General features: G+C 63.9%; 98 protein-coding genes, 5 tRNA genes and 1 pseudogene (1 of these 104 cut by a window edge). 63 read left to right on the top strand and 41 right to left on the bottom strand.

Going from position 1 to position 96717, the window contains the following annotated elements; all coding sequences use genetic code 11:
* Together NCS28_RS09985 and NCS28_RS09980 are read left to right on the top strand one after the other, a co-directional pair.
* Positions 1-153 (top strand): annotated as a pseudogene (locus tag NCS28_RS09985) (electron transfer flavoprotein subunit alpha/FixB family protein); the annotation flags it as partial.
* A gap of 105 nt (positions 154-258) precedes the next feature.
* Positions 259-2049: an acyl-CoA dehydrogenase gene (locus NCS28_RS09980; protein ID WP_250513665.1), complete on the top strand. Its 1791-nt coding sequence runs from the start codon at positions 259-261 to the stop codon at positions 2047-2049.
* 48 nt (positions 2050-2097) lie between these two features.
* On the opposite strand, the gene NCS28_RS09975 is transcribed toward NCS28_RS09980, so the two are convergent.
* Positions 2098-3390, bottom strand: coding sequence for a D-amino acid dehydrogenase (locus NCS28_RS09975; RefSeq protein ID WP_250513664.1), 1293 nt, complete (start codon positions 3388-3390; stop codon positions 2098-2100).
* 152 nt (positions 3391-3542) lie between these two features.
* On the opposite strand from NCS28_RS09975, the gene NCS28_RS09970 reads away from it, so the two are divergent.
* The gene (locus NCS28_RS09970) at positions 3543-4031 is read left to right on the top strand and encodes an Lrp/AsnC ligand binding domain-containing protein (RefSeq protein ID WP_250513663.1); all 489 of its coding nucleotides are present in this window, start codon (positions 3543-3545) and stop codon (positions 4029-4031) included.
* 67 nt (positions 4032-4098) lie between these two features.
* Positions 4099-5226, top strand: a complete 1128-nt coding sequence (locus NCS28_RS09965; RefSeq protein ID WP_250513662.1) for a PA0069 family radical SAM protein — start codon at positions 4099-4101, stop codon at positions 5224-5226.
* A gap of 4 nt (positions 5227-5230) precedes the next feature.
* On the opposite strand, the gene NCS28_RS09960 is transcribed toward NCS28_RS09965, so the two are convergent.
* Positions 5231-5734, bottom strand: a complete 504-nt coding sequence (locus tag NCS28_RS09960) for a TM2 domain-containing protein (RefSeq protein ID WP_250513661.1) — start codon at positions 5732-5734, stop codon at positions 5231-5233.
* 240 nt (positions 5735-5974) lie between these two features.
* Between NCS28_RS09960 and rpsP the strand changes: the two genes are divergently transcribed.
* The 6 genes from rpsP to NCS28_RS09930 all read left to right on the top strand — a co-directional run bounded on the left by rpsP (position 5975) and on the right by NCS28_RS09930 (position 10186).
* On the top strand, positions 5975-6229 hold the full coding sequence (gene rpsP / locus NCS28_RS09955; protein ID WP_008342343.1) for a 30S ribosomal protein S16: 255 nt from the start codon (positions 5975-5977) through the stop codon (positions 6227-6229).
* 54 nt (positions 6230-6283) lie between these two features.
* A complete protein-coding gene (gene rimM / locus NCS28_RS09950; RefSeq protein ID WP_250513660.1) occupies positions 6284-7006 on the top strand; it encodes a ribosome maturation factor RimM in 723 nt (240 codons plus the stop codon).
* Positions 7007-7031: 25 nt separating this feature from the next.
* The gene (trmD, locus tag NCS28_RS09945; RefSeq protein WP_250513659.1) at positions 7032-7802 is read left to right on the top strand and encodes a tRNA (guanosine(37)-N1)-methyltransferase TrmD; all 771 of its coding nucleotides are present in this window, start codon (positions 7032-7034) and stop codon (positions 7800-7802) included.
* Between the two features lie 130 nt (positions 7803-7932).
* A complete protein-coding gene (gene rplS, locus NCS28_RS09940; RefSeq protein ID WP_061120495.1) occupies positions 7933-8322 on the top strand; it encodes a 50S ribosomal protein L19 in 390 nt (129 codons plus the stop codon).
* A 145-nt stretch (positions 8323-8467) separates the two neighbouring features.
* Positions 8468-9127, top strand: coding sequence for a CoA pyrophosphatase (locus NCS28_RS09935; RefSeq protein ID WP_250513658.1), 660 nt, complete (start codon positions 8468-8470; stop codon positions 9125-9127).
* Between the two features lie 120 nt (positions 9128-9247).
* Entirely contained in the window at positions 9248-10186 is a 939-nt protein-coding gene (locus NCS28_RS09930; RefSeq protein ID WP_250513657.1) for a CobD/CbiB family protein, read from the top strand.
* Here NCS28_RS09930 and NCS28_RS09925 read toward each other — a convergent pair whose 3' ends face one another.
* From NCS28_RS09925 to NCS28_RS09915, 3 genes are read right to left on the bottom strand one after another with little or no spacing between them, the layout of a single operon-like run.
* Entirely contained in the window at positions 10187-10510 is a 324-nt protein-coding gene (locus NCS28_RS09925; protein ID WP_250513656.1) for a putative signal transducing protein, read from the bottom strand.
* Positions 10507-11433 (bottom strand): ribosome small subunit-dependent GTPase A, encoded by a 927-nt coding sequence (gene rsgA, locus NCS28_RS09920; RefSeq protein ID WP_250513655.1) that lies wholly within the window; start codon positions 11431-11433, stop codon positions 10507-10509. The genes NCS28_RS09925 and rsgA overlap by 4 nt, the downstream gene beginning before the upstream one ends.
* Positions 11430-12698 (bottom strand): M48 family metallopeptidase, encoded by a 1269-nt coding sequence (locus NCS28_RS09915; protein WP_250513654.1) that lies wholly within the window; start codon positions 12696-12698, stop codon positions 11430-11432. The genes rsgA and NCS28_RS09915 overlap by 4 nt, the downstream gene beginning before the upstream one ends.
* 87 nt (positions 12699-12785) lie before the next feature.
* Here NCS28_RS09915 and orn point away from each other — a divergent pair, with 87 nt between their 5' ends.
* Complete coding sequence (gene orn, locus NCS28_RS09910) at positions 12786-13391, top strand: oligoribonuclease (protein WP_250513653.1); 606 nt, start codon at positions 12786-12788, stop codon at positions 13389-13391.
* On the opposite strand, the gene mog is transcribed toward orn, so the two are convergent.
* Both mog and yjgA read right to left on the bottom strand, forming a co-directional pair.
* Positions 13388-14023, bottom strand: coding sequence for a molybdopterin adenylyltransferase (mog, locus tag NCS28_RS09905; RefSeq protein WP_250513652.1), 636 nt, complete (start codon positions 14021-14023; stop codon positions 13388-13390). The genes orn and mog overlap by 4 nt on opposite strands.
* Positions 13992-14603 carry a ribosome biogenesis factor YjgA gene (gene yjgA, locus NCS28_RS09900; RefSeq protein ID WP_250513651.1) on the bottom strand — a complete coding sequence of 204 codons (612 nt, stop codon included), beginning with the start codon at positions 14601-14603 and terminating at the stop codon, positions 13992-13994. Before yjgA ends, mog begins: the two co-directional genes overlap by 32 nt.
* Positions 14604-14817: 214 nt before the next feature.
* Here yjgA and pmbA point away from each other — a divergent pair, with 214 nt between their 5' ends.
* On the top strand, positions 14818-16188 hold the full coding sequence (gene pmbA / locus NCS28_RS09895; protein WP_250513650.1) for a metalloprotease PmbA: 1371 nt from the start codon (positions 14818-14820) through the stop codon (positions 16186-16188).
* A gap of 47 nt (positions 16189-16235) precedes the next feature.
* On the opposite strand, the gene NCS28_RS09890 is transcribed toward pmbA, so the two are convergent.
* Both NCS28_RS09890 and NCS28_RS09885 read right to left on the bottom strand, forming a co-directional pair.
* Positions 16236-16733, bottom strand: a complete 498-nt coding sequence (locus tag NCS28_RS09890) for a dihydrofolate reductase (protein ID WP_250513649.1) — start codon at positions 16731-16733, stop codon at positions 16236-16238.
* Positions 16734-16810: 77 nt separating this feature from the next.
* Positions 16811-17008, bottom strand: coding sequence for a hypothetical protein (locus tag NCS28_RS09885; protein ID WP_250513648.1), 198 nt, complete (start codon positions 17006-17008; stop codon positions 16811-16813).
* A 655-nt stretch (positions 17009-17663) separates the two neighbouring features.
* On the opposite strand from NCS28_RS09885, the gene NCS28_RS09880 reads away from it, so the two are divergent.
* Positions 17664-19043 (top strand): sigma-54 dependent transcriptional regulator, encoded by a 1380-nt coding sequence (locus tag NCS28_RS09880; RefSeq protein ID WP_250513647.1) that lies wholly within the window; start codon positions 17664-17666, stop codon positions 19041-19043.
* Between the two features lie 152 nt (positions 19044-19195).
* Positions 19196-20167 (top strand): thymidylate synthase, encoded by a 972-nt coding sequence (locus NCS28_RS09875; RefSeq protein ID WP_250513646.1) that lies wholly within the window; start codon positions 19196-19198, stop codon positions 20165-20167.
* 79 nt (positions 20168-20246) lie between these two features.
* Here NCS28_RS09875 and NCS28_RS09870 read toward each other — a convergent pair whose 3' ends face one another.
* Positions 20247-22340, bottom strand: coding sequence for a DUF6600 domain-containing protein (locus NCS28_RS09870; protein WP_250513645.1), 2094 nt, complete (start codon positions 22338-22340; stop codon positions 20247-20249).
* Between the two features lie 134 nt (positions 22341-22474).
* Positions 22475-23224 carry an ArsR/SmtB family transcription factor gene (locus tag NCS28_RS09865; RefSeq protein WP_250513644.1) on the bottom strand — a complete coding sequence of 250 codons (750 nt, stop codon included), beginning with the start codon at positions 23222-23224 and terminating at the stop codon, positions 22475-22477.
* A gap of 140 nt (positions 23225-23364) precedes the next feature.
* Here NCS28_RS09865 and NCS28_RS09860 point away from each other — a divergent pair, with 140 nt between their 5' ends.
* The gene (locus NCS28_RS09860) at positions 23365-23508 is read left to right on the top strand and encodes a hypothetical protein (RefSeq protein ID WP_250513643.1); all 144 of its coding nucleotides are present in this window, start codon (positions 23365-23367) and stop codon (positions 23506-23508) included.
* Positions 23509-23559: 51 nt separating this feature from the next.
* Entirely contained in the window at positions 23560-24081 is a 522-nt protein-coding gene (locus NCS28_RS09855) for an acyl-CoA thioesterase (protein WP_250513642.1), read from the top strand.
* 342 nt (positions 24082-24423) lie between these two features.
* On the opposite strand, the gene fumC is transcribed toward NCS28_RS09855, so the two are convergent.
* The 4 genes from fumC to NCS28_RS09835 all read right to left on the bottom strand — a co-directional run bounded on the left by fumC (position 24424) and on the right by NCS28_RS09835 (position 29793).
* A complete protein-coding gene (gene fumC / locus NCS28_RS09850) occupies positions 24424-25848 on the bottom strand; it encodes a class II fumarate hydratase (protein WP_250513641.1) in 1425 nt (474 codons plus the stop codon).
* A gap of 26 nt (positions 25849-25874) precedes the next feature.
* Positions 25875-27536 (bottom strand): phospholipase D family protein, encoded by a 1662-nt coding sequence (locus tag NCS28_RS09845; protein WP_250513640.1) that lies wholly within the window; start codon positions 27534-27536, stop codon positions 25875-25877.
* Between the two features lie 335 nt (positions 27537-27871).
* Positions 27872-29320, bottom strand: coding sequence for an MATE family efflux transporter (locus NCS28_RS09840; RefSeq protein WP_250513639.1), 1449 nt, complete (start codon positions 29318-29320; stop codon positions 27872-27874).
* A 251-nt stretch (positions 29321-29571) separates the two neighbouring features.
* A complete protein-coding gene (locus tag NCS28_RS09835; RefSeq protein WP_250513638.1) occupies positions 29572-29793 on the bottom strand; it encodes an RNA-binding S4 domain-containing protein in 222 nt (73 codons plus the stop codon).
* 301 nt (positions 29794-30094) lie between these two features.
* Here NCS28_RS09835 and NCS28_RS09830 point away from each other — a divergent pair, with 301 nt between their 5' ends.
* From NCS28_RS09830 to NCS28_RS09820, 3 genes are all read left to right on the top strand, one after another.
* Positions 30095-30487 carry a hypothetical protein gene (locus tag NCS28_RS09830; RefSeq protein WP_250513637.1) on the top strand — a complete coding sequence of 131 codons (393 nt, stop codon included), beginning with the start codon at positions 30095-30097 and terminating at the stop codon, positions 30485-30487.
* Between the two features lie 64 nt (positions 30488-30551).
* Positions 30552-30809 carry a hypothetical protein gene (locus tag NCS28_RS09825; protein WP_250513636.1) on the top strand — a complete coding sequence of 86 codons (258 nt, stop codon included), beginning with the start codon at positions 30552-30554 and terminating at the stop codon, positions 30807-30809.
* A gap of 150 nt (positions 30810-30959) precedes the next feature.
* Positions 30960-33083: an ATP-dependent helicase gene (locus NCS28_RS09820; protein ID WP_250513679.1), complete on the top strand. Its 2124-nt coding sequence runs from the start codon at positions 30960-30962 to the stop codon at positions 33081-33083.
* Between the two features lie 12 nt (positions 33084-33095).
* Here the strand turns inward: NCS28_RS09820 and NCS28_RS09815 are convergent, their stop codons facing one another.
* From NCS28_RS09815 to NCS28_RS09790, 6 genes are all read right to left on the bottom strand, one after another.
* Positions 33096-33860, bottom strand: a complete 765-nt coding sequence (locus NCS28_RS09815; protein ID WP_250513635.1) for a DUF4088 family protein — start codon at positions 33858-33860, stop codon at positions 33096-33098.
* Between the two features lie 177 nt (positions 33861-34037).
* Positions 34038-34361, bottom strand: a complete 324-nt coding sequence (locus NCS28_RS09810) for an AzlD domain-containing protein (protein ID WP_250513634.1) — start codon at positions 34359-34361, stop codon at positions 34038-34040.
* Complete coding sequence (locus NCS28_RS09805; protein ID WP_250513678.1) at positions 34358-35047, bottom strand: AzlC family ABC transporter permease; 690 nt, start codon at positions 35045-35047, stop codon at positions 34358-34360. Before NCS28_RS09805 ends, NCS28_RS09810 begins: the two co-directional genes overlap by 4 nt.
* Positions 35048-35220: 173 nt before the next feature.
* Complete coding sequence (locus NCS28_RS09800; protein WP_250513633.1) at positions 35221-36042, bottom strand: helix-turn-helix transcriptional regulator; 822 nt, start codon at positions 36040-36042, stop codon at positions 35221-35223.
* Positions 36043-36115: 73 nt separating this feature from the next.
* Complete coding sequence (locus NCS28_RS09795; protein WP_250513632.1) at positions 36116-36601, bottom strand: CreA family protein; 486 nt, start codon at positions 36599-36601, stop codon at positions 36116-36118.
* A 301-nt stretch (positions 36602-36902) separates the two neighbouring features.
* Complete coding sequence (locus tag NCS28_RS09790) at positions 36903-37646, bottom strand: FadR/GntR family transcriptional regulator (protein ID WP_250513631.1); 744 nt, start codon at positions 37644-37646, stop codon at positions 36903-36905.
* A 125-nt stretch (positions 37647-37771) separates the two neighbouring features.
* On the opposite strand from NCS28_RS09790, the gene NCS28_RS09785 reads away from it, so the two are divergent.
* From NCS28_RS09785 to NCS28_RS09775, 3 genes are read left to right on the top strand one after another with little or no spacing between them, the layout of a single operon-like run.
* Positions 37772-38515 carry a (Fe-S)-binding protein gene (locus NCS28_RS09785; RefSeq protein WP_250513630.1) on the top strand — a complete coding sequence of 248 codons (744 nt, stop codon included), beginning with the start codon at positions 37772-37774 and terminating at the stop codon, positions 38513-38515.
* Complete coding sequence (locus NCS28_RS09780; protein ID WP_250513629.1) at positions 38512-39903, top strand: lactate utilization protein B; 1392 nt, start codon at positions 38512-38514, stop codon at positions 39901-39903. The genes NCS28_RS09785 and NCS28_RS09780 overlap by 4 nt, the downstream gene beginning before the upstream one ends.
* Positions 39900-40481, top strand: coding sequence for a LutC/YkgG family protein (locus NCS28_RS09775; protein ID WP_250513628.1), 582 nt, complete (start codon positions 39900-39902; stop codon positions 40479-40481). The genes NCS28_RS09780 and NCS28_RS09775 overlap by 4 nt, the downstream gene beginning before the upstream one ends.
* 4 nt (positions 40482-40485) lie before the next feature.
* On the opposite strand, the gene lpxO is transcribed toward NCS28_RS09775, so the two are convergent.
* From lpxO to fdxA, 4 genes are all read right to left on the bottom strand, one after another.
* On the bottom strand, positions 40486-41388 hold the full coding sequence (gene lpxO / locus NCS28_RS09770) for a lipid A hydroxylase LpxO (RefSeq protein ID WP_250513627.1): 903 nt from the start codon (positions 41386-41388) through the stop codon (positions 40486-40488).
* A 178-nt stretch (positions 41389-41566) separates the two neighbouring features.
* Positions 41567-41642 (bottom strand) — tRNA-Asn (locus NCS28_RS09765).
* A 78-nt stretch (positions 41643-41720) separates the two neighbouring features.
* Positions 41721-41796: transfer RNA gene (locus NCS28_RS09760), tRNA-Asn, on the bottom strand.
* A 118-nt stretch (positions 41797-41914) separates the two neighbouring features.
* Positions 41915-42238 (bottom strand): ferredoxin FdxA, encoded by a 324-nt coding sequence (gene fdxA, locus NCS28_RS09755; protein ID WP_061120523.1) that lies wholly within the window; start codon positions 42236-42238, stop codon positions 41915-41917.
* A 279-nt stretch (positions 42239-42517) separates the two neighbouring features.
* Between fdxA and pncB the strand changes: the two genes are divergently transcribed.
* The 5 genes from pncB (at position 42518) to NCS28_RS09730 (ending at position 48369) form a co-directional block, all read left to right on the top strand.
* Positions 42518-43708 carry a nicotinate phosphoribosyltransferase gene (gene pncB / locus NCS28_RS09750; protein ID WP_250513626.1) on the top strand — a complete coding sequence of 397 codons (1191 nt, stop codon included), beginning with the start codon at positions 42518-42520 and terminating at the stop codon, positions 43706-43708.
* 136 nt (positions 43709-43844) lie between these two features.
* The gene (locus tag NCS28_RS09745; RefSeq protein WP_250513625.1) at positions 43845-44516 is read left to right on the top strand and encodes a LutC/YkgG family protein; all 672 of its coding nucleotides are present in this window, start codon (positions 43845-43847) and stop codon (positions 44514-44516) included.
* Positions 44517-44521: 5 nt separating this feature from the next.
* On the top strand, positions 44522-45934 hold the full coding sequence (locus tag NCS28_RS09740) for a sodium:proton antiporter (RefSeq protein WP_250513624.1): 1413 nt from the start codon (positions 44522-44524) through the stop codon (positions 45932-45934).
* 9 nt (positions 45935-45943) lie between these two features.
* Positions 45944-46924 (top strand): 2-hydroxyacid dehydrogenase, encoded by a 981-nt coding sequence (locus NCS28_RS09735; protein ID WP_250513623.1) that lies wholly within the window; start codon positions 45944-45946, stop codon positions 46922-46924.
* Positions 46921-48369 carry a DNA recombination protein RmuC gene (locus tag NCS28_RS09730; protein WP_250513622.1) on the top strand — a complete coding sequence of 483 codons (1449 nt, stop codon included), beginning with the start codon at positions 46921-46923 and terminating at the stop codon, positions 48367-48369. Before NCS28_RS09735 ends, NCS28_RS09730 begins: the two co-directional genes overlap by 4 nt.
* A gap of 1 nt (position 48370) precedes the next feature.
* Here the strand turns inward: NCS28_RS09730 and NCS28_RS09725 are convergent, their stop codons facing one another.
* The 6 genes from NCS28_RS09725 to NCS28_RS09700 all read right to left on the bottom strand — a co-directional run bounded on the left by NCS28_RS09725 (position 48371) and on the right by NCS28_RS09700 (position 55868).
* Positions 48371-48790 carry a GNAT family N-acetyltransferase gene (locus NCS28_RS09725; RefSeq protein ID WP_250513677.1) on the bottom strand — a complete coding sequence of 140 codons (420 nt, stop codon included), beginning with the start codon at positions 48788-48790 and terminating at the stop codon, positions 48371-48373.
* Between the two features lie 68 nt (positions 48791-48858).
* On the bottom strand, positions 48859-49134 hold the full coding sequence (locus tag NCS28_RS09720) for a hypothetical protein (protein ID WP_008342276.1): 276 nt from the start codon (positions 49132-49134) through the stop codon (positions 48859-48861).
* 64 nt (positions 49135-49198) lie between these two features.
* Positions 49199-50503, bottom strand: a complete 1305-nt coding sequence (moeA, locus tag NCS28_RS09715; protein ID WP_250513621.1) for a molybdopterin molybdotransferase MoeA — start codon at positions 50501-50503, stop codon at positions 49199-49201.
* Positions 50504-50605: 102 nt separating this feature from the next.
* Complete coding sequence (gene mobA / locus NCS28_RS09710) at positions 50606-51160, bottom strand: molybdenum cofactor guanylyltransferase MobA (protein WP_250513620.1); 555 nt, start codon at positions 51158-51160, stop codon at positions 50606-50608.
* An 82-nt stretch (positions 51161-51242) separates the two neighbouring features.
* Positions 51243-52349: a GTP 3',8-cyclase MoaA gene (gene moaA / locus NCS28_RS09705; RefSeq protein ID WP_250513619.1), complete on the bottom strand. Its 1107-nt coding sequence runs from the start codon at positions 52347-52349 to the stop codon at positions 51243-51245.
* Positions 52350-52565: 216 nt separating this feature from the next.
* Entirely contained in the window at positions 52566-55868 is a 3303-nt protein-coding gene (locus NCS28_RS09700; RefSeq protein ID WP_250513618.1) for an Rne/Rng family ribonuclease, read from the bottom strand.
* 453 nt (positions 55869-56321) lie between these two features.
* Between NCS28_RS09700 and NCS28_RS09695 the strand changes: the two genes are divergently transcribed.
* From NCS28_RS09695 to NCS28_RS09675, 5 genes are read left to right on the top strand one after another with little or no spacing between them, the layout of a single operon-like run.
* Positions 56322-56759 carry a hypothetical protein gene (locus tag NCS28_RS09695; RefSeq protein WP_250513617.1) on the top strand — a complete coding sequence of 146 codons (438 nt, stop codon included), beginning with the start codon at positions 56322-56324 and terminating at the stop codon, positions 56757-56759.
* Entirely contained in the window at positions 56752-57750 is a 999-nt protein-coding gene (gene rluC / locus NCS28_RS09690) for a 23S rRNA pseudouridine(955/2504/2580) synthase RluC (RefSeq protein ID WP_250513616.1), read from the top strand. The genes NCS28_RS09695 and rluC overlap by 8 nt, the downstream gene beginning before the upstream one ends.
* Complete coding sequence (locus NCS28_RS09685) at positions 57751-58410, top strand: HAD-IA family hydrolase (protein WP_250513615.1); 660 nt, start codon at positions 57751-57753, stop codon at positions 58408-58410. It abuts the gene before it with no gap.
* Positions 58407-58793 (top strand): Rieske (2Fe-2S) protein, encoded by a 387-nt coding sequence (locus tag NCS28_RS09680; protein ID WP_250513614.1) that lies wholly within the window; start codon positions 58407-58409, stop codon positions 58791-58793. The genes NCS28_RS09685 and NCS28_RS09680 overlap by 4 nt, the downstream gene beginning before the upstream one ends.
* 25 nt (positions 58794-58818) lie before the next feature.
* Complete coding sequence (locus NCS28_RS09675) at positions 58819-59781, top strand: S49 family peptidase (protein ID WP_250513613.1); 963 nt, start codon at positions 58819-58821, stop codon at positions 59779-59781.
* Here NCS28_RS09675 and NCS28_RS09670 read toward each other — a convergent pair whose 3' ends face one another.
* Both NCS28_RS09670 and NCS28_RS09665 read right to left on the bottom strand, forming a co-directional pair.
* Entirely contained in the window at positions 59782-60501 is a 720-nt protein-coding gene (locus NCS28_RS09670; RefSeq protein ID WP_250513612.1) for an SAM-dependent methyltransferase, read from the bottom strand.
* Complete coding sequence (locus tag NCS28_RS09665) at positions 60498-61115, bottom strand: Maf-like protein (RefSeq protein WP_250513611.1); 618 nt, start codon at positions 61113-61115, stop codon at positions 60498-60500. The genes NCS28_RS09670 and NCS28_RS09665 overlap by 4 nt, the downstream gene beginning before the upstream one ends.
* 315 nt (positions 61116-61430) lie before the next feature.
* Here NCS28_RS09665 and NCS28_RS09660 point away from each other — a divergent pair, with 315 nt between their 5' ends.
* The 22 genes from NCS28_RS09660 to nagZ all read left to right on the top strand — a co-directional run bounded on the left by NCS28_RS09660 (position 61431) and on the right by nagZ (position 81368).
* A complete protein-coding gene (locus tag NCS28_RS09660; protein WP_250513610.1) occupies positions 61431-62054 on the top strand; it encodes a DUF177 domain-containing protein in 624 nt (207 codons plus the stop codon).
* Positions 62055-62173: 119 nt separating this feature from the next.
* Positions 62174-62353, top strand: coding sequence for a 50S ribosomal protein L32 (gene rpmF, locus NCS28_RS09655; RefSeq protein ID WP_035501683.1), 180 nt, complete (start codon positions 62174-62176; stop codon positions 62351-62353).
* Positions 62354-62491: 138 nt separating this feature from the next.
* On the top strand, positions 62492-63664 hold the full coding sequence (plsX, locus tag NCS28_RS09650; protein WP_250513609.1) for a phosphate acyltransferase PlsX: 1173 nt from the start codon (positions 62492-62494) through the stop codon (positions 63662-63664).
* On the top strand, positions 63664-64653 hold the full coding sequence (locus NCS28_RS09645; RefSeq protein ID WP_250513608.1) for a beta-ketoacyl-ACP synthase III: 990 nt from the start codon (positions 63664-63666) through the stop codon (positions 64651-64653). The genes plsX and NCS28_RS09645 overlap by 1 nt, the downstream gene beginning before the upstream one ends.
* Before the next feature lie 130 nt (positions 64654-64783).
* The gene (fabD, locus tag NCS28_RS09640) at positions 64784-65716 is read left to right on the top strand and encodes an ACP S-malonyltransferase (protein ID WP_250513607.1); all 933 of its coding nucleotides are present in this window, start codon (positions 64784-64786) and stop codon (positions 65714-65716) included.
* Positions 65717-65727: 11 nt separating this feature from the next.
* Positions 65728-66468 (top strand): 3-oxoacyl-ACP reductase FabG, encoded by a 741-nt coding sequence (gene fabG, locus NCS28_RS09635; protein WP_250513606.1) that lies wholly within the window; start codon positions 65728-65730, stop codon positions 66466-66468.
* A gap of 248 nt (positions 66469-66716) precedes the next feature.
* Positions 66717-66956 carry an acyl carrier protein gene (acpP, locus tag NCS28_RS09630; RefSeq protein ID WP_004197638.1) on the top strand — a complete coding sequence of 80 codons (240 nt, stop codon included), beginning with the start codon at positions 66717-66719 and terminating at the stop codon, positions 66954-66956.
* Positions 66957-67099: 143 nt separating this feature from the next.
* Positions 67100-68338 (top strand): beta-ketoacyl-ACP synthase II, encoded by a 1239-nt coding sequence (gene fabF / locus NCS28_RS09625; RefSeq protein WP_250513605.1) that lies wholly within the window; start codon positions 67100-67102, stop codon positions 68336-68338.
* A gap of 47 nt (positions 68339-68385) precedes the next feature.
* Positions 68386-68838, top strand: coding sequence for a protein YgfX (locus NCS28_RS09620; protein WP_250513604.1), 453 nt, complete (start codon positions 68386-68388; stop codon positions 68836-68838).
* Between the two features lie 95 nt (positions 68839-68933).
* On the top strand, positions 68934-69533 hold the full coding sequence (gene rpoE / locus NCS28_RS09615) for an RNA polymerase sigma factor RpoE (RefSeq protein WP_035501673.1): 600 nt from the start codon (positions 68934-68936) through the stop codon (positions 69531-69533).
* Positions 69534-69613: 80 nt separating this feature from the next.
* Complete coding sequence (locus NCS28_RS09610; RefSeq protein ID WP_250513603.1) at positions 69614-70237, top strand: sigma-E factor negative regulatory protein; 624 nt, start codon at positions 69614-69616, stop codon at positions 70235-70237.
* A gap of 4 nt (positions 70238-70241) precedes the next feature.
* Positions 70242-71285 carry a MucB/RseB C-terminal domain-containing protein gene (locus NCS28_RS09605; protein WP_250513602.1) on the top strand — a complete coding sequence of 348 codons (1044 nt, stop codon included), beginning with the start codon at positions 70242-70244 and terminating at the stop codon, positions 71283-71285.
* Between the two features lie 22 nt (positions 71286-71307).
* Positions 71308-72855, top strand: a complete 1548-nt coding sequence (locus NCS28_RS09600) for a DegQ family serine endoprotease (protein ID WP_250513601.1) — start codon at positions 71308-71310, stop codon at positions 72853-72855.
* Positions 72856-72859: 4 nt separating this feature from the next.
* A complete protein-coding gene (locus NCS28_RS09595) occupies positions 72860-73120 on the top strand; it encodes a glutaredoxin family protein (RefSeq protein ID WP_250513600.1) in 261 nt (86 codons plus the stop codon).
* A gap of 134 nt (positions 73121-73254) precedes the next feature.
* Entirely contained in the window at positions 73255-75045 is a 1791-nt protein-coding gene (gene lepA / locus NCS28_RS09590; RefSeq protein ID WP_250513599.1) for a translation elongation factor 4, read from the top strand.
* Between the two features lie 45 nt (positions 75046-75090).
* Positions 75091-75984 carry a signal peptidase I gene (gene lepB, locus NCS28_RS09585; protein ID WP_250513598.1) on the top strand — a complete coding sequence of 298 codons (894 nt, stop codon included), beginning with the start codon at positions 75091-75093 and terminating at the stop codon, positions 75982-75984.
* A gap of 163 nt (positions 75985-76147) precedes the next feature.
* The gene (gene rnc / locus NCS28_RS09580) at positions 76148-77275 is read left to right on the top strand and encodes a ribonuclease III (RefSeq protein WP_250513597.1); all 1128 of its coding nucleotides are present in this window, start codon (positions 76148-76150) and stop codon (positions 77273-77275) included.
* A gap of 59 nt (positions 77276-77334) precedes the next feature.
* Entirely contained in the window at positions 77335-78234 is a 900-nt protein-coding gene (gene era, locus NCS28_RS09575; RefSeq protein WP_250513596.1) for a GTPase Era, read from the top strand.
* A gap of 3 nt (positions 78235-78237) precedes the next feature.
* Positions 78238-79113 carry a DNA repair protein RecO gene (gene recO, locus NCS28_RS09570; protein WP_250513595.1) on the top strand — a complete coding sequence of 292 codons (876 nt, stop codon included), beginning with the start codon at positions 78238-78240 and terminating at the stop codon, positions 79111-79113.
* On the top strand, positions 79110-79883 hold the full coding sequence (pdxJ, locus tag NCS28_RS09565) for a pyridoxine 5'-phosphate synthase (protein ID WP_250513594.1): 774 nt from the start codon (positions 79110-79112) through the stop codon (positions 79881-79883). The genes recO and pdxJ overlap by 4 nt, the downstream gene beginning before the upstream one ends.
* 9 nt (positions 79884-79892) lie before the next feature.
* The gene (gene acpS, locus NCS28_RS09560; protein ID WP_187605787.1) at positions 79893-80297 is read left to right on the top strand and encodes a holo-ACP synthase; all 405 of its coding nucleotides are present in this window, start codon (positions 79893-79895) and stop codon (positions 80295-80297) included.
* 39 nt (positions 80298-80336) lie between these two features.
* Positions 80337-81368, top strand: coding sequence for a beta-N-acetylhexosaminidase (gene nagZ, locus NCS28_RS09555; protein WP_250513593.1), 1032 nt, complete (start codon positions 80337-80339; stop codon positions 81366-81368).
* 147 nt (positions 81369-81515) lie between these two features.
* Here nagZ and NCS28_RS09550 read toward each other — a convergent pair whose 3' ends face one another.
* The 4 genes from NCS28_RS09550 to earP form a co-directional block, all read right to left on the bottom strand.
* Positions 81516-82910, bottom strand: a complete 1395-nt coding sequence (locus tag NCS28_RS09550) for a sigma-54-dependent transcriptional regulator (protein WP_250513592.1) — start codon at positions 82908-82910, stop codon at positions 81516-81518.
* A 155-nt stretch (positions 82911-83065) separates the two neighbouring features.
* Positions 83066-83416, bottom strand: a complete 351-nt coding sequence (locus tag NCS28_RS09545; protein ID WP_250513591.1) for a BON domain-containing protein — start codon at positions 83414-83416, stop codon at positions 83066-83068.
* Positions 83417-83683: 267 nt separating this feature from the next.
* Positions 83684-84241: an elongation factor P gene (gene efp, locus NCS28_RS09540; RefSeq protein WP_250513590.1), complete on the bottom strand. Its 558-nt coding sequence runs from the start codon at positions 84239-84241 to the stop codon at positions 83684-83686.
* 253 nt (positions 84242-84494) lie between these two features.
* A complete protein-coding gene (gene earP, locus NCS28_RS09535; RefSeq protein ID WP_250513589.1) occupies positions 84495-85652 on the bottom strand; it encodes an elongation factor P maturation arginine rhamnosyltransferase EarP in 1158 nt (385 codons plus the stop codon).
* Between the two features lie 103 nt (positions 85653-85755).
* Between earP and uvrC the strand changes: the two genes are divergently transcribed.
* The 6 genes from uvrC (at position 85756) to NCS28_RS09505 (ending at position 89727) form a co-directional block, all read left to right on the top strand.
* Entirely contained in the window at positions 85756-87852 is a 2097-nt protein-coding gene (uvrC, locus tag NCS28_RS09530) for an excinuclease ABC subunit UvrC (protein WP_250513588.1), read from the top strand.
* 110 nt (positions 87853-87962) lie between these two features.
* The gene (gene pgsA, locus NCS28_RS09525; RefSeq protein WP_061120994.1) at positions 87963-88559 is read left to right on the top strand and encodes a CDP-diacylglycerol--glycerol-3-phosphate 3-phosphatidyltransferase; all 597 of its coding nucleotides are present in this window, start codon (positions 87963-87965) and stop codon (positions 88557-88559) included.
* 156 nt (positions 88560-88715) lie between these two features.
* A tRNA-Gly gene (locus tag NCS28_RS09520) sits at positions 88716-88791 on the top strand.
* Positions 88792-88878: 87 nt separating this feature from the next.
* Positions 88879-88954 (top strand) — tRNA-Gly (locus tag NCS28_RS09515).
* Positions 88955-89033: 79 nt separating this feature from the next.
* Positions 89034-89107, top strand: a tRNA-Cys gene (locus tag NCS28_RS09510).
* A gap of 125 nt (positions 89108-89232) precedes the next feature.
* Positions 89233-89727 (top strand): GNAT family N-acetyltransferase, encoded by a 495-nt coding sequence (locus NCS28_RS09505; RefSeq protein ID WP_250513587.1) that lies wholly within the window; start codon positions 89233-89235, stop codon positions 89725-89727.
* On the opposite strand, the gene NCS28_RS09500 is transcribed toward NCS28_RS09505, so the two are convergent.
* Both NCS28_RS09500 and NCS28_RS09495 read right to left on the bottom strand, forming a co-directional pair.
* Entirely contained in the window at positions 89722-90600 is an 879-nt protein-coding gene (locus NCS28_RS09500; protein WP_250513586.1) for a cytochrome c oxidase assembly protein, read from the bottom strand. The two genes, NCS28_RS09505 and NCS28_RS09500, sit on opposite strands and share 6 nt — an antisense overlap.
* A gap of 2 nt (positions 90601-90602) precedes the next feature.
* The gene (locus NCS28_RS09495; RefSeq protein ID WP_250513585.1) at positions 90603-91229 is read right to left on the bottom strand and encodes an SCO family protein; all 627 of its coding nucleotides are present in this window, start codon (positions 91227-91229) and stop codon (positions 90603-90605) included.
* A gap of 263 nt (positions 91230-91492) precedes the next feature.
* On the opposite strand from NCS28_RS09495, the gene otsB reads away from it, so the two are divergent.
* Both otsB and otsA read left to right on the top strand, forming a co-directional pair.
* The gene (gene otsB, locus NCS28_RS09490) at positions 91493-92245 is read left to right on the top strand and encodes a trehalose-phosphatase (RefSeq protein ID WP_250513584.1); all 753 of its coding nucleotides are present in this window, start codon (positions 91493-91495) and stop codon (positions 92243-92245) included.
* Positions 92242-93621 carry an alpha,alpha-trehalose-phosphate synthase (UDP-forming) gene (gene otsA, locus NCS28_RS09485; RefSeq protein WP_250513583.1) on the top strand — a complete coding sequence of 460 codons (1380 nt, stop codon included), beginning with the start codon at positions 92242-92244 and terminating at the stop codon, positions 93619-93621. Before otsB ends, otsA begins: the two co-directional genes overlap by 4 nt.
* A 52-nt stretch (positions 93622-93673) precedes the next feature.
* Here otsA and NCS28_RS09480 read toward each other — a convergent pair whose 3' ends face one another.
* Positions 93674-95497, bottom strand: a complete 1824-nt coding sequence (locus NCS28_RS09480; protein WP_250513582.1) for an ABC transporter ATP-binding protein — start codon at positions 95495-95497, stop codon at positions 93674-93676.
* Between the two features lie 772 nt (positions 95498-96269).
* Entirely contained in the window at positions 96270-96395 is a 126-nt protein-coding gene (locus NCS28_RS33185) for a hypothetical protein (RefSeq protein WP_284504804.1), read from the bottom strand.
* A 3-nt stretch (positions 96396-96398) separates the two neighbouring features.
* On the opposite strand from NCS28_RS33185, the gene NCS28_RS09475 reads away from it, so the two are divergent.
* Positions 96399-96717 carry the 5' portion of a glycosyltransferase family 4 protein gene (locus tag NCS28_RS09475; protein WP_250513581.1) on the top strand. Its footprint extends 746 nt past the window's final position, so 319 of the gene's 1065 nt are visible here — the first part of the coding sequence; its start codon is at positions 96399-96401; its stop codon lies beyond the right edge, outside the window.

The raw sequence follows: 96717 nt of genomic DNA, 5'->3' as shown, positions 1-96717 counted from the left end.
GGCGCGATTCAGCATCTCGCGGGCATGAAGGATTCGAAGGTCATCGTCGCGATCAACAAAGACCCCGAAGCGCCGATCTTCAGCGTGGCCGATTATGGTCTCGTCGGCGATCTGTTCGCGGTCGTGCCGGAACTGGTGAAAGAGCTCGGCTAAACCGTGCCGTGTGAGCGAACACTCGCCACAAGAAAAAGAAAGGGCGCGACGATCGTTGCGCCCTTTTTTTGCAGCGAGATATCTGTAAAAAGAGGAGACAAGACGATGAGCTACAGCGCCCCGGTCAAGGACATGCTGTTCGTAGTGAAGGAACTGGCGGATATCGACAGCATCGCTGCGCTGCCTGGTCACGAGGACGCGGGCTTCGACACGGCGCAGGCCGTTATCGAGGAAGCCGCGCGTTTCTGTGGCGAAGTCCTTGCGCCGCTGAACGTCGCCGGTGATCGCACGCCGAGCGCTTGGGCGAACGGCGAAGTCACGACGACGCCCGGCTTCAAGGCCGCGTTCCGTCAGTTCGCGGAAGGCGGCTGGCAAGGCGTCGTTCATCCTTCGGAGTTCGGCGGACAGGGCTTGCCGAAGCTCATCGCGACGCCGTGCATCGAAGCGCTCAACGCGGCGAATCTCTCTTTCGCCTTGTGTCCGCTGCTCACCGACGGCGCGATCGAAGCCGTCCTCACCGCGGGCAGCGACGAACAAAAGGCGCGCTATCTGCCGAAGTTCATCTCCGGCGAATGGACCGGCACGATGAACCTCACCGAGCCGCAGGCGGGCTCCGATCTCGCGCTCGTGCGCACACGCGCCGAGCCGCAAGGCGACGGCACGTATAAGATTTTCGGCACGAAGATTTTCATCACCTACGGCGAGCATGATATGGCGAAGAACATCGTGCATCTCGTGCTCGCGCGCACGCCCGACGCACCCGAAGGCGTGAAAGGCATCTCGCTCTTTCTCGTGCCGAAGTTTCTCGTCAACGACGACGGCTCGCTCGGCGCACGCAACGACGTGCATTGCGTGTCGATCGAACACAAGCTCGGCATCAAGGCCAGCCCGACCGCCGTGCTGCAATACGGCGATCACGGCGGCGCGACGGGCTATCTGATCGGCGAGGAGAATCGCGGTCTCGAATACATGTTTATCATGATGAACGCGGCGCGTTTCGCCGTCGGCATGCAGGGCGTCGCGATCGCGGAGCGCGCGTATCAGCAGGCGGTGGCGTACGCGAAAGAGCGCGTGCAGAGCCGTCCCGTCGATGGCAGCGCGAAAGAGCCCGTGACGATCATCCATCATCCTGACGTGCGCCGCATGCTCTCGACGATGCGCGCATACACCGAAGGCGCCCGCGCGCTCGCGTATGTCGCGGCGGCGCATAGCGATTTCGCGCACGGTCACCCGGACGACGACGCGAAGAAGAGCCATCAGGCGATCTACGAATATCTCGTGCCGATCGTGAAGGGCTTCAGTACGGAAATGTCCGTCGATGTCGCGAGCCTCGGCGTGCAGGTGCACGGCGGGATGGGCTTCATCGAAGAGACCGGCGCGGCGCAGCATTATCGCGATGCTCGCATCCTGCCGATCTACGAAGGCACGACGGCGATCCAGGCGAACGATCTCGTCGGCCGCAAGACCGTGCGCGATGGCGGCGCGGCGGCGCAGGCACTGCTCGCGCAGGTCGATCAGACCATCGCGGCGCTCGCGGAGGTGGACGGCCAACCGTTCAAGTCGATGCATCGGCATTTGAGCGCGGGGAGTTTGTCGCTCGCGCGCGCGATCGAGTTCGTCATCGCAAAGTTCAAGAGCGATCCGAATGCCGTGTTCGCGGGCAGCGTGCCGTATCTGCGGCTGGCGGGCATCGTGCTGGCGGGATGGCAGATGGCGCGGGCGATGCTCATCGCCCAGGCGAAGCGCGCGGAGGACGAGCGTTTCCACAGCGCGAAGATCGCGACGGCGGCATTCTTCGCCGAGCACATTCTGTCGCTCGCGCCGGGAATCGAGGCGTCGATCATCAGCGCGAACGGCAGCGAAGGCGTGCTCGCGTTGAGCGAAGATCAGTTCTAAAAAAAAAGGCGCCGCAAGGCGCCTTTGTCTTTCATGCGATAGCGGGAATCACGCGTTCGCGTAGCCCGGACGCGATTTCACGCCGACATCGCCGAAATAACGATGCACGGACAGATCATCGGCGCGGATCGCGGGCTGCTTGCCCGACATCAGATCGGCCAGCAACTGGCCCGAGCCGCACGACATCGTCCAGCCAAGCGTGCCGTGACCGGTGTTGAGGAAGAGATTCGGCACCGGCGTGCGGCCGACGATCGGCGTGCCGTCCGGCGTCATGGGGCGCAGGCCGGTCCAGAACGTGGCGCTCGCGGTGTCGCCGCCGCCCGGGAACAGGTCGTTCACGCACATTTCGAGCGTCTCGCGACGCGCCTGCTTCAGCTTCTTGTCATAGCCGACGATTTCCGCCATGCCGCCCACGCGGATGCGGTCGTCGAAACGCGTGATCGCGATCTTGTACGTTTCGTCGAGTACGGTCGAGACCGGCGCGCGGTCGGCGTCCACGATGGGCGCGGTGATCGAGTAACCCTTCAGCGGATAGACCGGAATCTTCACGAGATCGCCGAGCAGCTTCGGCGAATACGAGCCGAGCGCGACGACATACGAATCCGCCGTCACCAGTTCCTTGCCACACTGCACGCCGGCGATGCGGCCGTTGCTGACGGCCAGCGCGTCGATCGACGTGTTGTAGCGGAACTTGACGCCGAGCGCTTCGGCCATCGCGGCGAGGCGCGTCGTGAACATCTGGCAGTCCCCGGTTTCGTCGTTCGGCAGGCGCAGGCCGCCTGTCAACTTGTGCGAGACCGCCGCGAGAGCCGGTTCGGCCTTCTTCAGTTCATCTGCCGTAAGCAGTTCGAACGGCACGTTCGCGTCCTTCAATACCGCGATGTCCTTGCCCGCCCCTTCGAATTGCTGTTGCGTGCGGAACAGTTGCAGCGTGCCGCCGGTGCGGCCTTCGTAGTGAATGCCGGTGTCGGCGCGCAGCGCCTGAAGGCAGTCGCGGCTGTATTCGGCGAGACGGACCATGCGGCCCTTGTTGATCGTGTAGCGATCTTGCGTGCAGTTGCGCAGCATGTGCCACATCCACTGCAACTGGTTCATCGTGCCGTCGAGGCGGATCGCGAGTGGCGCGTGCTTTTCGAACATCCACTTCACGGCCTTGAGCGGCACGCCCGGCGCGGCCCACGGCGATGCGTAGCCAGGGGAGATCTGTCCTGCGTTCGCGAAACTCGTTTCGAGCGCGGGTCCGGCTTCGCGGTCAATGACCGTCACTTCGTGGCCGGCGCGAGCAAGGTAGTACGCACTCGTCACACCGACGACGCCGCTTCCGAGAATAACGATTCGCATGTGATCTCCATCCAGATCCGATGAAACTTCCGACTGCGCGCGCTTTGAGGTGATCGACGCGACAAACTGAAGCTCGTATAGTGTTATCGACTATGGTATGGGCTTCGAGCCAGTTTTAGTTATTGTATTTACTCGATTTTCAGGAAAAACAAATGCGAACACAGCGAAACCCGGTCCGCGCGCTCGACAAGCTCGATCACAAGATCCTGAACATCCTTCAGGAGGACGGACGCATCGCGATGAAGGATCTGGCGGAGCGCGTCGGACTGTCGGTGACGCCGTGCATCGAACGCGTGAAACGCATGGAGCGCGACGGCGTCATCATGGGCTACTACGCGCGCGTGAATCCGAACGAGCTGGGCGCGGCGCTGCTCGTATTCGTGGAGATCACGCTCGATCACAAGAGCGGCAACATGTTCGAGCAATTCCGGCGCGAAGTTCAGAAGATTCCCGAGGTGCTCGAATGCCATCTCGTGTCGGGCGATTTCGACTATCTGATCAAGGCGCGGATCGGCGAGATGGCGGACTATCGCAAGCTGCTCGGCGACATCCTGCTGCAATTGCCGGGCGCGGTGCAGTCGAAGAGCTACGTGGTGATGGAGGAGATCAAGGAGACGCTGAAAGTTCTCGTCGAAACGTGACTTTCCGCTTGCGGCGACCGCGCAGTACTGTATATTTATACAGTATTAATCGATGGATTTCGTCGCAATGTCATCGCCCGATCGTGAGTATCCCGTCGCGCCGCCTGCTCCGTTAAAGGGACGCGGGGCGGTCGCAAACATTCAGGGGCGTTACGAGAAAGACGAGCGTGAACGCGTCGACGACGGTTGGGCGCACACCGCCGATTCCGAGGAAGAAGGCGCACCGCCGCTGCGCACGCAGATTTTCGAGGAGCGCGCGAAAAGCATTCTCACGCGCAACAGCTCGCCGGACATTCCGTTTTCCGTTTCGCTCAATCCCTATCGCGGCTGCGAGCACGGCTGCATCTATTGCTTTGCGCGCCCGACGCACAGCTATCTGGGTTTATCGCCGGGACTCGACTTCGAAAGCCGCATCTACGCGAAGATCAACGCGCCCGAATTGCTCGAACGCGAACTGGCGAAGCCGAACTACGAAGCCGAGCCGATCGCGCTCGGCGTCAACACGGACGCGTATCAACCGGTCGAGCGCGATCTGCAGCTCACGCGGCGCATCATTCAGGTGCTGCACGATTGCGGGCATCCGTTCGCGGCGATTACGAAGAATTCGCTGATTGAGCGCGACATCGATCTGCTTGCGCCGATGGCCGCGCGCGGTCAGGTGATGGCGGCGATCACCGTCACGACGCTCGACGCCGATATCGCGCGAACGTTGGAACCGCGCGCATCGACGCCTTCGCGGCGTCTTCGCACCATCCGGACGCTCGCCGAGGCGGGCATTCCGGTAGGCGTGAGCATCGCGCCGGTCATTCCGTTCGTGACAGAGCCGGACATGGAGCGTGTTCTGGAAGCGTGCGCCGAGGCGGGCGCGACGAGTGCGAGCTATATCGTGCTGCGTCTGCCTTGGGAAGTCGCGCCGCTTTTCAAGGACTGGCTGGCCGCGCATTTCCCCGATCGCGCGGATCGCGTGATGAGCCGCGTGCGCGACATGCGCGGCGGCAAGGACTACGACTCGAATTTTTCGACGCGCATGAAAGGCGAGGGCCTTTGGGCCGACATGCTCAAGCAGCGTTTTCAGAAGGCGACGAAGCGTCTCGGTCTGAACGCGCGGCAGCGCGGCATTCTCGACATGTCCGAATTCCAGCGGCCCGTGAAAAAAACGGGGGCGCCGTCCAGCCCGCAGCTCGACCTGTTCTGACGTTTTATTGCGACAGCGTTTTCGCCGCCTCGACCTGACCTTCGAAGTACGTCTGGAAGGTGAGCGCGAGACCGGTCATCAGCAGGAACGCGCCGATCAGAAGCGAAAAAATCACGACGAAGATGACCGTCCAGCCGGAGCGGCTGCTGCGGCCGGTGTGCGCATTGAACTGCGCGTCCCATCTAGCGTCGGGACGCAGGCCGTAGACGATCGCGGAAAGAAAGGCCGCGAGCAGCGATATCGCGCCGGGGAACGCCAGCGCCCAGCCGAGCAGCGAAGTGCGCTCCGTCTGCGCGAGAAGCAGATAGCCGAACGCACCCAGAATGATGCCGACGATATGCGCCCAGCCGTACTTGTCGCGCATTCCATACAGATAGAAGCGATGCAGCCCGATGTAGCCGAACAGGAAGGCGAGCGCGGCGGTCAGTGTCTTCGAGCGGAAGTAAGGCGGAACCTGCTTGCCGGCCGGCTTCGAGCCGGCTTGTGTGGCGACGGACGAGGAAGTCATCAGCGAAAGCGGTGGTGGAAAGAGTCGGACGTCGCTTGCAAGCCGACGCGGTGAGTCATTTTACGCCGACGTGTGTCCGCGCCGCCAATCGCACGTTCTCGCGCCGGTTCGCATGGCGCCGGAGCGTTCCCGAATCCGCCGTGCATCCAAAAAATGCGTTAAGTGTTTGTTGGCGCTTCGGATTCCAGCTATAATCGCCTGTTCTCGTTGTTCCGAACCCCGGTTTTCAAGGATTTCAGCATGGTCATCATCCGCTTGGCTCGTGGCGGCTCTAAGAAGCGCCCGTTCTACAACATCGTTGCAACCGACTCGCGTAGCCGCCGTGACGGCCGCTTCATCGAGCGCGTGGGTTTCTACAACCCGGTCGCGACCAAGGGCGAATCGCTGCGCATCGCTCAGGATCGCCTGACGTACTGGCAAGGCGTTGGCGCGCAACTGTCGCCGACCGTCGAGCGCCTCGTCAAGCAAGCTCAGCAAGCCCAGCCGGCTGCTTAAGCTCGCTTGGTCGACGCTGTAACAGCCGCTCGAAACCTGCCCAAAGATTCGCCAATGTCCACGCGCGATCCTCATTCCGGCCGCGCATCGGAAGGCATCGGTGGAACGAAGCCGGGGCAAGATGAAGGTTCCGCCACGTTTGGCGCGTTCGCCCGCAAGCCGAGCGCGCGTCGCGTGGCGGTCGACATTTCGAGCGCGAAGACGCCGGAAGGCGGAGTCGAATCGGTCGAAGCTTTGCCTGACGACGCCGTCGAACTCGGTTTCATCGCCGATGCTTACGGACTCAAGGGCTGGGTCAAGATCGTGCCGCACGCGAACGGCAAGCAGGGCGGCGACGCGCTGCTGAGCGCGAAACGCTGGTGGCTCGCGAAAGGCCGCGATTACAAGTCCGCGCGCTGTCTGCAGTCGAAAGTGCATGCCGATACGATCGTCGCGCGCTTCGCCGGCTGCGATGACCGCGATACGGCGCTTGCGCTGAAGGGCCACACGGTGAATATCGCGCGCAGCGACTTCCCGAAGCTCGACAGCGAAGACGAATTTTACTGGGTCGATCTGATCGGCCTGGATGTCGAAAACGAAGCGGGCGTGGCCTTGGGCCGCGTTGCGGATCTGATCGACAACGGCGCGCATTCCATCCTGCGGATCGAGTATCCGAGCACCGACAAGGATGGCAAGCCCGTCACCGGCGAGCGGCTGATTCCGTTCGTCGGCGTGTATGTGAAGACGGTTGACCGGGCGGCGAAGCGTATCGTCGTCGACTGGGACGCCGACTATTGAACATCGTCACGTTACGGAGAGAGCGATGCAGTTCGATGTCGTGACGCTCTTTCCCGATATGTTTCGCGCGCTGACCGACTGGGGCATCACCAGCCGGGCGGTGAAGCAGGAGCGGTTCGGTCTGCGGACGTGGAATCCGCGCGATTTCACCACGGACAACTACCGGACCGTCGACGATCGCCCTTACGGCGGCGGCCCCGGCATGGTGATGCTGGCGCGCCCGCTGGAAGACGCGATCCACGCGGCCAAGGCTGCGCAGCGCGAGCAGGGCATTGCGTCGACGCGGGTTGTGATGATGTCGCCGCAAGGTGCGAAACTGGATCACGACCGCGTGATGCGGTTTGCGCAGGAACCGGGTCTCGTGTTGCTGTGCGGCCGCTACGAAGCCATCGACCAGCGTCTGATCGATCGCGAAGTGGACGAAGAAGTGAGCCTCGGCGACTTCGTGCTGTCCGGCGGAGAACTCCCCGCAATGGCGCTGATGGACGCCGTGGTGCGCCAGTTGCCCGGCGTGCTGAACGACGCGCAATCGGCAGTGCAGGACAGCTTCGTCGACATACTGCTCGACTGTCCGCACTACACGCGTCCGGAAGAGTACGACGGTGTGCGTGTTCCGGATGTGCTGCTCGGCGGCCATCACAAGGAAATCGACGCTTGGCGCAGGCGCGAAGCATTACGCAACACATTCAACAAGCGGCCCGATCTGATCAGACGGGCGCGTGACAGCAAGATGTTGAGCCGCACCGACGAGGCGTGGCTCGCAGAACTCGCGAAGGAAGCGTCGAAGTCTGCATAGATTTCGGGCGGACGAGCGGGAAAATGGGGGCGCTAGGTAATATCGGCGCCTGAAGCAAACCCATCCTCTACCGGGGCCTGACGCAAATACAAGGCACGCAACTTCGGCAAGATGGCACAAGGAGTCAGTAATGAATCTGATTGAACAACTCGAGAAGGAAGAGATCGCACGCGTTCTGGGCGAGAAGAGCATCCCCGACTTCGCGCCGGGCGATACCGTCGTCGTCAACGTGAACGTGGTCGAAGGCACGCGTAAGCGTGTCCAGGCTTACGAAGGCGTCGTCATCGCCAAGCGTAACCGTGGCCTGAACTCGAACTTCATCGTCCGCAAGATTTCGTCGGGCGAAGGCGTCGAGCGTACGTTCCAGACCTACTCGCCGCTGCTCGCGAGCATCGTCGTGAAGCGCCGTGGCGATGTTCGCCGCGCGAAGCTCTACTACCTGCGCGAGCGTTCGGGCAAGTCGGCTCGAATCAAGGAAAAGCTGGTCTTCAAAGACAAGACTGCTGCTTCCGCAGAGTAAGTCGTTGGCGAAGCGTAGTACGGAAGAAGCACCCCGCGTGGGTGCTTTTTTCTTTGGTGTGTTCAAATTGAGACTTCGACAGCCCAGTTCTCGACCCGTGTCCACCGGAAAGACTTCGACTCCCCGCATCCTCGAACCCGAAAAGATGCCCGTCCTCTCGACGGGTGAGACACTCCCGCCGATTCCGCCAGAGCGCCTCACGCCGGAAGGCTTGCGCGCGCGTTTTGCGATGGATCTCGACTGGACGCAGGAAGAACGCGAGCAGCGCATCAAGGCGATCGGCGGCGATCCGCGTGTGGCGTCCGTGCTGGTGCCGCTCGTCGTGCGCGAGGGCGGCTTGACCGTGCTGCTGACGCAGCGGGCCGATCATCTGTCGGATCACGCCGGGCAAATCAGTTTTCCCGGCGGCCGCCGCGAGCCCGAAGACGCCGATGCCGCCGCCACGGCGCTGCGCGAAGCCCGCGAAGAAGTCGGCTTGGGCGCGGAACATTGCGAGATCATCGGCGCGATGCCCGACTATCTGACGGGCACGGGTTTTAAGGTGACGCCTGTCGTTGCGCTGGTGTATCCGCCGTTTACCCTGCAGGCCGATACGCGCGAAGTCGCCGATATCTTCGAAGTGCCGCTCGCGTGGCTCATGAATCCGGCGAATCACGAAGTGCGCGTCTTTCGGTGGGAAGGCGGCGAGCGTCGTTTTTTTGCCATGCCTTACACACCGGGCGAAAAAAAGGCTCCTCATTTCATCTGGGGCGCAACGGCCGGCATGTTGCGCAATTTTTATCGCTTCCTCGCGGCTCGCGCGTGACGACGCACAAAGTCCGCGCGCCCGCCGTGCCTCGCGCAATTACTCAGCGCGCTAACGGCATCAGGCGCTGTGCTATCGTTACGCGAAACTCGAACTAATCCGACTGTTTCGGCGCTTCGCATGACTTTTTTCTCCGTATTGCTGGCCCTCGTCATTGAGCAAGTGCGCGCCTTATCGCCGCACAATCCGATCTCGGCGTTGCTCCAATATCATGCGGAATCCACCGCGCACGGTTTCGATGCCGGCAAGGAGAAACACGGCATCGTCGCATGGCTGGTCGTCGTGCTGCCGTGGACGCTCTTCGTCGGACTCGTTTATTACGTGCTATACCGCATCAACTTCGTTCTGGCGTTTCTATGGAACGTGGTGATCGTGTACTTCACGCTCGGCTTTCGCCAGTTCAGCCACTATTTCACCGACATCCACCTCGCGCTCAATAACGACGACGTGCCGCGCGCGCGCGAAGTGCTGAAGGAATGGACCGGCATGGACACGGTCGACATGCCCGTCAGTGAAATCGTGCGGCATACGCTGGTTCACGCGGTGGTCGCGTCGCATCGGCATGTGTTCGGCGTGTTCTTCTGGTTCCTGATTCCGATCGGCCCGGCGGGCGCGGTGCTGTATCGCATCGCCGAATATCTGGCGCGCGCGTGGGCGAAGCCGAATCCGGAGCGCACCGCGGAGTTTTCGTCGTTTGCGCAGCGCGCGTTTTTTGTCATCGACTGGGTGCCGGCGCGTCTGACCGCGCTCGGGTTCGCGATCGTCGGCAATTTCGAGGATGCGATCTACGCCTGGCGCAATCACGCGCGTCAGTGGCCGGACGCCAACGAAGGCGTGTTGCTTGCGGCGGGCAGCGGCGCCCTGGGCGCGCGTCTCGCGGGTCCGCTGGCCGAGCCGCTGTCGGTCGAAGCGCTTGCCGTGGGCGATGCGAGCCCGCTGCCGGTCGGCGACGACTGCACGCCGCGCACGCTGCAATCGGCCGTCGGCCTCGTGTGGCGCGCGGTGATTCTTTGGATGCTGTTGCTGCTGATGCTGACGATCGCCGTGTGGCTGGCGTAATCAGTCGTCGAGAGGATCGCGCGCCGTCTGGCAGCTCCAGCACACGGTGAATTGCGGTTCCAGCCATTCGCCGCAATGCTTGCATTTCCAGGGCCGGGCGTTAGCGTCCGGCCCTTTTCTCGCGCGCTCCAGAAGCCGTAAGGCCAAGGCTTCGTCGCGATCGTCGACGATCCATATTTCCGGCGCGCACTGATCCGCCGGAATCTCTCCCATCGCGCCGTTCAGATAACGGTTGTGCAACTCGCACGGCACGCCCGCCGTCGCCAGCACGTTCACCCAATGGTGCGCCGTGATCAGGTTGGGGGCGCGCGTGAGCCGCTTCATCGAACGATCTGGCTGGCTTCGTGGACGAGTTGCGCGTAGAGCGCGTGACGCTCGGGGCGAATCTTGCCGGCCTCGACGGCTTCGAGCACCGCGCAGCCCGGCTCGTGCAGATGGTGGCAGTTGTAGAAGCGGCAATGTCCGAGATAGGGCCGCAAATCCGCGAAGGCGCGTTCGAGTTGGCCTTCGGAAAGATGGTGCAGGCCGAACTCCTGAAAGCCCGGCGAATCGATCAGCGAGCCGCCGCCGGGCAAGTCGTAGAGACGCGTGAAGGTGGTCGTGTGGCGACCGCTGTTGAGCGCCGATGAAATCTCGCGCGTGGCGGCGTCCGCATTCGGGACGAGCAGATTTACGAGCGTCGATTTGCCCATGCCCGACTGGCCGAGCAGGATCGTCGAGCGATCGTTGAGGCGGGCGTCGAGTTGCGGATGGACGTCGCCGGGCGCCATCTTCGCCGACAGCTCGATGACCGTGTAGCCGAGCTCGCGATACGGCGCGAGACGCTTGCGGGCAAGCGGCACTGCATCTTCGACATCGATCTTGTTGAGCACGATGAGCGATTCCAGCCCATGCGCCTCCGCCGCGATCAACGCGCGCCCGAGCAGGTCCTCGCTGAAATGCGGCTCTGTCGCGAGCACGATCAGCAGTTGATCGAGATTTGCGGCGAAGAGCTTCGACTTGAACTGATCCGAGCGGTAGAGCAGGTTGCGTCGCTCGCCGATCTCGACGATCACGCCCTGATCCGCCGACGACTGCTCGTAGATCACGTGATCGCCGACGGCCACTTCGCTTTTCTTGCCGCGCGGAAAGCACTGGAGCATCGCGCCGCCGTCTTCCGGCGTCACCAGATAGTGCCGCCCGTGCGCCGCGATCACCGTGCCTTCGAGGCGTGCGCCCACGCTCGGACGCTTGAACCCGCGCGTCATGCGGCGTGCTGCATCAGGCGGTCTATGCGCTGCGATGCGGGCGGATGCGAGTAATAGAACGCGGTGTAGATGGGATCGGGTGTGAGCGTCGACGCGTTGTCCTCGTAGAGCTTCACGAGCGCGTTCACGAGATCCTTCGGGTCGGTCTGGCTGGCGGCGAAGGCATCGGCTTCGAACTCGTTCTTGCGCGATGTCAGGCTGCCGAGCGGCGTGATGAAGAACATGAACACCGGCAGCACGAGCATGAACAGCACGAGCGCGAGCCCGTTATTGCTGCCGACGAGCGATGGCCGCACGCCCAAGCCCTCGTAGAACCACGTCGTTTGGATGAGCCAGCCGAGCAGCGCGAGCATTGCGAGGCTGATGCCGAACATGACGATCATCAGCTTCAGCACGTGACGGCGTTTGAAGTGGCCGAGCTCGTGCGCGAGCACCGCTTCGATCTCGCTGCCGGAAAGACGCGCGAGCAAGGTATCGAAGAAAACGATGCGCTTCGCCGCGCCGAAGCCGGTGAAATACGCGTTGCCGTGCGCGGAGCGGCGGCTGCCGTCCATCACGAAGAGGCCCTTCGCAGCGAAGCCCGTGCGCGACATCAGATTCGTGATGCGCGCGACGAGCGCCTCGTCCTTGAGCGGCTCGAACTTGTTGAAGAGCGGGGCGATGAAGGTCGGATAGATGATCATCGCGAGCAACTGGAACGCGACCCACACCATCCACGTCCACAGCCACCAGAACGCGCCGGCGCGGTCCATCAGCCAGAGCGTGAGCAGCAGAAGCGGCGCGCCGATCACGACCGCGAGCACCGTGCCCTTCACGAGATCGACGAAGAAGAGCTTCTTCGACATGCGGTTGAAGCCGAACTTCTCCTCGATCACGAAATGGCGGATGTAATCGAACGGCAGGTCGATGATGCTCGTGATCGCGACCACCGACGCCACCAGCGCGATCTGTCCGAGATAGCCGCGGCCGAGCCAGTCCGAAATGGCGAGATCGAGCGCCTGGACGCCGCCGAGCAACGTCAGCGCGACGAGCACGACCGCGCTCGTGACGACCTCGATCATCGTGAGGCGCGTGCGCTCGACGGTATAGTCCGCCGCGCGCTGATGCGCCGTCAGCGGGATCGTGCCGGAAAATTGCGACGGCACGCCGTTGCGGTGCGCGGCGACGTGGCGAATCTGACGCGACGCGAGCCAGAGCTTGGTCGAGACCATCGCGACGAGGGCGACGACGAAGATCGTCGAGAAAGCGAGAGTGAGGTTGGTCATCCGGGACTTCCGATTGAACTATGCGAGAATTATAGGTTCTAGGCCGTGCCGACGCGCAGTGGCTTTCCCATCTCTCGAGCCGCTTTAATGACCGACATCTCCGCCACCCCCGAATCAGACGAAAATGCGCTCGTGCGCAGCGACATGAACCTCGTGTGGCTCGACATGGAGATGACGGGTCTCGATCCGGACAACGATCGCATCATCGAGATCGCGGTGGTCGTGACGAATTCGACGCTCGACAAAATGGTCGAAGGACCGGTGCTCGCGATTCATCAGACGGACGAAGCGCTCGGCCGCATGGACGAGTGGAACCGCAACACGCACGGACGCTCGGGGCTGACCGAACGCGTCAAAGTATCGACTGTCGATGAAGCCGAAGCCACGCGTCAGATCCGCGAGTTTCTCGGCCGGTACGTGCCGCCCGGCAAGTCGCCGATGTGCGGCAACTCGATTTGCCAGGACCGCCGCTTCATGGCGCGCTGGATGCCCGAGCTCGAGACGTTTTTCCACTATCGCAATCTCGATGTCAGCACGCTGAAGGAATTGTGCCGCCGCTGGCAGCCGGCGATCTACAAGGGTTTTCAGAAGCGCGCGATGCACACCGCGCTCGCCGACATCCACGAGTCCATCGACGAACTCAAGTATTACCGCGAGCATTTCCTGATCCGGTCGCCGGCCGCCGCGTCTTAAACTTTCGGCGGGCGGATCGCGCTCTTCGGGCGGAACGCAGCGACCACTTCGGGCCGCGTTTCCATATACGGTCCGCCGATCAGGTCGATGCAATACGGCACGGCCGCGAAAATGCCCGGCACTTTATGAATGCCGTCCGCGTCCTTCAATCCTTCGAGCGTCTCGCGGATCGACTTCGGCTGTCCCGGCAGATTGATGATAAGCGCGGCGTGATCGTCAGTTTCGCGGATCACCGCGACTTGCCGCGAAAGAATCGCCGTCGGCACGAAATTCAGGCTGATCTGGCGCATCTGCTCGCCGAAGCCGGGCATAGGCTTCGTGGCGACGGCGAGCGTCGCCTCGGGCGTCACGTCGCGGCGCGAGGGGCCGGTGCCGCCCGTCGTCAGCACGAGATCGCAGCCGTGCGTATCGACGAGTTCGACGAGCGTCGCGGAAATGGCCGCGGCATCGTCCTGGATCAGCCGCGTCTCGGCGCGAAAGGGCGTAGTCAGCGCCTCGCCGAGCCAAGCCTGCAACGACGGCAAGCCCTTGTCCTCGTAGACGCCTTGCGACGCGCGATCGCTGATCGACACGAGTCCGACGATCAGCTCGTCCGGGTGATTACGCTTGCGTGTCGTCACGATCGTCCTCATCGCCTTCGATGTCTTCGTCGTCCTGCGCGCCCGACGCGCTCTTGATCCACTGGAACAGTTCGCGGTAATAGCGCGGCGGCTTTTGCTGCTCGCGCTCCTTGCGCGTGTTGCGGATCAGCGTGCGGCCTTCCTGCGGATCGACGCCCGGATGATTGCGGATGAATTCGGTGAGCGCGGCGTCGTCGGCGAGAAGCTGTTCGCGCGTGCGCTCGATCCAGTGCAGCCGCGCGGTTTCGGACTTGTTGACGCCGCGGTGCGTGTCGAGCGCCGTGCGCAGCGCCGCGACTTCGTCTTCGGTCAGCGAGCGCATGACCTTGCCGACGTACTGCAACTGGCGGCGCTTGCCTTCGTGATCGGTGATGCGGCGCGCCTCGCGCACGGCGTCATCGAGATGCTCGGGCATCGGCATGCGCTTGAGCGCGTCTTTGGGCAGCGCGATCAGCGCCTCGCCCAGCTCCTGCAGCGCGTGCATTTCGCGCTTGAGCTGGGATTTGCTCGGCCGGTCGTAGCCGTTTTCGTCGATCTCGCGCTCGTCGTCGCGGCCGGAATCGATCGGTTGAATGCGGGTTTTACGGTTCATCCCGACATTGTAGCTTGCGTACGCACCGCGCCTGAACCTCGCGTCCGGGCCCGCGACAAAGCTTGGCGAGTGAATGCACGCCGTCCTTGCTATGATCGCGTGATAGGCCATTTCCGTCGCTCGATGCCCGATTGCGTGGGCATCCGGCCGGAAATTCCGAAGCAACCACGACATGCGCGGGCGCACGCCGCCCGACTTCCAAAGGCAACCAAAAATGGCAGCAGACATGGACGTCAAGCAACGCTACTTCCCGCATACGCAGGACGAACTGAAGGAGATCGCCTCCGACATCCTGCGTTACGCGAAGGAACTCGGCGCGAGCGATGCCGCCACCGAGATCTCTGAAGGCGACGGCCTGTCCGTGAGCGTGCGGCGCGGCGAAGTCGAGACGATCGAACACAATCGCGACAAGATGGTCGGTGTGACCGTTTTCATCGGCAAGAAGCGCGGCAATGCGAGCACCGCCGACTTCACGCGCGACGCGCTGCGCGACACGGTCGCCGCCGCATACAACATCGCGCGCTTCACGGCCGAGGACAGCGCGGCGGGCCTCGCCGAAGCGGAGCTCCTCGAGAAGGCGCCGCAAGACCTCGATCTTTATCACCCGTGGGACATCGATGCGGACGAAGCCGCCGAGATCGCGCGCCGCGCGGAAGCCGCCGCGTTCGCCGTCGACAAGCGCGTGACCAACTCGGAAGGCGCAAGCGTCTCCGCGCAGCATTCGCAATTCGTGCTCGCGACCTCGCGCGGCTTCATGGCGGGTTATCCGTACTCGCGGCATTACATCGCGTGCGCGCCGATCGCGGCAGCGGGCCGCGACATGCAACGCGACGACTGGTACACGTCCAGACGCGACGCGGCCGGCCTCGCCGACCCCGAAGCAGTCGGGCGGTACGCCGCCGAGCGCGCGCTCGCACGCCTCGGGGCGAGGAGTCTCGACACGCGCAAGTGCCGCGTGCTCTTCGAGGCGCCGCTCGCGGCGGGCATTCTCGGCGCGTTCGTGCAGGCGGTGAGCGGCGGCGCGCTGTATCGCAAGACCACGTTTCTCGTCGACAGCCTCGGCAAGCCGGTGTTCGCGCCGCATATCCAGATCGTCGAGGATCCGCATCTGAAGGGCGGCATGGGCAGCGCGCCGTTCGACGAGGAAGGCGTGCGCACGCAGCGCCGCAGCGTGGTCGAGGATGGCGTCGTGCAGGGCTATTTCCTGTCGACGTACTCGGCGCGCAAGCTCGGCATGAAGACGACCGGCAACGCGGGCGGCTCGCACAATCTGACGATGAAGAGCACGCACACGAAGCCTGAAGACGATTTCGAAGCGATGCTGAAGAAGCTCGGCACCGGCCTATTGCTGACCGAGCTGATGGGGCAGGGTGTGAATTACGTGACGGGCGATTACTCGCGCGGTGCGTCGGGCTTCTGGGTCGAGAACGGCAAGATCGTGCACGCGGTGGAGGAAATCACCGTCGCGAGCACGTTGCAGGAGATGTTCCGCCACATCGAGGCGATCGGCGCGGATACCGTCGTGCGCGGCACGAAGGAAATCGGCTCGGTGCTGATCGAACGGATGACGATCGCGGGACAGTGATCCGCGTCCGTCGAAGGACAAAGGCTCCGGCGTGCCGGAGCCTTTTTTTATTCCGAAGGCGCAATGCGTTCGTAGGTCACGAACGCGAATGCGAAATCGTTCGGCGCCGTCGCGCGATGCGGCTCGCGGGACACTTCGCGCCACAGTTCCGGGTCGGGCGCCGGAAAGAGCGTGTCGCCGTCGAAATCGGCGTCGATCTCGGTGACGATCATCTTGTCGGCGCGCCCGATGGCATCGCGATACAACTGCGCGCCGCCGATCAGAAACGCTTCCTTCGCCGGTTCGAGCGCGAGCGCCGCTTCGAGACTCGTCACGACGTCGCAGCCTTCGTAGCGCCGCGTGGCATCGCGCGATATGACGATGTTGCGTCGCCCCGGCAGCGGCCGGCCGATCGATTCATGCGTCTTTCTGCCCATGATGATGGGCGCGCCCATCGTCGTGCGCTTGAAGAAAGCGAGGTCTTCGGGCAGGCGCCAGGGCAATTGGTTGTCGTGTCCGATCACGCCATTGCGCGCGCGGGCGACGATCAGAGTCAGCGTCGTCATGTGAGGGAAGTCGAGGCAAGGAAGCGCGCGAGCCGCGCCGCCGGGGTCTCGATTCTAACCGACGCTTTCGCGCGGACTCACGCCTGCAACGAATCGTCGGCGAAGGGCGGCGTGTGAGTCGGGGCGGGCGCGAATTCGTCCCATAGCGTTACGCTGACGCCCGAACTCGTCGGGCGAATGACGGACTCGCTCGTCACGTCCGATTCGTCAGCGCCTTCGCCGTTTTGTTGCGCGTCGCCTGAATTCTCGCGCTTGAAAGAACTATCGAGTGCCATCGTAACGACATAACCCAAGGTAACTATTCCCGGAGCTGAAAGAACCGGAAATAAAGTAATCGTCCGGCCGGTATGGACGATTAAGCTGAAGATGAATGCGGGAGAAATATGAACGCTCGTTCTTTAGACAGTATTTCTTACCTTCCGACAGGCATCTAGGCGAGCGAATTGTGTGCCATGTACCGGAAAGCTTTGCCACGCAACGAATTGCCAAAATGAGAAGCACCCGCAATGCGAAAAACTGGGTGAAAATGTTTCACTGCTGAAACATGAAGGCAGAAAAACATGAAGTTCTCACGAATTCGGTATAAGCTTTTGTCTTATTAAATTGTGCGCAAAGTTTTTAATAATCGTGTGAGAAATTCTTGCCAGCCCCGTCCTATCAAGGTTTTGTGGCTAATCCCGCGGCTCTCGCGATATTTGTTTTCGGGGTTTCTGGGTTATAGTAGTCTCTCAAAAACGGCACAGAATCAGACATAAAGGGTTTCGTGGAAGAGTGCGTGATGTGTCGCGCTGTATTCCGGGGGCGTCGTATCGAATGCAAGTCCCTCTCCAGACGTTTGCGAGTAACGTGCGAGGGCAACGAAGTCTGCGATGTAGTGCGAGCCTGAACTACGTGACCTTTTCAACGAATGTTGAACAAAGGATCTGAATAATGGACGTCGCTCGGCGGCAACTCATCTATGTGACTCGCGATCCAAGCGAGACGCTGTGCGCGCGATTCGAGGAGCGCGGCTGGCATATCGAAATCGTCGCGAGCGCGCGCGACACGCGCAAGGCGCTGCGTAGCGATCTGGCGACCGGCGGGCTGCTGGATCTGTCGAGTCATTTCGAATCTCACGAACTGGCGGCATTCGAATCGTCGCTCACGATGACCAACGTGGGCTGGGTCGCGGCCACCGTTGCCGGCCAGCTCGAAGACGCCGCCGTGCGGCGCCTGATACGCGACTATTGCTTCGATTACGTGACGCTGCCGACGTCGAACGACCGCATCGTCGATTCCGTCGGTCATGCTTACGGCATGGTTTCGCTGCACGACGCCGCGTCGCATGACTCACGCAGCGAAGGCCGCGCCGAGGGCGAAATGGTCGGTTCGTGCGACGCGATGCTCGCGCTCTTCCGCTCGATCCGCAAGGTCGCGATGACCGACGCGCCCGTGTTCATCTCGGGCGAATCCGGCACCGGCAAGGAGCTGACTGCCGTCGCCATCCACGAGCGTTCCGCACGCCGCGATCAGCCGTTCGTCGCAATCAACTGCGGCGCAATTCCCGCGCATCTGCTGCAATCGGAGCTCTTCGGCTACGAACGGGGCGCATTCACGGGCGCGAATCAGCGCAAGATCGGCCGCGTCGAAGCGGCCAACGGCGGCACGCTGTTCCTCGATGAAATCGGCGACCTGCCGCTCGAAAGTCAGGCGAGCCTGCTGCGGTTCCTGCAGGAACGCAAGGTGGAGCGCCTGGGCGGTCATGGCTCGACGCCGGTGGACGTGCGCATCATCTCGGCGACGCACGTCGACATGCAGACCGCGATGATCGAAGGGCGTTTTCGCGCGGACTTGTATCACCGCCTGTGCGTGCTGCAGATCGACGAGCCGCCGCTGCGCGCGCGCGGCAAGGACATCGAACTGCTCGCGAAACATATGCTCGACCGCTTCAAGAAGGACGCGAGCCGGCGCTTGCGCGGTTTTTCGCCCGATGCGATCGCCGCGATCCACAACTACGGCTGGCCGGGCAACGTGCGTGAGCTCATCAACCGCGTGCGGCGCGCAATCGTGATGTCGGAAGGGCGGCAGATCACGGCTCGCGATCTCGAACTCGGCGAGTACGTCGAAGTGGCGCCGGTTTCGCTCGCGCAGGCGCGCGAGGCGGCCGAGCGGCAGGCGATCGAACTCGCGCTGCTGCGCCATCGCGGACGCCTCGGCGACGCGGCGCACGAGCTGGGCATTTCGCGCGTGACCTTGTATCGACTATTGAGCGCGCATGGGATGCGTCACATTGAGGTCGATGCGCCGTCGGAGCACGCCACACGCGGCTGACAGCCGCCGCCGCGATCCAACACCGGACGGGCGCTTCGAGGCGCCCGTTTTTTCATGCCGCGGCACTGAGCGGCGGCACCCGGCGCTTGGTAAAATCTCGTCTTTACGCCTTCCGTTCGCGAGGGCGCGCGGCATACCCCAGGGAACATCGAATGAAACAGTATCTCGAGCTCGTCCAGACGATTCTCGATACCGGCACTTGGCAGGAAAACCGCACCGGCATCCGCACGATCGGCATTCCCGGCGCGATGCTGCGTTTCGACTTGCAGCAAGGCTTTCCGGCCGTGACGACGAAGAAGCTCGCGTTCAAATCCGCGATCGGCGAATTGGTGGGCTTTCTGCGGGCGTCGAAGAGCGCGGCGGACTTTCGCGCGCTCGGCTGCAAAGTCTGGGACGCCAACGCGAACGAGAACCCGCAATGGCTCGAGAATCCGTACCGGCAAGGCCCGGACGATCTCGGCGACGTCTACGGCGTGCAGTGGCGCAAATGGCCCGCGTACAAGCTCGTCGACGCCTGCGCGGGCGATCAGATCGCCGACGCCACCAATCGCGGCTTCCAGCTCGTGACGAGCTTCGTCGAGAACGGGCGCGAACAGGTGCTGCTGTACAAGGCCATCGATCAGTTGCGCCAGTGTCTCGACACGATCATCGAGCGTCCGACCGACCGGCGCATTCTGTTCCATGCATGGAATCCGGCGAAGCTCGACGAGATCGCGCTGCCCGCGTGCCATCTGCTGTATCAGTTCATCCCGAACGCGGTGACGCGCGAGATTTCGCTGTGTCTTTACATCCGCAGCAATGACGTCGGGCTCGGCACGCCGTTCAATCTGGCCGAAGGCGCGGCGCTGCTGCATCTTGTCGGCCGGCTGACGGGATTCAAGCCGCGCTGGTTCACGTATTTCATCGGCGATGCGCATATCTACGAGAATCAGCTCGATATGCTGCACGAGCAGATGAAGCGCGAGCCGTTGCCGTCGCCGCAACTGATCATCTCCGATCGTGTACCGGATTACGCGGTCACGAAGCGCTACGAGCCGGAATGGCTGGAGAAGATCGAGCCTAAGGATTTCGCGCTGGAAGGGTATAAGCATCACGATCCGCTGACGGCGCCGATGGCGGTTTGAGCGGGCGGTCTGGTTCTTTTGCATGTGAAAACGCGCGGCTTCGGGCCGCGCGTTTTCTTTTACCGCGTCCTTATACGCCTTAGCTTCGATGATGCTCGTTGCCGCCGCCGTGTTGCGGCTGCTGGGCTTGTTGAGGTTGCTGATGAGGTTCCTGATGCGGCGGCTCGGGACGGAACGGAGGCCGCTGTGCTTCCTGGTGCGGACGAGGCGGGGGCATCTCGCGACGCGGCTGCTCGACGTGCGTTTGACGATATGCCTCGGGCGGCGGCTGATGTTGTTGCGGTGCAGGGGGCGCGTGTTGTGCGAACGCGGGCTGCGTCGGTGGATGGGGCGCGCCGGGATCGACATGCGGCGCGTGGTTCGGCTGCGGTTGCATCGACTGCGTCGGCACGTTAGGTGCGCTGTGATGATCGATGTGCGGCGCCATCTGCGGCTGCGCTCGTTGGGGCAACGTGCCTCGCGCAAACGCCTGCTGCGGCGCACGCGGCCCGTTCTGGAAACCGTGCCCGTGCGCTGGAGACGGATCGCCTTGAGCAAAGCGCGGATCGCCGCCGCCGAACGGCGATGCCCGCGGCGGATGCGGGACGCCATTACCATGCGGCTGTACGTTCTGTACGTTCTGTACGGACGCAGGCGGCGCACCCCCGGCAATGACCGAACGCGCCGGCCCGTGCGTCGCCACGAGATGCACTTGCTCGTTGCGAGCGCCGGGGTCATGCGCATCGCGCATCTGCTGTACGTATCGATCATGAAAAGCCGGCGGCGCAACGGGCGCGCGCGTCGCGACCACCGGACGTCCGGATCCACCCTGCGGCGGCCGATAATCCGCACGTCGGGCACCGGGCGCGAAACTGTCGCGCGTCGGCGCGATGCCCGGCGAGCCCGCAAAGAAACGCGGATTGCGCCAGCGCGACGGATCGACCGTACACGGTTGACGTCCGACCGGCTGACCATGCACGAATGCGTTCGTCGGCACGGCCGTCAGCCCACGCGGCGCACGATAGTTGACGTACGTGTTGTTGACGTAGACATTGCGATTCACGCGCTCGTAATAGCGCGGGCTCCAGCCATCGCGATGCGCCCGCCATGCCTCGCCCGGCCCGAGCGGAAACCACGCGACGCCCGCCGCCGCCATCCCGCCGACAGTCAACGCAACGTTCCAGTCGACGCTGCTGCCGCCATCGCCGACGAACGCGACAAGCGCGGGCGAATAGGCGGGCGGCGCGCTCACGGCCATCGGGCCGGGCACCCACGCCCATTGCGATCCGACGTACTCCCAGCGCCCATAGTGGTATGGCGCGAAGCCCCACGGCGCGTCGTCGATCCAGGTCCAGCCCCACGGATCCTGCCACGCCCAGTGCCCCTGTCGATACGGCGCCCAGTCGGCTGAAACCGCATTCGGCACCCAGACCGGCCCGTACGACGGATCGGTGCGCCACGTGCCGTTGGCGTCGAGATCCTGATAGCCGGGGATATCGCGCGATACATAGCGTGCCGAGACCGAGCGATCCTCGGATGCATCGCGGCTCGCCGCCCATTGGTCGAACGTGTCGGGCGCGGGCGCCGCATTCGCCGATGCCTGTTGAAGATTCGTGCCCTCGAACGTCATCTGCTGGCCGCCCGCGAGCTGCACCGAGCCGCCGTCGCCATATGCTGTGACGCCGCCGCTTCGCACGGTCACCGTCGTCGACCGGCCGTCGGGCGCGACGTCCACGCGCACGTCGCCGGGCGCCGTGATGGCGAGCGCGGCATTCGGCGTGTCGATTTCATAGCGCGTGCCGGGCGGCAGTTCGCGCACCCGCGTCGACAGCGTGCCCTGGGCGACTTTGAGTTGTGCGGTGTCGTCGTCGAGGGCGAGGACCGAAAGAGCCGTCGATGAACCCAGCCGCACCGCCGTCGAGCCGATGTGCAGTTCCGAGCGCGCGTTCTCGTCGTTCCAGAGTTGATCGCCTGTCGTGAGCGGGCGGTTGATCTGCGCATAGGACCAGTCGGACGCGCCCGCGGGCTCGGTCGTCACCGTGCCCGCCATGTAGTTCAGGCGCGCGATGCGTCCGGGCGGATCGCCTTGCCCGGACTGCGGCGCCTGCGCGGGCGATGTCTGCGCAAACACGCCAGTCCCCGTCAACGATACGAGCGCCCACAACGTAGCGGCCGCGATGGTCTTGATTTTCATCGTATTTCTCCGGCGGCCGCGCGTGCGTCCTGTTCGACGCGACCGGTCCGCGAGCCTGTCGGATCAATGTATCGCCCGAGCCTGTATCCGTACGATGCCGTTTGTAACGGCGCGCAGGTGCGCGTAACAAAGCTTTATCGCATGGACAGGAACCCTTCGAAATGCCGATGCCCCGCCGGCGTCACGCGCAATACGCGCCGTTTGGACGTGTGCTCGATCCAGCCGTGCGACTCGCACGCTTCGAGAAATGCCGCGCCGAGCGCGCCGCCCAAATGCGGCCGGCGTTCGCTCCAGTCGATGCACGTGCACGCGAATCGACGCCGCCGCGCGCGTTGCGCCTTCAGGTCGATGCCGAGTTCGGCGAACGCCTGCGCGCCTTCGGGCGTTGCGTCGAGTGCGGCGGGGCCATGAACCTGTGCGTGATCGTCGGCGGCGGCGAGCCAGTTGCGCGCGATCATGCCATCGAAGATCTGCACGGCCAGTTCGCCCGCGAGATGGTCGTAGCAGGTGCGCGCGAAACGCATCTCGACCGGCACGGCCGAAGGCGGGCGTTCGGGCGTACGCTGCGGCGCGCTCGCCCGCGCGAGATTGGCGAGCGCTTCGATGGCCGCGGCGATATCCGGCGTCGCGATGCGGTAATAGCGATGCCGCCCGCTCACTTCGAGCGCAAGCAGCCCGCCTTCGGTCAGACGCGCGAGATGCCCGCTCGCCGCCGACGGCGACAGCCCCGCGATCATCGTCAGTTCGCCGGCGGGGCGCGCGGTGCCGTCCATCAGCGACCAGAGCATCGCGGCGCGCCCGGGATCGGCGATCAGCGCGCCGATGCGCGACAGTCCCGGGAAATGGCGCACGCGGGAATCGGCGCTGTCGAAGGCGGAATTCATGGCGATGTCCTCATCGGGCGTGGTAATCGACGTATCACTCTAGCGCGGCCCCGCATCCGATGTTTCACCGCGCGCTGAAACGTCGATGCACGAAGCGCGGCGCTAGAATGACCGCTGGCATCTCAGGCGGGAGCATTTCCATGTCCAGATTCATTCTCGCGATCGCGATCGGCGTTCTCGTGCTCTGTGCGGGCTGCGCGGGCGGCCCGTCCTCATCGGCGGGCGGCGGCGGAAGCATCACGATGTACGGCACCATCGATCAGGGCATCACCGTCCACGACTGAGTTTGCCGACCCTATAATCGGCGTTCATTCGCGCACCAGACAGGCATCCCCATGAATACGCCGAGTTCGTCTCCCATTCCCGCGGTCCCCAAGAGCCGCGCCGAAACCACCTTTCGCTTTCTCGCCGAGCCCACGTCGGTGAATTTCGGCGGCAAGGTGCACGGCGGCGCGCTGATGAAATGGATCGACGAAACGGCCTATGCCTGCGCCGCGATGTGGTCCGGGCGTTACGCGGTGACGGTGAGCGTCGGCAACATCCGTTTTCGGCGGCCGATTCTCGTCGGCAATCTGGTGGAACTGCGCGCGCGCGTGGTCACGACCGGGCGCACCAGCATGCACATTCACATTTCCGTGCATGCGGGCGATCCGAAAGTCGGCGAGCTTCAGCAGACGACCGACTGCCTGATGGTCTTCGTCGCCGTCGATGAAAAAGGCCAGCCGACGCCCGTGCCTTCCTTCGTGCCCGAGACGGAAGAGGAAAAGCGCCTCGCGAAATACGCGATGGACGTGAAGGATGCGCTCGACGCGATCGTCGAATTGAAGCCGGAAGAGGTTGCGGCGGGGAAGGTCTGAATTATCTCAGCCGTGACACCGTTCGAGTTCGAGCTAGGCATTGTCGGCATGGCGCGGCGCGACGCCGAGCAAGGAGAGCGACTTCGCATGTGGATGCGCACTCGTGTCGTGCCTGAATTCGCGGAGCGGACTTTGCCGCTCGATGCGAGCGTGGCGCAGCGTTGCGCCAGGTTGTATGTCCCGGATCCGCGCCCTGAGCGGGATGCGTACGTCGCCGCCACGGCGCTCGCTCATGGCATGGCAACGTCACACGGAACGCGGCCGACTTCGCGCCCTGCGGCGTCAGCGTGATCAATCCGTGGGAGGTCCCTTCGTGAGACCTCCGAACCGCCGGATCTGACGTCAGGCCGCGGCGTGCGGGTTACTTGCTCCCACCATCTCCCCCGGCTTGACCCACTCCTCGAACTGCTGCTCCGTCACATGCCCGAGCGCGAGCGCGGCGGCCTTGAGCGTCGTGCCTTCCTTGTGCGCCTTCTTCGCGATCTGCGCGGCCTTGTCGTAGCCGATATGCGGATTGAGCGCCGTCACGAGCATCAGCGATTCGTTGAGCAAACTGTCGATGCGCTTCTCGTTCGGCTCGATGCCGACCGCGCAGTTGTCGTTGAAGCTCTGCGCGCCGTCCGCGAGCAGACGCACGGATTGCAGCACGTTATGCGCGATCATCGGCCGGAACACGTTCAGCTCGAAGTTGCCGCTCGCGCCGCCGAAATTCACCGCAACGTCGTTGCCGAACACCTGGCAGCACAACATGGTCACGGCTTCGGACTGCGTCGGGTTCACCTTGCCCGGCATGATCGAGCTGCCCGGCTCGTTCTCGGGAATCGACAGTTCGCCGAGCCCGCAGCGCGGCCCGCTCGCGAGCCAGCGGATGTCGTTGGCGATCTTCATCAGGCCCGCGGCGACCGTCTTCAGCGCGCCGTGCGCGGCGACGAGCGCATCGGCGGCGGCCATCACCTCGAACTTGTTCGGCGCGGTCTCGAAGGGCAGGCCGGTCAGCTTGCCGATCGCCGCCGCGACCTTCACCGCGAACTCCGGATGCGCGTTCAATCCCGTGCCGACCGCCGTGCCGCCTTGCGCAAGCTGATACAGATGCGGCAGCGTCGCCTCGACGTGCCGGATGCCCTGATCGAGCTGCGCGACGTAACCTGAAAACTCCTGTCCGAGCGTGAGCGGCGTCGCGTCCTGCAGATGCGTGCGGCCGATCTTCACGATCTTGTCGAAGGCCTTCGCCTTCTTGTCGAGCGTATCGCGCAATGTTTTCAACGACGGAATCAGATGCTTCGTGATTGCCATCGCGGCGGCGACGTGCATCGCGGTCGGAAACACGTCGTTGGACGACTGGCCGCGATTCACGTCGTCGTTCGGATGCACGAGCCGTTCTTCGCCGCGCGCGCCGCCCAAGATCTCGCTCGCCCGATTGGCGATCACCTCGTTGAGGTTCATGTTGGTCTGCGTGCCCGAGCCGGTCTGCCACACGGCGAGCGGAAATTCATCGGGATGCTTGCCGTCGATGATTTCCTCGGCTGCCTGAACGATCGCCTTCGCCTTCTTCGTATCGAGCACCTTCAGCCCTTCGTTCACCTCGGCGGCCGCGTGCTTGATGATCGCGAGCGCCGTGATCAGCTCGGGCGACTGTTTTTCCGTCGAAATCTTGAAGTTCTGCAGCGAGCGCTGCGTCTGCGCGCCCCAGAGTTTGTCGTTCGGCACGGCGATTTCGCCGAACGTGTCCTTCTCCATCCGTACGTCGCCCTTCGCACTTTCTGTCATGGCCGGAGTTCCCTTACGAAGTTGGATCAAAGCTGCTTGTCGACAGGCAGCAGCATGAAGATGCCCGTCATCGCATTGCGATAAAAACCTGCCTCGGGATCGAAATTGTAGGTGACGAGGCTGCCGTTCGCCTCGGTGGTCCAGACGAGGCCCGACTGCGGCGCGCCCGTGCGGCACAGCTCCTCGGTGACCGCCGTGCTTGCCAGTTGCACGCGCCAGCTCATCTTCGGCGAGATGCCGTTCGCGAACAGTCTGGCGGCTTCCTCGGCGATCGGCTTGCTGTGAATCACCAGCGCGAGTTCGGTATTCAGTTTCGCCGAGCGCGGATCGAGATTCATCGAGCCGATCACGAGGATACTCCGATCGATCACATAGGCCTTCGCGTGCAGGCTCGCGCGCGACTGCGAGCCGAACAGACCCGCGCGCGGGCTGCTTTCGCCTTCGGCCTGGATCGGCTTGAATTCGTACAGTTCGACGCCGTTCTGCAACATCGGAATGCGATACGGCGCGTAGCCCGCCTGCACGGCGACAGCATCGGTCGCGGCGAGCGAGTTGGTCAGCACCGCGACGCGCACATGGCGTTTGGTCAGGTCGCCGAGCGCGTTCACGCCCGTGACGTGCGGCACGAAGTAGGGAGAGAGAATGAGAAATTCGTTCTGCGCATCCTTCAGCAGGTCGATGAGCCGCTGCATCGGCGGGCTCTTGTAGTCGTCGCTCGGATGCTCGATCTTCGACGGCGAATCGACCTGAAATTCCGTCGGCGCCCACACGAGGCCCATTTCCTCGCGCGCGATCTGCTGCGCGAGCGGCGTCGCGTTGAGCGGCTTCGCGTTCAGCGGATCGGCCTGCTGACGCCAGTGCGCGCGCAGGTCGTCGCGGGTCTTGTCGAGTTCCGCGGGATCGAATTTCTGCTTGTTCAGCGCGCGCAGCGGATAGGCGAGCGAGCTGTTCCAGTAATCGTCGAAGCTCGCGGAGATTTTCTGTGTCACCGGGCCGGCGGCGAAGACGTCGAGATCGCGGAATTGCAGCGTCGGGCTCGCGTTGAAGTATTCGTCGCCGAGGTTACGTCCGCCGACGATCGCGATCTGGTTGTCCGCGATCATCGCCTTGTTATGCATGCGGCGCGTGAAGTGACCGATATTCGTGAATAGATTCTGCGTGCGCTCGGAGAAGCTGCGCTGTGCGCTGCCGTACGGGTTGAACACGCGGATCTCGATCTTGTCGTGTGAGTTGAGCGCCGCCATGATCTGGTCGATGTCCTTGAAGTTCAGATCGTCGACGAGCATGCGCACGCGCACGCCGCGATCCGCCGCATAGAGCGCCGCGCTCAGCAGCAGCTTGCCGGTGTTGTCCTCTTCGGCGATGTAGTACTGCATGTCGAGCGTCTTCGTCGCCGCGCGCGCGAGGGCGATGCGGGCCTGCAGCGCGTCGGTGCCCGTCGGCAGCAGGCGCACCGCGGACTGATCCGGATGCTGCCGTTCCAGCGGCGCGAGCGCGTCAGCGAGCGGCGTCGCTTCGCCCGACGCCAGCGCGTGGCTCACCGGCCGATCGAACGCCGTCGCGGGCGGGCGTGTCGCACAGGCGGCGAGCGCTGTCGTCAAGATGACGATAACGGCATTGCGCAAGATGACGCCGAATCTTCGTTCTATGCTGGCGTGTTTCGCGCCACGCTCTGTCACTTCCCCCATCCCCCGGCTATCCGACACTTCGGTTCCTCGTTTTTAGTTTGTCGCGACTCGTCGCGTCCTGACTCATTCGACGGACGGCACGATGTAGCAAGGCGCGTTCTCGCGCCGCGCGTCTCGAAATTATTTTATGGGAAATCGGAAAAAGGTCGGACGGAATGCCCGCAAGTGAGCGGAAGAGGACGCTGAAAACAAAAAAAAGCCCGCTTGGCTGAAGCGGGCTTACAACCCCTGTCACAGATGTCTCAAGGAGGAGACGGGTTCATCGTAGCAATGCGGGCCGCGCGGCCCAACCAAGCATTCGTGCTATGCAAATCGGCGCGCGCGTCGGGTGCTTATCAGACGTGTCCGTGCGGCGCGGCGCTCGCGGCATCGGCGTCGTGCGGACGGGGCGCTATGCCCGTCTCGATGAAGCGCCGGCTGATGCGATGAAACCGCAGCGTCATCAACACGGCGACGCTCGCGAGACCGGCGGCGAGTCCCCACCACAGGCCTTTCGCGCCCAGTTCGAAGTGGAATGCGAGCACATAGCCGGTCGGAAAGCCGACGCCCCAGTAGCCGAACGCGGCGGCGAGCATCGGGATGCGCGTGTCCTTCAGGCCGCGCAGGCAGCCGGAGCCGACCGTCTGCATGCCGTCGACGATCTGGAACACGGCCGCGACGCCGAGCAGCGACGCCGCGAGCGCCACGGTATTCGCGTTGGCGGGATCGTCGAGATGCAGATACAGGCCCACGATCGCGCGCGGCACGGCGATCAGCACGAGTCCCGAGCACATCATGAAGCCGACGCCGAGCGCGAGCGCGACGAAACTCGCGTGCCGCGCCGCGACCGGCACGCCCGCGCCGACCCAGTATCCGACGCGCACGTTCGCCGCCTGGCCGATCGCGAGTGGCACCATGAACGCGACCGACGCGACGTTGAGCGCGATCTGGTGCGCGGCGAGCGACGCTTCGCCGAGCAGGCCGACCATCATGCCGGTGGCGAGGAAGAGCGTCGATTCGACGCCGTAGGTGATCGCGACGGGCCAGCCGAGGCCGAAGAGTTCGCCCATCAGCGGCAGGCGCGGACGCGCGCGCACGACGAAATGCCGGTAGCGCGGACGCAGATGCAGCACCGCGACGAGCGCGATCGCGATGCCCCAGACGGTGATAGTGGTCGCCGCGGCTGAACCGAGAAAGCCTTCGCGCGGCAGGCCGTACGCGCCGTGGATCAGCCCGTAGTTGAGAAAGCCGTTGACGAACACGCCGCCGATCGAGATCCACAGGAGCCTGCGCGCCGCGCCGATCGCGGGCAGAAACGCGCGCATCATCCCGACGCCGATGAGACTGCCCGGCGTCCCCCAGCGCAACACCGCGCAATATTCGCCGACGTTCTTCGCGAGGGTCGCCGGTTCGTGGAACGCGAGCAGGATCGGCTGGGCGTAGCTCAGCAGCACGAACGCGGGCACGGCGAGCAGCACCGAAAGCACGAGCCCGGTCCAGTAGATGCCCGGCACGCGGTCGTCGGCGTTTGCGCCGCGCGCGTGCGCGACCGACACGGAAACCGACGTCAGCACGCCCTGCAGCAGCGTCACCACGACGAAGAAGAGGTTCGCGCCGAGACCGCCCGCGGCGAGCGCGTCGGGGCCGAGCGAGCCGAGCAGGATGGTGTCGGTGACGCCCATCGCCATCTGCGAGAGTTGCGCGATGGCGAGCGGCGCGGCGAGCCGCGCCGTGTCGACGGCGTGTCGCGAGAGGCTCGGCGTTCCTTGATGCGCGCGCGCGGCGCGCGTGACTTGCGGTTGCATGGCTGATCGGATGAAGACAAAGGCGGCGCATCAGTCAGTGCACTGAGCGTCGCGGACTGGAAAGCGGAAGGGCGACCAAGCGAAGCGCATCGCGAAACGTGCGCTGACGGGAAAACCGGCGCTACAGACCCGCGCTGAAACCAGAACGAAAGACGACTAGCTTATTGCGTCGCGCGCGGCGTGTCGATGACGCGATCGCTTATGGACGGGATTTCTCAAGCGCGCGCCGCGTGCGCGCAACTGGCGCGGCGCTACTCGGGCGCGCGCACGTGGATCGTCTGGCCGTCGAGCTTCACCTTCTGGCCCGCGCGGATCTTGCAGGTCTTGCGCATCTCCACTTTGCCGTCGACGGTGACATCGCCCATCGCGACGCGCGCCTTTGCCGAGCCGCCGCTATCGGCGAGGCCCATCAGCTTGAGCAGATTGTGAAGTTCGACGTAGTCGCCCGTGAGGGTGAATTGGAGTGGCGGCATGGGACGGGTGAAGCGGGAAAGGCCTCCATGATAAACCACGGGCATACGCGCGCCGGGCACGTGCCATGCTAACTGACTTTCCGGAACGGTAATCCGATCGCAAGTGAACTGGTTGGAAAATGTAGCCAGATGAAACCGTCGGTAACATTGACTGGTTTTCGAGAACTCGTTTGATCGTCCGCCGGTCCGAACGTTTGATCGATGAAGCTTCGGTCATCTTTCCAATCGACAAAGTCGCGCGGTTCGCTCGTTTCACCGTTATCGGAGCGCCGCCGACGCCAACTAAAGAGAGGACTAGCTCATGACTCGCGCACGTATTCTTTTGATCGGCTCCGCCATCGCCACGCTCGCCGCTTCGGGCGCTTACGCACAGACCGCGACCCAGCCCGAGCCGGTGCAACCGATGCAGGCCCAGCAGCCGATGACGCCGCCGCCGCAGAACGTCGTAGCGCCCGCGCCGACCGATCCGCTGGTTCAGCGCCGCAACGCGAACGCGCAGGCGAACGCCGAGTATCGCGCGTCGAAGAAGGCGTCGAAGGCCGAGCTGAAGGCACAGAGCCAGCAGGCAAAGGCGCAGTACAAGGAAGAGGTGCAGAACGCGAAGATCAATCGCAAGGCGGACAAGGACGCCGCGAAGGCCGAACTGAACGCGACGGAGCCAAGCACGCCGAAGGACACGGGCCTGCAACACTAAGCGTCATGCGCCGCGAGGCCGCACGTCGCGGCGCTCGCGACATCGCATAAAAGGGGAGGACATCATGAATCGAAAAACCAATGCGCTGCTGGCGGCGCTGATCGCGGGGACGTTCGCGAGCGTGAGCGCGGCGTCGTTCGCACAAACGACGTCCGATACACCGACCGCCGCCGATCAGAAGGCCGCGAAGGAACAAACGAAGGCCGACAAGAAAGCGGCCGTCGCGCAGGCCAAGGCCGACAAGAAGAAGACGGAGGCGCAGTCCGACGCCAACGAAGCCGCCGCCGACGCGAAGTTGAAGAACGCGAAGAAGGCCGAGTAGCACGCGCTTTCGTAGCGAAGCGAGCCCGGTTCCCCGCGAGCCGGGCTCGTTGCATTTGGGGGCCAAAAGCCTAAGCGAGCCAAAGACTTGCGCGCGCGGGTTGTATGGATATACAGTGTGCGTCACTCTTTTCCCGCCGCCTTTCTTCACGTGCTCACGCTTCCCGACACCGCAGACGCCGCTGCCGATTCCACCGCGAAACAAGTCGCCGACTATCTCGCGAAGCTCAACGAGGCGCAGCGCGAGGCCGTCGAGTTCGGCGTCGATGAACCGGGTCGCGCGGGCGGGCCGCTGCTCGTCATCGCCGGCGCGGGCTCGGGCAAGACCAACACGCTGGCGCATCGCGTTGCGCATCTGCTGGTGAAGGGCGCGGATCCGCATCGCATTCTGCTGCTCACGTTTTCGCGCCGCGCGGCGCTCGAAATGACGCGGCGCGTCTCGCGCATCGCTATGAACGCGCTTGGGAAGAAAAGCGCCATCGCGCAGGGGCTGACGTGGTCGGGCACGTTTCACGGCGTCGGCGCGCGACTGTTGCGCGATTACGCCGATCTCATCGGACTTGCGCCGTCGTTCACGATCAACGATCGCGAAGATTCAGCCGATCTGATGAATCTGGTGCGGCACGAGCTCGGCTTGTCGTCGAAGGAGAAGCGTTTTCCCGCGAAGTCGACCTGCTTCGCGATCTACTCGCGCGTCGTGAACACGGGCGTGTCGCTCACGACCGTACTCGATCAGTCGTATCCGTGGTGCCGCGAATGGGAGGCCGATCTGAAGCGTCTCTTCGCCGCCTACGTCAACGCGAAACAGGCGCAAAGCGTGCTCGATTACGATGATCTCCTGCTTTACTGGTCGCATCTCGCGGCAGAGCCGTCGGTGGCGGCGGATCTCGCAAGCCGTTTCGATCACGTGCTCGTCGACGAATATCAGGACACCAACCGCCTGCAGGCGTCCATCCTGCTCGCGATGAAGCCGGACGGGCGCGGCCTCACGGTCGTCGGCGACGACGCGCAGTCCATCTATTCGTTTCGCGGCGCGACCGTGCGCAACATCCTCGATTTCCCGGGCCATTTCGACCCGCCCGCCGCGACGGTCACGCTCGATCGCAACTATCGTTCGACACTGCCGATTCTCGAGGCATCGAATGCGGTGATCGGGCTCGCGTCGGAGCGCTATACGAAGGACCTATGGACCGACAAGGCGTCGGCGCAGAAGCCGCGCGTCGTTTCCGTCGCCGATGAAGCCGATCAGGCGCGCTATGTCGTCGAAAACGTGCTCGAGGCGCGCGAGGCGGGCATGAAGCTCAAGGCGCAAGCGGTGCTCTTCCGCGCCGCGCATCACAGCGCGACGCTCGAAATAGAACTCACGCGGCGCAACATTCCGTTCGTGAAGTTCGGCGGGCTCAAGTTTCTCGATTCCGTCCACGTGAAGGACGTGCTGGCGGTGCTGCGCTGGGCGGAGAATCCGCGCGACCGCGTCGCGGGTTTTCGGGTCGCGCAGTTGCTGCCGGGCATCGGTCCGGCGATCGCCGGGCGTTTGCTGGATAGCGTTGCGCAAGACGAGGCTCCGCGTGCGATCGCCGGTTTTCAGGCGCCCGCGCGAGCCACCGAAGACTGGCCGCGTTTCGTCGGGCTGATGGCCAAGCTTTGCGGGCGCGAATCCGGCTGGCCGGCGGAGTTCGAAATGATCCGCCGCTGGTACGAGCCGCATCTGGAGCGCAATCACGAAGACGCGGCGATCCGCATCGGCGACGTGCTGCAGATGGAAAGCATCGCGTCGACGTATCCCACGCGCGAGCGCTTTCTCACCGAACTCACGCTTGATCCGCCCGACGCGACGAGCGACGAATCCGGCGTGCCGATGCTCGACGAGGACTATCTGATTCTCTCGACCATCCACTCGGCGAAGGGCCAGGAATGGCGCAACGTGTTCGTGCTGAACGGCGTGGACGGCTGCATTCCGTCCGATCTGGGCACGGGCAGCGACGAGGAAGTCGACGAGGAGCGGCGTCTGCTCTACGTGGCGATGACGCGTGCAAAGGAAGACCTGCACATCATCACGCCGCAGCGGTTCTACGTGCACAACCAGACGCATTTGGGCGACAGGCACGTCTGGGCGCAGCGCACGCGCTTCATCCCGCCGCATCTGATGCAGAACTTCGAAGCGGCCGCGTGGCCGCCGGTCATCGCGCCCGCCGCGCCGACGGCAGCGGGACTGGCGGCGGCCGCGAAGGCGAAGATCGATATCGCGGCGCGCCTGAAGGGAATGTGGGACTGAGTCGAAACGCGTTCAGCGTTGCGCGCGCGAGGGCCGCGGCGCGCGGGGCGAAGGCGCGAAGATGCTGCGCAGCCACGCGGCGAAGCGCGTGAAGCCGTCGTAAGGCTCTTCGATGAACAGCTCGGGCCGCAGCGAGCGCAGGTACTCCAGCACCTGCTGCGCTTCCTGCTTCTGGATCGACCCATAGAAAATGCCGAGCCGCAGCAGGCAGCGCAGTTCGCCGAGCTTCTCGCGCGCGGTCGAGCCGATGCTCGACTCCACGGAAATCTTCGTTTCGTACACGCGCTGGCGCAGCGAATCGGCGAGACGCCAGGCGGGCGTCTGCATCTTTTCCTCGACTTCGCGGATATCCGCCGCCGCCGATTTGATCTGCGCCGCGAGCATGTCCACTTGTGACACGTCGCCCTTCGCCTCGGTGACGATCGCGGTCGCCCATTCTCGCGACGCCTTGATGAGATCCTCAGCGGTCCAGTCGGCGCGGATCGCGAACGCGAATCCGTGCTCGGCCGCCTGACGGATCAGAATTTCGACGACGTCGGGAAACTCCTTGTCGAGCGCGCGCTTGGCCCACGCGTACTGGCCGTGCGTCAGCATGCGCTGCACCGCTTGCTCAGTGAGCGGCGTGTCGTTGTCGAGCAGCTTCGCGCGCAGGAAGTCCTCGAACGTCGGCGTGACGAATTGCTGATCGAGCTTCAGCGACAGACGCATGAACGCCTCGAAATCACGATGCAGCGAAGCGATCGTCTCGTCGCGTAACGAAAGGGTGATTTGACGCATGTTGGTTCCCGGTTCCGCTTCCGATTCGTCCGGAAGCGGGCAATGCTTGCGGCTGCGCTTCTGAGGGCGGAGTCCATTCGTTTCTGATATCGGCGCGATTTCCGGGAACTTGAGGATTCTTCGAGGCTTTTTGAAAGGCGCTTATCGGTAGATCAATGATTGACCGGCCGGAAACGCTTAACGCAGCACGGCGAACTGCCAGGCGAAAAACACCGCCAGCGACACGGCAATCGTCACGAGCGGCCGTTTCGTGAACACGCAAACCATGATCGCGACGATCGCCGCCACGAGCTGCGGATTGCGCCAGGTGATCTCGGCGCCGTTGCCGTGCGGCGAGACGGTCATCGGCACGATGATCGCGGTGAGCACCGTCACCGGCACGAACGAGAGCGCGGCGCGCACGACCGGCGGAAAGGGCAGTCGCTCGCCCAGCACGAACACGGCGGCGCGGATCACGTACGTGATGACCGCCATGCCGAGGATCAGCGTGATGTAGTTCATTGCGTGCGCTCCTTGGCGTTCTTCAGGCGGCTTTTCTCGCGCGGACGGTTTTCCATCAGCGTGAGCAGCATGCCGACCGCGACGCCGACGAACACCGCCGCGAGCAGCCCGAGCTTGTAGGGCCAGCCCTGCCACGCGAACGACAGCACGCCCGATGCGAGCGCCGCCGCGACGAAGCGCACGGCGACCAACTGCGGCACGATGATAGCGATGAACGTCGCGACCATCGCGAAGTCGAGGCCGAGCGACTTCAGTCCGGGAAACGCCGCGCCGAACAACAGGCCGGCGAGCGTCCACAACTGCCAGTTCAGATACATCGAGACGCCGGAGCCGAAGAAGTAATGTGGTCCGGTCTCGCCCGGTGCGCGCTTCTGATAGTGCGCGTAGGCGACGGCGAAGACTTCGTCCGTGAGGAAGCCCGCGAGCGCCCAGCGCCAGCGCCGCGGCAGATGCGCGACATACGGCGCGAGCGTCGCCGAATAGAGCACGTGACGCAGATTGACGACGAGCGTCGTCGCCCAGATGACGGCGAAGCTCGCATGTGACGCGATCAGCCCGACCGCGATGAACTGCGCGGACCCGGCGAACACCGCGAGCGACATCAACTGGCCATGCCAGAGCGTGAGTGGACTGGCGGTGACGAGCGTGCCGAAGATCACGCCGAAAGGCGCGGCGCCGATCATCATCGGAATGGTGTCGCGCGCGCCGGCGGCGAATTCGCGCAGCGCATGGCCGGGCGGTGGTGCGGACGGTTGAGCGGGTGTTGCTTTCAAGATTTTCCTCCTATGGAAGCGAGGATACGCAAGACGTCGGTCGGCCTGCTTGTACGTTCTTGCGCTTTCCTGGCTCGCCGGAACGCTCAGCGCCAGCGGCCGGGCGGTACGCCGAACGTGCGCTTGAAATGGCGCGTGAAGTGACTCTGGTCGGTGAAGCCGCTCGCCGCCGCGACGTCGGTCACGGAGGCGCCCGCGCGCAACGCCGGCAACGCGCGCACGATACGCATCTGGTTGCGCCACGCGTGCGGCGCGAGACCGGTTTCGCGCGTGAAGAGACGCGCCGCATGGAAGGTCGAGAGACCGACGGTCTGCGCGAGTTCGGCGAGCGTGACCGGTTCGAGCAGATCGTCGGCGAGGCGGGATTTCATCGTTCCGACGCGGTGCGCGTCGGCGGCGAGCGGCGCGATGTCCGGGCGTTGCAGCGCGTGGCGGCCGAGCAGCGTCGTCACGGCGTCGACGAGCGCGAGTTCCGCAGCAAGCGCATCCGCGCCGTCTTCGAGCAGTCGATGCGCGACGACCAGGCGCCGCGCGAGATCGGGATCGCGGACGATGTCGTCGGGAAACCACGGCGACGATTCCCGCCGCCCGGACATATCGCGCGCAAGATCTTCGACGAACGGCACCGGCAGATAGAACACGCGATAACGCCAGCCCGCATCGACGGCCCGCGCGCCCGTATGCACTTCGCCGGGATTGATCACCGGCACCGAGCCGGCTTCGGCGACGTGATGCGCGCCGCGATAGTCGAAGCATTCCGCGCCCGCTTCGATGACGGGCACCGTGTAGGCGTCGTGCCAGTGCGGGGAGAATTCGTGATCGTAGTATTCGGCCGTGACCATGTCCGCGTCCGGCACGAGCGGCGAGCGCCAGTAGCGTGCGGCGTTGCGGAAACGGTCGGCGTTCATCGTCGGATTTTTCGAGACAGGCAGAATCGCTTAGTTTACAACTTTGCTACGCGCCGGGCCGGACAGTTGCGCGTCACTTCACCGGTATGGTCGTGCCTTCCGGCACGGGCACCGCCGTCACGCTGTTCTTCGCGCTGCCGGTCGTGATGCGGTCGCTGTATGTGAGGTAGACGAGCGTGTTGCGCTTCGTATCGACGATGCGCACCACGTGCAGCGTCTTGAAGATGAACGACATGCCGGCCGAGAACACATCGGTTTTCTGCTTGAGCGGCTGGGCGATCTTGATCGGCCCGACCTGGCGGCAGGCGATCGATGCTTCCGTCGGGTCTTCCGCGATGCCGAGCGTGCCCTTCACGCCGCCCGTGCGTGCGCGCGACACGTAGCACGTCACGCCCTGGACGAGCGGATCGTCGTAGGCGTCGACGCTCACGCGGTCCGAGCCGGTGAAGCGGAAATTGGTGTTGACGCTCGCGATTTCCTCAGTGTGCGCGAGTCCCGCGCCGGAGAGAGTGGCGAGCAAGGCCAGGTTTCGGGCGAGCGCACGGACGGAGGGTTTCATCGTCGTTCTTCGGAAAAGAGAAAGGGCGTCGTATTGTATCGACGCCCTCGGCTCTTCGATGCATCTCGCACTCGCATGCGGTCAATGAAAGATCAGGTACAGGATCACCAGAACAATGACCGGGACGCCGAGCAACCATCCGAGCAGGTAAGGCATGTTGTCCTCCATCGCGTGTTGTTTGTTAACGGTTTCAGTATCGCGAGGAAGGCCGGCGCGCGTTAGCCGTGCATGTCCGAAAGCTGTGTAGGTGCTGTCCTATCGGGACTTTCTCGTCGCTTACAGATTCGTAAGGCGATTCGGTTCAGGCCGCACGATTGCGCTTCGCTGCGAAGCCGGCGTAGAGCGTGCGCACGTAATCGAGATGCGCACCCGCGCACTCCCGCGCCCGTACGGGATCGCGCGCGACGATCGCATCGAAGATTGCGCGATGCTGGGTCATCAGGTTCGCTTCGACTTCGTCGTCGTAATCGACGAGACGGTGCGAGGTCAGCATCGATTCGCGGACCAACTCGTCGAGGCCGTGCATCACGTGCGTAAGCGCCACGTTGTGCGTCGCGTCGGCGATCGCGAGATGGAACGCGGCGTCCTTTTCCGCTATGCGCGTGCTTTTCTCGGCGACGGCGCTCTGCAGCGCGTCGAACGCGGCGGCGATGCGTGCGATGTCGACGTCGGTCGCGCGCTCGGCGGCGTACGCGGTGGACAGCGTCTCGAGGCCGTGGCGCAGTTCGAGCACGTCGGCGCTGGCATTCGGCTGCTGTTCGAGCAGCGCCGCGAGCGGACGCGACACTAGCGGCGCCGTCACGTCCGACACGACGAAACCGCCGCGTCCGGCCGCGCGAATGAAGCCGTCCGATTCGAGCCGGATCAGCGCCTCGCGCAGCGACGGACGCGACACGTTCAACTGCTCGGCCAGATCGCGCTCGGCGGGCAGGCGCTGGCCGGGCAGCAGCGTGCCGTTCGAGATCAGCTCCCGAATCTGACCGGACACGACATCGGAGAGACGTACGCGGGCGTACGAATGCGCATGGACGGGCTGAAAACTCATCGTTGGACGTTTATGCCGAATGAAAGCTGGAGGAAGCCCGAGTTTGACATGAAAGGGGCATCTCATTAAAGTCTTGGTCAGACCAAGCTTACCAAAATGACTGTCCAACCCCACCACCGGCCCTCATGAAAGTTGCCCTGTTCGTCCCCTGTTTCATCGACGCGTTCTATCCGCAGGTCGGCGTCGCCACGCTGGAATTGCTCGAGCGGCTCGGCGTCGATGTCGACTATCCGCCGGATCAGACGTGCTGCGGTCAGCCGATGGCCAATAGCGGCGCGCACAAGGACGCCGCCGGCGCCGAGCGCGTGTTCGCCCGCAATTTCGCCGACTACGACTATGTGGTCGGGCCGTCGGCGAGTTGCGTGCATCATGTCCGCGAGCACTTCACCGCGATCGAGCAGACGGGCGCGGTAGAGAAGGTTCGTCGCAATACGTATGAGCTGGTCGAATTCCTGCACGACGTGCTGAAGGTGCGCGAGTTTCCGTGGGCCGAGTTCCCGCACAGGGTCGGGCTGCACAACAGTTGCAGCGCGGTGCGGCATCTGCGCGAGACATCGAATTCGGAAGTCGCGGGCACGCCGTTTTCGAAGCCCCGCGCGCTGCTCGAAGGCGTGAAGGGTATCGAGTTCGTCACGCCCGCGCGTCCCGATGAATGCTGCGGCTTCGGCGGCACGTTCTCGGTCACCGAAGAGGCCGTGTCCGTGCGCATGGGACAGGACAAGGTGCGCGATCATGTCGGGGCGGGCGCGGAGTACATCGTATCGGGCGACATGTCGTGTCTCATGCATCAGCAAGGCTGCGCGGAACGCATGAAAGCCGATGCGAAGTTCATCCATATCGCGCAGGTCTTGAACGGAGTTCGCGCATGAGCAAAACCGTTCGGATCGATCACGCGAAGGCGGCGGGGGCGTTTCTGCAGAAGCCGGATCACGTCGCCTTCCACGATAAGCGTCTGTGGGACTTGCGCAGCAAGCGCGACGCGCAGGCGCACGGCATTCCCGAATGGGAGACGATGCGCAATCTCGCGTCGCAGATCAAGGAGCACACGCTTTCCAATCTCGCCGATTACATCGCGCAGTTCGTCGATGAGGCCGGAAAGAACGGCGTCGTCGTGCATTTCGCCGCCGATGCGCGGGAGCACAACGAGCTCGTCTACAAGCTGATGAGCGAGCGCGGCATGACGTCGCTCGTCAAGAGCAAGTCGATGCTCACCGACGAATGCTACATGCGCGACTATCTCGAACCGCGCGGCATCACGGTGATGGAAACCGACCTCGGCGAGCGTATCCAGCAGCTCGATCATCAGGACCCGAGCCATATGGTCGTGCCGGCCGTGCACAAGCTGCGCGCGGATGTGGCCGAGCTCTTCGGCAAGACCATCGGCACCGATCCGAAGAACAGCGACATTCACTATCTCGCCGAAAGCCAGCGCATGAACACGCGGCCGTACTTCGTGCGCGAGAAGACGGCGGGCATGACCGGCTGCAACTTCGCGGTCGCGGAAACGGGCACGGTCGTCGTGTGCACGAACGAAGGCAACGCGGATTTGTCGGCGAACGTGCCGCCGCTGCATATCGCGTCGATCGGCATCGAGAAGATCGTTCCGACGATCGCCGATCTCGGCGTGTTCGTGCGCATGCTGTCGCGCAGCGCGCTCGGCTCGCCGATCACCCAATACACGTCGCACTTTCGCCAGCCGCGGCCGGGCACGGAGATGCACTATATCCTCGTCGACAACGGCCGCTCCGAGCGGCTCGCGATGGACGATTTCTGGTACTCGCTGAAATGCATCCGCTGCGGCGCATGCATGAATACGTGTCCCGTGTATCGGCGCAGCGGCGGGCTGTCTTATGGCGGAACGTATTCCGGGCCGATCGGCGCGATCATCAATCCGACGCACGATCTGAAGCGTTACAGCGCGCTGCCGTTCGCCTCGACAATGAACGGCAGTTGCACCAACGTCTGCCCGGTGAAGGTGAACATCCATGAGCAGATCTACAAGTGGCGCGAGGTGATCGCGGAGAAACACGAAGTGCCGTTCGTGAAGCAGGAAGTCCTGAAGATGGCCGGGCGCCTGCTCGCGAGTCCGACGCTCTATCGGGCGACGGTCGCGTCGCTCGGCGGCGCGCTGAAGCGCCTGCCCAACTTCGTGCTCTACAACCCGCTCAACATCTGGGGACGTCAGCGCGATCTGCCCGAAGCGCCCGCCGAGACTTTTCACGAGTGGTACAAGAAAAACCGGAAGCTCGAAAAATGACGACTCGCGAAGCTTTTTTGTCGAAGATTCGCGCGGCGCAGCCGGCATCGCGCCCGCGTCCCGATATGCCGCTGTTTCCGACGCCTGAAGGCGATCTGAAGACGCGTTTCACCGCGGCGCTCACCGCAATGGGCGGAACGTGCGTCGACGCCGCCGGGCTGGGCGATGTGAATGCGCTCATCGCGTCGCGCTTTCCGGACGCGAAGATGATCGCGTCGGCGGTGCCGGGCGTCGACGGCACGCGGCCGCTTTCTCCCGATACGCTCCCGGCGTCGCTCCAGGATGTCGATGTGGGCGTTGTGAGAGGGCGCTTCGGCGTAGCCGAAACGGGCTCGGTGTGGTTCAGCGAGCAAGAGTACGTCGTGAACTCGATCGGCTATCTTTCGCAGCATCTCGTCGTGCTGCTCGATCCCGCGCTGCTCGTCGAAGGCTTGCAGCAGGTGTATCGACGGCCCGATTTCAAATCGGCGCGCTATGCGGTGCTCGTGACGGGACCGTCCGCGACGGCGGATATCGAAGGCGTGCTGATTCGCGGCGCACAGGGCGTGCGCTCGCTGACCGTCGTGTGGCTCGCGTGAAGCGTCAGTGTTTCCAGAAAATCGCGACGACGATCCCGCCGAACAGCAGCCACTTCACGATGTAATAGACGGTCCGGTTCCACGCCTTCAGCCGCTTGCCGACGAGCCGGATCGAATAGAGATACTTGAACGCGCGGTTCAACCCGCCGGTACGGTCGCCGAGTTCGTTCGGCGACGCGGCGGCGCGCATCAGAAAGCCGCCGACGGCGTGATTGAACGCCTGCGCCCAGCGGTATTTCATCGGCCGCTCGATATCGCAAAACAGGATGATGCGCTCCTTGTCGGTCCGGTTCTCGGCCCAGTGCAGATAGGTTTCGTCGAAGACGACTTCCTCGCCGTCGCGCCACGAGTAGCGTTCGCCATCGACGATGATCGCGCAGGCGTCGTCGTTCGGCGTGACGAGCCCCAAGTGATAGCGCAGCGACCCCGCGTACGGATCGCGATGCAGCGTCAGCGTTCCGCCGGGCGGGAGCATCGCGAACATGGCCGCCTTGACGGACGGGATGCTCTGCAGGACCACGAGCGTCTGCGGACACGTCGCCACGGCGGACGGGTGCGGGCGGTCATACCATTTCAGATAGAAGCGTCGCCAGCCGCGCCGGAAAAACGAATTGAAGCCGATGTCGTTGTACTTGGCCGCCGCCTGGATCCTGCTCGCCTCGTGCAGCGCAACGGCCTCGGCGCGGATGGTTTCCCAGTGCGTCTTGATCGGCGCAAGATCGGGAAAGAGCGTCGGTTGCAGGTAGGGCGTGGACGGCACGCGCGAGAACAGATAGATGAAGCCGTTCAACGGCGACATGAACGTCGAATGGTCTGAAAGCTGTCGGAAGAACCCGTGCCGGACCTTGCCGCGCCAGTGCGTGTAAGCCGCGCAAGCGATGAAGATCACCAACACCAGCCAGCGCATTTATTGCTCCTTTGCGCGCAATTGCCGCCATCCGTTTGCTTAGCGAAATTATACAAACGACGACAAAAAGTTTGCTTGGATGGCGGAGCGACTGCTTTTCGGCAAGAGGCTGTCGTGCAGACGGGAGGATAAAAGCAAAAAGCCCAGTCACACGACTGGGCTTTTCGAATGAAGCTTTTGGCTCCCCGACCTGGGCTCGAACCAGGGACCTACGGATTAACAGTCCGGCGCTCTACCGACTGAGCTATCGGGGAACAACTGAAACATCTGCAACTGAGATAAAAAACCCAGCCGATTGACTGGGTTCTTTTGAAACCGACTTGCTGGAGTTTTGGCTCCCCGACCTGGGCTCGAACCAGGGACCTACGGATTAACAGTCCGGCGCTCTACCGACTGAGCTATCGGGGAACATCTACAGCAGAGAAGCGAAAGTATAGGGGGCTCAGATTATCGTGTCAACGCCCAATCTTCACTCGATAATCAATTTTTGCAATGCGTTTGAAACAGTCGCCCGGGCGCGCGCGGATCAACGCTCGAGCAAATTAAGCTTGTCCTTGACGTCCTTGAACTCGTCCGCTTCGGGAAGCGATCCCTTCGTCTTCGTGATGCTCGGCCAGTTACGCGCGAGTTCGGCGTTCAGTTCGGTGAAGTGCTGCTGGTCGCCGGGCACATCTTCTTCGGCGTAGATGGCGTTCACCGGGCACTCGGCCACGCACACGGCGCAGTCGATGCACTCGTCCGGATCGATCGCGAGAAAGTTGGGACCTTCGCGGAAGCAGTCCACCGGGCACACGTCCACGCAATCGGTGTACTTGCACTTGATGCAGCTTTCGGTCACAACGTGAGTCATTCAGGCTCCTGCATGCGGAATTCTTGGGGGCGGCGCCCTGGGCGGCTACATCGGCCGGGAGGTGCGCGTGGCGAAACGCATATTGTAGCGTAACGGTAAAAACGGGCGTGAGCCGCGCGTGGCGCCCTTTATATCGATTCGTGATGTATGTATGCGCCGCGTCGCAAAAGGGCGGGGCATGGATCATGACGTTGTGCACATTCGGGTAACATGGCCCCAAAGGCATACGGCCTGGCGCCGGGCGCACGGCCATTTCGCGTGGATGTTCCAGTTATAACCATGATCATCAATTCGCTGCTCGATACCGACCTCTACAAGTTCACGATGATGCAGGTCGTGCTGCATCATTTCCCCGCGGCGCATGTCGAATATCGCTTCCGCTGCCGCACGCCGAATGTGGATCTCGTGCCGTACATCGACGAGATTCGCGACGAGGTACGCCAGCTCTGCAATCTGCGCTTCAAGGAGGAGGAACTGGATTATTTGCGGCGCATGCGTTTCATCAAGAGCGACTTCATCGATTTCCTCGCGCTCTTTCATCTGAACGAGAAGTCGATCCGTATCTCGCCGTCGCCGAAGAACAATGGCGAGATCGACATCGAGATCGAAGGGCCGTGGCTGCACACGATCCTCTTCGAGATTCCGGTGCTCGCGATCGTCAACGAGGTCTATTTCCGCAACACGCAGCGCAAGCCCGAGTACGAAACCGGCCGTGAGCGTCTGCGCGACAAGATCAAGCTGCTCGCCACGCCGCCCGAATATTCCGACTGCAAGATCGCCGATTACGGCACGCGCCGCCGCTTCTCCGGACAGTGGCATGAGGAAGTCGTGCTGACCTTGAAGGACAAGCTCGGCGCGCAGTTCGCCGGCACGAGCAACTGCTTCTATGCGATGAAGCACGGCTTGCGTCCCCTCGGCACGATGGCGCACGAATACTTGCAGGCGTGTCAGGCGTTGGGTCCGCGTCTGCGCGATTCGCAGATTTTCGGCTTCGAGATGTGGGCGAAGGAATATCGCGGCGATCTCGGCATCGCGCTGTCGGATGTCTACGGCATGAAGGCGTTCCTGCGCGATTTCGACATGTACTTTTGCAAGCTGTTCGACGGCGCGCGTCACGATTCCGGCGATCCCTTCGACTGGGGCGAGCGCCTTCTCAGGCATTACGAGGACAACCGCTGCGACCCGCGCACCAAGGTGCTCGTATTTTCCGACGCGCTCGACATTCCCAAGGTGCTGCAACTCTATGAGCGCTTCCGCGGGCGCTGCCAACTGGCGTTCGGCGTCGGGACGAATCTCACCAACGATCTGGGCTATCAGCCGCTGCAGATCGTCATCAAGATGGTCCGCTGCAACGGTCAGCCGGTCGCCAAGCTCTCGGATTCGCCCGGCAAGAACATGTGCGACGACAAGGCGTATCTCGCCTATCTGCGTCAGGTGTTCGGCATTGCGCAGCCGGTGGGCGACGACTGACGGCGTCGCTTCCGTGCATTCGGCCTATGCCGTTCGGCCGAGGTTCGTGCGCGAATATCGCTCGTTATAATTCGAACGCGTCGTCGAATAGTCCGGCGCGCACGAATCTCAGGCACGCCAACACGAGGACGGCATCATGGATACATCGGCCGCGCGCCGCAATATTCTCGCGCGCATTCGCAGCGCGCAGGGCCGTCGCGGCGTGCCTTCGGAAGCCGAGCGCGAGGCGGCGCAAGAGTATATCGAGCGGCATCCCGCGGGTCCGCGTCCTCCGTTGCCTCAGAACCGCAATGAATTGATCGCGCGCTTCAGGCTCGAAGCCGAGCGTCTTTCTACGACCGTCGCCGAAGTGGAATCGCTCGCGGATGCGCCCGCCGAAGCCGCGCGCTATTTGGAATCGCTGAATGTTCCCGCCGATGTCGTCGCGTGGCCCGCGCTCGGCGGCCTGCCTTGGGTGCAAGCGGGCATTCGAGCGGCGCTGCGCAAGCCGGCGGATGCCGATCTCGTGGGCATCACCGGCTGTTTTTGCGCGACGGCCGAAACCGGCTCGCTCGTGCTGCTCTCGGGCGCCGACACGCCCGCGTCCGGCGCGCTTCTGCCTCAGACGCATATCGCGATCGTGCCGGCGTCGCGCATCGTCGCGGCGCACGAAGACGCGTTCGCGCTGATGCGCGCCGAGCGGGGCGAGTTGCCGCGGGCGGTGAACTTCGTGTCGGGGCCGTCGCGCACGGGCGATATTGAACAGACCATCGTGCTCGGCGCGCATGGACCGTATCGCGTGCATGTGATCGTCGTGCGCGGAGCCTGAGCACGATGCGGCGTTTCGTTTCCATCGCGGCGTGCGCAGGCCTGGCGCTAGTCGCCGCACCCGCCGTCGCGGCAGCGCCCGATGGCACGACGCTCCCGGCAACGTGGGGCATTCCGTTCATCGGCATCCTGCTTTCCATCGCGGTGTTTCCGCTCGTCGCGCCGAAGCTCTGGCATCACCATTTCGGAAAGATTGCGGCTGCGTGGAGCGTCGCGTTTCTTGCGCCGTTCGCGCTCGCCTTCGGAATTGGTACGGCAGGCAGCGTACTGGTTCACGCCATGCTCGAAGAGTACGTGCCGTTCATCGTTCTGCTGGCGGCGCTGTACACGGTCGCGGGGGGCATCTGCGTGCGCGGCAATCTGCACGGCTCGCCGCGTCTCAATACCGGGCTGCTCGCGCTCGGCACCGCGCTCGCGAGCATCATGGGCACGACGGGCGCGGCCATGCTGCTGATCCGCCCGCTCTTGCGCGCGAACGACAATCGCAAGCACGTCGTGCATGTCGTCGTGTTCTTCATTTTTCTCGTCGCGAATGCGGGCGGCTCGCTCACGCCGCTCGGAGATCCGCCGCTCTTTCTCGGATTTCTGAACGGCGTCGGCTTCTTCTGGACGACGATGCATCTCGCGCTGCCGATGCTCTTCGTCTGCGGCGTGCTGCTCGTTTTGTTCCATGTCCTCGACAGCTACTACTGGCGCCGGCACGACGCGCGGCCCGCATTTCTCGATCCGACCCCCGACACGCCGCCGCTCGGCATCGACGGCAAAGTGAATTTTGCGCTGCTCGCGGTGATCGTCGCGCTCGTGTTGACGAGCGGCATATGGAAGCCCGGCATCGCGTTCGACGTGTTCGGCACCGAGGTGAAATTGCAGAATCTCGTGCGCGACGTGCTGCTCATGGCCGTGCTCCTTGCCTCGCTCGCGCTCACGCCGAAAAGTGCGCGCGCGGGCAACGCGTTCGACTGGGCGCCCATCGAGGAAGTGGCGAAACTGTTCGCGGCAATCTTCATTACGATCGCGCCCGTCATCACGATCCTGCGCGCGGGGGAGGCGGGCGCGTTCGCGGGCATCGTGCACGCGGTGTCGGATGCGCACGGCAAGCCGATCGACATCGCCTACTTCTGGGCGACGGGCCTGCTGTCCTCGTTTCTCGACAACGCGCCGACCTATCTCGTGTTCTTTAATCTCGCGGGCGGCGACGCGCGCACGCTCATGACCGCCGACGCCACCACGCTCGCCGCCATCTCCGCGGGCGCCGTCTTCATGGGTGCGAACACGTACATCGGCAATGCGCCGAATTTCATGGTGAAGGCAATCGCCGAATCGCGCGGCGTGCGCATGCCGAGTTTCTTCGGCTATATCGCATGGTCGGGCGCGGTCCTCCTGCCGATTTTTGCCGTTCTGGGCTGGCTATTTTTCTAGGAGCAATCGATGAAGAAGGTACTTGTCGCGCGTCCCACCTTTCCCGATGTGATCGAGCGCCTGAAACAGTATTTCGATGTCGACGTGAACCTCGGCGACGTGCTGCCGCAAGAAGAATTCGCGCGCCGTATCGCGGACAAGGACGGCGCGTTCACCGCGGGCGAGTGGGTCGGCGAAAAGGAACTGGCGGGCGCACCGAATCTGAAAGTCGTCGCGAACATGGCGGTCGGCTATAACAACTTCGACATGAAGGCTTTCGACGCGCACAAGGTGCTCGGCACCAATACGCCGAACGTGCTGAACGAAACCACCGCCGACTTCGGCTGGGCGCTGATGATGGCGGCTGCGCGCCGTGTCACCGAATCCGAGCACTATCTGCGCGCGGGCAAGTGGCAGAAGTGGTCGTTCGACTCGTTCCTCGGCACGGATGTGTACGGATCGACGCTCGGCGTAATCGGCATGGGACGTATCGGCCAGGCGCTCGCGCGGCGGGCGAGCGGCTTCGACATGCGCGTGATCTATCACAACCGTTCGCGTGTCGCGCCCGAGATCGAGGCGAAGCTGAACGCCGAGTATGCGTCGAAGGAAGACCTGCTCAGGCGGGCAGATCATGTCGTGCTCGTGCTGCCGTACACGAAGGAGAACCATCACACGATCGGTGCGGCCGAACTCGCGCTGATGAAGCCCACGGCGACGCTCACGAATATCGCGCGCGGCGGCATCGTCGATGATGCGGCGTTGATCGTCGCATTGCGCGACAAGCGCATTGCGGCCGCGGGCATCGACGTGTTCGAGGGAGAGCCAAACTTCAATCCGGATTTCCTGCTGCTCGACAACGTGGTGCTGACGCCGCACATCGCGAGCGCGACGGAGGGCACGCGCCGCGCGATGGCCGATCTCGCGGCGGACAATCTCATCGCCGCGCTCGGCGAAGGACCGCGCGCCGGAAATCCGCCCAACCCGATCAATCCGGACGTGCTGAAGAAATGACGGAATTGCTGTATGGCGCTGTCGCTGCGTTGGCGATCGCGCTGATCGTGTCGCTCGTCGCGCTCATCGTCGCGATACGGCGCAACTCGAACGCCCACATTTACGATGAATTCGAGGCGCTCACCGATCGCGTGAACGACATGGGCGAGGCGCATGCGCGCGCGCAGGAACGGCTCGAACGCGGGGTGCGCGGCGACATCGCCGAAAGTGCGCGCGTGTCGCGCATGGAATCGCAAAGCGGCTTCACGCAATTCCATCAGACGCTCGCGACGCAACTGGCGAGCACGTCGAGCGTGCAGAACGCGCAGTTCGACGCACTCGCCCAGCAACTCGCGCAACAAAGCCAGCAGGCGCGCGAGGATCAGGGCAACGCATTAAAGCGCTTCGCCGATTCGATGTCGCTGCATCTGTCGCAGATGTCGGAGGCGAACGAGCGGCGGCTCGGCGAAGTGCGCGCGACGCTCGAAGCGCGTCTGAAGGACATCGAGGCCAACAACGCGACCAAGCTCGACGAGATGCGTCGAACTGTCGACGAAAAGCTGCACGCCACGCTCGAACAGCGGCTCGGCGAGTCGTTCAAGCTCGTATCGGACCGGTTGGAGCAGGTGCATCGCGGGCTCGGCGAAATGCAGACGCTCGCGGCCGGTGTCGGCGATCTCAAGAAGGTGCTCACCAACGTGAAGACGCGCGGCATCTGGGGCGAAGTGCAGCTCGAATCGCTGCTGGAGCAACTGCTTACGCCCGATCAGTACGCGAAGAACGTCGCGACGATTCCGAAGAGCAACGAGCGCGTCGAGTTCGCGATCAGGCTGCCCGGCCGACACGATGCGCCAGGCTCGCCGGGCGATGCCGCGACGCCTGTGTGGCTACCCATCGACGCGAAGTTTCCGCGTGAGGACTACGAGCGTCTGATCGACGCGCAGGAACGGGCGGACGTGGCCGGCGTCGAGGACGCGTCGCGCGCGCTCGAAGGCCGCTTGCGCGCGGAAGCGAAGTCGATCGCGCAGAAGTACGTCGCGCCGCCGCATACCACGGACTTCGCGTTGCTCTTTCTGCCGACCGAAGGGCTTTACGCGGAAGTGCTGCGTCGCCCGGGCCTGAGCGATTCGCTGCAGCGCGACTATCGAGTGACCGTCGCTGGGCCGACCACGTTGACCGCGCTCCTCAACAGTTTGCAAATGGGATTTCGCACGCTCGCCATCGAGAAGCGTTCGAGCGAAGTGTGGCAGGTGCTCGGCGCGGTGAAGACCGAGTTCGGCAAGTTCGGCGAAGTGCTGGCGAGAACGAAGTCGCAGCTCGAAACCGTCACGCGCTCGATCGAGGCGGCGCAGACGCGCACACGGCAGATGGGCAAGCGCCTACGCGACGTCGAGGCGCTGCCGGGGGAACAGGCGGCGGGGCTTCTGGGCGATGTGTCGTCGCCGGAAGGCGACGACGACATGTGACCTATTGGGCGAGGCGTTCGAGCGGCTTGCCCGTCACGCGCACGATGCGCCAGTCGGGAAGCACCGTCGCACCCATCTTCTCGTAGAAGTCGATGGCGTTCTGATTCCAGTCGAGCACCGACCACTCGAATCGCCCACACTGGCGCTCGACCGCGAGCGCCGCGAGCTTCTTCAGCATCTGCGTGCCGAGACCGCTGCCGCGCATCGACGGACGCACGTAAAGGTCTTCGAGATAGAGGCCGCGTTTGCCGAGGAAGGTGGAGAAGTTCTGGAAGAAGAGCGCATAGCTCACGACTTCGCCTTCCTGCTCCGCGACGAGCGCTTCCGCGGCGGGACGCGCGCCGAACAGGGCGTCGTGCACGCCTTCCTTCGTCGCGATGAACAGATGCGTGAGCTTTTCGAACTCCGCGAGCTCGTACATCAGGCCGAAGATCGCGGCGACATCGGCGGGCGTGGCCGCGCGGATCGTGACATTTCCGTTCGCGGCGCTCACGCTTCCTCCGGCGCATCGGACAGCACGATCTCGATGCCGCCAAAACGCGACGCCACCCAGTTGTACGCATGGCACGCGATCCACAGCAGGATGAAGCCGAGAATCGCGTTCAGCAGCAGCGCGCTCGTGACGGTGCTCACTTCCACCGAGCCGTATCGCACGAACGCGACCACCACGCCGAGCAGCACGATCGGCACGCTGAAGGTCAGGTACACGAGGATCAGCGCCTTGGCGGTCTGTCCGGGTGCGATGAATGAGATCTGCTTTTTCATGGAAGGAAAGCCCCGTCTATCGATATAGGAATGTTTGTACTGGCGACGTTCGTTGCGGCGTGCGTCAGATCAGGCCGTCGAACGGCACGATTTCGACTTCGTCGCCGGCGTCGATGTCGCCGCGCGCATGCTCCAGCACGATGAAGCAGTTGGCTTCGCTCATCGAACTGAGCACGCCGGAACCTTGCGGACCCGTGGTGATGGCGCGAAAGCGGCCGTCTTCGCCGCGCGTCGCGATGCCGCGCTGGAACTCCGTGCGGCCCGCGCGTTTTTTTATCGGCTCGGCGGCGATCGCGCGGATGACCGTGAGCGGCTGGCGAGTCGCACCCGACATTGCAAGCAGCGCCTCGCGCACGATGAAGTAGAACGTCGCCATCACGGCGACCGGATTGCCCGGCAGGCCGAAGAAGAGCGCTGATTTGCCCGTGCCCGCGGGCTCGCCCGACCACAGGCGGCCGAACGCGAGCGGCCGGCCGGGGCGCATCGCGATTTTCCAGAAGGCGACATCGCCGAGCGAATTCATCAGCTCGCGCGTGAAGTCCGCATCGCCGACCGACACGCCGCCCGAGCTGATGACGACATCCGCGCTTTCGGTCGCCTGGCGGAGCGCCTTTTCGAGCGATGCACGATCGTCGCGCACGATGCCGAGATCGACCGTTTCGACGCCCAGGCGCTCGAGCATCGCGAAGAGCGTGTAGCGGTTGCTGTCGTAGAGGCTGCCCGGACTCAGCGTTTCGCCGACCGAGCGCAATTCGTCGCCCGTCGAAAAGAAGGCGGCCGTGAGACGCTTGCGAACGGACACTTCGCCGATGCCGAGCGACGCGAGCAGCCCAAGATCCGATGCGCGCACGATACGCCCGGCGAGCAGCGCCGGTTCGCCTTTCGCGAGATCTTCGCCCGACAGGCGCCGGTTCTGGCCAGCGCGGATTTTCGCGGTGGAAAAGCGGATCGCGTCGCCTTCGCGCGTGACAAGCTCCTGCGGCACAACCGTGTCGCAGCCAGGAGGAATGAGCGCGCCCGTCATGATGCGCACGCACTGGTCAGCACCCGGCGCGCTCTCGAAAGGCCTTCCGGCGAGCGCCGTGCCCGCCACGGACAAATCGAGCACATCGCTGCCGCGCGAGAGCACCTCGCCGGCGAACGCGTAACCGTCCATCGCGGAGTTGTCGAAGGCGGGCACGTCGATGGGCGAGACCACGTCGTCGGCGAGGACGCGGCCGAGCGCATCGTGCAGGCCGACGCGTTCGACCTGCGCGTTCCGCGTGCGCGGCATGGCCCATTGACGCACGATTTCCTGCGCTGCTTCGACGGGAAGCGCGTTCGGATCGTACTGGGCGACGCAGGCGGAGAGTTCCTTGGACGTGGTCATGAATCGGCGTGGATCGCGCCGGAACCCGGCGAAGAAGCAGCCACGAGGCCGCGCGGTGGTTGAACGCCCGAACGCGGATTGCCGCAATGGCGGACGTGAGAGTCAGCGGCGTTCCAGCTCCGCCAGCTGCTGTAAATCATTGATATTGTAAAACGCGCGTTCATCGGCAAATCGGACTTCCACTGGCTTGTGGCGTGCGTACCACGCGCGGACTTTGCGCTCTCCGCGGTCGAGCCAGGCGTCGAGATCGTCGGCGAGCGAGGTGCGCAGAAGTGCGAAAACCGGGTGCGCCATGACATGTCCGGATGCATCGACGGTTGCGGCGTACGCAATGTCGCCGCCATGGGTCTCGAGCGCCTGCATCAACGCCGCTCCGATATGCTCGTCGACGAAAGGGGCATCGCAAGGCGCGCTCAGCACGTATTCGGTGGTCGCGGCGCGCAGTGCGGCGGCGATGCCGGCGAGCGGTCCGGGATAATCCGCCCGCGCGTCCGGAATGACGCGCGCGCCGAACGCCGCGCCCAGCCGCTCGTAGCCTTCGATGGAACGGTTCGCGCTGATCAGAAGCGCGCTAGCCTGAGGCGCGATGCGCCGCATGACATGCAACGCGAGCGGCTCGCCGCAAAATGGCTGCATGCCTTTATCGACGCCGCCCATGCGCGAGCCGCGCCCGCCCGCAAGCACGAGCGCGGTGACATTCGAATCGATGTGAAGGTTCGGCACGAGCGATCCGCCGCGCTCAGCCGCCGATGTACGACATCTCGACGCGACGCGCATCGTCGTGCGACGGCGCCGATGCGCTGCCACGCAACTGCGAGTAGCGGTCGCCGCGCGCTTCCCAGATGCGCGCGATGGCCGTCGCGACGTCATCGTCGCTCGCGCCGCTGCGGATCAGCCCGCGCAGGTCGTGGCCCGACACCGCGAAGAGACACAGATAGAGCTTGCCTTCGGTCGAAAGCCGCGCGCGCGTGCACGAGTCGCAAAAGGCGCGTGTGACGCTGGAAATCACGCCGATTTCGCCGCTGCCGTCGCGATAGCCCCAGCGCTGCGCCGTTTCGGCGGCGGTATGCGCTTCGAGCGGTTCGAGCGGGAAATGTGCGTCGATACGCTCGACCACTTGCGCCGACGGTAGCACTTCGCTCATGTTCCAGCCGTTCGACGCACCAACGTCCATGTATTCGATGAAGCGCAGAACCGTGCCGCTGCCTTTGAAATGGCGCGCCATCGGCACGATTTCCTGATCGTTCGTGCCGCGCTTCACGACCATGTTCACCTTGATCGGCTCGAGCCCGGCGGCCTGCGCCGTTTCGATGCCGTTCAGCACGTCGGCGACCGCGAAATCGGCGTCGTTCATGCGGCGAAAGAGTTCGTCGTCGAGCGCGTCGAGGCTCACCGTGACGCGCGACAGACCCGCGTCTCTCAGCGACCGGGCCTTGCGCGCGAGCAGCGAGCCGTTCGTGGTCAGCGTCAGGTCGAGCGGACGGCCTTCCGGCGTGCGCAGCAGCGCGAGCCGCTCGATCAGGAATTCGATGTTCTTGCGCAGAAGCGGCTCGCCGCCCGTCAGCCGAATCTTTTCGACGCCATGCGCGACAAACAGACGCGCGAGCCGCTCGATCTCCTCGAACGAGAGCAGGGCGGCGTGCGGAAGGAACTGGTAATCCTTGTCGAACACATCGCGCGGCATGCAGTACACGCAGCGGAAGTTGCAGCGGTCTGTCACCGAGATGCGCAAATCGCGCAGCGGGCGCGCGAGCGTGTCCGTGAGCAGCCCGGACGGCGACGTCGCCACGCCGGAGAAATCCGGAATCGCGGTGACATCGGCGAGAGGAATGATGCGTCGGGACATGATGATTCGGGGCTCGGCTTGGCCGCTGCGGCCTTGTTCGAATGAGGGTGACGAGGACCCATTTTAGCGGAACCGGGGCATAACACGCATCGACCCCAAGTCGCGGTTTTCCCGCGGTTTGCGGTGGTCGGCGATAAAAAAACGCCATCGACCGGAATCGATGGCGTTTTGTGCTTCTGCCGGTTCACCGAAGCGAACCGGCTTGCGCGAGCGCGTTCAGTGGGCCTGCTTGCCGGTTTCCACTTGCTGCATAGGCGTGGTGTCGGCCGGCGGGAGCGGCTTGCGCTCGCGCGGTACGCGCTCGGCGGCCGGCTCGCGCGCGGCGGCGGCGTTCGCGTCGCGCAGCTTGCCTTCGTCGGTGTTGACCCAGACGAGACCGGCGCGCTCCAACATCGGCTCGAGCGTTTCGACGGCGATCGGCGTCGAGGTCGAGGTCGCGGCCGGCGCGGCGGACTTCACCGGCTCGACTGCCACGGCGACCGGCGCTTGTTCGGCCTCCGGCGTCTGGGCTTCCGTGCTCTCGACCGGCTTCACCGGTTCGACGATCGTTGCCTCCGGCGTCGGTGCGACCGCGGCGGTTTTCACCGGCTCGGCGACTTCGGCGGGTTCGGCCGCTACCGGCGCGACGGCCGTCGGCGCCGTTTCGACGGGCTTGGCCGCTTCGACAAGCTTCGGCTCCTCGATCGCGGCGGGCGCGAACGGATCGGCCTTCGTCGTCTCGGCAACCTTCGGCGACGGTCCGAACGGATTCTCGATTGCCGTCGCGGAAGCGGGTTTCGCGAAGACATCGAACGTGGCCGGTTCGGTCGGCTGCACCTTCGACTCGAACGGCTCGGCTTCGGCGGCCTTGGCAACCGGCGCTTCTTCGGCTGCGACAGGCGCTTGCTCTTGCGGTTTCGCCTTCGCTTCGACCGGCTGAGCGACCGGTTGCTCGATTGCCTGCTCAACCGGTTGCGGCGCGGCGGGGCGGCTTTCGTGGCGCGCGGCTGCTTCCTGCGCGGCTTCAGCGTCGAATACGCCGGCTTGCGCGGAGACGTTTTCGGCTGAACCTTCCGCCTCGGCGACGTCGGCTGCGTGATTCACCGTCATGCCGTCCTCGTCGCGCTCGCGGCGACCGCCACGACGGCCACGGCGACGGCGGCGGCGCTCTTCACCCTCGCGTGCGGCTGCCTGTTCGGCGGCGTCGATGCCGGCCTGTTGCGCATCGACATCGGCTTGCGCCGCTTCGACGATCTCCGACGGCACGGTTTCGCCCTGCGTCAGCGCCTCGACGGCGGCTTCCGGTTGCGGCTTGCGGCGCTCGCCACGTTCCGCGCGATCGGTGCGCTCGCCACGATCGGTACGTTCACCACGTTCCGCGCGCTCGCCACGGTCAGGACGCTCGCGGCGCTCCTGACGCTCGGCCGCTTCCGGACGGGCGGTGCGTTCCGCGTTGCGATCACGGCCTTCGCGCGGCTCACGTGCTTCACGCGGCTCACGGGTTTCGCGTGCCTCACGCGGTTCACGAGCCTCGCGCGGCTCGCGGACTTCGCGCAGTTCACGACCTTCACGTCCATCACGTCCATCACGGCCGCCGCGCGCCTCGCGATCTTCGCGACGCGCGCCCTGCCGGCCCGCACCGTTGCCACTCGTCGCAGCGCCTGCCGCGGCGCCTTCACGCCCGGCGCCACTGCCGCCACGACGGTTGCGATTGCGATCGCCACCGCCCGTGCGCTCGCCGCGTTCACGTGGAGCGCGCGTGGCCGGCTGAGTCTCGACCGGCGCCGGAGCGGGCTGCGCCTGAGGCTGGATGCCGAACAGATTCTTGATCCACGCGATGAAACCGCCGCTCGCCGGCACGGGCACCTGCACGGGCGCGGCCTCGACGGGCGCGGGTTTGACCGGTGCGCTCGGCGCCGGCTTTTCGGGCGTGATGCCCTTCACCGCCGCTTCCTGCTTCGGTTTCACTTCTTCGGTGCGTTTGCTGTAGCCGGTTTCCGACTCCAGTTCGGTCGCTGCTTCGACGGCCATCTTCCACGACGCGCGCGGTTCGTCGAGGCGCGCATCGTCGTGACGCAGACGTTCCAGCTTGTAGTGCGGCGTTTCGAGATGCTTGTTCGGAATCAGGACGACGTTGACCTTGAAGCGCGACTCGATCTTGTTGATTTCCGAGCGCTTCTCGTTCAGCAGGAAGGCGGTCACCTCGACCGGCACCTGGCAATGGATCGCCGCGGTGTTTTCCTTCATCGCTTCTTCCTGAATGATCCGCAGCACTTGCAGCGCGGACGATTCGGTATCGCGGATATGACCCGTGCCGTTGCAGCGCGGGCAGGTCACATGGCTGCCTTCGGACAGCGCCGGGCGCAGACGCTGACGCGACAGCTCCATCAGGCCGAAGCGCGAAATCTTGCCCATTTGTACGCGCGCGCGGTCATGCTTCAACGCGTCTTTCAGGCGCTGCTCGACTTCGCGCTGGCTCTTCGCCGACTCCATGTCGATGAAGTCGATCACGATCAGGCCGCCCAGATCGCGCAGACGCAACTGACGCGCGACTTCGTCGGCGGCTTCGAGATTGGTGCGCGTCGCGGTTTCCTCGATGTCCGCGCCCTTGGTCGCGCGCGCCGAGTTCACGTCGATGGCGACGAGCGCCTCGGTGTGATCGATCACGATCGCGCCGCCCGAGGGCAGCGGCACCGTGCGCGAGTACGCCGTTTCAATCTGATGCTCGATCTGGAAGCGCGAGAAGAGCGGCACGTCGTCGTGATAGCGCTTCACCTTCGAGAGGTTGTCGGGCATCACGATGTCCATGAAGGCGCGCGCCTGATCATGGATTTCGGTCGTGTCGATGAGGATTTCGCCGATGTCCGGCTGGAAGTAATCGCGGATCGCGCGGATCACGAGGCTCGATTCGAGATAAATGAGCATCGGCTGGCCGGCGACGCCGCTCTGCGACGCGGCTTCGATTGCCCGCCAGAGTTGCATCAGGTAGTTCAGGTCCCACTGGAGCTCTTCGGCCGAACGGCCGATGCCGGCCGTGCGCGCGATGATGCTCATGCCTTCCGGCAATTCGAGCTGCGCCATGGTTTCGCGCAGTTCCTGCCGCTCGTCGCCCTCGATCCGGCGCGACACGCCGCCGCCGCGCGGGTTGTTCGGCATCAGGACGAGATAGCGGCCGGCCAGCGAAATGAACGTGGTCAGCGCCGCGCCCTTGTTGCCGCGCTCTTCCTTCTCGACCTGAACGATGAGTTCCTGGCCTTCGCGCAGCGCGTCCTGGATGCGCGCGGAGCGCATCTCGACGCCGTCGCGGAAATACTGGCGGGCGACTTCCTTGAACGGCAGAAAGCCGTGGCGGTCCTCGCCGTAGTTGACGAAGCAGGCTTCGAGCGACGGCTCGATGCGGGTGACGACTCCCTTGTAGATATTGCCTTTGCGCTGTTCGCGCCCGGCGGTTTCGATATCAATGTCGATGAGCTTCTGCCCATCGACGATGGCGACGCGCAATTCTTCTTGCTGCGTCGCGTTAAACAGCATGCGTTTCATGAAACGGCTCCAGAGCGGCTCCGTCCTTCCTCGTCGTGCGAATCGGCGTCGGTGACGGAAACGTCACGCGCGCGAAGCGGGAGGGTGGGCGTGCCACGCTTTTTTGTGTGTTGTCACAAAGCACGCTGGAGCGGGACTTCTGGCGGGAGAATTGCCGAAAGCGGGCTGCGGCGCCCGAACGGGGCGGCCGCGCCGTGGGGCGCATGCGAAGTCACTGCGAGGCGGCCGATGCGTCGCGCGGCGAGGATGAACGGCGGCGCTGCGGCTCCGCGTCTCAAAATGGACGCGCCGAACCGACCCGCGCTCTTGCGAAGAGCCTGATTCCTCCCAACGGCGGCTGCGGGGCGAGCGGTCTCGCGCTAAAACCAGCGCGATGCTTCGTAACCGATCTTCCTTGCTGCCATGCCGCGCCGGCGCGGCCGAGGGCCCGATTGCTCCCGTCGGCGCGGCCGTGTGTCTCGCCTCGTTTGCGGCGTCGCCGCGCTTCGCAGAAATCAGCGCAGCAGCGGTTTTCGCCGGCAGTTGTTCGCAAAACCGGCGAGCGTCGATTTGCCTGTTTCTCCCGCTCGATGGCAGGGTCGATCCAGGCTGGCATCCGGTTTTGCCAACCGGGCGCCGTCGCTTCTCGCCGATAAAATTCTTTTTGACCAAAAATCCGTTACCGTCGGCGATCGACTCGACCGAACGCGCCTGTGGGCTCCGTCCCTGCCGGTGATATCGCCGTGCGTGCAACTCGCTGCTCTCGACTTTCCGGGTGAGCAACCGACCTTGGGCGCAAGTAAAATGATGGTTTATCGCTTGCACCTGTACAGTCTGATCAATCTCGGCCGTTGCTTGATCCTAAGCGTCGACCTTTTCAGACTGCTCGCAAATTATATTCAGAATGAATGAGTTAGGCAAAACATCCCATAAACAGGTCGCAAGCGAGCATGTGTCGATGATCGAAGTCGACGAAACCGCCGCCGGTCAGCGCATCGACAACTTTTTGCTGCGCGTCTGCAAGGGCGTGCCCAAAAGCCATATTTACCGCATTCTCCGCAGCGGGGAAGTGCGCGTGAACAAGGGGCGCATCGACGCGGCATACCGGCTCGAACTAGGCGATCTCGTGCGCGTGCCGCCGATCCGCACGGCGCAGCAGGACGAGGCGCCGGTGTCGTCGAATGCGCCGGCAGCCGAGTTCCCGATCCTGTTCGAGGACGACCATCTGATCGTCATCGACAAACCGTGTGGCGTCGCGGTGCATGGCGGCAGCGGCGTTGCGTTCGGCGTGATCGAGCAATTGCGCAATGCGCGCCCGCACGCGAAATTCCTCGAACTGGTGCATCGTCTGGATCGCGAGACTTCCGGCGTGCTGATGCTCGCGAAGAAACGCGCCGCGCTCGTGAACCTGCACGAGCAGATCCGTGAGAATCGCGTCGACAAGCGCTATTACGCGCTCGGGCACGGCGACTGGCAGAGCGATTGGGGCCGCCGGCGCATCGTGAAGGCGCCGCTGCACAAGTACGTCGCGGCGGACGGCGAGCGGCGCGTGCGCATTCAGGAGAACGGGCTGCCGTCGCACACGGTCTTCAATCTGATCGAGCGCTGGCGCGATTACGCGTGGGTCGAGGCGGAACTGAAGACGGGGCGCACGCATCAGATCCGCGTGCATATGGCGAGCATCGGCTTGCCGATCGCGGGCGACGCCAAGTACGGCGATTTCGCCCTGAACAAGGACCTGGCCCGTTCGAACGCGAAACCGTCGCTGAAACGCATGTTTTTGCACGCATATCGTCTGAAAATCACCCATCCGGTGACGGGCGAGCCTTTGCAGTTCGAAGCGCCGCTGCCCGCCGAATGCAAGCGGTTCATCGAGCAGCTAAAAAACCGAGAGACACCGTAAATGGCGCGGCAGCAATTTGATCTGATCGTTTTCGACTGGGACGGCACGCTGATGGATTCGACCGCCCACATCACGCGCAGCATTCAGGCGGCGTGCCGCGATCTCGGACTGCCGGTTCCCGCCGACGAGTCCGCGAGCTACGTGATCGGCCTGGGCCTGAAGGACGCGCTGCAGATTTGCGCGCCGACGCTCGATCCGTCCGACTATCCGCGCCTTGCCGAGCGTTATCGCTTCCATTTCCTGACGATGGGCCAGAAGACCGAGCTCTTCGACGGCGTGCGCGAGTTGCTGCAGGAACTGCGCGATCTCGGCTATTTCCTCGGCGTCGCGACGGGCAAGAGCCGCGTCGGACTGAATCGCGCGCTCGACGAATCGCGGCTCACGAGCCTCTTCGACGGCACGCGCTGCGCCGATGAAACGTTCTCGAAGCCGCATCCCGCGATGCTTCACGAGCTTACGCGCGAACTCGGCCAGGATCTTGGGCGCACGGCGATGATCGGCGACACCACGCACGATTTGCAGATGGCGATCAACGCGGGCGCGGCGGGCATCGGCGTGGGCTATGGCGCGCATCCGGCGGATTCGCTCGCGGCGCTCAAGCCGCAGTTTTGCGCCGACAGCATTGCGTCGCTGGCGGGCTGGCTGCGGGAGCACGCATGACGGAGCCTGTGCGCGACGCGGTGCGGGTGTGCGCATCGGAAGAACTCGTCGATGGCGGCGCGGGCGTGCGCGTTCCGGCGACGGAGGCGAGCGGCGACGCCGTCGTTTTCTTCGTGCGCTACGACGGCAAGCCGCACGGCTATCTGAACCGCTGCGCGCACGTGCCGATGGAGCTCGACTGGAACGAGGGCCAGTTCTTCGAAAGCTCGGGCCTATACTTGATGTGCGCGACACACGGGGCGATCTACGAGCCCGACACCGGAAAATGCGTCGGCGGTCCGTGCCGCGGCGCGCGCCTGCGGCCCGTGACGGTCGAGGAACGCGATACGCCGGAAGGCCGCGCGGTCTTCTGGCTGCCCGACGACGCCTTACGCCCCGCCTGATTCCCTTCTCACCCATCCATAACGCATGTCCGACAACCTTCCGCCGCGCGGCAACGACAATTGGGAGCGCGACGCGCTCGAACGCATCGCGCTGGCCGCCATCCGCGAGCAGCGCGCAGCCCGGCGCTGGCGCATCTTCTTTCGCTTCGTGTTCCTCGGCGTGATCGCGCTGATCGCGTGGGGCGTGTTCGATTTCACCGGCGATCGCGTTGCGAAAGCCGGCAAGCACACGGCGCTCGTCGATCTGCAAGGCGAGATCTCCGCAAACAGCGACGCGAGCGCCGACAACATCGACGGGGCGCTGCAAAGCGCGTTCGAGGACGAGAACACGGCGGGCGTGATCCTGCGCATCAACAGCCCGGGCGGCAGTCCGGTGCAGGCGGGCATCATCAACGGCGAGATCCGGCGGCTGCGCGCGAAATATCCGAAGACGCCGCTGTACGTGGTCGTCGACGACATGTGCGCGTCTGGCGGCTATTACGTCGCGGCGGCGGCGGACAAGATTTACGTCGATCGGGCGAGCATCGTCGGTTCGATCGGCGTGCTGATGGACGGATTCGGCTTCACCGGCCTGATGGACAAGCTCGGCATCCAGCGCCGCATGCACACGTCGGGCGCGAACAAGGGCGCGTTCGACCCGTTCTCGCCGGAAACGCCCGCGATGAACGCGCACGCGCAGGAGATGCTCGATCAGATCCACACGCAATTCATCGACGCGGTGAAGCTAGGCCGCGGAAAGCGTCTGAAGGACGATCCGGAGCTCTTCTCCGGCATGTTCTGGACGGGCGAGAAGAGCGTCGAGCTCGGTCTCGCGGATGGTTTCGGCGACGCCAGCTACGTGGCGCGCGAGGTCATCAAGCAGCCGGATATCGTCGACTACACGCAGAAGGAGAGCATTAGCGAGCGTGTCGTGAGGCGCTTTGGCGCATCGGTCGGCGATGCCGCCATGCGCGCGCTCACGCTCGGCGGCAAGCCCCAGTTGCGCTGATCAGGACGCGAGCAGCAGGAAAATCGCCGGACGCTTGTGAAGCTCCGGCGCGGTCTGTTTCTTCCAGTCGGACGCGGTGCGGGTGACGATGGTTTCGCCCGGCAATGTCAGATCGACCGCGACGCAGATCAGCGTCGATGGCGCGCAGGTCGCGATCAGCGTGTCGAGCATCGCGCGGTTCCGGTAGGGCGTCTCGATGAAAATCTGCGTCTGATTGGCCTTGCGCGATAACTGTTCCAGCTCGCGCAGCCGCTTGCCGCGCTCGCCGGCGTCGACCGGCAGGTAACCGTTGAACGCGAAGCTCTGCCCGTTCATGCCCGACGCCATCAACGCGAGCAGAATCGAACTCGGACCGACGAACGGCACCACTTTCACGCCGCGCTGATGCGCGCGCCGCACGAGCAGCGCGCCCGGATCGGCCACGGCGGGGCAGCCGGCTTCGGAGACGAGACCCGCGTCGGTGCCGGCGAGAATCGGCGCCAGCAGTTTGTCGATCTCAGCGGGCGGCGTGTTGACATTCAACTCGCGCACTTCGATTTCCTGAATCGGCCGCTCCGTGCTCACTTTCTTTAGAAACGCGCGCGTCGTTTTCGCGTTTTCTCCGATGTAATACGCGAGCGCAGCCGCTTGCGCGCGCACGGGCTCGGGCAGGACGTGCGCGAGGGCGTCGGCGTCCCCTTCGCCGAGCGTGTTCGGGATCAGATAGAGAACGCCGCTCATGCGACCCCCAGAACCGGGTATCCGGCCTTCATCAGCATGCCGGTGAGCGCGATCAGCGGCAAGCCGATGAGCGCAGTCGGATCGTTCGAATCGATGGCTTCCAGCAGCGCAATGCCCAGGCCTTCCGCTTTCGCGCTGCCGGCGCAGTCGTACGGCGTTTCGGCGCGTAAATAGGTTTCTATCTGCGCGTCCGAATAGCGGCGAAACCGCACGCGCGTGACGATGCCGGCGGATTGCACGTCGCCCGTGCGGCTGTCGAAGAGGCACAGCGCGCTGTGGAATTCGACGCTGCGGCCACGCATCGCCTGGAGCTGCGCGACGGCTTTTTCATGCGTGCCGGGCTTGCCGATCTGCTTGCCGTCGAAGGTCGCGACCTGATCGGAGCCGATCACGAGCGCGCCCGCGTGGTCATCGATGCGCCCGGCCGCGGCACGCGCCTTCGCGATCGACAGCCGCACGGCGGTCGCCTCGGGCGTCTCGCCGTCGAGCGGCGCCTCGTCGATATCGGGCGAGACGACGTCGAAAGGAACGCGCAGGCGCGCGAGCAACTCGCGCCGATAAGGTGAACTTGACGCCAGAATCAGGCGCGGCGGAGGTTTTGAAGCTTCGGACATGGAGCGAATCCGGCAAAAATAGGTATAAAAACGGCGGACGACAAAGCCGCCCTTAAGTATTTGACTCGAAAGAATAAAGCCGATATGATTTTGGGCTTTTCATCGGTACTTGCGCGACGAACCTGTCTCCTCGACGCCGATGAGGCCGGTCTGCCAGAAAGCACGTTAAAGAAGCAGGTTAAGAAGCAGGTAAAGAAGCACGAATGTCGGCTCGATGCAAATTCGGGCAAGCCACGCGTGCCCCGGTGTAGCATCGCGGTGCATACTGGGCACTCACCGGTAGCACTAACCAAGCAAGGCCAAGCAGGAGCGCACATGACTCAGAATCCTGGCAAACCTGTGAGCCCCGCCGATCTGCGCGCGCTCGACATTTACGACTTCGCCAAAAGCGGCAGACAGGCGGCCGGCGCGCTGCGCTTGTCGCAGATGCCGCGCATGTTAGCCGAAGTGCCGGCGGAAGCGCCAGACCGCGACACCGTGTTCACCTGGCAGGGCGAGGGCTCGACCCAGCCGGAACTGCAGGACGACGGCACGGAGGCGCCGCAGCCTTATCTGCGCCTCGCGGTGCACGGCTCGGTGTGGCTCACGTGTCAGCGCTGCCTTCAGCCGTATTCGCAACATCTCGATGTCGATGCAACGTATCGGATCGTGGCGACGGAAGAAGAAGCGGACGAATTTCCGCTCGACGACGATGAAGTCGAAGTGATCGTAGGCTCGCGCCAGTTCGATCTCGTCGACTTGATCGAAGAGGAATTGTTGTTGTCCTTGCCGCTCGTGCCCAAGCACAGCGTGTGTCCCGAGATCCACGAAAGTTTGCTCCCGGGCGATGCGGACGACGAGTTGGATGAAAGCGGTGCGCAGGAAGCGGACGACAAGCCGAATCCTTTTGCCGTGCTGGAGAAGCTGAAGCAGGGCGGCTCCGACGACAAGAAGCACTGAGATGGTTTCGTAGCACGCAACAAACTGGTAGCGCGATGTGCGCACCCGATGGCCGAACGGCCGAGGGCTGTCGGCGGATCGGGCTGTGTTAGAATTCGCAAAATTTTTCTGGAGTAATCATGGCAGTTCAGCAAAACAAGAAGTCGCCGTCGAAGCGCGGCATGCACCGTTCCCACGACTTCCTCACGACGGCTCCGCTGGCTGTCGAGCCGAGCACGGGTGAAGTGCATCTGCGCCACCACGTGAGCCCGAACGGCTACTATCGTGGCAAGAAAGTCATCAAGACGAAGAACGACTAAGCGTTCGTCGACGCCTGATGCGCCCGTCGGAACCCTTCCGCGGGCTCGCGGGCGCCACTCGCTCTTGACACTTTCCCGGTACGACGAGAAGGCGGCATTTCACTGCCGCTTTTTTGTGCCCGAAATTCGTCGCATTCCATGACTGTAAAGATAACCATCGACTGCATGGGAGGCGACCACGGTCCGGCCGTGACCGTTCCCGCTGCCGTCAATTTCGTGCGCTCGCATCCCGACGCGCATCTGATGCTCGTCGGTCTCGAGCAGTCCATCCTCGCCCAGCTGAAAAAGTCGAAGGCTCTCGACGAGCCGCGCCTGACCGTCGTTCCCGCAAGCGAAGTCGTCGCGATGGACGATCCGGTCGAAGTCGCGCTGCGCAAGAAGAAAGATTCGTCGATGCGCGTCGCGCTCAATCTCGTGAAAGAAGGCGAGGCGCAGACCTGCATTTCCGCTGGCAACACCGGCGCGCTCATGGCGGTTTCCCGCTATGTGCTGAAGACGCTCGCCGGTATCGAGCGTCCCGCGATCGCGTTCGCGATGCCGAGCCAGAAGGGCTACACCACCGTGCTCGACCTCGGCGCCAACGTCGATTGCGAACCCGAACATCTGCTGCAATTCGCGGAAATGGGCCACGCGCTCGTATCGGCGATCGAAGGGCGCGAGCGGCCCACCATCGGCCTGCTCAACATCGGCGAAGAAGTCATCAAGGGCAACGAAACGATCAAGCGCGCGGGCGAGCTTCTGCGGGCGAGCACGCTCAACTTCTACGGCAACGTCGAAGGAAACGACATCTATAAAGGCACGACCGATGTCGTCGTGTGCGACGGCTTCGTCGGCAATGTCGCGCTGAAGACCTCCGAAGGTCTCGCCAAGATGCTGGCCGACATCATCAAGGAAGAGTTCAGCCGCTCGTTCGCCTCCAAGGCGATGGCGCTCGTCGCGCTGCCCGTGCTCAAGCGTTTCAAGAAGCGTGTCGATCCCGCGCAATATAACGGCGCGGCGTTGCTCGGCCTGCGCGGGCTCGTCATCAAGAGTCACGGTTCGGCCGAGGCCTTCGGGTTTGAGTGGGCTATCAAACGCGGGTATGATGCCGTCAAAAATGGCGTGCTCGAACGTCTGGTGCGCGCGATGGAAGAGAATGCGCCCGCCGCGCGCGAGGCCGACGCGAGCGCTCCCGCGTCCAGTGCGACGGCCGCGGCGGATCAATCGATCCAACCGCCTGCTTCACAGCTGGATACACAGCTCGACTCACGGCCCAACTCGCAGCCGAACCCGCCGGGCGAGTCCGGTACTGCGCTACATTCGAAGGCATAATGGCTCAATCCAATCTTTACTCTCGCGTGCTGGGCACCGGCAGTTACCTGCCGTCCGAGCGCGTCACGAATCAGGACTTGGCGGACCGTCTCGCGAAGCAGGGCGTCGAGACGAATGACGAATGGATCGTCGCGCGCACCGGCATTCACGCGCGTCACTTTGCGGCTCCGAACCAGACTACCAGCGATCTCGCGCTCGTCGCGTCGCAGAAGGCGATCGAAGCGGCGGGCATCGATCCTCAGTCGATCGACCTGATCATCGTCGCAACGTCCACACCGGACTTCGTGTTCCCGAGCACTGCCTGCCTGCTGCAAAACAAGCTGGGCATCAAGAACAACGGCGCGGCCTTCGACGTACAAGCCGTGTGTTCCGGTTTCGCATACGGTGTCGCGACCGCCGACAGTTTCATTCGCAGCGGCATGAACCGCACCGCGCTCGTCGTCGGCGCGGAGACGTTCTCGCGCATCCTCGATTTCAACGATCGCACCACGTGCGTGCTGTTCGGCGACGGCGCCGGCGCGGTCGTGCTGCAAGCGTCCGAGGAGCCGGGCGTGCTGTCGAGCGCGCTGCACGCGGACGGCAGCTATTCCGACATTCTCTGCACGCCGGGCAACGTGAACGGCGGCGTGGTTGAAGGCAGCGCGTTCCTGCATATGGACGGTCAGGCCGTGTTCAAGCTCGCGGTCAACGTGCTCGAAAAGGTCGCGCTCGAAGCGCTTGACAAGGCGAAGCTCGCGCCGGAAGACATCGACTGGCTGATCCCGCATCAGGCCAATATCCGCATCATGCAAAGCACTTGCCGCAAGCTGCATCTGCCGCCCGAGCGCATGGTCGTGACGGTCGGCGAGCATGGCAACACGTCGGCGGCATCGATTCCGCTCGCGTTCGACGTCGCGGTGCGCGACGGCCGCATCCAGCGCGGTGACAACGTGCTCATCGAAGGCGTGGGCGGCGGCTTCACGTGGGGCGCGTCGGTCATCCGCTACTGATCTTCATCGATTCCCTCTACTTATTCGCAACTGATCCCCTCGTCACGATAGCCGCCGCGCGCCGCATGCGCGCGTGGCGCGTGCACAGACACCGACGACATCGCGGATCATTCCAATCAACGAGGACGATATGAAATTTGCGTTCGTTTTCCCCGGACAGGGCTCGCAGTCGATCGGCATGCTCAACGCATTCGCCGATCACGCCATCGTGCGCGAGACGGTGCAGCAGGCATCCGACGCGCTCGGCCAGGATCTCGGCAAGCTGATCGCCGAAGGCCCCGCCGAAGAATTGAACCTGACGACGAACACGCAGCCCGTCATGCTGACGGCGGCCTACGCGATCTATCGCGTCTGGGAGAAGGAAACGGGTCTGAGGCCGGCGCTCGTCGCGGGTCACAGTCTCGGCGAATATACGGCGCTCGTCGTGGCGGGCGCGCTCGCATTCGCGGACGCCGTGCCGCTCGTGCGCTTTCGCGCGCAGGCGATGCAAAGCGCCGTGCCGGTAGGCGAAGGCGGCATGGCCGCGATCCTCGGTCTCGATGACGACACCGTGCGCGCGGTGTGCGCGGAGGCGTCGTCGGCGGGTGTCGTCGAAGCGGTGAACTTCAACGCGCCCGCGCAGGTCGTGATCGCGGGTGCCAAGGCGGCCGTCGAGAAGGCGTGCGAAGTGGCCAAGGCAAAGGGCGCGAAACGCGCGCTGCCGCTGCCGGTGTCGGCGCCGTTCCATTCGTCGTTGCTGAAGCCCGCGTCTGACCAGTTGCGCGACTATCTTGCGAACGTCGAAATCAAGGCGCCGCAGATTCCGCTGATCAATAACGTCGATGTCGCGATCGTTTCCGATCCCGCCGCGATCAAGGACGCGCTCGTGCGTCAGGCCGCCGGTCCGGTGCGCTGGGTCGAATGCGTTCAGGCGATGGCGAGAGAAGGCGTCACGCACGTCCTCGAATGCGGTCCCGGCAAGGTGCTCGCGGGTCTGACGAAGCGTATCGACGGCAATCTCGTCGGCGGCTCGATCTTCGATCCGGCCTCGCTCGAGGAAACGCGCAAACTGATCGCTGGCTGAGGAACAACGACATGAGTCTCCAGAATCAAGTAGCAATCGTCACGGGCGCATCGCGCGGCATCGGACGCGCGATCGCGCTCGAACTCGCGAAGCAGGGCGCGACGGTCATCGGCACGGCGACTAGCGAAAGCGGCGCGGCCGGCATCAGCGAAGCGTTGCAGCAAGCGGGCGGCAAGGGCCGTGGCGCGGTGCTGAACGTGAACGACGCAGCCGCGGCGGACGCGTTCATCGACGGCATCGTGAAGGAATTCGGCGCGCTGAACGTGCTCGTCAACAATGCGGGCATCACGAAGGATCAACTCGCGATGCGCATGAAAGACGACGAATTCGACGCCGTCATCGACACGAACCTGCGCGCGGTCTTCCGTCTGTCGCGCGCGGTGCTGCGCCCGATGATGAAGGCGCGCGGCGGGCGGATCATCAACATCACGTCGGTGGTGGGTTCCTCGGGCAATCCGGGTCAGGCCAACTACGCGGCGGCTAAGGCCGGCGTCGCGGGCATGACGCGCGCGCTCGCGCGTGAAATCGGCAGCCGCGGCATCACCGTGAACTGCGTCGCGCCGGGTTTCATCGACACGGACATGACCAAGGTGCTGCCGGAAGAGCAGCGCACCGCGCTCACGGCGTCTATCCCGCTTGGCCGACTGGGGGCGCCGGAAGATATCGCGCATGCTGTGGCGTTCCTGGCATCGCCGCTTGCCGGTTACATCACCGGCACGACGCTGCACGTGAACGGCGGCATGTACATGTAAGGCCTTAATAGGCATTTCGCGGAATTTCGCTTAATATCCGCGCCGGGACGGGCGCGCGAAATGCTCAAAAGAGCTTCGCGCGCACCGCTTCAGCGCGACAGTGAAAATTTGATGCAAAGTCGCCAGCAGCCCTCTTGATGAAGGGCGCCGGACGATGGAGCATGGAACTGACGCGCCGTATTTTGCGGGTCCAAACCTGATAAAATGCGCGCACTCGTATTTTTGAACTTTTTCCCTCGGAGGGCTGCATGGACAACATCGAACAGCGCGTGAAGAAGATCGTCGCCGAACAACTGGGCGTGGCGGAAGCCGAAATCAAGAACGAAGCTTCGTTCGTGAACGATCTGGGCGCTGACTCGCTCGATACGGTCGAACTCGTCATGGCTCTGGAAGACGAATTCGGCATGGAAATTCCCGATGAAGAGGCCGAAAAGATCACCACGGTCCAGCAAGCGATCGATTACGCTCGCGCGAACGTCAAGGCCTGAGGCCGGACGCGCCAGCGACTCATCGCTCAATCAGTCGATGCATCGTCGCTGCAAACCGATTTGACAGCCACAGGGCACACAGGGCGGTTTCCTGTGGCCGCTGTGGCTTTTGTTTTTCGTCATTCTATGGATAAGGGGTTACCGTGAGCCGTCGTCGAGTTGTTGTTACAGGCCTGGGGCTCGTTTCGCCTGTCGGCAATACTGTTGCCGACGGCTGGGCCAATCTGGTCGCGGGCAAGTCGGGCATCGCCAATATCACGAAGTTCGATGCAACGAACTTCTCCACGCGTTTCGCCGGCGAGGTGAAGGACTTCAACATTGAAGACTACATGCCCGCCAAAGAGGCGCGCCATATGGATACCTTCATCCATTACGGCTTCGCAGCGGGCGTTCAGGCCATGCAGGACAGCGGCCTCGAGATCACCGATGAAAATTCGGAGCGCGTGGGCGTCGTGGTCGGCTCGGGCATCGGCGGTCTGCCGATGATCGAAATCACGCAGACCGAGCTGCTCAATCGCGGTCCGCGCCGCATTTCGCCGTTCTTCGTGCCCGCATCGATCATCAACATGATCTCCGGGCATCTGTCCATCCGCTTCGGCCTGAAGGGTCCGAATCTGTCGATGGTCACCGCCTGCACCACCGGCCTGCATTGCATCGGCGAGGCGTCGCGCCTGATCGAATACGGCGACGCGGACGTCATGATCGCCGGCGGCGCGGAAGCCACGGTTTCTCCGCTCGGCATTGGCGGCTTCGCGGCGGCGCGCGCGCTCTCGCAGCGCAACGACGATCCCGCGACGGCGAGCCGTCCGTGGGACACCGACCGCGACGGCTTCGTGCTCGGCGAGGGCGCCGGCGTGATGGTGCTCGAAGAGTACGAGCACGCGAAAAAGCGCGGCGCGAAGATCTACGCAGAGGTGCTCGGCTACGGCATGAGCGGCGACGCGTATCACATGACCGCGCCGCCGGAAGACGGCGACGGCGGCCGCCGTGCAATGGTCAACGCGATGAAAAACGCGCGCATCAACGCGGATGAAGTGAACTACGTCAACGCGCACGGCACCTCGACGCCGCTCGGCGACATCGCGGAAACGATCGGCATCACGCGCGCACTCGGCGATCAGGCGAAGAAAGTCGTCGTGAACTCCACCAAGTCGATGACCGGCCACCTGCTGGGCGGCGCGGGCGGGCTGGAGTCGGTGTTCACCGTGCTGGCGATCCACAATCAGGTGTCGCCGCCGACCATCAACATCTTCAACCAGGATCCGAAGTGCGACCTGGACTACTGCGCGAACACGGCACGGGAAATGAAGATCGACGTGGCGGTGAAGAACTCGTTCGGCTTCGGCGGCACGAACGGCTCGCTCGTCTTCAAGCGTCACTGAGCACGGCGCGCTCGTCGTCACGGGGGATCGATATGGCGAGCGCGTGCATGGATCGGCCGCATCGAGAAACCGGCTCGACGCCGGGCATCGCGATGCGGCCGTCGCGTTTTCTGCTGGGCGCGATGCTCGGGTTCGCAGGCGTCGTGGGCGCGTCGGTGTTTCGGTGTGTTTTCGCGCATGCGGAACACGCCGGGCACGCGTCCGTCGCGTGCGCGGCGACATTGGCGGTGCTTGCGCTCGCGTCGTATCGATGGACGCGGGCTCAGCCTTCTGCCATCGGCGTGCTGTCGGACGGCATCACAATCCAAAGCCGGACAGGGGCGGTGCGGCATACGCGTATCGTCAGATACGCGCAGTGGAGCGGACAGTGCCTCGTGCTGACGCTTCTGGACGCGCGCGAGCGGCGCGAAACACTCGTCCTCGCAGCCGATTCCGTCGATGCGGGCACCTTCCGGCAACTCTCAGTGCAGGCGCGCCGCGCCGCCGCTTCCCACCTGTAACGACTGTAACGGCGCATGAGCGTACCGGTTGCCTTACAGGCGGTAACGCTACAATAGCCCTCCGCGCAACACCCCAAGTTAAACGGATTTCACTGGTGAGCGAAAAAGAAATCGACCAATTGCTGGTCGAGCGTGTCCAGAAGGGTGACAAGGCCGCGTTCGAACTGCTGGTCGCCAAATACCACCGCAAGATCATTCGACTGATCTCGCGCCTCGTGCGCGACCCCGCCGAGGTCGAGGACGTCGCCCAGGACGCCTTCATCAAGGCCTACCGCGCGCTGCCGCAATTTCGGGGCGAATCGGCGTTCTATACCTGGCTCTACCGGATTGCCGTCAACACCGCAAAGAACTACCTTGCAACACAGGGCCGCCGCGCTCCCACTTCTACCGAGGCCGATGCGGAAGAAGCGGAAACTTTCTCCGACGCGGACCAACTAAGGGATATCAACACGCCCGAGTCGATGTTGATGAGCAAGCAGATCGCGGAAACGGTCAATGCTGCGATGGCGCTGTTGCCGGAGGAATTGCGCACCGCCATCACGCTCAGGGAAATTGAAGGTTTGAGCTACGAGGAAATCGCCGAAATGATGGATTGCCCGATCGGCACCGTCAGATCGAGAATTTTTCGTGCTCGCGAAGCCATTGCGGCAAAATTGCGTCCGTTGTTGGACACTCCCGAAGGCAAGCGCTGGTAGGCGGCGAAATCCTAGGGGCAGGGACGCGATATCTTGGTTGGTGGTGTCACAACGGGGTGTGGTCAAGGATGGGGAGCGTCATGGGGTCGGTCTCGATGCAGAATCAAACACAGGCGGGTTTGCGCGGCGAGCGCATGTCGGCGTTCGTCGACGGTGAATCGCTCGAAGAAATGGGTGGCGTCGGCCAGTTTCTCGCGGACCTCAAAAACGACGAACGCGCCGCGTGGTCGGCCTATCACCTGATCGGCGATGCTTTGCGCTCCGACGATCTCGCGGTCAGCCCGGCGCGCAGCAGTGCGTTCATGGCCGCGTTCTCCGAGCGCTTCGAGGCCGAAGCGCATGTGCTTGCGCCAGCGGCAGCGGCGAAAGCGCGTGGGGGATTGCTGCGCCGTCGCGTGATGCCGGCGTTTGCAGTGGCCGCGGCCGCCGCCACGCTGACGTGGATCGTCGTGCCACAACTGCAAGGCGTGGGCGGCCACGCGGGCACGCAGGTGGCGAGCGTCGCACCGGCGGATTCGATGCAGCGCGTCGCGCTCGCGTCGGTGCCGGCGGCAACCACGCGCACGCCGATCGTGGAAGCGAACATCATCCGCGACGCCAATCTCGATCAATACCTCGAAGCGCATCAGCAGTTCTCCCAGCAGCCCGCGATGCCCGGTTCCATGCCTTTGATTCGCGCGGCGGCTACGTCGCAGGGCCAATAATTTGATGCTGAATGTGCGGTTGAATAAAACAAGATACTGGGGGCGGCTGCCGGCATTGATGCTCTGCGCAGCCGCGTTGTTGACGGCGGCATCGGGCTCATATGCTCAGGGGGACGATCCCGCCGCCGTTCGCAAGACCGCCGCCAGCCTGCTCAACCGCATCCACGAAGCGGCCCAGCAGCAGAATTACGAAGGCACGTTCGTCTATCAACGTGGCGCGACGGTTCAATCGTCGCGTATCACGCATGTCGCGACGCGCGGCGATGGCGAATACGAATCGCTCGAAAGCCTCGATGGCGCGCCGCGCAAGATGCTGCGTCACGACGACGACATGTTCACGTTCGTGCCCGAGCGGCATCTGCTGGTCGTCGAGCATCGGCAGAACCGGGATTCTTTCCCCGCGCTGCTCGCAACGAGCGGCGACCAGGTGCTTTCCGTCTACGAGCCTAAGCTTCTGGGTAGCGACCGCGTCGCGGGCGTCGACAGCCAGGTGCTGGAACTCGACCCGAAAGATTCGTATCGATTCGCCTACAAACTCTGGGCCGACGCGAAAACCGGCTTGCTGCTGCGCGCGCAGACGCTCGATCCGGACGGGCAGGTGCTCGAACAGCTTTCATTTTCGCAAGTGCGCATCGGCGGGCCGATCGACAAGGCGCCGATCGCGAACGGCATCCGCGGCACGTCGGGCTGGACCATCGTGCGGCCGCCCGTGCAGCCCGTCGACATGGAAGCGCAAGGCTGGCAACTGACGCCGAATATCGCGGGCTTTCGCAAGATTCGCGAGCTTCGCCGTCCGATGGCGTCGAGCCAGCAAGGCCAGCCGCCGATTCCGGTCGATCAGGCCGTGTTCTCCGACGGCCTCGCGACGATCTCCGTTTTCGTCGAACCGGTGGAGAAAAGTACGCGCAAGGAAGGCGCGGGCAATAGCGGCGCCACGCATGTACTGGTGAAGCGCCGCGGGGATTTCTGGATCACCTTGCTGGGTGAAGTGCCGCAAGCCACATTGCAGCAATTTGCTTCTACCATAGAATACAAGCCTTCCAAGTAATCCAGATCCCGGCCTCCAACATATGAGCAACTTCTCGCTGCGCAAGTTCATCGCGGCCGCGGCGCTCGCCGTGTGCCTGCCGTTCGTACCGCAATTTGCGTCAGCGGCGCCCACGGTGAACCTGCCGGACTTCACGACGCTCGTCGACAAGGTGGGCCCGTCGGTCGTGAACATTCGCACGACCTCTCGCGTGGGTTCGAGCAGCGATCTACGCGGCCTGCCGCCGGGCCTCGACGACGGCGACATGTCCGAGTTCTTTCGCCGCTTCTTCGGCATTCCTATGCCCGGCCAGCCTCCGCGCGGCGGTGGAGGCGGCGGCGGTGGCGGTGGCGGCAACAATGGCGGCGGCGGGGGCGACCAAGGCAAGGGCGGCAGCCGCAGCGCGCCGGACGACAACCAGGACAACTCGGAGCAAAGCAGCGGCGTTGGCTCGGGCTTCATCCTGTCGACCGACGGCTACGTGATGACCAACGCGCACGTCGTCGACGATGCGGACACCATCTACGTCACGCTCACCGACAAGCGCGAATTCAAGGCGCGGCTCGTTGGTGTGGACGAGCGCACGGACGTGGCAGTCGTGAAGATCAGCGCGACGAATCTGCCGGCCATCACCATCGGCGATTCGAACAAGGTGCGCGTCGGCGAATGGGTGCTCGCGATCGGTTCGCCGTTCGGCCTGGACAACACGGTGACCGCGGGCATCGTCAGCGCGAAGGGTCGCGACACGGGCGATTACCTGCCGTTCATCCAGACCGATGTCGCCGTGAATCCGGGCAACTCGGGCGGTCCGCTCATCAACATGGCGGGCGAGGTGATCGGCATCAACTCGCAGATCTACAGCCGCACGGGCGGCTTCATGGGCATCTCGTTCGCGATTCCGATCGACGAAGCGATGCGCGTGGCGGATCAGCTGAAGACGTCGGGCAAGGTCGTGCGTGGGCGCATCGCGGTGGCGATCGGCGAAGTGACGAAGGATGTCGCGGATTCGCTCGGGCTGCCGAAGGCGCAGGGCGCGCTCGTATCGAGCGTCGAAGCGGGCGGTCCGGCCGACAAGGCGGGCGTGCAGCCGGGCGACATCATCCTGAAGTTCAACGGCCAGAACGTCGAAACCGCAACCGATTTGCCGCGCATGGTCGGCGATACGAAGCCGGGCACGAAGACCACGCTGACGATCTGGCGCAAGGGTCAGACGCGTGATCTGTCGGTCGTCGTCGCCGAGATGCAGCCGGACAAGGTCGCGAAGACCGAGCAGAAGAAGGCGCCGCAACCGAAGGAGCGCGCGAGCAATTCGCTCGGGATGGCGGTGAGCGACATCCCGGCGGATCAAAAGAAGGCGCTCAAGCTGTCGAGCGGCGTTCAGGTCGATGCCGTCGAAGGTCCGGCGGCGCGCGCAGGCTTTCAGAAGGGCGACATCATCATGCGTATCGGCGATACCGATATCACGAGCGCGAAGCAGTTCCAGGAAGTCGCGCAAGGTCTGGACGCCAGCAAGATGGTCGCGATTCTCGTGCGTCGCGGCGACAACACGCAGTTCGTGCCGCTGCGTCCGCGCGTGCCGGCGCAGAAGTAAGCGCATGACCTCGGCTTCGGGCGCGCCTTTTGTCTTGTACGGGCGCGCCTGGTGTCATCTTTGCGAGGACATGCGGGCCGCGCTGGAGCCGATCGCCGCGCGGCACGGCAAGGCGATCGAATGGGTCGACATCGACGAAGATCCGCTGCTGGAGGCGCGCTACGACGAACGCGTGCCCGTGCTCACGCTCGACGGCGTCGAGTTATGTCAGTACCGGATCGACCCTCGCGCCGTGTACGCGGCGCTCGGCGTGCGTGAAGCGTGAGCCCCGCAAAGGCGAAATCCGCCGGGGCACCCCCGTTTTCGGCTAAAATGCAGAAGTTTTCCCCCAAATTTTCAAGGCGTGCTCCGCGTTGGTGAGGGCGCGCCTTTTTCGCTTTTTTTGGCTTGCGGCATTGCATGGATCATATTCGAAACTTCTCCATCATCGCGCACATCGACCACGGCAAGTCGACGCTCGCTGACCGCATCATCCAGTTGTGCGGCGGCTTGTCCGACCGCGAGATGGAAGCGCAGGTGCTCGATTCGATGGACCTCGAGCGCGAGCGCGGCATCACGATCAAGGCGCAAACCGCGGCGCTCACCTACAAGGCGCGCGACGGCAAGGTCTACAACCTGAACCTGATCGATACGCCGGGGCACGTCGACTTCTCTTACGAAGTCAGCCGTTCGCTGTCCGCGTGCGAAGGCGCGCTCCTCGTCGTCGATGCGAGTCAGGGCGTCGAGGCGCAGACCGTCGCGAACTGCTACACCGCGATCGAGCTGGGCGTCGAAGTCGTGCCGGTGCTGAACAAGATCGACCTGCCGGCGGCGAATCCCGAGAACGCCGTCGCCGAAATCGAGGACGTGATCGGCATCGACGCGACCGACGCCGTGCATTGCAGCGCCAAGACCGGCCTCGGCGTCGAGGACGTGCTCGAATCGCTGATCGCAAAAGTGCCGCCGCCGAAGGGCGATACGGAAGCGCCGCTTCAAGCACTGATCATCGATTCGTGGTTCGACAACTACGTCGGCGTCGTGATGCTGGTGCGCATCGTCAACGGCACGCTCAAGCCGAAAGACAAGATCAAGATGATGGCGACCGGCGCGCAATACCCGGTCGAGCACGTGGGCGTGTTCGCGCCGAAGTCGACGAACCTCGCGCAGTTGTCGGCGGGACAGGTGGGCTTCGTGATCGCGGGGATCAAGGAACTGACGGCCGCGAAAGTGGGCGATACCGTCACCCTTTCGACTCGTCCCGCCGAAGCGCCGCTGCCGGGATTCAAGGAAGTGAAACCGCAGGTTTTCGCCGGTCTTTATCCGGTCGAGGCGAACCAGTACGACGCGCTGCGCGAATCGCTCGAAAAGCTGAAGCTGAACGACGCCTCGCTGCAATACGAGCCGGAAGTGTCGCAGGCGCTCGGCTTCGGTTTCCGCTGCGGCTTCCTCGGCCTGCTTCATATGGAAATCGTGCAGGAGCGGCTCGAGCGCGAGTTCGACATGGATCTCATCACCACGGCGCCGACGGTGATCTACGAGGTCGTGCAACGCGACGGCACGACGATCTCCGTCGAGAACCCGGCGAAGATGCCGGAGCCGCCGAAGATCGAGGAAGTGCGCGAGCCGATCGTCACCGTGAACCTGTACATGCCGCAGGAATATGTCGGCTCGGTCATCACGCTATGCACGGCGAAGCGCGGCTCGCAGATCAACATGCAGTATCACGGCCGTCAGGTGCAGCTCACCTACGAAATCCCGATGGCGGAAATCGTGCTCGACTTCTTCGACCGTCTGAAGTCCACGTCGCGCGGCTATGCGTCGATGGACTACGAGTTCAAGGAATATCGCGCGGCCGATGTCGTCAAGGTGGACATGCTCATCAACGGCGACAAGGTCGATGCGCTGTCGGTCATCGTGCACCGTTCGCAGAGCCAGCATCGCGGCCGCGAAGTGGCGTCGAAGATGCGCGAGCTGATCCCGCGTCAGATGTACGACGTGGCGATTCAGGCGACCATCGGCTCGAACATCATCGCGCGCGAGAACATCAAGGCGCTGCGCAAGAACGTGCTCGCGAAGTGCTACGGCGGCGACATCACGCGCAAGAAGAAGCTGCTCGAAAAGCAGAAGGCCGGCAAGAAGCGCATGAAGCAGGTCGGCTCGGTCGAAATCCCGCAAGAGGCTTTCCTGGCGATCCTGCGCGTCGATGAATGACGCTCGCGCCGCGAGGCAAACAACGATAACAACCGGAAGCGATTGATGAATTTCGCATTGATTCTTTTGATTCTCGTCGTCTTGACGGGTATTGCATGGGTGCTGGACAAACTGGTGTTTCTGCCGCAACGGCGCCGCGCCGCCGAGGCCGCGGTGGCCGAGTTCGACCGCCAGCAGGAGCGCGTAGGCGAGCGTTTCGCCGATGAAAACGCCGCGCAGACGCGCGCCCGCCTGCGCGACGACAGGCTGCGCCAGCCGTGGTGGCTCGAATACACGGCGAGCTTCTTTCCGGTGATTCTCGCGGTGTTCGTGGTGCGCTCGTTCATCATCGAGCCGTTCAAGATTCCGTCGGGTTCGATGGTTCCGACGCTGCTCGTCGGCGACTTCATACTCGTGAACAAGTACGAGTACGGTCTGCGCATGCCCATCACCAACACCAAGCTCACGAACGGCAGCCCGCTCAAGCGCGGCGATGTCGTGGTGTTCCGCTATCCGAAGGACGAATCGGTCGACTACATCAAGCGAGTGATCGGTCTGCCGGGCGACACCGTCGCGTACGAAGACAAGAAGCTCACGATCAACGGCAAGCCAGTGCCCGAGACGCCGCTGCCGGACTATTTCGACGACGAGCGCATCGGTTACGCGAAGCAGTTCGAAGAAGACCTCGACGGCCGCAAGAACGCGATCCTGAACAATCCGCAGGTGCCGCCGTTCGTCGTCGGCGCTGACGACTTCCCGTTCCGCGACAACTGCAACTACAACGCGCAGGGCGTGACGTGCAAGGTGCCGCCGGGCAACTACTTCATGATGGGCGACAACCGCGACAACAGCGCGGACAGTCGCTACTGGGGATTCGTGCCGGACAACAACATCGTCGGGCGCGCGTTTTTCATCTGGATGAACTTCAGCAATCTGAAGCGCATCGGCTCGTTCCAGTGACACACGCAACGCCGGCGCGTCCCGATAAGACGGCCGGCGTTCGCCACGATTAAAACAAGCTTCGAAACGGCGTGAAGAAGCGCGGCTAACACCGTCTCGCCACGCGTTTTCCGGCGTCGGCCGGCGGAATCGTCCGCCCGCGCGCCCGCGTTATACTCTCTCCATGCCATCTTCTCCGTTGGAAAGCCGGCTGCGGTACGAATTTCGCAATGCGGAATTGCTGCGCCAGGCGATGACCCACCGCAGTCACAGCGCCACGCACAATGAACGGCTCGAATTTCTGGGCGATTCCGTTCTAAATTGCGTGGTGGCGGCGCTTTTGTTCCAACGATTCAGCAAACTCGACGAAGGCGACCTGTCGCGCGTGCGCGCGAATCTGGTCAAGCAGCAGTCGCTTTACGAGATTGCGCAGGCGCTCAACGTCTCCGAAGACCTGCGGCTCGGCGAAGGCGAATTGCGCAGCGGCGGTTTCCGCCGGCCGTCGATTCTCGCCGATACCCTCGAAGCTATCTTCGGCGCGATCTTCCTCGATGGCGGTTTCGACGCCGCGTACACGGTCATCAAGCGGCTCTACACGCCGGTGCTCGATCACATCGATCCGCGCACTATCGGCAAGGATGCGAAGACGCTGCTGCAGGAATATCTCCAAGGCCACAAGATCGCGCTGCCGACGTATACCGTCATCGCGACTCACGGCGCCGCCCACAATCAGCAGTTCGAAGTCGAGTGCACGGTGCCGAAGCTCGACGTGAAGGTGTCCGGTTCCGGCGCGAGCCGCCGCGCCGCCGAACAGGCCGCGGCCAAGAAGGCCCTCGACGAGGTGGCGGCCGCCGCGCCGACGCTCGGCGTGAAGCCGAAGCGCAAGGGCGCGCGCGCCGCAAAACTGGTCGAACCTGAAGTGGTGCCCGGCGTCACCGGCATTCAGACGGCGCTCGATCTGCGTTCCCCGGACCGTCGCGAGCGCCATCATGGCCCGCACGGCGCGCAGCAGGCCGCGCCGCAGGAACGCCCGGCCACCGCGCCGCTCGCCGTGATCCGCGCGACGCACGTGGAGCCGTCCGCGGGCGCCTACGCAGCGGCCGACAAACCCGAACGCGCCGTGGTTCACAAGCCGGAAAAAGCGGCGAAGAGCGATTCGGCGCCGCTGTCCGAGCGCAGCGCGAACGCAGATAAGCCCGCGCCTTCCGACGAACGCGACGACGACCCCGCAGCCGACACCGACACGCGCAACGGCGCGAGCACGGAGGCGACCGCGGGCCGCGTCGTTCGCGCCGCGGACGCCGGCCACTGACGCGTGCCGCCGCGCACATCGCGCCCACGCGCCCCAACGATTTCTTGCCGCACACATCTATGAACGCTCCTGTTTCTTCCGGTTTCCGCTGCGGCATGGTCGCGATCGTCGGCCGTCCGAACGTCGGCAAGTCGACGCTGATGAACGCGCTCGTCGGCCAGAAGGTGAGTATCACCTCGCGCAAGGCGCAGACGACGCGGCATCGCATCACCGGCATCAATACGTTCGACGACGCGCAGTACATCTTCGTCGACACGCCCGGTTTCCAGACGCGCCACAGCGGCGCGCTCAACCGCTCGCTGAACCGCGCGGTGACGTCCACATTGACGTCCGTCGATGCGATTCTCTTCGTGATCGAAGCGGGCCGCTTCGGTCCCGACGACCAGAAAGTGCTCGACCTAATCCCAGCCGGCACGCCCACGCTGCTGATCGCGAACAAGCTCGATCGCGTCGGCGACAAGGATTCGCTCTTCCCCTTCATGCAGCAGATGTCGGCGCTGCGTGATTTTCGCGAGATCGTGCCGCTGTCGGCCAAGCATCCGGAGGACATCAAGCGGCTCATGGCCGTCGTGAAGCCCTATTTGCCGGAAGGTGAGCCGATCTACGGCGAGGACGACCTGACCGATCGCAGCGAGCGCTTCCTTGCGGCCGAAATCCTGCGCGAGAAAGTTTTCCGCTGGACTGGCGACGAGTTGCCGTACACGAGCACGGTGCTCATCGACAAATTCGAGACCGAGGGACGCTTGCGCCGCGTCTTCGCGACGATTCTCGTCGATCGCGACGGCCACAAGGCGATGATCATCGGCCAGAAGGGCGCAAAGCTGAAGCAGATCAGCACCGAAGCGCGGCTCGACATGGAGAAGCTTTTCGACGGCCCCGTGTATCTCGAAACCTTCGTCAAGGTGAAGAGCGGCTGGGCGGACAACGAAGCGGGTCTGCGCGCATACGGCTACGAGTGATGCATGGACGACGGCTCGAACGACGCCCGGATGATTCCGCCCGCCGATGATCGTCCCGAGGACGATTTCGACGCGGACGAGCGCCCGGCCGCGCGCGCCGTGCCGAAGCGGCGCCGTGCGGCATCGACGGCCGTCGCACAGGAAGCGCCGAGAAAGCCGCGCTCCGACTTTCGTATCGCCGAGCAGCCGGGCTTCGTGCTGCACAGCTATCCGTATCGCGAGACGAGCCTAATCATCGATGTGTTTTCGCGCGATTTCGGCCGTGTCGCGCTCGTCGCGAAAGGCGCGAAGCGTCCGCATTCCGCGTTGCGCGGCGTGCTGCAGACGTTTCAGCCGCTGGGTCTCTCCTGGTCCGGCAAAGGCGAAGTCCGTACGCTGACGACCGCCGAATGGGTCGGCGGCATGCTGCCGCTGACCGGCGACGCGCTGCTCTGCGGCTTCTACGTGAACGAGCTGCTCGTCAAGTTCTGCGCGCGCGAAGACGCGCATCCTGCGCTCTTCAATCACTACGTGCTGACGCTCTCGCGTCTCGCGCACGACGAGCCCGCAGTGCAAGTGTTGCGCTCGTTCGAGCGCGTGCTCCTGCGCGAGACCGGCTACGCGATGAATCTTGCGCGCACCGTCACGCGCCAGCCGGTCGAGGCCGTAGGCCGCTACGTATTCGATCCCGACCGCGGCGTGCGCGAAGCGTCCGACGACCTTCCCGCGCCCTGGCCGGTGATTTCGGGGCAGACGCTCATCGACATGGAGCGCGACGACTACACCAGCCCGCCGACGGCCGCGCAGAGCAAAACGCTGATGCGCTTTCTGCTGAACCACTACCTGGGCGGCACGCCGCTCGCCACCCGTCAGATATTGATCGACCTGCAAAAACTATGAGCTTCTTTCTCTCATCGCCTGCGAGCGTGATCGATCTGGGCGTGAACATCGATCACGTCGCCACCTTGCGCAATGCGCGCGGCACGTCGTATCCCGATCCGATCCGCGCGGCGCTCGCCGCCGAGGAAGCGGGCGCCGACGCCATCACGCTGCACTTGCGCGAGGACCGTCGCCATATCGTGGATGCCGATGTGCGCACGCTGCGACCGCTTTTGAAAACGCGCATGAATCTCGAGTGCGCGGTGACGCGCGAGATGCTCGATATCGCATGCGAGATCAGGCCGCACGATGTCTGCCTCGTGCCGGAAAAGCGCCAGGAAGTGACGACCGAAGGCGGCCTCGACGTCGCGGGTCGGTTCGAAGAAGTGAAGGCCGCGTGCAGGCAGCTCGCCGATGCGGGCGCGCGCGTTTCGCTTTTCATCGATCCGGACGAGGCGCAGATTCGCGCCGCGCACGAAGCGGGCGCGCCGGTGATCGAATTGCACACGGGCCGTTATGCTGAAGCGCACGACGAAGCCGAACAGCAGGGCGAGTTCGAGCGCGTCGCGTCGAGCGTCGATTTGGGCAACTCGCTCGGGCTCAAGGTGAACGCGGGCCACGGACTGCACTACACCAACGTGCAGGCGATCGCCGCGCTGCCGGGCATCGTCGAGCTGAATATCGGACATGCGATCGTCGCGCATTCGATTTTCGCGGGCTGGGACAACGCCGTGCGCGAGATGAAGGCGATCATGGTCGCGTCGCGCCTCGCGTCGATTCACGCCCGCTGAGCGCACGTCATGGCTATTTATGGAATCGGCACGGATGTCGTGCAGGTGAGCCGCGTCGCGGCGGTGATGAGGCGCACGAAGGGGCGCTTTGCCGAAAAAGTGCTCGGCCCCGATGAACTGCGCATCTATCACGCGCGCAATGCGCGCTCGGAAGTGCGCGGGCTCGCTTTTCTCGCGACGCGCTTTTCGGCCAAGGAAGCGTTCTCGAAGGCGATTGGCCTCGGCATGCGCTGGCCGATGACCTGGCGCGCGCTGCAGACGCTCAACGAGCCGAGCGGCAAGCCGATGATTGCCGCTTCCGGCGAACTGGCCGAATGGCTCGCGCAACGCGGCATCACGGCGAAGGTCACGGTGAGCGACGAGCGCGATTACGCGGTGTCGTTCGTCATCGCCGAAGTGCCCGATCAGACCTGAATTCAATCCAACCAACGCATAACAATCCAATTGAATCCGATGAAACGCACTCCCGGCCCCGTCATGTTCGACGTCGCCGGCACGACGCTGAACGATGCCGATATCGAGCGCCTCACGCATCCGATGACGGGCGGCGTCATTCTGTTCGCGCGGCATTTCGAGAACCGCGCGCAACTCGTCGCGCTGACGGACGCGATCCGCGCGGTGCGCGACGATGTCCTGATCGCCGTCGATCACGAGGGCGGGCGCGTGCAGCGCTTTCGCACTGACGGTTTCACCGTTCTGCCCGCGCCGGGCAAGCTCGGCGAGTTGTGGGATCGCGACGTGCTGGCCGCGACGAAAACCGCGACCGCTTTCGGCTACGTGCTCGCGACTGAGCTGCGCGCGTGCGGCATCGACATGAGCTTCACGCCGGTGCTCGATCTGAATTACGGACAGTCGAAGGTTATCGGCGATCGCGCGCTGCACGGCGATCCGCGCGTCGTGACGATGCTCGCGAAGAGCCTGAATCACGGCCTCGCGCTCGCGGGCATGGCGAATTGCGGCAAGCACTTTCCGGGTCATGGTTTTGCCGAAGCCGATTCGCACGTCGCGCTGCCGACCGACGATCGCCCGCTCGACGAAATCCTCGCCGCCGATGTGCGCCCGTATGACTGGCTCGGCATGGCGTTGTCGTCGGTGATTCCGGCGCACGTCATCTACACGCAGATCGACGATAAACCGGCCGGCTTTTCGCGCGTCTGGTTGCAGGACATCCTGCGCGGCAAGCTCGGCTTCACCGGCGCGATTTTTAGCGACGATCTGTCGATGGAAGCGGCCCGCGCGGGCGGCACGCTCACCGAAGCGGCGAGCGCGGCGCTGACGGCGGGCTGCGACATGGTGTTGATCTGCAATCAGCCGGAGGAGGCGGGCAAGGTGCTGGAGCAGTTGCGGTATACGCCGTCGAAGGCATCGGAGCAGCGGCTCCGGCAGATGCGTCCGCGGGGTAAGGCGCTGCGCTGGAGCAAGCTGCAGGCGCAGGCCGAGTATCAGGCGGCGCGGGCGCTGGTCGCAGAGATGCTGCGGGGGTAGGGGCAGCGGATGGTATTGGGCTTCTCGCCCGGATCCCGGTTTGCTTTCGCTTTATTAGCACTGCCCCGCACTGGCGCAGTGCTAATGAACCACCAAGAAACCGGGATCCGGCGAGAAAAAGCGCCCGCAAGCGCTAGCGCGACCCCATCACGATGATTCCAGTTTCATCCTTTGCAGCTTGTTGTAAAGCGTCTTCGGACTGATGCCGAGCAGCGTCGCCGCCCGATGCCGCGTGCCGCCGACCGCTTCGAGCGTCGCCCGAATCAGCATGTCCTCGACATCCGCGAGCGCGGTGCCGACCGTCACCTGCACGCTGCTGCCGTTCAAGCCGCGTCCGCCAAGGCCGCCCGGCTCATCCACGCGCAATGTCTCGATAGTCTCGCCCGAAGCGTGATACGCGCGCCGCACGCGCTCGCGCATCTCGCGCACGTTGCCCGGCCATTCGCTGGCGATGCACTCGCGAATGAACGCCGGGCTAATGCGCTTCGGCGACCCGCTCGTAATCCCGGCGATGTGATTCTCGCGGTTCAGTTCATCGACAAGCGTCTCCGCGATCAACGCGATATCGTCGTCGCGATCGCGCAGCGGCGGCAGCATGATCGTCGACGCCGACAGCCGCTGAAATAAATCCTCGCGCATCGCGCCGCTCGCGACCGCCTCGCGCATCGGCAGGCGGGACGCGGCGATCAGCCGGAAGTCCGTCATGATGCGGTTGCTGCCGCCGACGCGCATGAATGTCTGCGAATCGAGCGCGCGCAACAGCGCTTCCTGCTGCGCGGCGGGCAGCGAATCGATCTGATCGAGGAACAGCGTGCCGCCGCCCGCCTGTTCGAGCAATCCCGGTTCCCGGTTCTCAGCGCCGGCGAACGCATTGCGCTCGTGGCCGAAGAGAATGCTTTCCATCGAGCGCGGCGAGCCGTCGCTGTTGCGGCCCGCGGAGCAATCGAAGGTGACGAACGGGCCTTTGCGCCGGCGGCTCAGTTGGTGAATCGTGCGCGCCGCGATCTTTTTGCCCGTGCCCGGATCGCCGCAGATCAGCACGGCGGCTTCCGTCGGCGCGGTGTGCTCGATCAGATCGTAAACGTGCTGCATCGCGGCGCTGCGGCCGATCATGTCGCCGAAGTGCCCCAGCCCGCGCAGAGTCGAACGCAGCGACTGGACTTCCTCGGTGAGTTCGTACGGCCGCGGAATGCGCGCGAGCAGGCTGCGCAGACGCGGAATGTTCACCGGTTTCAGCAGATAGTCCCAGATGCCGTGCCGCAAGCCTTCGATTGCGCTTTCGACCGTCGCGTTGCCAGTCATCACGATGACGGGCAGTGCGCCATCGGGCGGTTGCGAGGGAAGGCTCGGCAGCAGGTCGAGGCCGGAGCCGTCGGGAAGATTCAGGTCGATCAGCACAACATCAGGGATGAAGCGGGTCAGCGCGGAGCGCGCCTCGGCGAGCGTCGTCGCGGTATCGACGGAAAAGCCGTCTGCCGTGAGGATCGCGGACAGGCCGGAGAGGCTATTGGGATCGTCTTCGACAATCAGTGCGTGTGGCATGGCGGACCAACGTATCAAAATGGACTGTAATGCGCCGTCTCCGCGTAGGATCGGGCGGGTCGTGGGCGGGGGACGGCGCCTCGTTCCGGCGTCTGGCGCGTCACCCGCTGCGGTTTTCGTCCTGCGTTACTCGTGCGTCATCTCTTGTGCGCGCGTCATTGCGGCCTGAGATGCAATTCGTTGCTGACGGATTGCACGCCCGGCACGCCGCGCGCCACGGCGAGCGCTTTCTGAATCTGTACCTCCGAATCCACATATCCCGACAACTGCACGACGCCGCGATAAGTCGCGACGCTCATCGGCAAGACCTTCAATTCCGGGTCCGCGACGAGCGCGCCTTTCACACGGGCGGCAAGCGCGGCGTCGTCGGTGGCGATGGTGCTCGCCACGTTCGTGTTCGCTGATGTTGCTGGTGTGGACGTGCAGCCGGCGGTGAAAGCGAACGCGGGCAATGCGAGCGCCGCGGCGATCAGAAACCGGCTCTGTATGAAAGGCGTGCGTTGCATGTCGGTTCTGAAATCTGGATTTGCACGACCAAGCAGAAGTCGTGCCACGCAGTTAATTTTTCCGATGGAGACGGCTGCCGCGAGCGACGCGCGGATGCTTCAGTCGGCCCGCGAAGACACTAATCGGGGTGCGACCGGTAAAGTTTGCCTGAAATTGTCAAAAAATTCATGCAAAAGAAAAAGCGCCCGCGATGGGGCGCTTATCTGTGAAACCGGGCAGCGGTGCGTTGCAGCGACCGTTCGGCTTACGATGCAGCGGCGCGAGACTTACGCGCGGCTGCGGTACTCGTTCGTGCGGGTGTCGATTTCGATCTTGTCGCCGATATTGCAGAAGAGCGGCACTTGCAGTTCGAAGCCGGTATTGAGCTTGGCGGTCTTCAGCACCTTGCCCGACGACGTGTCGCCCTTGACGGCCGGTTCCGTGTAGACGATCTCGCGAACCAGCGTGGTCGGCAGTTCGACCGAGATGGCTTTCTCGTTGTAGAACACCACCTCGCAAGCCATGCCGTCTTCGAGGTAGTTGAGCGCGTCGCCCATCATTTCGGCTTCGACTTCGAACTGGTTGTAGTCGGCGTCCATGAAGACGTACATCGGGTCCGCGAAGTACGAGTACGTCACTTCCTTGCGGTCGAGCACGACGACGTCGAACTTGTCGTCCGCCTTGTAGACGGTTTCCATGCCGGCTGCCGTCAGCAGGTTCTTGAACTTCATCTTCACGACCGCGGAGTTGCGGCCCGACTTGTTGTACTCGGCGCGCTGAACGACCATGGCATCGCTGCCGATCATGACGACGTTGCCGACGCGGAGTTCTTGTGCGGTCTTCATAAAACTAGGTCCTGTACGAAAGGATTTTGGCTTGAATGCCTGGAATGAATCGATCGGACGGCGGCGCTGCCGGTTTTTATAGACGCCGCCGTGCGAGAGTTCTGGTAACGAGGAGGGACCTGCGTTTGAACCGGCCCCATGCGGCGAAATGCTGGAACTGCGACCTGCTTCCTCGGATAACCGCTTATTTTAACTGAGTTTTTGCTTATTTGGCCAGTCGAATGGCGGCGCGCGAATGGCCGTGAGGCGACGTTCATCGGACGAGGCGCGACGCCACATGTGCGACGAGATTGCCCGCCAGATCGCCCACGTCCGCCAGTTCCTTCGCCCAACGCGCGGCGCACGATTCCAGCTTCGGCCGATGACGCCAGAAGTCGGCCCAGTCCGGCACCCCCGCGCCGTTCCACGCATGCCAGAAGCGCGCGACGGCGTCCCGGGCGGACGGATCGAGCGTGCGCGTGCAATGCGCGAGCGCGGCGTCGAGCTTCGGCAGGTGAGCGTCGTCGGCTTGCGGGTAGATATGCCAGACGAACGGCTTTTGCGCCCATTGCGCGCGCACGAAGGAATCCTCGCCCCGCACGAAGTTGATGTCGGCGGCCCAGAGCAGTTCGTCGAAACGCGGCTGCTCGACGAAGCCGAGCGCGTGCGCCCGCAACGCGCCCGCACGCGACGACATGCCCGCCGCGAACTTCGGCATGCCGAAAAAGCGCGCGAGTGCGCCGGAAATGCGGCCTTCGGGCACGAGCACGACGACGGGTTCATCGCCGTCGCGCCATTGCGCGAGCAGTGCGTCGACCGCCGGATTTTCATAGGCGAAGAGGGACACGACCGTTTCCCCGCCGCCCGGCCGCTCGATGCCGATCCGCTCGCGCCACCAGGCATCGGCATCGAACTGTTCGCGTCGCGTATCGAGATCGCGCTCCTTCAGCACGCCGCCCGTGCCCTCGCCGAGGCCCGGAAAGAAGAAGCTCTTGTCGAGCGGATAGCGCGGGTGCGGAGACGGCCGCATGTGGAAATCGGCGACCCAGTCCTCGCCGCTCAGGTATTCGAGATTGATCCAGACGGGCTTCGCGTCGCGGCGTGCCATCGCGGCGATGTACGCATGCGGCAGCTCGCACGCGAACGCCTCGATCACGACATCGGGAATCGCGAGCGTGTCGCCCGCGTGCGACGGCTCGCGCCAGTGCTCGATCGTGACGCCCATCGCAACCTGACGCTCAAGCGTCGCGTCGACCTCGGGGCAGAGCGCATGAAAGACCTTCAGGTCGTCGACGTAAAGACGCACGCGCCAGCCGTGCTCCGCGTGCAACTGACGCGCGAGACGCCAGCACACGCCGATGTCGCCGAAGTTGTCGACCACCGCGCAGAAGATGTCGCAGGCGAGTTCCGGGTCGGCGGATCGTGGAGTCATAAGGACGAAGGCGCGCGGCGTAATGTTCTAAACTGGCGATTCTAAGATAACGCGCCTGGCACGGCTTCCCGTCGTGCCGATGCTTTTCCGTCCCCCTTGCTGCATGACTGACACCGACGCCCCCCAACCGGATTTCGACCCGAAGAAGACGCTCGCGCAATTGCCGCATCTGCCCGGCGTGTACCGCTATTACGACCGCGACGGCAACGTGCTCTACGTCGGCAAGGCGCGCAATCTGAAAAAGCGCGTGTCGAGCTACTTCACGAAGACGCTGCATTCGCCGCGCATCGCGATGATGGTCACGCGCATCCGCAAGATCGAGACGACCGTCACGCGTTCGGAAGCCGAAGCGCTGCTGCTCGAAAACAATCTCATCAAGGCGCTCGCGCCGCGCTACAACATCCTTTTTCGCGACGACAAGTCGTATCCGTTCCTCAAGCTCACCGGCCACAAGTTTCCGCGCATGGCGTACTACCGCGGCGCGGTCGACAAGAAGAACCAGTACTTCGGGCCGTTTCCGAGCGCGTGGGCGGTGCGCGAGAGCATCCAGATCCTGCAGCGCGTGTTCCAGTTGCGCACGTGCGAGGACTCGGTCTTCGCCAATCGCACGCGGCCGTGCCTGCTGCATCAGATCGGACGCTGCACGGCGCCGTGCACGGGGCTCATCACGGAAGAGGATTACGCGCGCGACGTGTCGAACGCATCGCGCTTCCTGCTCGGGCGGCAGGGCGAAGTGATGAAGGAACTGGAGCAGAAGATGCACGCGTTCGCCGCCGATCTGAAGTTCGAGCAGGCCGCGGCGGTGCGCAATCAGATGAGCTCGCTGTCGACGGTGCTGCATCAGCAGGCGATCGAAGTCGGCGGCGAGAGCGACGTCGATATCCTCGCGGTCGTCGCGCTCGGCGGCAAGGTCTGCGTGAATCTCGCGATGGTGCGCGGCGGGCGGCATCTCGGCGACAAGGCGTACTTCCCGGCGCACGTCGAAAGCGCGGTGGCATTGGGCGATGAAGACGATCTGCCGGATGTCGCCGAGGTCGGGGAAGCGATCGCGCAGGCAGCGGAGCAGGAGGCGCACGCGGGCGAATCTTCCGCGCCGGCGAGCTTCGAGCAGCTGGAAGCCGATCCGCAAGCCGAACCCGAACCGCGCGAAGGCGCGCTCGAATCCGAAGTGCTCGAAGCCTTCATGGCGCAGCATTACATCGGCAATCGCGTGCCGCCGGTGCTCGTCGTGAGTCATGCGCCGTCGAGCCGCGAGCTCGTCGATCTGCTGATGGAGCAGGCAGGCCACAAGGTCACGCTGCTGCGTCAGCCGCAGGGACAAAAACGCGCATGGCTCTCGATGGCCGAAAACAACGCGAAGCTAGCGCTTGCGCGCCTTCTGTCGGAGCAAGGCTCGCAGCAGGCGCGCACGCGCTCGCTCGCGGAGACGCTTTCCATGGAGATGGACGATCTCGCGCAACTGCGCATCGAGTGCTTCGACATCAGTCATACGATGGGCGAGGCGACGCAGGCGTCGTGCGTCGTGTATCACCATCACAAGATGCAGTCGGGCGAATACCGGCGCTACAACATCAACGGCATCACCCCCGGCGACGACTACGCCGCGATGCGCCAGGTGCTCACGCGCCGCTACGAGAAGATGGTCGCGCAGGCGGCCGCGAACGCGAACGACGAAGCCACGACCCTGCAACCCGACGATGCCGCCGATCCCAACGTCACGCCCGATGCCGCCGAACCCGTGGCCGCGGGCGGCACGCTACCCAACATCGTGCTGATCGACGGCGGCAAGGGGCAGGTCGAGATCGCGCGGCAGGTTTTCTCCGAGCTCGGGCTGGATCACGGCATGCTGGTCGGTGTCGCGAAGGGGGAAGGGCGCAAGGTCGGGCTGGAAACGCTGGTGTTCGCCGATGGCCGCACACCGCTCGAACTCGGCAAGGAAAGCGCGGCGTTGATGCTCGTCGCGCAGATCCGCGACGAGGCGCACCGCTTCGCCATCACCGGCATGCGCGCGAAGCGGGCGAAGGCGCGTCAGACTTCGCGGCTGGAAGAACTGGAGGGTGTCGGGGCGAAACGGCGTCAGCGGCTGCTCTCGCGCTTCGGCGGATTGCGCGGCGTGCAGGCGGCGAGCGTCGAAGACTTGGCGAGCGTCGAAGGCATTTCGCTGGCGCTCGCGCAGCAGATTTATCGTCAGTTGCATTGAGCCGCAAGAGCCTGCCGCGAGGCGCGCCACGCCAGCGCGCTGCCTTGTGAGCGCGGGATCGACGCGGCACAATGTCGGCTTCCTTACGTGTCCTTCAACCGCTTGCGCCCATGCCGTTCAATCTACCGATCTTCCTGACGTGGCTGCGAATCGTGCTGATTCCACTCGTGGTGGGCGTGTTCTATTTGCCGGACATGATGATGAGCCCGGAGCATCGCAATCTGCTCGGCATGATCATCTTCGTGCTCGCCGCGCTCACCGACTGGTTCGACGGCTTTCTCGCGCGCAAGCTCAATCAGACGTCTTCGTTCGGCGCGTTCCTCGATCCGGTCGCCGACAAGCTGATGGTCACGGCCGCGCTGCTCGTGCTCGTGCAACTGTCGCGGCTGAATGCGGTGATCGCGCTCATCATCGTCGGGCGTGAGATCACGATTTCCGCACTGCGCGAATGGATGGCGCAGATCGGCGCGTCGAAGAGCGTCGCGGTGAACCAGCTCGGCAAGTTCAAGACCGTCTGCCAGATGGTCGCGATTCCGATGCTGCTGTTCTACGGGCCGCTGAAGATCGCCGGCACGCCGTGGATCATCGACACGCGCGTGTGGGGCTTGTGGCTCATCTACGTCGCGGCGTTCCTCACCGTCTGGTCGATGCTCTACTACATGAAGCTCGCGTGGCCGCAGATTCGCGAGCGCGGCGGCATGCTGTGAGAGAGCAAAGCGATCGTTGCAAAAAATTGCGTCGAACCCATAAATTCCTCTCACAAAACAGTTGACAGCCCTCTTTGGCTTCTACATAATCTCGTTTCTCTGATGCACGGCGCGACGCAGCAAGCGAAGCAGCAGCAAAAGAGCGTAGCAGTCAATGCGGGAGTAGCTCAGTTGGTAGAGCGCAACCTTGCCAAGGTTGAGGTCGCGAGTTCGAGACTCGTCTCCCGCTCCAGATTTTCAAGGTTTCGATGTCATCGGCGCTGAATTGGCAAAGCGCAGCGAGGCATCAGAAACTGGCAGTTTAGCGTTGCAGGATATTGCGGGAGTAGCTCAGTTGGTAGAGCGCAACCTTGCCAAGGTTGAGGTCGCGAGTTCGAGACTCGTCTCCCGCTCCAGTCAAAGGGGAAGCCAAGCTTCCCTTTTTGTTTGGTGAATCAGCCGGCACGATCGTCGGCATGTACCAAAACCGCTTTTGGCGCGGTAGCAAAGCGGTTATGCAGCGGCCTGCAAAGCCGTTTAGACCGGTTCGACTCCGGTCCGCGCCTCCACTTGAAAAGCCCTGATCCGTCAGGGCTTTTTTCTTTTCGGAACGCCGGTATCCACGTGATTCTGCGTCATGCCCGGTCGCGGCACTGCACGGCATAATTGCCATACTTCTGCCACACACACTCCAATGACCGACCCACTCTCCCAACTCGAATGGCGCTGGAAGCGCTTCGACGACCTGACGACCGCCGAGGTCTACGACATGCTCGCCGCGCGCAGCGCCGTGTTCGTCGTCGAGCAGAATTGCGTGTATGGCGATATCGACGGACTCGATACCGATGCGTGGCACCTGCTCGCATACGGCAAGGGCGAGAAGCGTCCCGAACTCGCGGGCTATCTGCGGGTGCTGCTGCCGGGGCAACCGGACGAAAGCGAGAAGGACGTGCGCATCGGCCGCGTGCTGACAACGGCCAATTTTCGCGGCATGAAGCTCGGCAACGCGATGCTCGAACGCGCGCTCGAACACATCCTGAAGCAATGGCCGGATCAGCCGGTCAGCCTGCACGCGCAAGCGCATTTGCAGCGCTTCTACGGCGCGTTCGGCTTCGTGCCGTCGTCGGGGGTGCATGACGAAGACGGCATACCGCACGTATGGATGCGCCGTCCCGGCTTCGAATCATGAAATCGTGGCCTTCGTGCGGGTGACCGGCGCGCCCGCGCCGCGTCCTTCGCGTTCCTTCCTCAGCCGCGATCGCGCCGACAGCCGCAGCCAGTGACGCAGCGCGATCAACGCGCCGACGACGCTCATCATCGATCCGGGAATCCATAGCAAGAGGCCGCCGATCTGCTGATCGCGCATCGGCGTGATCCAGGTGAACGCGCGGCCGCAGATCGAATAGATCGGATACAACTCGTGCGGCGTGAAGAAGATATACGCGCCGAGGATGATCTGCGGCGGGATCGCGGCGATCACGACGAGAATGCGTCTGCCGGGCGCGAGCCGCGCGGGCGGCGCCGGACGCGGATCGAGAATCAGCCACCAGAAGAGCAGACCGTCGATCACCATGCTCCAGTTCATCACGCGATAGAGCCGGTAATCGAGCATCGCCTTGAAATGGATCGGCGAAAGCAGCCAAAAGTAGATCAGCCCGACGAACAGCGTGACCGCGACCACGGGATTGAACACGATATCGAAGAACACGCGCGCGACCTTTGTCTGCGCGGCCGGGCGCAGCCAGCGTTGCCGCCATGCGAAAGGAACGCCCGCACGCAAAGCCGCGCCCGGATACGACAGCGCGATCAAAAACGGGCCGAGATGATGCAGTACGAGATGCTGCAGCCGATGCATGAAAAATTCGTGCTCGAAGAAGTAGTCGAGCCGCGTGTGAAGCGCGACATAAAGCGCGATCAGGCCGAACCAGAACGCGATGCGGCGCGAGATCGACACGCGCGCATGCCGCGCGCCGCGCGCGAACAGAATCCCGGCGACGAGCACGGCGATCACGACCGTCGGCGACGGCTCCCACGGATCGAGCCAGTAGAGAAGCGTGCTCATCGTCAGATGTCCTTCGCGTGGATCACGCGCTTCAGATCGGTCGCGATGGCGTCGATGGAATCGTGGTCGGTCGCGAGCAGGCGCGCGTGACCGGCGGCATCGAAGATATAGACGGCCGAGCTATGCGTGACTTCGTATTCGCCGTTCGGATCGCGCTTTTCCATCTGATACGCGATGCGATAACGCTGCGCGACCGATTCGATCGCGCGTTCGGTGCCCGTCAGGCCGACGGCGTGTTTGTCGTCGAAGGCGCGCACGTAGGAGCGCAGGAGCGCGGGCGTATCGCGCGCCGGATCGACCGAGACGAACACGATGCGCGTGCTGTCCGCGTCCGCTCCCACGCGCTGAAGCACTTGCATGAGGCGCGCCATCGTTTCGGGGCAGACGTCGGGACAATGCGTGTATCCGAAGTAGACGAGCGTCGTCTTGCCCGCGAACGACTGTCCGGTGACGGGCGCGCCGCCATCGTCGACGAGCGAGAAATCCAGGTCCGGCAGATGGCCCGATACATCGGTCAATTGCCAAGGTTCGGCGGGCTTCGAGCACGCGGCAAGCGCGCACAGCGAGAGAAGGGCGATTACGCGCCGGAGTCGCACGGACCGCGCGGCATGGAGGAACGAAGCGTGCATCGGAGATTGCGTTGCAGGATGATTCGTTTGAGCTCCGTCGCAAAATACACGCCTTTTGCCGCGCCGCCAGCGCATCATGTCGTCATTGGACTATTTTTGAGACGATTTGCCGCATGAGTGAGGCGCGCTGAAAGGGCTGGTAGCGAAGGTTGTAAGCTAAGAGCTTTCTTACCCGAAAGCCTTCGCGCGGTAAGATGCGCACGCATTGCAACGTCCGAACCGGGCGCGCGCCACATCACGGGCAAACCACAGGCCAAAGATCGATGCTCACTCTTCCCGATTCCCTGTCTCTTGCCGAGACCGCCTTCTTCTTCGATTTCGACGGCACGCTCGTCGAGCTCGCCTCCACGCCCGACGGCATATTCGTGCCGCGCTCGGTGCCCGATATCCTCGCGGCGCTCCGGCGCGCGACCAACGGCGCGGTCGCAGTCGTGTCGGGGCGCGGCATCGACAATATCGACTCATTCCTGCAGATGGCCGATCTTCCCGTCGCGGGCATGCACGGCGCGGAACGGCGCGATTCGAACGGCGACGTGCAGCGCATCGGTTTCAACGACGAGCGGCTGCTGCGCATGGAGCACGCGCTCGAGAAGGTCGTCAACGCGAATCCGGGCATGCTGCTCGAAATCAAGGGCGCGGCGCTCGCGCTGCATTACCGCAACGCGCCCGACCGCGAGCCGGCCGCGCGCGCGGCGACGGAAAAGCTCGTCGCGGACTACGCTGACGCCTACATGCTGCAACCGGGCAAGATGGTCTACGAGATCAAGCCTAAGGACGTCGACAAGGGCCGCGCGGTGCGCGCGTACATGGCCGAGCCGCCGTTCACGGGGCGCAAGCCCGTGTTCATCGGCGACGATCTCACCGATGAGAAAGGTTTCGCAGTGGTCAACGAGTTCGACGGGCTCTCGGTGAAGGTGGGGCCGGGCGAGACGGTGGCGCGGGCGCGCATCGAATCGGTCGAACTGTTGCTGGACTGGTTGCAGGTGATCGCGGGCACGGCGGGGAAGCACGCGTGAGCCGTCTGATCATCGTTTCGAACCGCGTCGCGCCGATTTCCGAAGGCGGCCCCGCGGCGGGCGGTCTCGCGGTCGGCGTCTACGACGCGTTGAAGGAAACCGGCGGCATGTGGTTCGGCTGGAGCGGCGACGTGCTCGCGGCTCATCCCGAAGGCATCAAGCTCGAAGAGCACGGGCCGGTGACCTTCGCGACGATCGGCCTCGTGCGGCGCGACTACGATCAGTACTACCGCGGCTTTTCCAACGCGACGTTGTGGCCCGCGTTTCACTATCGCCCGGACCTGATCGAATTCGATCGCCACGAATACGACGGCTACTGCCGCGTGAACCGTTGGCTCGCGGAACAGCTCGCGCCGCTACTCAGGCCCGACGATGTCATCTGGGTCCACGACTATCACCTGATTCCGTTCGCGCGGGCGTTGCGCGCGCTGGGCGTGAAGAATCGCATCGGCTTCTTCCTGCATATTCCGTTTCCGGCGGCGCAGATTCTGTTGAGCGTGCCGCGCCATCGCGAACTGGCGGAGGCGCTGTGCGCGTTCGATCTGCTCGGCTTCCAGACGGAGCCGGATCTGCGCGCGTTCTGCGATTACATCGAAACGGAAGCGGGCGGCACGCTGCGGCGCGACGGTGCGAAGCCGGTCGAGGTCCGCGCGTTCGGCCAGACGCTGCGCGCGTCGGCGTATCCGATCGGCGTGTATCCCGACGAGATCGCCGCGCTCGCGAAGCACGGCGAAAGCGGGCGTGACGTCGAGATCGTCAAGGCGACGCTGCATCATCGCAAGCTCGTGATGAGCGTCGATCGGCTGGATTACTCGAAGGGTCTCGTAGAGCGATTTCGCGCGTTCGAGCGGCTGATCGAGCACGATCCGCAGCAGCGCAATAACGTGTCTTTTCTGCAGATTGCGCCGCCCACGCGTTCCGATGTCGATGCCTATCGCGACATGCGCTTTCAGCTTGAAGCGGAATCGGGCCGCATCAACGGCCGATATGCCGAACTCGATTGGACGCCGATCCGCTATATCCATCGGCAGTACGAGCGGCCGGTGCTCGCGGCGCTGTTTCGCGAGGCGCACGTCGGCCTCGTCACGCCGTTGCGCGACGGCATGAATCTCGTCGCGAAGGAATATGTCTCGGCGCAGGATCCGGACGATCCCGGCGTGCTGGTGCTGTCGCAGTTCGCGGGCGCGGCACGCGAGCTGACGGCTGCGCTCATCGTCAATCCGCTCGATGTCGACGGCATGGCCGATGCGCTCGCCACCGCGCTCAAGATGCCGCTCGACGAACGCAAGGCGCGCTACGGCGAGATGATGCAGCAGCTTCGCGACAACAACGTCTCCGTTTGGCGCGACAACTTCCTGCGCGATCTGAAGACGTGAAAAAGGCCGCGTTTCCTCGCGGGAACGCGGCCTTCTGGCTGGCTGGCAGGCGTCAAGCGGGCTGCTTGTGCGGCGTCGCGACGATCGACGGCACCTTGCCGTGCTGCTTCGCCAGCAACTCGCGGTACAGCCCCGGGCGCTCGCGCAATTCCTGCGGCGAGCCGTCGTCGATGACCTTGCCCGCGCTCATCACGATGATGCGATCGAAGTTCTGCAGCGTCGACAGGCGGTGGGCAATCGCGATCACCGTGCGGCCGACCATCAGACGGTCGAGCGCCTGCTGAATCGCTTCTTCCGATGCGCTGTCCAGTGCGGAGGTCGCTTCGTCGAGCAGGAGAATCGGCGCGTTTTTCAGAATCGCGCGCGCGATCGCGATGCGCTGCCGCTGCCCGCCCGACAGCTTCACGCCCCGGTCGCCGACGATCGTGTCGAAACCTTCCGGCATCGCTTCGATGAAGTCCGTGCAGCGCGCCTCGCGCGCGGCGGCGAGCACGTCCTCGCGGCTCGCGTCCGGACGGCCGTAAGCGATGTTCTCGAACACGGTGCGGTGGAACAGCGAAATATCCTGCGGCACGAGCGCGATGGCGTGGCGCAGACTGTCCTGGGTGATCGCGCCGATATCCTGGCCGTCGATCTTGATGCTGCCTTTCTGCGTCTCGTAAAAGCGCTGCAGCAACGCGAGCACGGTCGACTTTCCCGCGCCGGATTTGCCGATCAGCCCGACGCGCTGGCCCGGCTCGATATGCAGATGGAAGTTGTCGAGAATCGGGCGGCGGCGCGGATAGGCGAACGTGACGCCGTCGAAATCGACGCGCCCGCCTTGCGGCACGAGCTCGGTCGCGTCCGACCGGTCCGGCATGCCGTGCGGTTCGAGCAGCGTCTGGACGGCTTCGGCGAGACGTGCGACGTGCTGGGTGACATCGACGAGGGCGACCGCCAGATCGCGCGTGCCATGCAGAATCGTGAAGCCGAGCGAGCTGACGAGCACGATATCGCCAGAAGTCGCGCGGCCCTGCGACCACAGCCACAGCGCCCAGCCGAGCAGGCCGGCGGAGAGAATCGCCGTCACGACCGCGTGGAACAGGCGCAGTTTTTCGAGGTACAACAGGCTCTGCTGGCGCGCGACCATTTCGGCCTTCACCGTCGAGCCGAAGCGCTTCTGCTCGCGGAACGTCATGCCGAACGCACGCACGAGCGCCATGTTGCCGATCACGTCGACGAGCTCGCCATCGACCGATGCCGCCTTCGACGCGAAGCTGTGATGCCGCGCCGAACCGCGCTTCGCAAGCCGGTAGAGGATCAGCGCGAGAATCACCGACGCCGACATCAGGCCGCCGGCCATCAGCGGATTGACGGAGACGATCATCACGATCGCGCCCAGCACCGCGATGCACGGCGGCAGGACGTTCCATGCCATCACGTTTTCGGAGGTGTAGATCGCGTTCGATGTCGCCGTGATCCGGCTCGCGAGCATGCCGGGCTGCTTCTCGGAGAAGTACGTCGGCGAGTGGCCGGACAGATACGAGAAGAGATCCTTGCGCAAGTCGCCGGTGACGATCACGAACACGTGCGCGCCGACCCAGCCGCCGACCCGCCACAGCAGGTTGTCGGCGGCGATCAGCCCGACGAGGATCATGAACGCGCCCCAGAGCGGCCCGGGATGCCCGCGACCTTGCCCGAGCACATCGATCAGATGCTTGATCGCGTACTGCGAGGCGAGGGCGCAGCCGACCGCGGCGAAGACGCTGAAGAGCACGATGGCATGCGCGACGGGGTGCCGGCGGATGTAGCGCAACAGGAACGCGAGCGGCCGATGCGCATAGCTCGCGAGCTTCGCGTTGTGCGCGTTACGCTGGGAGACGGTGAGTTGGTCCAATGGTCTTTTTTGGTCGTAGAGCGGTTGAGCGTATGTTGCGCCTTCGGGCAGTGCCACGCGCGGTGTCGTCTGCGGCAACCGGCATGCGATGCGTCGCCCGATCCGGCGCGACTGACGTCAAGCGAGGCGACGCTGCGCCGTCTCCATCACGAATTGTAGCCAGTATCGCGGAGGGCAACGCGTCTTCGGGCATATGACGTTCGGCCTATGTGGCCATCCGAACATCGCCCGCGGCGAAAATCGGTCTCGCGCCAGGCAGTTGGAGCCACCGGGCGCGCGGCTGACGGCATGGGCGCGCATTGTAAGCACATTGCGCAGCTTTTTGCGATGAAACGGTCGCCGGGCGGTGCGGCGAATCACTTATTGCGTTGCGGCAGCGATCGAACAGCACGTGCCGCGCCAGATAGTAAGCCGGTGATCAGGCTGGCGAAAGTCGGCGACGTGGCGCTTTGACGTGCGCACATCGCCCGGGCAGCATTCAAGCCCGTGCTCCAATGTAGAACAACCTTAATAAACAGGGGTTTGCAAAATGTATCCCCCGTGTAACAACGTAAATAAGTTGAAATGACTGCCGGCGCGACTCTGTAAAAAGCTCCATAATCCGATCCGGGTTTGCCCTTAGGTCGTCGACAGGTTTTTGCAAGTTCCCGTCAACCGCCGCGGCAGACGCGCGTTAATTGCTGGCGCGCGGCGATTTTTTTGAGATATGGAACTGCATTTGCTTTGTCCGAACGCCTGCGCCAGGAACCTTGTGATCAGCGACCCCGCTTTTTTACTCGAGCATCAGCCATTGCGCCGCGGCCACCGCGCCGCGGAAAGCTTCGCCCGAGCCGAGCGATTCGCTTCCAAACGTCAACACGACAGCAGTACTTGCCTGATCTTTCATTAGGAGTTTCACGACATGCGAATCGCTCAAATCGCGCCCCTCCACGAAGCTGTTCCGCCGAAGCTGTATGGCGGCACGGAACGCGTGGTGTCTTATCTGACCGAGGCACTCGTGGATGCTGGACACGATGTCACGCTCTTCGCGAGCGGTGATTCGCAAACGTCCGCGAAGCTCAAAGCATTCTGGCCGCAGGCGCTGCGCCTCGACCCGACCATCCGCGACACGATGGCGCCGCACATGCTTCTGCTGGAAGAAGTCCGCCGCCGCGCCGATGAGTTCGACGTGCTGCACTTCCACATCGACTATTACCCGTTCTCGCTGTTCGCGCGCCAGC

This window comes from Caballeronia sp. INDeC2 (assembly GCF_023631325.1).
GTDB lineage: Bacteria > Pseudomonadota > Gammaproteobacteria > Burkholderiales > Burkholderiaceae > Caballeronia.
This window is presented reverse-complemented; position numbering and strand designations above follow the sequence as displayed.

Coding starts and splice junctions, on each gene's coding strand:
- plsX (WP_250513609.1), top strand. CDS start 62,492: ATGACTGTAAAGATAACCATCGACTGCATGGGAGGCGACCACGGTCCG.
- NCS28_RS09670 (WP_250513612.1), bottom strand. CDS start 60,501: ATGAGCGGCGTTCTCTATCTGATCCCGAACACGCTCGGCGAAGGGGAC.
- NCS28_RS09730 (WP_250513622.1), top strand. CDS start 46,921: ATGACGGAATTGCTGTATGGCGCTGTCGCTGCGTTGGCGATCGCGCTG.
- fumC (WP_250513641.1), bottom strand. CDS start 25,848: ATGACAGAAAGTGCGAAGGGCGACGTACGGATGGAGAAGGACACGTTC.
- NCS28_RS09665 (WP_250513611.1), bottom strand. CDS start 61,115: ATGTCCGAAGCTTCAAAACCTCCGCCGCGCCTGATTCTGGCGTCAAGT.
- NCS28_RS09860 (WP_250513643.1), top strand. CDS start 23,365: ATGTCCAGATTCATTCTCGCGATCGCGATCGGCGTTCTCGTGCTCTGT.
- acpS (WP_187605787.1), top strand. CDS start 79,893: ATGGCTATTTATGGAATCGGCACGGATGTCGTGCAGGTGAGCCGCGTC.
- NCS28_RS09745 (WP_250513625.1), top strand. CDS start 43,845: ATGGATACATCGGCCGCGCGCCGCAATATTCTCGCGCGCATTCGCAGC.
- NCS28_RS09885 (WP_250513648.1), bottom strand. CDS start 17,008: ATGGCACTCGATAGTTCTTTCAAGCGCGAGAATTCAGGCGACGCGCAA.
- NCS28_RS09980 (WP_250513665.1), top strand. CDS start 259: ATGAGCTACAGCGCCCCGGTCAAGGACATGCTGTTCGTAGTGAAGGAA.
- NCS28_RS09735 (WP_250513623.1), top strand. CDS start 45,944: ATGAAGAAGGTACTTGTCGCGCGTCCCACCTTTCCCGATGTGATCGAG.
- fabG (WP_250513606.1), top strand. CDS start 65,728: ATGAGTCTCCAGAATCAAGTAGCAATCGTCACGGGCGCATCGCGCGGC.
- moeA (WP_250513621.1), bottom strand. CDS start 50,503: ATGACCACGTCCAAGGAACTCTCCGCCTGCGTCGCCCAGTACGATCCG.
- NCS28_RS09880 (WP_250513647.1), top strand. CDS start 17,664: ATGGACGTCGCTCGGCGGCAACTCATCTATGTGACTCGCGATCCAAGC.
- NCS28_RS09545 (WP_250513591.1), bottom strand. CDS start 83,416: ATGCAACGCACGCCTTTCATACAGAGCCGGTTTCTGATCGCCGCGGCG.
- orn (WP_250513653.1), top strand. CDS start 12,786: ATGACCGACATCTCCGCCACCCCCGAATCAGACGAAAATGCGCTCGTG.
- rnc (WP_250513597.1), top strand. CDS start 76,148: ATGCCATCTTCTCCGTTGGAAAGCCGGCTGCGGTACGAATTTCGCAAT.
- NCS28_RS09780 (WP_250513629.1), top strand. CDS start 38,512: ATGAGCAAAACCGTTCGGATCGATCACGCGAAGGCGGCGGGGGCGTTT.
- NCS28_RS09975 (WP_250513664.1), bottom strand. CDS start 3,390: ATGCGAATCGTTATTCTCGGAAGCGGCGTCGTCGGTGTGACGAGTGCG.
- NCS28_RS09865 (WP_250513644.1), bottom strand. CDS start 23,224: ATGAATTCCGCCTTCGACAGCGCCGATTCCCGCGTGCGCCATTTCCCG.
- NCS28_RS09725 (WP_250513677.1), bottom strand. CDS start 48,790: ATGTACGAGCTCGCGGAGTTCGAAAAGCTCACGCATCTGTTCATCGCG.
- NCS28_RS09600 (WP_250513601.1), top strand. CDS start 71,308: ATGAGCAACTTCTCGCTGCGCAAGTTCATCGCGGCCGCGGCGCTCGCC.
- rpsP (WP_008342343.1), top strand. CDS start 5,975: ATGGTCATCATCCGCTTGGCTCGTGGCGGCTCTAAGAAGCGCCCGTTC.
- recO (WP_250513595.1), top strand. CDS start 78,238: ATGGACGACGGCTCGAACGACGCCCGGATGATTCCGCCCGCCGATGAT.
- moaA (WP_250513619.1), bottom strand. CDS start 52,349: ATGTCCCGACGCATCATTCCTCTCGCCGATGTCACCGCGATTCCGGAT.
- NCS28_RS09680 (WP_250513614.1), top strand. CDS start 58,407: ATGACGGAGCCTGTGCGCGACGCGGTGCGGGTGTGCGCATCGGAAGAA.
- NCS28_RS09890 (WP_250513649.1), bottom strand. CDS start 16,733: ATGACGACGCTGACTCTGATCGTCGCCCGCGCGCGCAATGGCGTGATC.
- NCS28_RS09775 (WP_250513628.1), top strand. CDS start 39,900: ATGACGACTCGCGAAGCTTTTTTGTCGAAGATTCGCGCGGCGCAGCCG.
- acpP (WP_004197638.1), top strand. CDS start 66,717: ATGGACAACATCGAACAGCGCGTGAAGAAGATCGTCGCCGAACAACTG.
- pmbA (WP_250513650.1), top strand. CDS start 14,818: ATGGCAGCAGACATGGACGTCAAGCAACGCTACTTCCCGCATACGCAG.
- era (WP_250513596.1), top strand. CDS start 77,335: ATGAACGCTCCTGTTTCTTCCGGTTTCCGCTGCGGCATGGTCGCGATC.
- NCS28_RS09925 (WP_250513656.1), bottom strand. CDS start 10,510: ATGAAGCGGCTCACGCGCGCCCCCAACCTGATCACGGCGCACCATTGG.
- NCS28_RS09875 (WP_250513646.1), top strand. CDS start 19,196: ATGAAACAGTATCTCGAGCTCGTCCAGACGATTCTCGATACCGGCACT.
- NCS28_RS09700 (WP_250513618.1), bottom strand. CDS start 55,868: ATGAAACGCATGCTGTTTAACGCGACGCAGCAAGAAGAATTGCGCGTC.
- NCS28_RS09500 (WP_250513586.1), bottom strand. CDS start 90,600: ATGAGCACGCTTCTCTACTGGCTCGATCCGTGGGAGCCGTCGCCGACG.
- earP (WP_250513589.1), bottom strand. CDS start 85,652: ATGACTCCACGATCCGCCGACCCGGAACTCGCCTGCGACATCTTCTGC.
- fabD (WP_250513607.1), top strand. CDS start 64,784: ATGAAATTTGCGTTCGTTTTCCCCGGACAGGGCTCGCAGTCGATCGGC.
- NCS28_RS09835 (WP_250513638.1), bottom strand. CDS start 29,793: ATGCCGCCACTCCAATTCACCCTCACGGGCGACTACGTCGAACTTCAC.
- NCS28_RS09965 (WP_250513662.1), top strand. CDS start 4,099: ATGTCATCGCCCGATCGTGAGTATCCCGTCGCGCCGCCTGCTCCGTTA.
- NCS28_RS09660 (WP_250513610.1), top strand. CDS start 61,431: ATGACTCAGAATCCTGGCAAACCTGTGAGCCCCGCCGATCTGCGCGCG.
- NCS28_RS09675 (WP_250513613.1), top strand. CDS start 58,819: ATGTCCGACAACCTTCCGCCGCGCGGCAACGACAATTGGGAGCGCGAC.
- uvrC (WP_250513588.1), top strand. CDS start 85,756: ATGACTGACACCGACGCCCCCCAACCGGATTTCGACCCGAAGAAGACG.
- lepA (WP_250513599.1), top strand. CDS start 73,255: ATGGATCATATTCGAAACTTCTCCATCATCGCGCACATCGACCACGGC.
- rimM (WP_250513660.1), top strand. CDS start 6,284: ATGTCCACGCGCGATCCTCATTCCGGCCGCGCATCGGAAGGCATCGGT.
- mog (WP_250513652.1), bottom strand. CDS start 14,023: ATGAGGACGATCGTGACGACACGCAAGCGTAATCACCCGGACGAGCTG.
- NCS28_RS09870 (WP_250513645.1), bottom strand. CDS start 22,340: ATGAAAATCAAGACCATCGCGGCCGCTACGTTGTGGGCGCTCGTATCG.
- NCS28_RS09930 (WP_250513657.1), top strand. CDS start 9,248: ATGACTTTTTTCTCCGTATTGCTGGCCCTCGTCATTGAGCAAGTGCGC.
- NCS28_RS09825 (WP_250513636.1), top strand. CDS start 30,552: ATGAATCGAAAAACCAATGCGCTGCTGGCGGCGCTGATCGCGGGGACG.
- NCS28_RS09620 (WP_250513604.1), top strand. CDS start 68,386: ATGGATCGGCCGCATCGAGAAACCGGCTCGACGCCGGGCATCGCGATG.
- lepB (WP_250513598.1), top strand. CDS start 75,091: ATGAATTTCGCATTGATTCTTTTGATTCTCGTCGTCTTGACGGGTATT.
- NCS28_RS09970 (WP_250513663.1), top strand. CDS start 3,543: ATGCGAACACAGCGAAACCCGGTCCGCGCGCTCGACAAGCTCGATCAC.
- NCS28_RS09495 (WP_250513585.1), bottom strand. CDS start 91,229: ATGCACGCTTCGTTCCTCCATGCCGCGCGGTCCGTGCGACTCCGGCGC.
- nagZ (WP_250513593.1), top strand. CDS start 80,337: ATGAAACGCACTCCCGGCCCCGTCATGTTCGACGTCGCCGGCACGACG.
- NCS28_RS09790 (WP_250513631.1), bottom strand. CDS start 37,646: ATGAGTTTTCAGCCCGTCCATGCGCATTCGTACGCCCGCGTACGTCTC.
- NCS28_RS09855 (WP_250513642.1), top strand. CDS start 23,560: ATGAATACGCCGAGTTCGTCTCCCATTCCCGCGGTCCCCAAGAGCCGC.
- NCS28_RS09685 (WP_250513615.1), top strand. CDS start 57,751: ATGGCGCGGCAGCAATTTGATCTGATCGTTTTCGACTGGGACGGCACG.
- NCS28_RS09960 (WP_250513661.1), bottom strand. CDS start 5,734: ATGACTTCCTCGTCCGTCGCCACACAAGCCGGCTCGAAGCCGGCCGGC.
- pgsA (WP_061120994.1), top strand. CDS start 87,963: ATGCCGTTCAATCTACCGATCTTCCTGACGTGGCTGCGAATCGTGCTG.
- NCS28_RS09595 (WP_250513600.1), top strand. CDS start 72,860: ATGACCTCGGCTTCGGGCGCGCCTTTTGTCTTGTACGGGCGCGCCTGG.
- NCS28_RS09610 (WP_250513603.1), top strand. CDS start 69,614: ATGGGGTCGGTCTCGATGCAGAATCAAACACAGGCGGGTTTGCGCGGC.
- rluC (WP_250513616.1), top strand. CDS start 56,752: ATGAATGAGTTAGGCAAAACATCCCATAAACAGGTCGCAAGCGAGCAT.
- trmD (WP_250513659.1), top strand. CDS start 7,032: ATGCAGTTCGATGTCGTGACGCTCTTTCCCGATATGTTTCGCGCGCTG.
- pncB (WP_250513626.1), top strand. CDS start 42,518: ATGATCATCAATTCGCTGCTCGATACCGACCTCTACAAGTTCACGATG.
- NCS28_RS09605 (WP_250513602.1), top strand. CDS start 70,242: ATGCTGAATGTGCGGTTGAATAAAACAAGATACTGGGGGCGGCTGCCG.
- yjgA (WP_250513651.1), bottom strand. CDS start 14,603: ATGAACCGTAAAACCCGCATTCAACCGATCGATTCCGGCCGCGACGAC.
- pdxJ (WP_250513594.1), top strand. CDS start 79,110: ATGAGCTTCTTTCTCTCATCGCCTGCGAGCGTGATCGATCTGGGCGTG.
- NCS28_RS09785 (WP_250513630.1), top strand. CDS start 37,772: ATGAAAGTTGCCCTGTTCGTCCCCTGTTTCATCGACGCGTTCTATCCG.
- NCS28_RS09840 (WP_250513639.1), bottom strand. CDS start 29,320: ATGCAACCGCAAGTCACGCGCGCCGCGCGCGCGCATCAAGGAACGCCG.
- NCS28_RS09800 (WP_250513633.1), bottom strand. CDS start 36,042: ATGAACGCCGACCGTTTCCGCAACGCCGCACGCTACTGGCGCTCGCCG.
- NCS28_RS09550 (WP_250513592.1), bottom strand. CDS start 82,910: ATGCCACACGCACTGATTGTCGAAGACGATCCCAATAGCCTCTCCGGC.
- rsgA (WP_250513655.1), bottom strand. CDS start 11,433: ATGACGCGCGGGTTCAAGCGTCCGAGCGTGGGCGCACGCCTCGAAGGC.
- NCS28_RS09795 (WP_250513632.1), bottom strand. CDS start 36,601: ATGAAACCCTCCGTCCGTGCGCTCGCCCGAAACCTGGCCTTGCTCGCC.
- NCS28_RS09830 (WP_250513637.1), top strand. CDS start 30,095: ATGACTCGCGCACGTATTCTTTTGATCGGCTCCGCCATCGCCACGCTC.
- mobA (WP_250513620.1), bottom strand. CDS start 51,160: ATGGGCGGCGTCGATAAAGGCATGCAGCCATTTTGCGGCGAGCCGCTC.
- NCS28_RS09740 (WP_250513624.1), top strand. CDS start 44,522: ATGCGGCGTTTCGTTTCCATCGCGGCGTGCGCAGGCCTGGCGCTAGTC.
- NCS28_RS09845 (WP_250513640.1), bottom strand. CDS start 27,536: ATGGGGGAAGTGACAGAGCGTGGCGCGAAACACGCCAGCATAGAACGA.
- NCS28_RS09810 (WP_250513634.1), bottom strand. CDS start 34,361: ATGAACTACATCACGCTGATCCTCGGCATGGCGGTCATCACGTACGTG.
- otsB (WP_250513584.1), top strand. CDS start 91,493: ATGCTCACTCTTCCCGATTCCCTGTCTCTTGCCGAGACCGCCTTCTTC.
- NCS28_RS09815 (WP_250513635.1), bottom strand. CDS start 33,860: ATGCGTCAAATCACCCTTTCGTTACGCGACGAGACGATCGCTTCGCTG.
- NCS28_RS09505 (WP_250513587.1), top strand. CDS start 89,233: ATGACCGACCCACTCTCCCAACTCGAATGGCGCTGGAAGCGCTTCGAC.
- NCS28_RS09720 (WP_008342276.1), bottom strand. CDS start 49,134: ATGAAAAAGCAGATCTCATTCATCGCACCCGGACAGACCGCCAAGGCG.
- NCS28_RS09645 (WP_250513608.1), top strand. CDS start 63,664: ATGGCTCAATCCAATCTTTACTCTCGCGTGCTGGGCACCGGCAGTTAC.
- lpxO (WP_250513627.1), bottom strand. CDS start 41,388: ATGCGCTGGCTGGTGTTGGTGATCTTCATCGCTTGCGCGGCTTACACG.
- NCS28_RS09805 (WP_250513678.1), bottom strand. CDS start 35,047: ATGATGATCGGCGCCGCGCCTTTCGGCGTGATCTTCGGCACGCTCGTC.
- NCS28_RS09935 (WP_250513658.1), top strand. CDS start 8,468: ATGCCCGTCCTCTCGACGGGTGAGACACTCCCGCCGATTCCGCCAGAG.
- rpmF (WP_035501683.1), top strand. CDS start 62,174: ATGGCAGTTCAGCAAAACAAGAAGTCGCCGTCGAAGCGCGGCATGCAC.
- NCS28_RS09915 (WP_250513654.1), bottom strand. CDS start 12,698: ATGACCAACCTCACTCTCGCTTTCTCGACGATCTTCGTCGTCGCCCTC.
- fdxA (WP_061120523.1), bottom strand. CDS start 42,238: ATGACTCACGTTGTGACCGAAAGCTGCATCAAGTGCAAGTACACCGAT.
- rplS (WP_061120495.1), top strand. CDS start 7,933: ATGAATCTGATTGAACAACTCGAGAAGGAAGAGATCGCACGCGTTCTG.
- efp (WP_250513590.1), bottom strand. CDS start 84,241: ATGAAGACCGCACAAGAACTCCGCGTCGGCAACGTCGTCATGATCGGC.